Raw genomic sequence first — 115,343 nt, 5'->3', positions numbered from 1 at the left:
GAGCCATGCGATATCGGGGCGTCCGTTCGCCCCCACCGTACCATGGCGGTATCGGGGGTATCCCAGCAACGGGCAATCCGACCGCAGAATCGCGAGTTTGGACAGGAACGCACGCATTGGATCGGCAGACCAGTCCACCCACCCCAGTTCGTTATCCTGTGAATAGGTATTGTTATTGCCGTATTGGGTATTTCCCATTTCATCACCGGCCATGACCATTGGCGTTCCCTGGGCCAACATCAGCGTGGCCAGCAGATTCCTGCGGCGCAGGGCGCGAACCTCTTTCAGCCCTTTGTCCGGCCCTTCCATCCCCATGTTGTCAGAGATATTCTCGGGGTGGCCGTCCCGGCCTTCCTCACCGTTCGCCTCATTGTGGCGATGGGCATAGCTGACCACATCGGTCAGCGTGAAGCCGTCATGGCAGGTCAGATAGTTGATGCTGCGTGTTGCAGGCCGATTGTCCCGATCGAACACCTCTGCCGAACCGGACAGACGCGCGGCAAGTGCCCCGTAAGAGCCATCTCCCCGCCAGAAATGACGGATATCGTCACGGAACTTGTCGTTCCATTCGGCGAACGGCGGCGGGAACGACCCGAGTTGATAACCGTCCGGCCCCATGTCCCACGGCTCGGCAATCATCTTCAGATCACGCAGTAACGGGTCCTGCCGGATGGCATCGAACAAGGGGGCTCGTGCGGAAAACCCGTCCGGCCTGCGCCCCAGCACTGTTGCCAGATCAAAGCGGAAGCCATCCACCCCCATTTCCCCGGCCCAGAACCGGAGGGCATCCATGGCCATGCGAACCACCATCGGATTGTCGAAATCCAGCGTATTGCCCGTGCAGGCCTCGTTGCACAGCCGCCCGTCCGACATGCGGTAATAGCTGGGGGCATCCAGACCGCGGAACGCGAGCGAGGGTCCGTGTTCATCCCCCTCACCTGTATGGTTCAGCACGATATCGAGGATCAGCTCGATTCCGGCCTTGTGCAGCTGCCGGACCATGGCCCGGAATTGTTCCGGAGTTCCGTAGCGCGGATCGGGCGCGAAATAGCCAAGCGTCTGATAGCCCCAGTAATTGCTCAACCCGCGTTCGACGATAAAGCGGTCATCAATGAAGGCCTGCACGGGAAGCAGTTGCAGCGTGGTCACCCCAAGCCGTTTCAGATGCCGGATCACCGGGGTAGATCCTATCCCTTCGAATGTGCCGCGATAGGCCCTTGGCACCTTCGGGTTCTTCATCGTCAGGCCGCGGACATGCGCCTCGTAAATGATGGTCTGGTTCCATGGCACATTCGGCCTGCCACGCGGGGGGGCATGCGGTGCCCGCACCACACAGCGCGGCATGTCCACCTCGGGATGATGCGGGGCGTCGGGCTGAAAGGCCGGTTGCCAGCGCAGCGGACCCGTCAGTTCCCGGGCATAGGGGTCCAGCAGCAGCCGGTCGGAATTGAACCAATAGCCACGATCCGGTGCATAGAGCCCATGCGCCCGAAAGGCATAGGTATCCCCCGCCCCGACATCCGGCGCTGTGACCGACCAGATATCCCCCTCACGCGTCATTGGCAGGATACGATCAGGGTTGAACAGGCACAGATCCATATGCTCGGCATGGGCAGAGAAGACAGCGAACTGTGTGCCGTCAGCGGTGATCGTCGCGCCCAGATTCATCGGACCAACTCGGCATAAAGCTTGGCATAGGCATTCCCCGATGCCTCCCATCCCACAGGATGGCGCATCGCATTCCGCTGGACCTGAGCCCAGGCCTGCTTGTCCTCCCACAGCTTTATCACCCGCCGCAGCGCCCCTGAAAAGGCGTCCGCCTCGGTGGGGGAGAATGTGAACCCTGTGGCAACGCCCGCGATCATCGAAGCGGGGTTCACGTTGATCACGCTATCAGCCAGCCCCCCGACCTGCGCCACGACCGGCAATGTCCCGTACCGCAGGCCGTACATCTGCGTCAGCCCGCAGGGTTCGAACCGGGATGGCACCAGCACGGCATCGGCGCCCGAAAACATCAGATGGCTCAGCCCTTCGTCATATCCGACCCGGACACCGATCCGTTCGGGATAGCGAACTTCCAGCGAACGCATGGCACCTTCCAGTTGCGGGTCCCCCGCACCCAGAATGGCAATGCCACCTCCTGCCTCGATAAACTCCGGCAGCACCTGCGGTAGCAGATCGATTCCCTTCTGATGGGTCATCCGGCTGACGACGATTGCCAGCGGCCCGGGCACCTCCAGATCGAACGCGGCGCATAGCGTCTTGCGGTTCTCCATCTTCCCGCGCAGCTTGTCCACGCTATAGGGCTTATCCTCGTTTTCCGGATTCCACACTTGCGTATCCACGCCATTCAGGATGCCGGTCACAATGCTCGCCCGCTCGCTCAGCACGCCCTGCAGGCCCATTCCGAATTCGGCACGCATCAGCTCGATCGCGTAATTCGGGGAAACGGTCGTAATGCGATCCGCTGTGACCAGGCCTGCCTTCAGGCTGGACAGGCCACCGTAATATTCCAGGGAATGGGCATGGAATTCATGGGCCGGAAGGCGCAGTTCCCGCAGCATATGCGCCTCGGACCATCCCTGAAACGCGATGTTATGGATCGTCATGATACTGCTGACATCCCGCGGCCCGCCCCATTCCAGATAGGCGGGCGCATATCCGGCCTGCCAGTCATGGGCATGCAATACCTGCGGACGCCAACCATCGATCAGCCCCTCGCGGGCGATGCGCGCGCCGATCCATGACAGGGCGGCAAAGCGACGGGGGTTATCCTCCCAGTCCCCGTGCGGACCCGCGTAAGGGCCACCATCCCGATCATACAGATGCGGCGCATCCAGCAACAGAAAATCGATACCGCCCACACGCCCCGCGTAGACCGTACCCGGCCCGCCGAACAGATCCTCCTCACCGAAAAGCGGCACCATTCCGTCCAACCGCCAACGCAACGACCGGTACGCGGGCATCAGAACCCGCATTTCCGCCCCATTTGCCGCCATTGCAGCCGGCAACGCCCCCGCGACATCCGCAAGCCCGCCCGTTTTCAACAGCGGAACGCACTCCGACACCACCGAAAGTACTCTTATCGTCTTGCTCATCCGCCTCTCCCCGCCCCGCCCTTGCGCTCTACCAACCCTGCAGAGGCAACGTTCCCATTATGGCTGACAGTTCCCAGAAACCGGAAGAAACCATCACCCCTGTCGAAAAAATATCGTTGCCAGCGGCGGAAGCGTGATTTCCGCCGATTGCTGTTGTCCATGCCATGCCACATCCTCGGCGGTGACACCGCCAAGGTTGCCACGGTCACCGCCGCCATAGATTGCGGCATCTGTATTGAGGGCCTCTGTCCAATATCCCGCCGCCGGAAGCCCGATGCGATAGCGCCGTTCCACCGGGGTCATGTTTGCCACCACAACCACCATGGGTTCATCCGGATTGCCCATGCGAACCCAGGCAAAGACCGATGCATCCGCATCGCCCGCCTCCAGCCACCGGAAACCGTCGGGCCGCGTATCGTGGCGGTAAAGCGCGGGTGTATCACGGTAAAGATGGTTCAGATCACGCACCAGCATCTGCACGCCGCGATGCGGGGCCAGATCCGTCTGGTGCCAATCAAGGCTCTGCTGATGCGACCACTCCCGTCCCTGGGCAAATTCGCAGCCCATGAACAGTAGCTTCTTACCCGGATGCCCCCACATGAACCCGTAATAGGCCCGCAGATTGGCAAATTTCTGGTCGCCGCCGCCGGGCATCTTTTCGATCATGCTGCCCTTGCCATGAACCACCTCGTCGTGGCTGATCGGCAGAATGAAATTTTCCGACCAGGCATAATGCAGCCCGAACGTCATTTTATGATGTTCGTATTTGCGGTGGATCGGATCCTTGGCAATGTAGGATAGGGTGTCATTCATCCACCCCATGTTCCATTTGAAGCCGAACCCCAGCCCGCCGTAATTCACGGGGCGGGACACACCGGGATAGGAAGTGCTTTCCTCGGCCGCCGTCATGATGCCCGGATGGCGGCCATAGGCGGTCGCATTCATATCCCGCAGCATGGCGATCGCCTCAAAATTCTCGCGGCCGCCATAGGCATTGGGAACCCATTCCCCCTCACGACGCGAATAATCACGATAGAGCATGGAAGCCACGGCATCGACACGCAGCCCGTCCACATGGAATTCTTCCAGCCAATAAAGCGCATTGGCCGTCAGGTAATTCGTGACCTCACGTCGGCCGTAATTGTAGATCAGCGTGTTCCAGTCCTGATGGAACCCTTCGCGCGGATCGGCGTGTTCATAAAGCGGGGTACCGTCAAACCGTCCCAACCCGTGCGGATCGGTCGGGAAATGCCCCGGAACCCAATCCAGGATCACCCCGATACCCCGCTTGTGTGCTGCATCGATCAGCGACCGGAACTCGTCCGGTGTGCCATGGCGGATCGTGGGCGCGAACATTCCGACAGGCTGGTACCCCCAGCTTCCATCGAAGGGAAACTCCGAGACCGGCATGAATTCCAGATGGGTGAACCCCATCCATTCGGCATAATCCACCAATTGCGTCGCAAGCTCGGCATATGACAGCATCCGGCCGTTCTCTGCCCGCCGCCAGCTGCCCAGATGCACCTCGTAGATGGAAATGGGTGCGTCGACACTGTGACGGGCCGCCCGGCCCTCCATCCATTCTGCATCCGTCCACTGCGGGTGGGCAATATCGCGCACCACGGATGCAGTGGACGGGGGGTGTTCAGCACCGAAACCGACAGGATCGGCCTTATGGGGCAATATCTCCCCCCAGGCCGTGCGTATCTCGTATTTGTAGGGGGCACCTTCGGTTACGCCGGGAATGAAGATTTCCCATACACCCGTCGCCCCGCGGGACCGCATCGGATGCCGCGTGCCGTCCCAGATGTTGAAATCCCCTACGACCGAGACACGCTGTGCGTTCGGCGCCCAAACGGCAAAATGGGTGCCATCCACCCCCTGATGCACCATGCGATGCGCGCCCAGCACCTTCCACAAGGCACGGTGAGTCCCCTCGCCCAGCAGATATTCATCAATTTCCCCCAGAACGGGGCCGAACCGATAGGGATCGTCATATTGCCATTCGGTGCCGTCATTCGTTGCCCGAACGCGGTAATCGGTGGTAGCGGTCAGGCCACGGAACAGGCCGGGGTGATCGGGCACGGGCTGCGCCTCTCCGCCCGGTTCCAGATACAGGCGGGTGGCACCCGGCTGCCAGACCGTGACGACGAATGCCTTGTCCAGCGGATGCGGACCCAGAACGGCAAATGGATTGCCGTGCCGGCCCTCGCGAAGTGCAGCCGCTTCGTGGTGGTCAATCACGGGAACCGTATGGGAAGCTGGCATGCAAATCCTCAGATAGCGGGCGAAACACCCCAAATTTCGGTCATATAACTGCGGATCGTCCTGTCAGAGCTGAAAAAGCCTGATCGGGCCGTATTGCGCGCCGCCATTTCCAGCCAGCGATCCCGGTCCGAGAAGGCACGATCCGCCTGTCCCTGAGCGATAATGTAGGAGTCAAAGTCAGGTGCGACCAGAAAATAATCGTGGTGCCACACGCGATTGACAAGCGCATGGTAGCGCGAAGGGTCGGAGGGCGAAAAACGCCCCTCGGCGATCATCTGCAATACATCGCGCAGCGCCTGGCTGGCCTCGATCGCCTTGCGGGACACATCGGGGTCGGCGCGCGCGGTCAGCACCTCTTCGGCGGTCAGGCCGAACAGGAAGAAGTTTTCCGGCCCCACCTCCTGCAGGATCTCCACATTGGCACCGTCCAGCGTGCCGATCGTGGGCGCACCGTTCATCATGAACTTCATATTGCCGGTGCCCGACGCCTCTTTGCCGGCGGTGGAGATCTGCTGGGACAAATCCGCCGCCGGGACAAGCCGTTCGGCCATGGAGACGTTGTAGTTCGGCGGATAGACAACCTTCAGCAGATCGCCCGTGACGGGATCGGAATTCACGACCGCCGCCACATCGTTGATCAGATGGATGATCTCCTTTGCCACGGCATAACCCGGTGCGGATTTTCCGCCGAAAATCGTGACACGCGGCACCCAACCGGCAGTCGGATTGTCCCGGATCGCCTTCCAGCGGGCGATCGTTTCCAGAATGTTCAGAAGCTGGCGCTTGTATTCATGGATACGCTTCACCTGCACGTCGAACAGCGCGTCGGGATCGATCTGCAGCCCCTGCGTCTCTTTCAGCCAGTTCGAGAGGCGCACCTTGTTCGCACGTTTGGCGGCACCGAACGCCGTTCGGAACGACCGCTCCTCGATATGCGGCTCAAGGTCTTGCAGCCGGTCCAGATCGGCCTCCCACCCCTGCCCGATGGTTTCCGTGATCAGCCCGGCCAGCGGCGGGTTGCACATCTTCAGCCATCGGCGGGGCGTGACACCGTTGGTCTGGTTGATGATGCGATCGGGATGCAGTGCATGGAGTTCGGGAAACAGCGTCTGCTTTACCAGTTCGGTATGCAAGGCCGAAACCCCGTTCACCTTATGGGAGGTGATGAACGCCAGCTCTCCCATCCGCACCTCGTGATGCTTCACGATGCCGACGTAATGCGGGCGGCGGGGATGTTGCTGCTGGTGCCACGCGTCGATCTGCTCCACGATCTGCATGTGGCGGGGCAGCACGGTGCCGAAGGTATAGGTCGCCCACCGCTCCAGCGCCTCGGGCAGCAGGGTGTGGTTGGTATAGCCAAGGCAGCCCTGCGCGATCGTGATCGCATCGGCGAACGGCATGCCGTGTTCATCCATCAGCAGGCGGATCAGTTCCGGCCCTGCGATGGCAGGATGGGTGTCGTTCATCTGGATAGCGACATGATCGTGCAGGCGGCGCAGATCCACACCTTCGGCAACGGCGCGCGCCAGAATATCCTGCAATGCGGCAGAGGTCAGGAAGAACTCCTGCTTCAGGCGCAGCTCCTTGCCCTGATAGGTGCTGTCATCGGGATAAAGCACGCGGGACAACGTATGTGCCAGCACTTTGGCAGAGGCTGCATTCGCATATTCCCCCTGATTGAAGCTGGCCAGATCGAAGGGCGTTGCAGGTTCCGCAGCCCACAGGCGCAAGGTATTTGCCCATTTCCCCTGCCAGCCGATCACCGGAGTGTCATGGGCGACCGCATAAACCGTTTCACCCGGATGCCAGACGGAAACCCCGTCCTTCGTTGAGACCTTTCCCATGAACGGAATGGCATAGCGGTGCATCGGGCGGGCAATATCCCACGGGTTGCCGCACGCAAGCCAGTCATCCGGCGCCTCCATCTGCCGGCCCTCATCAAAGCTTTGGCGAAACAGCCCGAATTCATAGCGGATGCCATAGCCGAATGCGGGGCAGCCAAGCGTGGCCATGGATTCCATGAAGCAGGCCGCCAACCGCCCCAGTCCGCCGTTGCCCAATGCGGCATCCGGCTCATCCTCGATGATGGCAGACAGATCCTGACCAAGGGCGCCCATCGCCTCGCGCACCTCGTCATGCAGGCCCATGTTGATCAGCGCATCTTCCAGCAACCGGCCGATCAGGAATTCCATCGACAGGTAATAGACCCGTTTGCGCCCCTCGGACCGGCTACGGGCCTGCGCCTCCAGCCATGGCGTCAGGAGGCGGTCACGGATGGCATGGGAAAGTGCCATACGCCAATCGGTGACCGATGCGGCATCCGGTGTCTGCCCCAGCGTCAGGGTCAGGTGGCGCATGATATCGGTCTGCAGAAGGGATGAGGTCACGTTCGGGATCTCGCACTGATGGGAAGCCTGTCCCCGGATGATGAAGGGCGTTCTTCCGATCCGTCAAGCGACGTGATGCGTCAATCCCCCCAAGTCCGGCGCAACGCCCCGACCCAGTTGCGCCAGCACAACTTTTCAAGCAGCGCATCATCATAACCGTGCCGGCGCAGGGCATCTTGCAAAGTCGGCAGGCCCGTCACATCCCCGATCCCTTCGGGGATGGTTGCCCCGTCAAAATCCGACCCGAATCCGACGTGATCCTCTCCGAGACGTTCGATCAGATGGTCAAGGTGGCGAAACACGGGCTCCCATCCGATTTCGGGGGCACGCCGACCGTCCTCGCGCAGAAAGACCGTGCCGAAGTTAAGCCCGACCATCCCCTTGCTGTCGCGTATCATCTCCAACTGGCTGTCCGTCAGGTTGCGGGCAGAAGGTGTGACGGCATGGGCATTGGAGTGCGTGGCGATCAATGGCGCATCCGTCAGGCTGGCCACATCATCAAACCCCTTCTGATTGAGGTGGGACAGATCGACCAGTATTTTCAGGGCGTTACACTCGCGGATCAGCCGCTTGCCGCTGTTTGTCAGGCCAGGACCGATATCCGGGTCCGCCGGAAAACGGAACGGAACACCATGGCCGAAGGCTGTCGGCCGGCTCCAGACAGGCCCCAGGGATTTCAGGCCCAATGCGTGAAAAACATGCAGCGCATCCAGATCCGGAGCAATCGCTTCGGCCCCTTCCATGTGCATCACACCAGCAATGACGCCATCATCCATGGCCTGCTCGATTTCGCGCGCCGAGCGTACCAGACGGAACGCCCCGTCCGACGACCGCTCCATCCACATCAGATGGCCTGCCATGGCCAGTGCCACGGGCTGCGCCGCAGTGGCCGGAATGGGCGCGGGAAGCGGCATGTCATAGGGCGGGTTGTTCATGATCCCGTCCACACCGGTTTTGTCGCGGCGCGGCGAGGGCACGTAAATGGCGAACAGTCCGCCTGCAAAACCGCCCCGCTTCATGCGCGGCAGGTCGAGATGCCCCTGTGTTCCCCCTTGCAACCACGTCTTTTCCCGTTGGTCCGGCCCGAAATAAAGGCGGAGAAGGAAATCATTGTGTCCATCGAAAACGGGGATCAGATTGGCATTGGGCATTGGCGGTCCGTCCTGTGTTACAAGCAGGTTGCCACGCTGATGCGGGATTGACCAGAGACCGGATTTCCAAAATTGCCCGGCCGCCGCCCCTTGTCAGACCGCTTTTTAACGCGCGATAACAATGCCGCCTTTGGGAGGAGGGTATGATGACAGGTTTCAGCCAAATGACTATCAATCGCGGCCCGGTCACATGACCCCCGCAGATCCGCGTGATGCCGCAGCCCGCGCCGGATGGCTCTATTATGCCGGCGGACGGACACAGGACCAGATTGCCACCGAAATGGGCATCTCGCGGCAACGCGCCCAAAGGTTGGTCAGTCGCGCAATGTCCGAAGGCTTGATCCGCGTCCGGTTGGAGCATCCGATTGCGGCCTGCATGTCGCTGGAATCAGCTTTGCGGGACCGTTTCGGGCTGAAGGAGGTCCGCGTGGCCCCCTCGCTTGGGGCGGATGATCCGCGGGCCATCGCCGGTGCGGCAGCCGATCTGTTCGAGACGGTTCTGATGCGCCCCGAAGCACAGGTGATCGGTCTGGGAACGGGTCGCGCGCTATCGGCCATGGCCGCCGAAATTCCCCGAACCGAATATGCGCGCCATACGCTGGTTTCCCTGATCGGGAATATCGCGAACGACGGTCTGGCAAGCTACTTCGAGGTGATCATGCGGATCGCGACCCGCATCAACGCCCCGCATTACCTGATGTCCGCACCGGTGCTGACCGAGACGGTGGCCGAATGCGAAACCTTTCTGGGGCTGCGGGCCCTGCGCGGCGTGCGGGATATGGGATGCAGTGCCGATATCGCCTTTGTCGGCGTGGGGCAGATGGGACCGGATGCCCCCCTGCGCCAAGAAGGCTTCCTAACAGAATCCGAATTGCTGGCCCTTCAGAAGACCGGCGCCGTGGGTGAGCTTCTGGGTCACGTTTATGATGAAAACGGCAACTATATAAAGAATTCTTTGACCGAGCGCATGACGGCCGTCCGGCTGGAGCGGGACATGACCAGACTGACCATCGGCGTTGCCTCCGGCATGAAAAAAATCCCTGCATTACGAGGGGCTTTGGCCGGAGAGCTGCTGAGCGGACTGGTCACCGACGAGGCTACGGCCACGGCCCTGCTGGGCTGAGAGCTGGTTAAAAAGTTATAAAATTATCCATCAGGCGCACCCTTTTTATGATATAACAAGCTTGACGCGGCGTCAGCAATTGTGAACATCTGACGCCGATCTGGGCAGATGCTCAGGTCGAAAAGGGAGGACGACCATGACCATTACGATGCGCGGTCTGCTTGGGGCCACATGTCTTGCAGCGCTGGCCATTCCGGCCGGAGCCGAGACGATTACCGTGGCCACAGTGAACAACGGCGACATGATCCGCATGCAGCGGCTGATGCCCGAATTCAATGCGGAACATCCGGATATTCAGGTTGAGTGGGTAACACTGGAGGAGAATATTCTTCGCCAGCGCGTGACGACCGATATCGCCACACGCGGCGGCCAATACGACGTTCTGACCATCGGCAACTACGAGGTTCCGATCTGGGCCAAGCAGAACTGGCTGGCCCCGCTGGACGACATGGGCGACGATTACGACGCCGACGATTTCCTGCCCCGCGTTGCCGATGCACTGACGGTTGACGGCACGATGTATGCCGCCCCGTTCTATGCCGAAAGCGCAATGCTGATGTATCGTACGGACCTGCTGGAAAAAGCCGGCCTGACGATGCCCGAAAATCCCGACTGGGATTTCATTGCCGAAGCTGCCGAAAAAATGACCGATAAATCGGCGGGCGTTTATGGTATCTGTCTGCGCGGCAAGGCCGGCTGGGGTGAGAACATCGCCCTGCTGACCGCAATGTCCAACTCGATGGGCGCGCGCTGGTTCGACACCGACTGGAAGCCCCAGTTTGACAGCCCCGAGTGGAAGGCCACTCTGGACAACTACCTGAACCTGATGACGAACTACGGACCTCCGGGTGCGTCGTCGAACGGCTTCAACGAAAACCTCGCACTGTTCCAGACCGGAAAATGCGGGATGTGGATGGATGCCACCGTGGCAGCCGCCTTTGTCAGCAACCCTGACGAATCCACTGTTTCGGATCACGTAAGCTATGCGCCCTTCCCCGTAATGGCGGGTCATGAAAACCACGGCAACTGGCTGTGGTCGTGGAACCTTGCCATCCCGGCAACCTCGACCAAGCAGGAAGCTGCAAAGACCTTCGTCGCCTGGGCTACCTCCAAGGAGTATAGCGCCCTGGTCGCCGAGAAGGACGGGATCATGAATGTTCCTCCGGGAACGCGCAGCTCGCTCTATGCAAATCAGGAATATCTGGACGCGGCAGCCTTTGCCACGCCGACCCTGAATGCGATCGAATCTGCGGATACCCAAAGCCCCTCCATGCAGGAAGTGCCGTATACGGGTGGCCAATTCGTCTCCATCCCTGAATTCCAGGCCATCGGCACTGCCGTAGGTCAGGTGTTCTCGGCGGCACTTGCCGGATCGACAACCTCGGATCAGGCGCTTTCCGCGGCCCAGTCCCTGGTCTCGCGCGAAATGTCGCGTGCCGGTTATCCGAAGAACTGAACCGACGATTTCCATCGTCATATGGGGGGTGGCGACTTTCGCCACCCTTTTCTGAACTGCTAGCCCTGAAGGACCGCACGCATGGCCACGCAAGCCTCTCGCGCCGCTGGACGCCTGATGATCTCTCCCGCCGTCATCCTCCTGCTTATGTGGATGATCGTGCCTTTGGGGATGACGATCTATTTTTCGTTCCTGCGTTACAATCTGCTGATCCCCGGTGAGAATCCGTTCGTGGGTCTGGAGAACTACAGCTATTTCTTCACCGACCCGAATTTCTGGCCGTCGCTGGTCAACACATTGTTCCTGGTGGGTGGCGTTCTGCTGATCACCACGGTGGGTGGTGTGCTGCTGGCGCTGCTGCTGGACCAGCCGATGTGGGGCCAGGGCATTGTCCGGATTCTGGTCATCGCGCCGTTCTTCGTGATGCCAACCGTTTCTGCGCTGGTATGGAAAAACATGTTCATGAACCCGGTGAACGGGGTCTTTGCATGGATCGCAAACGTCTTCGGGCTGCCCGCGTTCGACTTTCTGGCGCATGCGCCGCTGCTGTCGATCATCCTGATCGTTTCCTGGCAGTGGCTGCCCTTTGCAACGCTGATCCTGCTGACCGCCCTGCAGTCGCTGGATAGCGAACAGCTCGAAGCCTCCGAGATGGACGGTGCGGGTCCGCTGGCACGCTTCTTCTACATCATGGTGCCCCACCTCTCGCGTGCGGCAACCGTTGTCATCCTGATCCAGACGATCTTCCTGCTGTCGGTTTTCGCCGAAATCCTGGTCACCACCAATGGCGGTCCGGGTAACGCGTCGACCAACCTCACCTACCTCGTCTATTCGCAGTCGCTGCTGCAGTATGACGTGGGCCTCGGTTCGGCAGGCGGCATTGTTGCGGTCATCCTTGCCAATATCGTTGCGATCTTCCTGATGCGGATGATCGGCAAGAATCTGGAGACCTGATATGGCACGAGCAAGCACGACGCAGCGCAAGGCCGTAGTCACGGTCTGCGCATGGGCTGTGGGATTGGTGATCTTTTTCCCGATCCTGTGGACGATCCTGACCAGCTTCAAATCCGAGGTGGACGCCATTGCGATCCCGCCGAAGTTCCTGAACTTCAACTGGACGCTGGACAACTATCATGACGTGCAGGAGCGTTCGCGCTACTTCCTGCACTTCATGAACTCGGTCATCATCTCGCTGGGATCGACGATTCTGGCGCTGATCATCGCAATTCCGGCAGCATGGTCGATGGCATTCGTGCCCGGCCGCCGCACGAAAGACATCCTGATGTGGATGCTTTCGACGAAAATGCTGCCTGCGGTCGGTGTTCTGGTTCCGATCTACCTGATCTTCCGTGACTTCGGCCTTCTGGATACGCGCACCGGGCTGATCATCGTCCTGACGATGATGAACCTGCCGATCGTGGTCTGGATGCTGTACACCTACTTCAAGGAAATCCCGGGCGAGATCCTTGAGGCGGCCCGTATGGATGGCGCCACCCTGTCGAAGGAAATCATCTACATCCTGACGCCGATGGCCGTTCCCGGCATCGCATCCACCCTTCTGCTGAACGTCATCCTTTCGTGGAACGAAGCATTCTGGACCCTGAACCTGACGGCGGCCAATTCGGCACCTCTGTCGGCGTTCATCGCCAGCTACTCCTCGCCCGAAGGGCTGTTCTACGCAAAACTCTCTGCCGCATCGACGATGGCTATTGCACCGATCCTGATTCTTGGCTGGTTCAGCCAGAAGCAGTTGGTACGTGGCCTGACCTTCGGCGCCGTGAAATAAGGAAAAGAAACCATGGGTCAGATCGAACTCAAAGGCGTTGCGAAACGATTCGGCGATGCAGAAGTCATTCCTCCGCTGGACCTGAAGATTGAGGATGGCGAGTTTGTGGTATTCGTCGGGCCGTCGGGCTGCGGCAAATCCACACTGCTGCGCCTGATTGCCGGTCTCGAAGACGTGTCGGGCGGGAAGATCGAGATTGACGGTCGCGATGCGACCGCCGAGCGTCCCGCACAGCGCGGGCTGGCGATGGTGTTCCAGAGCTATGCACTTTACCCGCATATGTCGGTCCGCAAGAACATCGCTTTCCCGCTGAAGATGGCAAAGGTTCCGCAGGCGGAAATCGACGCGAAGGTGAACAACGCGGCCGAGATCCTGAACCTTGCCAGCTACATCGACCGTCGTCCGGGGCAGCTTTCGGGTGGTCAGCGCCAGCGTGTGGCCATCGGCCGCGCCATCGTGCGGAACCCCCAGGCGTTCCTGTTCGACGAACCGCTGTCGAACCTCGATGCCGCCCTTCGCGTGAACATGCGTCTGGAAATCACGGAGCTGCACAACACGCTGAAGACCACCATGATCTACGTGACCCACGACCAGGTGGAAGCGATGACCATGGCCGACAAGATCGTGGTTCTGCAGGCCGGCAAGATCGAACAGGTCGGCAGCCCGCTGGATCTGTACAACCACCCGAAGAACCGCTTCGTGGCGGGGTTCATCGGCAGCCCGAAAATGAACTTCATGACCGGGGCCGAAGCGGCCAAGCATGATGCGCATGAGATCGGCTTCCGTCCCGAACATATCGCGGTGGGTGAAACCGGTGACTGGAAGGGAAAGGTGACCGTCAGCGAGCATCTCGGCTCCGACACCTTCCTCCATGTCGATACCGAATTCGGTATCATCAACGTTCGTGCGAACGGCAACGTGGATGTCCACCACGGTGATACGATCTGGATGACGCCCGACCGGTCAAAGGTTCACCGCTTCGACGCGGCTGGCAACACGCTTTGACATTGGGGGTTCCGGCGTCCGCAGGACGGACGCCGGAACCTTCGTCGTTGACACGGTCGCCCGAACGCATGGCGTCGATGGCGGCAACTGGATGAGATGACATGAAACTTTCCAACGCCACTCTTCGCGACCTCCCCTCCCACATCGTTACCCCGACCTATGACCGTTCCGCACTGAAGGCCGGAATCGTGCACATCGGTTGCGGCAACTTCCATCGCGCGCATATGGCCGTCTATCTGGATGACCTTTTCGGGATGGGTCTGGACCACGACTGGGCCATCATCGGCGCGGGCGTTCGGGCACCGGACGGCAAGATGCGGGATGTGCTGGCCGCGCAGGACTATCTTTCCACCGTATCCGAACTGAACCCCGACCGATCAGAAACACGGGTCATCGGATCGATGATCGACTTCATCCCCGTGGAGCAGACCAATGGTCCGCTGATTGCGGCCATGACCGATCCGGCAATCCGTATCGTTTCGCTGACGGTTACCGAAGGCGGATACTTCATTGATCCGAAAACGAACACCTTCAGCCCGTCGCACCCAGCTATCCAGGCGGATGCTGCACATCCCGATGCTCCGGAAACGGCATTCGGGGCCATCATCGCCGCGCTGAAGGCGCGTCGTGCGGCAGGAACACCGGCATTCACCGTGATGTGCTGCGACAATGTTCCCCATAACGGGCATGTCACACGCGATGCCGTGACCGGCCTGTGCCGTCTGTTCGATGCCGAACTGGCGGATTGGATTGCCGCGAATGTGGCCTTCCCGAATTCGATGGTAGACCGGATCACCCCGGCGACCGGCCCCCGCGAACGCCAGATGGTCGCGGACATGGGCATCGACGATGCGGCCCCCGTCACATCGGAATCCTTCCGCCAGTGGGTTCTGGAAGACAACTTCCCGAATGGCCGCCCCGCGCTGGAAAAGGTCGGCGTGACATTCACCGACGCGGTGGATGCCTATGAAACGATGAAGATCCGGATTCTGAACGGCGGTCATGCCATCCTCGCTTATCCGGGCGGTTTGCGCGACATCCATTTCGTGCACGAAGCGATGCAGGATCCGCAGATCCGCGCCTTTCTGGATAAAGTGGAAACGACCGAGATCCTGCCGATCGTACCGCCTGTGCCGCAGACCGACCTGCTGGAATACAAGGAACTGATCCTTGAGCGGTGCTCCAACCCCGAGGTTGCGGACACTGTCCGTCGCCTGTGTCTGGACGGATCGAACCGCCAGCCGAAATTCATCGTTCCGTCCATCCGTGACGTGGTGGCCAAGGGCAATGATGCAACGGGCCTGATCCTGCTCTCGGCTCTCTGGTGCCGCTATTGCTTCGGGACCAGCGAAAAAGGCGTGGTGATCGAGCCGAACGATCCGAACTGGGATGTGCTGACGGCGGTGTCGGCAAAGGCCAAGACGGACCCGTCCGCCTGGCTTGCCATGCATGAAGTCTATGGCGATCTGGGCGAGAATGCGGTCGTTTCCGCACGCTTCGACCAGATCCTTCGGGCGGTCTGGGCCGACGGCAGCGAAGCCGTCATTGCCCGCTATCTCGACGGCACTCTCTGATCCCCTGCGGGAAGGCTGTTTTCAGCCTTCCCGAACCGGCTGCGCGGCCTCGACCAGCCGGGCAAAGAAAGCAGCCCCCAAGGGCGCAATCTCGTCCTTGAAATCATAGTTCGCGCTGTGCAGGCCTGCCCCCGGCCCCGTACCTAGGAACATATACGCACCGGGCCGCGCCTCCAGCATATACGAGAAATCCTCTGCCCCCATCTCGCGTGGCACATCCGCATCCACCTCGGTCAGGGTTGCGGCCACATCTGCGGCAAAGCGCGCCTGATCGGCATGGTTGATCGTGGGCGGATAGCCCAGATCGTAATCGATATCCGCCTCGACCCCGAAGGATGCCGCCTGCCCTGCAACAATGGCCCGAAAACGCTCTTCGGCCAGCTTGCGGATTTCGGGGGTGAAAGAGCGGATCGTCGCGGTCATCCACGCTTCACCCGGAATGACATTCGATGCGCTGCCCGCATGGATCTGGGTGACGGACACGACCAGCTGGTCCAGAGCCGACGTATTGCGGCTGACGATCGTCTGGAGCGCCTGAACCAGGCTGACCATCGCGGTGACCGGATCGACCGTCGTATGGGGCATGGCACCATGTCCGCCCTTGCCGCGAAGGGTTACCGTTGCCGTATCTACCGAAGCCATGATCGGCCCGGGATTGGTCATCATGAGGCCCAAGGGCTTGTTCGGCCAGTTGTGGATACCAAACACGCGGGAAATGTCGAAACGGTCCATGATACCTTCCTCGACCATCGTCCTGGCACCACCGTCGCCCTCCTCGGCTGGTTGGAAAATCAGCGCGACACGCCCGGTGAAGGCCCGCGTTTCGGCCAGATATTTCGCGGCCCCCAACAGCATCGTCACATGCCCGTCATGCCCGCAGGCATGCATCTTGCCCGTAACGGTCGAGGCATGGGGAACGCCCGTCTGTTCGATGATCGGCAGGGCATCCATATCCGCCCGCAGCCCGATCGTCGGGCCGTTGCCCTGCCCGTTGATGATCGCCACAATGCCGGAGGTGGCAATCCCTTCATGGATCTCGTCCACGCCGAACTCCCTCAGCCGCGCGGCGATGAAGGCCGCCGTCTCGTGGCAATCATAGGCCAGCTCGGGATGGGCGTGCAGATGCTGGCGCCATCCCTTCATCTGCTCGGCTGAGGCGGCGATGCTGTTCGGGATGGACATGGTGGACTCCGGATTTGAAGGGATAGTAGGAAACCATGAACCGGAAATGGAGGGCCGACGCAATGCGTGCCGAAACAGAAATCCGCCGCCTGATCGATATCATGGCCCGATTGCGTGATCCACAGACCGGCTGCCCATGGGACGTGGCGCAGGATTTCGCATCAATCGCGCCCTATACCATCGAAGAGGCCTATGAGGTGGCGGATGCCATCACCCGCGAGGCATGGGATGAACTGCCGGGCGAATTGGGCGATCTGCTGCTGCAGACCGTGTTCCACGCCCGCATGGCAGAAGAGGCTGGCCATTTTGATTTTGCCGATGTGGCGGCCTCCATCTCGGACAAGATGATCCGCCGTCATCCGCATGTATTTGGCGACGATGGCCCCCGCGATACCGAAGGGCAGACCCGTGCATGGGAAGAAACCAAAGCGGCAGAGCGGGCCACCCGCAACGAAAGCGGTGTACTGGACGGCGTGGCGCTTGGGCTACCTGCCCTGACACGCGCGGTAAAACTGCAGAACAGGGCGGCCCGGGTCGGGTTCGATTGGCCCGACATCGGTCCCGTGCTGGACAAACTGCGCGAGGAGATGGATGAACTGGCAGAAGCCCGTGACACCCTGACCCAAACCGAGGTGGAGGAGGAATTCGGCGACATGCTCTTTGTCATGGCCAATCTTGCCCGCCATATGAAGATCGATCCCGAAGCCGCCCTGCGCCGCACGAACGATAAATTCACACGCCGTTTCGGCCATATCGAACGTGCCTTGCAGCAGGCCGGGAAAAGCCCCGCCGAAAGCAATCTGTTGGAAATGGATCGGCTGTGGGATCAGGCAAAGGCGGCGGAAAAACAGGCCAAAGCGGCGGGATGATCCCGCCGCGTGGCCCCGCAGATCAGGATTGCGGCAGGATTACCGTAAAGGTGCTGCCCTCTCCCTTGCGGCTTTCGATGCGGAAGCGCCCGCGGTGGCGATTGATGATGTGCTTGACGATTGCCAGCCCCAGCCCCGTCCCGCCCATCTCGCGGGACCGGTGGTTGTCCACACGGTAGAACCGTTCTGTCAGGCGCGGAATGTGGATCGGATCAATTCCGTCACCTTCATCCTTTACCGCGATGGACACGGTCGGGCCAAGACGCTGGGTATTGCTGTTATCGCGCGTGACGGAAATGGTCACGCAACTGCCGGCGGCCCCGTATTTTATCGCATTCTCGATCAGGTTCTGGAAAACCTGCATCATCTGGTCGGAATCGGCGGGCACATTCAGGGGGCCCTCCTCCCCGACCACTTCCAGTACGACGCGGGATTGTTCGGCCGTGGGCCGCAGGGCCGTGGCGGCCGTATTCACCAATGCGACAATATCCGTGGAGGTGCGCGGGCGCACGCGTTCCTCGCTCTCAACCCGGCTGAGCGACAGAAGATCCCGCACAAGGCGGTTCATCCGCTCTGCCTCCCGCGCCATGATCTCCAGAAAGCGGCCGCGGGCCACGGCATCATCGCGTGCGGCCCCCTGCAATGTCTCGATGAACCCGAGCAGCGAGGTCAAGGGCGTCCGCAGCTCGTGGCTGACATTGGCCACGAAATCACGGCGCATCAGGCCCGCCTGCTCCTGCTCGGTGATATCCTCGAACACGCAAAGCACGCTGGTATTGGCAATCGGGGAAACGGTCACGCGATAGGTCACCTCCCCCGAGGCGCGGGTGGCAATGTACCGCGTGCGGGAGGTCTGGCGGTGCCGGCGGGTCCCCTCGATCGCATCCAGCAAGCCGGGATGGCGCATCGAAATGATGTAATGGCGACCAACAAGCCCTTCGCCGAACAGCATCCGCGCGGCGGCATTGGCATTGGTGATCCGATCCTCATCGCCGATGAACAGCGCGGCAACAGGAATACCGTCCACGATTTCGGAAAACAGCGTGCTTTCCAGCCCGCGCTGAATATCCAGACCATCAGGGGTTTTCATATGGATCGACCCTTTTGAGCCTTGTTTTGATGACAGGGCCGTTCGCAGTCCGCCCATTTGAGTTCACCCTACCTTTGCACCGCCATATTCAAAAGTTTTATGACAACGGCAGCGCCGCGATGATCCCCCGAAGCCGGAAAAACGGTGCATGGCCCCGGATATAACCAAGCCGGCATGGTTATTTTGCCGGATTCACCGGCTGCAGGCCATCGCGGAAACGTGTCATATTCCGGCGGTAGCCAAGCGCGGAAGCATGGGATCGTGCGATTTCATCCGCGGTCAACGGGCGGATGACCCTTGCAGGGCTGCCGATGACCAGCGATCCATCCGGGATCTCCTTGCCTTCGGTTACCAGGGCATTGGCACCGATCAGACAGTTTCGACCGATCTTTGCACCGTTCATGACAACGGCACCCATGCCGACCAGTGTACCGTCACCTATGGCGCACCCGTGCAAAAGCGCCCGATGCCCGACGGTGCAGCCCTCTCCCACACTCAGGGGGAAATTCATGTCGGTATGCAGCACAGCATTGTCCTGGATGTTCGACCCGGCCCCGATACGGATTTCCTCGTTGTCGCCGCGCAGCACGGCACCAAACCAGATCCCCACACCTTCTGACAGCACCACATTCCCCATCACATGGGCTCCGGGGGCAATCCACACCTCTCCGGAGGCAGGCAGACTGGGCGCAATATCATCCAGCGAATAGATCATCGGCCCTCGAACTCCGTATTCATGTCACGCACAAGGTCGGTCAGATCGGGTTGCCGGTCCCGACGCAGCCGCTCTGCCTGCAGGATCATGCGCAAATCCTGCTCGGTCCGGTCAAGGTCGGAATTCACCAGAACGTAATCGTATTCGGCCCAATGGCTGATCTCATCCCGGCTTTTGGCCATACGATGGGCGATCACCTCGTCACTGTCCTGACCGCGCCCTCGCAGCCGCGTTTCAAGCTCTGCGATCGAGGGCGGGAGGATGAAAATGGAAACAGCATCCCGGCCCAATGGCGAATTGCGTATCTGCTGCCCACCCTGCCAATCCACATCGAACAGCGTATCCCGGCCCTCGGCCATTGCCAGTTCGACCGGGCCGCGGGGGCTGCCATAAAAATTGCCGAAAACTTCGGCATGTTCCAGCATCTGGCCATTCGCGACCATATCCTGAAAGCTTTCACGACTGCGGAAATCGTAATCCTTGCCATGCACCTCTCCGGTGCGGGGAGCGCGGGTTGTGGCCGAAATGGAAAACCGGATTGTCGGATCCCATGCCATCAACCGCTTGGACAACGTGGATTTTCCCGCGCCCGAAGGTGATGAAAGAATAAGCAGAAGCCCGCGTCGCATCGGATTACCCCCATTGGCCATTTGATGCGCGTCTGCGGCAAAGGCAGCGCCACGTCAAGCACATCGGAAAATACCCGCCGAAATTAACTATTTATTTATCTTTGGCGGGACTTCGATAAAATTTGCACCTATTTCAAATCAACTTCGCGGATTTGGCCGTAAGCGCCTATAACAGCTTATGACAGTGAACGGTTTTATCGCACGAACAGCTTGAATTTGTTATATCTGGCCTGCGGTCCCATCGTCGCAGGAAATGTTGGAGCCTTCTATGACGACACAATACCCCATCATTACGCAGGTGCGCCGCTACTGGGAAGCGCAGCGCGAGGATGGCGAGGTGCCGCATCGATCGCGGATCGATCCACGTTCCTTGCCCCATGCATTGCCGAACGTATTCCTGATCGAACGTATCGCACCGGGTGTCACCAGGTTTCGTGTGGCGGGGGGCGTATTGTCCGATTTGATGGGAATGGACGTCAGGGGCATGCCCTTTCTATCCCTTATCGAACCGACCGAGCGCGAGAGCCTTGCTCCTCGCATCGATGCGCTTTTCGATCAGGCGGGCCAGTTGAACATCTGTCTTGAAAGCACCCGTGCGCAGGGCACGCCGCAAACCCATGGGCGGATCCTGCTGCTGCCACTCCAATCCAGCCGCAATGTGGATCAGGCGCTTGGATGCATCGAACTGCATGGCGAACACGGCCCTGCCCCTGTACGTTTCAGCCCTGTGCGCGCCCAATACGACCGGCTTCTGCTGCCGCCAGCCTCTCTTGCCCACATGGGCATGGCCGAGGATGCATCCCCCTTCGCATCCGCGCGTCCGCATTTGCGCTTGGTCCACTCCAGCGATGCACCGTATAAAGTTTCAAACGGAAACCACAGGTAATAACAATAATACGCACATTTGATCTTTTAGGTTCTTTTATGTGTTGACCTTGGATCCTGCCGAACATAGTTTGCCCCTTGTAATGACGGGGGCCGTTATGGCTATGAACACTGTATCCAGGGGTTCGGGGCGCAAGGACCGGTAACGGTTGACCGGAAGGTTTCCATGCGCCCTCGATGCTTCGGGGGCTTTTTTCATTGTACGGCAAGGATTTGGAGACGGCGATGACGCAGATGACCGGCGCGAACATGGTGGTGCAAGCCCTGAAGGATCAGGGGGTCGAGGTCGTATTCGGCTATCCGGGCGGCTCGGTCCTGCCAATCTATGACGCGCTTTTCCAGCAGAACGACATCAAGCATGTTCTGGTCCGCCATGAACAGGGTGCGGTCCACATGGCCGAAGGCTATGCCCGTTCCACCGGCAAGCCGGGTGTCGTTCTGGTAACCTCCGGCCCCGGTGCAACGAATGCGGTGACCGGCATGACGGATGCCCTGCTGGATTCGATTCCGCTGGTGGTTCTGTCAGGTCAGGTCCCGACATTCCTGATCGGCACGGACGGCTTCCAGGAGGCGGATACCGTCGGCATCACGCGCCCCTGCACCAAGCACAACTGGCTGGTCAAGGAAACATCCAGGCTGTCGGCCACCATCCACGAGGCGTTTCATGTGGCCACCAGCGGCCGCCCCGGCCCCGTGCTGATCGACATTCCCAAGGATGTGCAGTTTGCCGAAGCGGATTACATCCCGCGTGAAAAGATCAAGGTGCCGCACTACCAGCCGCGCACCCAGCCCGATCCGCAGGCCATCGAACAGCTGGTGGAATGGATCGAAACCGCTGAACGCCCGGTATTCTATACCGGCGGCGGCATCGTGAATTCCGGCCCTGAGGCCAGCCGCCTGCTGCGCGAACTGGCCGATGCCACAGGCATCCATGTCACTTCCACGCTGATGGGCCTCGGCTCCTATCCGGCCAGTGGCAAGCTGTGGCTGGGCATGCTGGGTATGCACGGCCTGTACGAGGCCAATATGGCCATGCACGGCTGCGATCTGATGGTCTGCCTCGGCGCGCGGTTTGACGACCGGATTACCGGGCGCGTGGCAGATTTCTCGCCGAACTCCACCAAGGTGCATGCCGACATCGATCCGTCCTCGATCAACAAGATCGTGCGCGTCGATCTGGGCATCGTCGGCGATATGACGGCCACCCTGCAGGCCACGCTGGATCTGTGGAACGAACGCGGACGCAAACTGAACCATGAGGCGATTGCCCGCTGGACCGACCAGATCAACGAATGGCGTGCCGTTCGCTGCCTGCGCTACGCGCCCTCTACCACCACGATCAAACCGCAATATGCGCTGGAGCGGTTGGAAGCCCTGACCAAGGACCGGGACCGCTACATCACCACCGAGGTGGGCCAGCACCAGATGTGGGCCGCGCAATATCTGGGGTTCGAAGCCCCGAACCGCTGGATGACCAGCGGCGGCCTCGGCACGATGGGCTATGGCCTGCCCGCCTCCATCGGGGTGCAGGTCGCGCATCCCGATGCGCTTGTGATCAACGTCGCGGGTGAGGCGTCCTGGTTGATGAACATGCAGGAAATGGGGACCGCCATGCAGTTCCGCGCGCCGGTCAAGCAGTTCATCATGAACAACGAACGTCTGGGCATGGTCCGCCAGTGGCAAGAGCTGTTGCACGGTGAACGCTACAGCCATTCCTGGTCCGAGAGCCTGCCCGATTTCGTAAAGCTGGCCGAGGCCTTCGGTTGCAAGGGTATCCGCTGCAGCGATCCTGCCGAACTGGATGATGCGATCATGGAAATGCTGGACTATGACGGCCCCGTGATTTTCGACTGCCGGGTGGAAAAGCACGAGAACTGCTTTCCGATGATTCCCTCGGGCAAACCGCACAACGAGATGATGATGGGCGAGGCCGATGTGCAGGGCGCGATCGGTGAAAAGGGCGGCGCGCTGGTTTAACCGGCCCCGACGCAAATCAGGATAAGGGACAGTCATGGCGCTCAATATCAAACACGGATCCTCCAGCCATTCGGCCTATGATCTGCGTGACCCGAACGGCGAAATCATCGAAAGCCACACGCTGGCCATCATGGTCGACAACGAAAGCGGTGTTCTGGCGCGGGTCATCGGCCTGTTCGCCGGCCGCGGCTACAACATCGAAAGCCTGACCGTGGCCGAAGTGGATCACGCGGGGCATCGTTCGCGGATCACCATCGTCACCACGGGAACCGCGCGGGTGATCGAACAGATCAAAGCCCAGCTTGGCCGCCTTGTTCCCGTGCACGAGGTGCGGGATCTGACCATCGAAGGCCCGTCCGTCCAGCGCGAATTGGCCCTGTTCAAGGTGGCAGGCAAAGGTGACGCCCGCATCGAGGCATTGCGCCTGGCCGAGATTTTCCGTGCGAATGTCGTGGATTCCACGCTGGAAAGCTTTGTCTTCGAGATGACCGGCACTGCCGAGAAGATCGATGCTTTCGCCGATCTGATGCGCCCGCTGGGTCTGGCCGAGATCGCGCGAACGGGCGTTGCGGGCCTAGCCCGAGGCGCGTAGAAGTGCGGGATGATCAGTAAGTTGCCACGCCCCGCCTCGATGTTCCGTGATTTCCTCAACTCTTCCACGGCAGGGGGGGTTGTGCTGATCGTGGCATCGGCTGCGGCCCTGATCGTGGCGAATTCCGCGCTTGGCGAGGATTACGTCGCGGCGCTGCATTACCATCTGGGGCCGCTTCCGGTTCTGGAATGGATCAATGATGCGCTGATGGCGATCTTCTTTCTGAACGTCGGGCTGGAAATCAAACGCGAAATGCTGGACGGGCAGCTTGCCTCCTGGCCGCGTCGCATTCTGCCGGGGGCTGCGGCATTGGGCGGGATGATCGTGCCCGCCCTGATTTTCGTAGGCGTCAATCTGGCGGCCGGGGATTTGGGGCATCCAAGGGGATGGGCCATTCCCTCTGCCACTGATATCGCCTTCGCTCTCGGGGTGCTCGCCCTTCTGGGGCCGCGTGTTCCGGTGTCATTGCGGGTGTTTCTGGCCGCGTTGGCGATCATCGACGATCTGGGTGCCGTGGCCATCATCGCGATCTTCTATACATCCGACATGGATTTTACGATGCTTGGCGCAGCGGCGCTCTGCTTTGCGGGGTTGATGGCGCTGAACAGGATCGGCGTCATGAAGCTTGGCCCTTATCTGGTGCTGGGCGCTCTGCTCTGGTTCTTCACGTTGCAATCGGGGGTCCATGCAACCGTGGCCGGTGTGCTGCTGGCGATGACGATCCCGCTGTCGCTATCCCCCGCGGCACCCGATGACATGACAGCCCCGCTGAACCGCCTGGAACATGCGATTTCACCCTGGACCACGTTTCTGATCGTGCCGATCTTCGGGTTTGCCAATGCAGGCGTCTCGTTCGAGGGGATGAGCTTTGGCAACCTTCTGGATCCCCTGCCCCTTGGTATCGCGGCGGGTCTGTTCATCGGCAAGCAGGTCGGCGTTTTCTCGACCGTCTGGGTTGTCATCAAGGCCGGATGGGCCGATGTCCCCCGCGATGCCACATGGCGTCAGGTGTATGGCGTGACCGTGCTGTGCGGCATCGGCTTCACCATGAGCCTGTTCATCGGCCTGCTGTCGTATTCCGAGGTGGCGCTGCAGAATGAACTGAAGATAGGTGTTCTGGCCGGTTCGGGCCTATCCGCCTTGCTGGGGGCCTTGATCCTGCTGCGGTCCAAGCGCGAGGCAACTCCGACACCATCGCGTTAATCGCGCGCCGTCAGCTCTGCGAGGCGGCGGCGTTCTTCCTCGGTCAGGGGGGCATCTGGCGCAGCTGTCCGCCGACGGCGAAGATAGATGCCTGCCCCCAGAAGCCCGACCAGAAAAAGCCCCGGCCCTGCTGCCCACAGCACGATCGTGGTGCCCTGCGCGGGGGGGCGCAGCAGTACATATTCGCCATAGCGTTCCACGATATAGTCCACGGCGGCCTCATCCGTGTCGCCGGCCACCAACCGCTCCCGCAGCAGCAATCGCAAGTCCCGGGCAATGCCGGCATTGCTGTCATCAATGTTTTCATTGCGGCATACGGGGCAGCGAAGCCCCTGGCTGATCTGCCGGGCGCGCGCCTCCAACGCCGGATCGGCCAGAATTTCATCCGGCTGCACTGCAAATACGGGCCATGCAAGCAGGGACAGGGCCACGGCACAGAAAATACCTTTCATCCTGCCGCCCTCACGGCGCCAGCGGCCATACGGTACCGCCGGTCGGTCAGGCTGACCACTCCGCCCAGCGCCATCAGGATGGCCCCGCCCCAGATCCAGTTTGCAAAGGGCTTGATATAGCTGCGCACGGCGTAACCGCCATCATCCTGCGGATCGCCGATGACCAGATAGAGATCGCGGGTGATACCATAGTCGATCGCGGCCTCGGTCGTGGGCATCCTTGCCACCGGATAGAAGCGTTTTTCAGGGTGCAGAACGGCAATCTGCTTTCCCGCCTTTGCAACGCGCATATCCGCAATGGTGGTCAGGTAGTTCTGCCCCTGCCCCTCATGCACCGCATCCAGCGTTATGGAATAAGGACCGATGTCATAGCTCTCGCCGGTGCGCAGCACACGGATATCTTCGGATTGCCAGGCAAGAACCGCACAGACACCGAAAATGGTCACCCCGAATCCTGCGTGCGCCACCGCTTTGCCCCAATCTCCACGCGGCAGATGGCCTATCCGGCCAAGGCGCGCGCGCAGCGTTCCACGCCCTCCGCGCTGCCACAGCTCTACCAGCACACCGGCCACGATCCAGGCGGCCAGCGCGCACCCGAGGGGACCCAATATCGACCGGCCGGTCTGCATGGCCCAGACAAGGGCGGCTATGCTGATCGCCAACGTCAGCGCGCCGCGAAGCATCCAGATCGCGCGACCCAGTTTGGCACGTTTCCACGGGATCAGCCCTCCGACAGGCAGCGCAATGGCAACCGCGATCATGAATGGCGTAAAGGCCGCGTTGAAGAACGGGGCACCAACGGACAAGGTGCGCCCCCAAAGGATTTCGGCCAGCAAGGGCCAGATCGTTCCCAGAAACACGACAAAGCAGGACACCGTCAGCAGCAGATTGTTCAGAACGAGGCCACTCTCGCGGCTGATGGCCGCGAATATGCCCCTCGCTTCCAGGGCACTGGCGCGCAGGGCGAACAGGCTCAGCGATCCACCCATGAACACCCCGAGGATCAGCAGGATGAATACCCCCCGCTCCGGATCGTTCGCAAAGGCATGGACCGAGGTTATCACCCCTGAACGGACGATGAATGTACCGATCAGCGAAAACCCGAAGGCAAGGATGGCAAGAAGCACGGTCCAGGCCTTCAGCGCCTCCCTCTTTTCAACGACAATGGCGGAATGCAGCAGGGCAGCGCCGATCAGCCACGGCATGAAGGACGCGTTTTCGACCGGGTCCCAGAACCAGAACCCGCCCCAGCCCAGCTCGTAATACGCCCACCACGAACCAAGGGCGATACCGATGGTCAGGAACAGCCAAGCCGCCAGCGTCCACGGACGCACCCAGCGCGCCCATGCCGCATCTACACGCCCCTCTATGAGCGCGGCGACGGCAAAGCAGAACGACATGCTCATTCCGACATAGCCGAGGTACAGGAACGGCGGGTGGAATGCGAGGCCCGGGTCCTGCAGCAGCGGGTTCAGATCGGCCCCGTTGAACGGCGGATCCCCCAGCCGCAGAAACGGATTGGAGGTCAGCAGCATGAACAGCATGAAGGCCACCCCGATCATGCCCTGAAGGGACAAGACCCGCGCCCGCAGCCGGACCGGCAGATTGCCCCCGAACCATGCAACCATTGCCCCGTATAGGGACAGGATCAGCACCCAGAGCAGCAACGATCCTTCATGGTTTCCCCAGACGCCCGATATCTTGTACAGCAGCGGCTTTGCCGTATGCGAATTCTCGACCACCAGACGGACAGAAAAATCCGATGTCACAAAGGCGTGCATCAGGGCGGCAAAGGCAAAACCGACCAGAACCAGCTGGATTTTGGCCGCGGGTTCGGCCACCGCCATCCATCCTGACCAGCCTTTGTGGGCCCCGACCATTGGCAGGATGGATTGCACCACGGCCACGAATAACGCCAATATCAACGTGAAATGGCCGAGTTCCGTAATCATAGCGTGGCCCTTTACAGCTGCGTTGCCCGGACCATAGGCCCGTTGAGGACGAGTTTGAAGCGTCTTGGGCTGGCCATGGCCGTCTGGCCTGCTAGGCTGGCGCCGCAAAGCAACGAGGGACGCCATGACAATATCCTGCACCCTGATCGGCGCACCGATCGATAGCGGCCAGCAGCGCCAAGGCTGCCTCATGGGGCCTGCCGCCTATCGTGTGGCGGGGATCGGCAGCGCCCTGACTGCCCTTGGGCACACCGTAGAGGATCGGGGCGATGTGGCCCTTCCCGCCCTGCGTGATGCGACCTCCTCGAACCCTGCCGTCCACCATCTGGCCGAAACGATCGGCTGGACCGAGGCCCTGTCCGCCTCGGTGCAGACCACGCTTGCCGATGGCCGGTTTCCGATCGTGATGGGGGGTGACCATTCGTTGGCGCTTGGCAGCGTGGCCGGGGCGGCCTCGCACGCCCGGGGGGCCGGACGGCCGCTGTTCCTGCTGTGGCTGGATGCCCATTCCGATTTCCACACACCGGATACGACCGTTTCCGGCAACCTGCATGGCACGCCGGTGGCCTATATCGTCGGGCGCGACGGGTTTGAGGCTTTCCCCCCCTTTCCNGCCCCCCTGCCGCCGCAGAACATCTGCATGTTCGGCATCCGGTCGGTCGATCCGGCGGAACATGCTGCGCTTCTGGATCATGAGATCGAGATCAACGATATGCGCGTGCTGGATGAATACGGCATCGCGGCCCCCCTGCGTGCGTTTCTGGACCGGGTGAAATCCGCGAACGGGATGCTGCATGTCTCGCTGGATGTGGATTTCCTGGACCCTTCGGTAGCCCCCGCCGTGGGCACCACCGTTCCGGGCGGCGCCACGTTCCGCGAGGCCCATCTGGTCATGGAGCTGCTGCACGAATCCCGTCTGGTGACCTCTCTGGATCTGGTCGAGTTGAACCCGTTTCTGGATGAACGCGGGCGTACGGCCAAGGTGATGGTCGATCTTGTCGCCTCGTTGATGGGCCGCAAGGTATTTGACCGCCCGACCCGCAGCTTCTGATGCCCCACTCCATTGCCCCGACGGGACCGTGCGGTTATAGTCGGGGTCAAGAACTGACCAGAAGGCGCGCCTCGTGACCGATATCCCCGATAGTGACAACGAAACCCCGAACAGCGCACCGATCCAGTCGCAGGTTTCCATCACCGAAGAGATGCGTACCTCCTATCTCGATTACGCGATGAGCGTGATCGTCAGCCGGGCAATTCCCGACCTGCGGGACGGTCTGAAGCCTGTTCACCGCCGCATCCTGCATGCGATGAACGAATCCGGCAACACCTCGGACAAATCCTATCGCAAGTCGGCGCGTCCGGTCGGGGATACCATGGGGAAATACCACCCCCATGGCGACAGCGCGATCTATGATGCGCTGGTGCGGATGGCACAGCCCTTCTCAATGTCGCTCAAGCTGCTGGACGGTCAGGGCAACTTCGGCTCCATGGACGGCGATAATGCGGCCGCGATGCGTTATACCGAAGTGCGGATGGACAAGGCCGCAGCCTTCCTTCTGGCCGACATCGACAAGGATACCGTCGATTTTCAGGATAACTACGACGGCAAGGACCGTGAGCCCACGGTTCTGCCCGCTCGGTTCCCGAACATGCTGGTCAACGGGGCCGGTGGTATCGCGGTCGGCATGGCCACCAATATTCCGCCCCACAATCTGGGTGAGGTGATCGATGGCACGCTGGCGCTGATCGAGAACCCCGATATGTCCACCGAGGCGCTGATGGAAATCATTCCTGCGCCGGATTTCCCGACAGGGGCGCAGATCCTCGGTCGGTCCGGTGCGCGCAAGGCCTATCTGGAAGGCCGCGGTTCGGTCATCATCCGCAGCAAGACGCGGGTCGAAGAGGTCCGCAAGGACCGTTATGCCATCGTCATCGACGAGATTCCCTATCAGGTGAACAAATCGTCGATGATCGAGAAGATTGCCGAAATGGTTCGTGAGAAACGGATCGAGGGGATTTCCGGTGTTGCCGACGAATCCGACCGGGTCGGCGTTCGTGTGGTGATCGAGCTGAAGCGCGATGCCACTCCCGAAGTCGTCCTGAACCAGCTGTACCGCTTCACGCCGATGCAGACCTCGTTCGGCTGCAACATGCTGGCATTGAACGGGGGTCGCCCCGAACAGCTGATGCTGCGCGATTTCCTGACCCACTTCATCACCTTCCGTGAGGATGTGGTTGCCCGCCGCACCGCGTTCGAACTGAACAAGGCCCGCGAGCGGAGCCATGTTCTCTGCGGCCTGGCCGTGGCCGTATCCAATGTGGACGAGATTGTCGCCACGATCCGCGCGTCCAACGATCCGGCAGAAGCGCGTGAAAAGCTGATGACGCGGCGCTGGCCGGCCAAGGATATCGCGCCCTATATCCGCCTGATCGACGATCCATCACACAAGATGAATGACGACGGCACATACAACCTGTCGGAAACGCAGGCTCGTGCAATCCTTGAACTCCGCCTTCAGCGCCTGACGGCGATGGGCGTCAAGGAAGTGACGGACGAACTGCAGGAACTGGCAGCCAAGATCCGCGACTATCTGGAGATCCTTGGCTCCCGTGAACGGATCATGGCAATCATCTCTGATGAATTGCGCGAAGTGAAGGCGCTGTTCGCCGTTCCGCGTCGCACCGAGATCCTCGACTGGTCCGGCGACATGGAAGACGAGGATCTGATCGAGCGGGAGGATATGGTTGTGACCATCACCTCTGGCGGATATATCAAACGGACCCCGTTGAACGATTTCCGCAGCCAGCGTCGCGGCGGCAAGGGGCTGTCCTCAATGGCCACCAAGGAAGACGATGTCGTGACCACGCTGTTCGTGGCCAATACGCACGCGCAGCTGCTGTTCTTCACGACCGACGGCATGGTCTACAAGCTGAAGACATGGCGCCTGCCCCTTGCCAGCCGTCAGGCGCGCGGCAAGGCGATGGTGAATATCCTGCCAATCCAGCCCGGCATTTCCATAGCGGCCCTGTTGAAGATCGACGAGCCGGAGGAAGAGTGGGAATCGCTGCAGCTTGTCTTCGCGACCAGCGAAGGCGAAGTGCGCCGCAATGCCCTGTCGGATTTCACCAATGTCATGCGCAACGGTAAGATCGCGATGAAGCTGCCCGAAGGCACCAGCCTTGTGAACGTTCGCGTCACGAGCGAGCTGGATGACGTGATGATGTTCACGGCCAGCGGGCGGGCGATCCGCTTCCCGACCACCGATGTCCGCGTGTTCAAGGGGCGCGATTCCACCGGTGTGCGGGGTATCCGCCTCAATGACGATGACAGCGTGGTTTCCATGTCCGTCATTCGCCACTTCGAGGCCGATCCCGCCGAACGCGCTGCCTATCTGAAAATGCGCCGCGCGGCCCTGGGGGCTGTTGATGACGGCGAGACCGATGATGAGGAAGCGGCCGAAGGCAGCCTCAGCAACGAGCGTTACGAAGAGATGAAGGCGGCCGAGGAACTGCTGCTGACCATCACGGCCAATGGATCGGGCAAGCTGTCGTCCAGCCATGCCTATCCTGTGCGCGGCCGTGGCGGTATCGGTGTGCGGGCGGTGGACAATGCCATGCGCGGCGGTGCGCTGGTCGCCTCCTTCCCCGTGGCGCTGGATGACCAGATCATGCTGGCGACATCGACCGGCCAATCCATCCGTGTTCCGGTTGACGGCATCAGCTTCCGCTCGCGCTCGGCCGGTGGTGTGCGCGTGTTCAACACGGCGGCGGGGGAACATGTCGTCTCGGTTGCACGCATTGCAGATCAGGGCGATGACGCCATTGACGAAGGGACGGAGGAGGCCTGAACGGCCCCTCCGGCATTACCATGACAGAAAAACTACATATCGTTGGCGGCGGAATGGCCGGGTCCGAGGCTGCATGGCAGGCCGCGCAGATGGGCGTGGATGTGGTGCTGCACGAAATGCGCCCGCAGATCGGCACCTTCGCCCACCGGACGGCCAGCTTTGCCGAAATGGTCTGCTCGAACTCGTTCAGGTCGGATGACAGCGAGCATAATGCCGTCGGCCTGCTGCATTGGGAAATGCAGGCAGCGGGGGGCCTTATCATGGAGATGGCCAAGGCCCACCGCATTCCGGCGGGCGGTGCCCTGGCCGTGGACAGGGATCCCTTTGCCGAGGCGGTAACCGCGCGGCTTCGCGCCCATCCGCGCATTCGTGTGGAAGAGGGGGAGGTCGTGGGCCTGCCCGACAGCGGCAAATGGATTTTCGCGACAGGCCCGCTGACCTCTCCGGCGCTGGCCGAGGCCATTCGTGGCGTGACGGGTGCCGAAAGCCTCGCGTTCTTCGACGCGATCGCCCCCATTGTCTATGCCGACAGTATCGACATGAACATCGCGTGGCGGCAATCCCGCTACGACAAGGGCGAAACCGAAGACGAGCGGACAGCCTATGTGAACTGCCCGATGGACAAGGACCAGTATATGGCCTTCATCGAGGCGATGATGGCTGCGGATAAGGCCGAATTCCATGAGGGTGAAACAGCGGGCTATTTCGATGGCTGCCTGCCGATCGAGGTAATGGCGGAACGCGGCCCCGAGACTCCCCGGTTCGGCCCGATGAAGCCCATCGGCCTGACCAATCCGCATAACCCCAATGTGAAACCCTATGCCGTGGTACAGCTGCGCCGCGACAACAAGTTGGGTACGCTTTATAATATCGTGGGCTTTCAGACCAAGATGAAGCACGGTGCGCAGACCGAAGTGTTCCGCATGATTCCGGGGCTGGAAAACGCAAGCTTTGCCCGTCTGGGCGGCATTCACCGGAACACCTTCCTGAATTCCCCTACCTTTCTGGATGACCGGATGCGGCTGCGCGCCCGGCCCAACCTGCGCTTTGCCGGTCAGGTCACGGGCGTGGAGGGATATGTGGAGAGTGCGGCAATGGGTCTGCTGGCGGGCCGCATGGCTGCTGCCGAAATTCTTGGCCGTGATCTGCCGCCCCCTTCGCCCGATACCGCGACCGGCGCGCTGATCACGCATATCACCGGCGGGGCCGAGGCAAAAACCTTCCAGCCGATGAACGTGAATTTCGGGCTGTTTCCCCCGATCGATGCCAAGGGTGGGCGTCGCGGCCGCAAGGACCGCTACAAGGCCTATACCGACCGCGCCAAGGACTCGTTCAGGGCATGGCTGGATATGTAACGCGCTTTGCCCCGTCCCCGACGGGGCCGCTGCATCTGGGCCATGCCTTTTCCGCCCTGACCGCCTGGGACCGCGCCGCCAAGGCTGGCGGCACCGCACTGTTGCGGATAGAGGATCTTGACCAATCCCGCGCCCGCCCCGAATGGGAAGCGCAGATCTACGACGATCTGGCATGGTTGGGCCTGTCATGGCCGGAACCCGTCATGCGCCAGTCGGACCGCCTGCCGGCCTATGATGCTGCACTGGAAAAACTGGCGGCAATGGGGCTGACGTACCCCTGCAAATGCAGTCGGGCCGATATCCGGGCCGCACTGTCCGCCCCGCAGGAAGGCGCGATGGGGCCGGATGGCATCATCTATCCCGGAACCTGTCGCGGGCGCCCATGGGCCGATGCAGGCCCGCAGGACACGACCCGACTGGATATTGCCAAAGCAGTGGCGATTGCCGGGTCGGAACTGGCAATCGCTACGGATGAAATCGGGGACGTGATCCTTGCCCGGCGTGGAATGGGGGCGGCCTATCATCTGGCGGTGGTGGTAGATGATGCCGCACAGCGCGTGACAGAGGCCGTACGCGGCGCGGATCTGGCAGCGGCAACCCCGATCCACCACTTGCTCGGACGGCTTCTGGGCCTGCCTCCCGTGACATATTTCCACCACCGCCTGATCCGTGACGATCATGGCAAACGGCTGGCAAAGCGGGATGATGCGCGTGCCATCGCGACCTATCGTGCCGAAGGGGCGACACCGGCCGATATCCGCCGGATGGTCGGGCTCTAATTCGCGATGGCCCGCAGCAGTTGCGCGCGGGCGGGCGGAATGGCCGCAATTTCCAGCCCGGTAAAAACATGCAGCGTGTTCATGTGCGAATCCACGACCGCATGGTCGGACACCCACCCCCCCATCAACAGATAGCTGCGCAACAGTGGCGGCATGCCCCGCATGGCCTTTTGCAGGTTCGGGTCGCGGTCTGTCTCGGCATAGCGGAAGACATCGGGGGCCTTTACCGTCGGCTGCCATTCCGCGGGGGCCAGATGGGCCTGCCGCAGCAGGGCAAAGGCATCCTCGTAGGGGGCAGGCTCTGTCCCGTAGAACGAAGAACAGCCAAAGAGCATTGCGGCCCCTGCCTCATCCACCGCAGCGGCAACCCCGCCCCAGGCAACACGCACGATATTCGGATCCCGCCGCGCCGGATGGATGCAGAAGCGGCCCATTTCGATCATCGGGCCATGAAACCGCCGCAAGGCCGAAAGATCGTAGAACTGCGCGGAATAGCTCTGCTCGATCTCGTCAGGGGTCAGCAGCAGCAGCCGGTAGCAGGCGACCAGATCATCGGCATCCTCCACCAGCACGTGCAGGCAACTGTCGTCAAATGCATCGCCGTCCTGCACGTTCAGGCGGAAGGCCAGCGTCCTCAGGGCACGGGCACGCGCCAAATCTGCCGCTCCGGCAGCCAGTCTGACCCTGTAGCGCCCCCGTGTCAGCGTCCGCATCCCGCAACTCCTTGGCGATTCCCGCCTCCGTTCCTAAATATTGCCGTGATACGCCGCACGAACAACCCGCGGTGCGACCCTACACCCTGAAGGAGAGTGTTATGGCTGATAAAATCGTCAAATCCGACGCAGAATGGCGCGAACAGCTTACGGATGAGCAATATCGAGTCACCCGCCAGCACGGAACCGAACGTCCCGGCAGCCATGAAAACCTGCCGACCGAACCCGGGACATTCACCTGTGTGTGCTGTGGGGCCCCCCTGTTCGAACAGGAAATGAAATACGAAAGCCATTGCGGCTGGCCTGCCTTCTACACCGGCAATGACGAATCGATCGGCATGTCTCGCGACCATTCCCATGGAATGGAACGCATCGAGGTGCATTGCGAAGCCTGTCAGGCCCACCTTGGCCATGTATTCCCCGACGGTCCGCAGCCGACAGGGCTTCGTTACTGCATCAATGGCGTTGCGCTTGCATTCCAGCCGAAGGAGTGACCGCGGATCAGTTGTCGATCACCTGATCGGTCCGAATACGGCCGACGGAGCCGAACAGCTGCCGCAGGAAGGTGCTGCCTTCCACGCCGCTTTCGGTCACACGGCGGGACAGGGGTACGATACGCCCCTTGTCCATGCCGAACCGTTCGACGTTGGTCACATGATCCTGACCATCGAAGCTGATGGCCACGACTTCACGCCCGATCTCGCGGTTGTACAGCCCGAAGGACTTGAAACGGCTCTGGACATAGTACCACTCACGGTCGGTCAGCAGGGCCGTGGCCGAAGGGCGACCGACCGCCTTGGCGACCGTGTCGCGGCTTGCACCGATCTGGACCTGCTCCAGATCATGCTCCATCGGAACGTAACCGTGGTTGCGGTAAATTGGCCCACAGGCCACGACAGTGGTGAGTAACAGGGCCATACCCGCTCCACGCATCACCAAAGCTGTCTTTTGTCCTGCCCAGGCCATGCATACCCCTTGCCATGCGGGCCATGGGCCCATATCGACCCATGGCTTAACAGAAGGTCATGCTCCTGTTCAAGAAAGGATCACACGATGACCAATGAACCGATGACCCTTAAGTACCGCACAGGTGCTTTGCCGACCCGGAAACCGCAACGCTTCCGGCTGGAGACAACCCCCGAGCAGCGCAAGGCTCTTGCCGTCGAACTGGGGCTTATTTCCCTGTCCGCATTGACGATGGAGGGGGAGATCAAGGCCGAAGGTCGGGGTGATTTCCGGCTGAATGCGCGGCTCGTTGCACGGGCCGATCAATCTTGCGTGGTCACGCTTGCGCCGGTGCCTGCCCAGATCGACCAGCAGATCACCCGCCGCTACACCCCCGACATGGCCAAACCCAGCGAAGAAGAGGTCGAGATCCCCGAAGACGACTCACTCGAGCCGCTGGAGGATGAAATCGACGTCGCAGCCGTTGCAGTCGAGGAGCTGGTCCTGGCCCTTCCACCCTATCCAAGGGCCCCCGGAGCGGTGCTGGGAGAGGCAATTCATGCAGAAGATGGCGTCGAAGCGCTGTCGGATGCAGATCTTCGTCCATTCTCCGGCCTTCAGGCCTTGAAAGACAAGATGAACGGTGGCACTTAGGCCCCCTTGAGGAAGGGACTTGCGCAGCCGCAAAATTCGGCTATGTTCCGCGCCTCATTGAATAGTGCGATCCGGGCACCCGATCGGTTCGGGGCGTGCCGGATTCGAAGTAGCAACAGGGGCCCCGTCCCCTCATCAGATTGAGGTCGAGACCATGGCTGTCCCGCAGAATCGCGTTACCAAATCCCGTCGCAACATGCGTCGCTCGCATGACGCCCTTGTTGCGTCGAACCCGGGCGAATGCTCGAACTGTGGCGAACTGAAGCGCCCTCACCACGTTTGTGGCGCATGTGGCCACTATGACGCGCGTGAAGTCATTGCCACGACCTCCGAGGTCGATCTGGACGACGACGCGGCATAAGCCCGCGCGCCGATTTTATCCGCCATGTCATCCGAACTGAATACTCCGGTTTCTGTAACAGGGCGTAAAATCGTCATTTCGGTCGACGCTATGGGCGGCGATCAGGGACCGGCTGCTGTTGTAGCCGGTCTTGTCGCGTCTGCGGACCGCAATCCCGATATCGGGTTCATCCTGCACGGGGATGAGGACGCATTGGCGAAGCTGGTCCTGCAGCACAAGATTCTGCAGGGTCGCTGCGTCATCCGGCACGCGCCGCGCGTCGTGACGATGAACGACAAACCCAGCCAGGTTATGCGGAACGGTCAGGGCACATCCATGTGGTCAGCCATAGATTCGGTCCGTGAGGGTGAGGCGAGCGCCGCCGTATCCTGTGGCAATACCGGTGCGCTGATGGCGGTTTCAATGCTGCGTCTGCGCAAGATTCCCGGCGTGAACCGACCGGCAATCGGCTGTCTGTGGCCGTCGCGGAATCCCGGCGGCTTCAACGTCATGCTCGATGTCGGGGCCGATGTGCGCGCCGATGCCGAGGATCTGCTGCAATACGCCCTGATGGGCGCCTCCTATGCCCGCAACGGCATGGACCTGCAAAGCCCCCGCGTCGGCCTGCTGAACGTCGGCACCGAAGAGCACAAGGGCCGCACGGAAATTCGCGAAGCCTACGAGATGATGGCCGCCAATGCCGAAACCGGCGGCTATAAATTCGTGGGCTTTGTCGAGGGTGGCGACATTCCGGGCAACCGTTGCGATGTGATCGTGACCGATGGCTTTACCGGGAATATCGCCCTGAAAACCGGCGAAGGAACGGCCAAGCTCGTTTCCGATTTCCTGAATGATTCGTTCCGCTCTTCCCTTCTGTCGAAAGTCGGGGCGCTGCTGGCATTGGCTTCGTTGCGCAAGCTGCAGAAACGGATTGATCCGCGCCGGGTCAATGGCGGTGTCTTTCTGGGCCTGAATGGAACAATCGTGAAATCCCACGGCTCTGCGGATGCCACCGGGGTTTCCGCCGCAATCAAGCTGGCGTTCCAGCTCGCACAATCCGACTTTGCCGAGCGTCTGGCCCTTCGGGTTGCCTCTGCCATCGGAACGGGGCAGGATACGCTACAACCAACAAAAGACGGAACCGCTGAATGACATTGCGCGCCGTTGTGAAGGGCGTCGGGCATTATCTGCCTGATCGTGTCGTTCCCAATTCTGAATTCGAAGCCCGCATAGAAACAACGGATGAATGGATTCGTACCCGCTCGGGCATCGAACGCCGCCATTTCGTGGCCGAGGGGCAGACGACCTGTGATATCGGCACACTTGCAGCACAGGCCGCACTGGCCGATGCGGGCCTGACACCCGGCGATATCGACGCGGTGATCGTCGCCACCTCCACCCCCGATTTCACGTTTCCTTCGGCTGCCACCACCATTCAGGCAGCCTTGGGCATGGAACGCGGGTTTGCCTTTGATGTGCAGGCGGTCTGTGCGGGATTCGTATATGCGCTGACCAATGCCGATGCGCTGATCCGTTCTGGTCAGGCAAATCGTGTGCTGGTCATCGGCGCAGAAACCTTCTCCCGCCTGATGGACTGGGATGACCGCGCTACTTCGGTTCTGTTCGGCGATGGCGCTGGTGCCTTGGTGCTGGAGGCCGAGGAAGGTGAGCGTGGTATCCTTGCCAGCGATCTGAACAGCGACGGGCGTTTTCGCGATCTGCTGTATGTCGATGGCGGCACCGCCACGGGCATGACCGGCCACCTGCGGATGCAGGGGCGCGAGGTTTTCCGTCATGCTGTAGAAAAGTTGGCCAAGACTGCACATGCCGCTTTGGAAAAGGCGGGCCTCAGTGCGGCCGATGTCGATTGGGTCGTCCCCCATCAGGCAAATTTGCGTATCATAAGTGCAACAGCCCAGAAGATGGGACTGTCGATGGATAAGGTCGTGGTCACGGTTCAGGACCACGGCAACACCTCGGCTGCATCAATTCCATTGGCTTTGTCGGTGGGCAAGGCCCGCGGACAGATCAAAACCGGTGATCTGGTGGTGACCGAGGCAATCGGAGGCGGGCTCGCATGGGGCTCGGTCGTGATTCGGTGGTAAAAGGATATTCTATCAGGAATATTGACTTGGCCATGATGCGACCCCATCCTTTCAGGGATCAGGGGGTGGCAAATGACCGGTAATACACTGACACGTATGGATCTTGGTGAAGCGGTATTCCGCGAGGTGGGCTTGTCCCGCGCAGAATCCTCACAGCTGGTCGAAAGCGTTCTGCAGCATGTGTCGGATGCGCTTGTTGCTGGCGATCAGGTGAAGATTTCGAGCTTCGGCACCTTTTCCATCCGCGACAAATCCGCTCGTATGGGGCGCAACCCCAAGACCGGCGACGAAGTCCCGATCACACCCCGCCGGGTGTTGACCTTTCGGCCATCGCATCTGATGAAGGATCGCGTTGCCGCAGGGACAAAAAAGTAACGCGAGGATTCTATGGATAAATCGGCCGATGCCTTCCGCACCATCAGCGAGGTGGCCGACATCCTTCAGACGCCAGCTCATGTGTTGCGCTTCTGGGAAAGCCGGTTTCTACAGATCAAACCCGTAAAACGTGCCGGCGGGCGCCGGTATTATCGCCCGTCCGACGTAGCCCTGCTAAGCGGAATTCGCCGCCTTTTGCATGAGGACGGGATGACAATCCGCGGCGTGCAGAAGATCCTCAAGGAACAGGGCGTGCGCCATGTGGCCGAACATGGCCGCCGCGAAGAGGCCGGCTATATCGAGCTGGAGCCCGAGGATGAGGTTCACACTGCCGAAGTGCATGCCTTTCCCCGCCGCCCGGCCACACATGTCGATCCGGCGCTTGTGGGCTGGACATTTACCCCCAGTACAGATGATGCGCCTTCTGATGCGGAATTTTTTGCGGCGACGCCGACGGATATCGACACCACCGCGGATGAGGCCCCTCCGCCCCCGCTGGGGGTTCAGGATGCGAATCTGGCCCGTCTGCGGGCCGAACGCCTGAAAGAGCCTGCCCCGCAGGCCGAAACGCCTGCCCTGCTGACCCGACTTCAGCAGATTGACCCTGCCCAAATCGATCCTGAAATGCTGCGGCCGTTGGTCCTGCAACTGGTCGAATTGCGTCAACGCATGAATTCCTGAACTTAGTCCGCAAATTGATGTGGTTTCGGCTTGCTCCTGCCGCGAATATCATTATGTATCGCGCCTGTGTCGGGCCGTGGCGCAGCCTGGTTAGCGCGTCCGTCTGGGGGACGGAAGGCCGCGAGTTCGAATCTCGCCGGCCCGACCATCACCGAAAGCCGTCCGTAATTGCGGGCGGCTTTCGTGCTAACAGGGGTATGGGATCGTGACCGGGGTACTTCCTTCACAGGCGCTGCGGGACTTTGCCGATCGTGGCATTCTTTCCGCAAATCCACCCATCCTGCCCGATCAGGTACAACCAGCCAGCCTTGATCTGCGTCTTGGATCGGTCGCCTATCGCGTACGGGCCAGCTTTCTGGCAGGCAGCGGCCGTGCCGTTACCGACCGGATTACCGAGTTCGAGATGCACCGGATCGATCTGGCAGAAGGCGCCGTGCTGGAAAAGGGCTGCGTCTATGTGATTCCCCTGATGGAAACGCTGGCCCTGCCCGATGATGTTACAGGGGTGGCCAATGCCAAAAGTTCGACCGGTCGTCTTGATCTGCTGACCCGCACAATCACCGATGGCGGTGTGGAGTTCGACCGGATTCCGGCAGGCTACCACGGACCGCTGTTTGCCGAGGTGTGCCCCCGCAGCTTTTCCGTTCTGGTCCGCCCCGGAATGCGCCTGAACCAGCTTCGGTTACGGCGTGGTCAGGCGGTACTGGATGATACGACGCTGAAGGCCCTGCACAGGGCCGAGCCGCTGGTGGATGGCCCTGCGGTCATCTCGGATGGCCTTGGCTTCTCTGTTGATCTGCGGCTGCCGCAGGGCCACGTGGGATACCGCGCCAAGCCACATACCGGCGTGATCGATCTGGCCCGTCTCGGGCATTATCCGGCTGCCGACTTCTGGGAAGATGTTCACGCAAGCGATGGACGCATCATCCTCGATCCCGGCGCATTCTACATTCTGGTCAGCCGCGAAGCGGTTTCCATTCCACCGGACCATGCCGCAGAAATGGCGCCCTATCTGGCGATGGTGGGTGAATTCCGCGTCCATTACGCAGGGTTCTTCGATCCGGGTTTCGGCTATGGTGCGGCACGCGGATCGCGGGGCGTGCTGGAGGTGCGCTGCCACGAAGCCCCCTTTGTACTGGAGCATGGCCAGATTGTCGGGCGCCTTGTCTATGAACGCATGGCGGCTCCGCCCGACGTTCTATACGGGCAGGAGCTGGCTTCGAATTACCAGGGCCAAGGCCTCAAGCTATCAAAGCATTTCCGTTAACGGAACTTGCGGCTGATGCGTGCAGCCTGACGGGCACGTTTGACTGTGGCCCGCGTCTTTGCAGCCTTGGCCCGCTCGGCAGGGGTCATTTCGCTGTTGGATTTGCCGCCGGTGGACACGTGATTGATCCCCTTGTTGATCAATTTACCCAGCCCGATGGCCATCAATAGCCTGAATATCATGCGCATCATGCCGTCACTCCTCAAAAAGTTCTGCCTGACCGGCGTCTTCTTCGTCCGGTCCGATCTGATCCGCGGCATCGGGCGCGGGCCGGTTCTCCAGCAGGCCAGCCGCCCGCAGTTCGTTCAATCCGGGAAGATCCCGCGCATTCTCAAGTCCGAAGTGGTCCAGAAACACATCCGTTACCACAAATGTCACCGGCCGTCCCGGAGTCATACGCCGCCGCCCCAGCCGTATCCACTCCAATTCCATCAACTGGTCAATAGTTCCACGGCTGACGGCCACGCCCCTGATCTCCTCGATCTCGGCCCGGGTTGCTGGCTGGTGATAGGCGATGATCGCCAGCGTCTCGATGGCCGCCCGTGACAGCTTTCGGGTTTCAACAACCTCGCGCTGCATCAGAAAGGCCAGATCCGGCGCGGTTCTGAACGCCCAGGCATCCCCTACCCGCACCACGGCCACCCCGCGCCCGGCATAGGTGCGACGTACGGCAGCCAGTGCCTCGGCAGGGTCCGATCCCTGGGGCATCCGCGCGCCCATCTCGGCAACCGACAGCGGCGCGGCCGCCGCAAACAGCATCGCTTCGACCATCCGCTCCTGCTCGGCCATCGTCGGGGGGGCAAAATGGGTCATCCGCGTTTCCGTATCTGGATGGGCGCAAAGGTTTCCCCCTGCCTCAGTTCAATCTGCCCGCGCTTGGCCATTTCCAGCACGGCCGCAAAATGTGCAGCAGTGGCCGAACGGCGACGCGCCGGGTGCAGCCCCCACCCTTCGGGCAGATGTTCGTTCAGATCGGTCCATGCCCCGAAATAGTTCAACATGCCCCGCATCCGCTCCAGCGCTTCTTCCATCGTGAAGATATTCTTGCGGTCCATCACGAACGGGCGGAATTCGTCGCGGGTCCGGGTTCGCGCATAGGCCCGCATCAGATCGATCAGGCTGGCCGTATGGGTCACCCTCCTGTTGGCGACCAGATGCTCCGGCTCTCCCCGGGCAAAGATATCGCGCCCTAGCTGGTCACGTGCCATCAGCTGCGCGGCGGCATCGCGCATGGCCTGCAAACGCTCCAGCTGAAATGCCAGATGGGCGGCCATATCCTCGGCAGAAGGGCCGTGATCCTCAGGGTCAACGGGCAGCAGCAGACGTGATTTGAGATAGGCGAGCCATGCCGCCATCACGAGATAATCTGCCGCCAGTTCAATCCGCAGCTCGGCGGCACGTTCCACGAACATCAGGTATTGATTGGCCAGCTCGCTGATGGAAATGCGGCGCAGATCCACCTTTTGCGTTCGCGAAAGGGACAGAAGCATATCAAGCGGCCCCTCGAATCCCTCCACGTCCACAATCAGCGCCTCGGCTGCGAGGCGGTTCTGCGTATGCTGCTCCATCCACCGGGCCTATGCGTTCAGCAGCGCCGCAAGTTCCGAATGCAGCAGGGCCACATCGATCGGCGCAGGCGCACGGCGGGCATCCAATGCGACCCTTGCGCGGCGCAGCGCATCGGGCGTCATCGTCCCTGCCGATGTGGCAACCGCGATTCGCGCCTCATGCGGGCCATTGCAGTGCAGGACCACATCGCATCCCGACAGGATCGAGGCAGCAGCCCGCTCGGCGACGGACCCCGAAAGCGCCTCCATTTCGATATCGTCGGTCATCAGCAGACCGTCAAAGCCGATCTGGTTGCGGATGATATCGATCATAACGATAGAGCATGTGGCGGGGCGATCATCCAGCGCTTCGTACACGATATGGGCGGTCATCGCCATCGGCACATCGGCCAGCGCCTTGAAGGGCGCAAAATCATTCTGCGCCAATTCGTCGGCTGCGGCGGTTACCCGTGGCAGATGCTTGTGGCTGTCGGCTGTAGCACGACCGTGCCCGGGCATATGTTTGATGACCGGCAGAACACCCTGCGCCAGATGCGCATCGGCGGCAACACGGGCCAGCGCAGCCACGCCCGCTGCATCCGTGCCATAGCAACGGTTGCGCAGAAACGGGTGGGTGTCGGGGCCCGCGATATCGGCCACCGGCGCGCAATTGGCATCGATCCCCACCGCCCGCAGTTCTGCAGCAATGAGGGTAGAGCGCAATTCCATCGCGCGCAGCGGATTTACGGCACGGGCGACCATATCCAGCGCAGGCAGATGTTCGTGCCAATGCGGGCTGCGAAGACGCTGGACGCGTCCGCCTTCCTGATCCACCAGAACAGGGGCGTCCCGTCCGACAGCCTCACGCAATTGCGCCGTCAGGCGGCGCAGTTGATCCGGGGTTTCCACATTGCGGCCGAACAGGATGAAGCCGAACGGATCGGCATCCCGAAAGAACGCCCGCTCCCACTCTCCCAGTTCCGGCCCGTCGCATCCGAAGATGGTCGCGCCGCGCCCCACCGTCATGGGTTCACGGTTGGAATGCAGGCCGCGTTTTCAGCCAGCATTGCCGAACAGAAACGACGCGAATCAGATGCGTCCTCGAAACCAGCCGCACGAAGGCGGTAGAAGGTACGACCATTGCTGACCGCTTTCTGCACGACCAGCGTCTTGTCCGTGATCAGGCTGCCGAATTTCGCGGACAGGCGAGCCCATTCGGTACGGACCTGATCTTCGTTGTCAAAGGCACCCAGCTGCACAAGGTTTGCCCCCTTGGGCAGGGTGGAGGAGGCAGCCTCATGTGTGACGGGGGCCGGCGCGCTGGCAGCGGCGGGTGTTGCGGACGCCAGACGGCCCGACCGAAGCGGCGGACGGGGCGACCGCGTTACGGCACCTGCGGGCGCTGGTGGCACCACCTCGGCATGCATCAATTCCGGCGGAATCAGCGTGGGGTCGATCGACGGTGCCGGCACAGAGATCTCGTCGATCGGATCACCGGTAACGGTCTGGGCAAGCCCCTCCTCATCCGTATCCGGCCCTGCCGAAAGCGGGTCGGATGACGGCAATTTCGCAGGTAGGGTTACCGAACCCGCCACACCGGAGGCTTCGGCAATCGCAGCCATAACCTCGGGAGAGGCCTCGACACCGTCAAGGCCGGGGCCATCGCCCAGATCAAGCTCGGCAGCGCCCGGGGCCAGGCGCAATTCGTCGGGAAAATCACCGGAGGTGCCGGTCGCCGCAATTTCATTGACCGACAGACCCTGATTTGCAGCAATCACACCGCCCGGATCATCGGGGGCGACACGCATCGGGCCTTCCAGCGCCTTGACGACAGGAATGCCACGCACATCACGAACGGTGGTGTGATAGCCCCACCACGCCAGCGTTGCCACCAGTGCGACCGAACTGACCGCACCCGCAACATTGATGATGCGCTGCATATGCACACCACGCCGCGTATTATAATCCGCAGCTCCGAATTCGTCGAAGTCCACCTCAGCCATGCCTACACTGCCCCATAGCGACGTTGATCCGCCGCGCTCTTGCCCGTATTTCGCCGGTTGTGGCCTTGTCAGCGCATTTCTTGGACCGGCGTAACCCCAAGGATACCCAATCCGTTGGAAATCACAACGCCCGTTGCCCGTGCCAGACCGATTTTCGCCTGTGCCTGCGTCTGATCCGCCTGAACAAACCGCAATGACGGCTCATCATTGCCGCGATTCCACAGCCCGTGGAACTCGGAGGCCAGCTCGTACAAGTAGAACGCGATCCGGTGCGGCTCGTTCGCGCGGGCCGCAATCTCGACCAGGCGTGGCCATTCGCCCAGTTTCTTGATCAATGCCAGCTCTGCCGGATGGTTCAGCCCGTCGAAATCGATCGCGGCCAGTGTCAGATCGTCCACCGCCACGCCGGCTTCCACGGATTTGCGCAGGACGGAATTGATCCGGGCATTCGCGTATTGGACATAGAATACCGGATTGTCCTTCGACTGCTCCAGCACCTTGTCGAAATCGAAATCGAGCGGCGCATCGTTCTTGCGCGTCAGCATGACAAAGCGGGTCACATCCGCCCCCACCAGATCGACCACATCACGCAGGGTAACGAACGTCCCTGCCCGCTTGGACATCTTGAAAGGTTCGCCATTCTTGAACAGCTTGACCAGCTGCACCAGCTTGATGTCCAGCGGCACGCGCCCTTCGGACAGGGCCGAGACGGCCGCCTTCATCCGTTTGACATAGCCGCCGTGGTCCGCGCCGAAGATGTCGATCAGCAGATCGAAGCCGCGCTCCACCTTGTCGTAGTGATAGGCGATATCCGGGGCGAAATAGGTCCATGCCCCATCGGATTTCTGTACGGGGCGATCCATGTCGTCGCCATGCGCCGTAGAGCGGAACAGCATCTGTTCGCGCGGCTCCCAGTCTTCCAGCAGCTTGCCTTTTGGCGGCTCCAGCACGCCTTCATAGATCAGGTCCAGATCGCGCAGACGCTGCAGGGCGCCTTCGATCAGGCCGGTACCGTAAAGGGCCTTTTCACTGGAATAGACATCCATCTTCACGTTCAGGGCGGCCAGGTCGGTGCGGATCATTTCCATCATCCGCGTCATGGAGAAGTCGCGGAAAATCTCCAGCCATTCGGCCTCCGGCTTATCAAGAAAGCGGTCGCCGTATTGCGACTTCAGGGCTTCCCCCACCTCGATCAGGTAATCACCGGGATACAGCCCTTCGGCGATCTCCGGTTCCTGCCCGTTCGCCTCACGGTACCGCTCATAGGCCGAGCGTGCTAGGACATCGACCTGCGCACCGCCGTCGTTGATGTAGTATTCGCGCGTCACGTCCCAGCCCGCGAAATCCAGAAGGCTTGCGATGGCATCACCCACGACCGCGCCACGCGTATGGCCCACATGCATCGGCCCGGTCGGGTTGGCCGACACGAACTCCACGTTCACACGTTTGCCCTGCCCCATGGGGCTGCGACCGAAATCATCACCCTGCGAAAGGATTGCCCCGACCATCTGCTGCCAGACGCCGTCAGCCAGACGCAGGTTCAGGAACCCGGGGCCAGCAACCTCGACCGAGGCGATACGCGTATCATCCTGCAAACGGGCAGCAAGGCCTTCGGCAATCTTGCGGGGGGGGAGTTTCGCGGGTTTGGCCAGCACCATCGCGGCATTTGTGGCCATATCGCCATGCGCGGGATCACGTGGCGGCTCCACCGCGACATTGCCAAGGTCAAGGCCATGCGGAAGATCGCCCGATGCCTGCATCGCGGCAATAGCCTCGGTCACAACGGTGTGCAGTTCGGAAAAGAGGTTCATATGCGTTGTCCTGTCTGTCGCCCCCGAAGTGCCAGAGGCGACAGTCAGCGTCAATGCACGCCTGTCAAAGCTTCAGCGACAGAACCGTAGCCATGGACAGTTCGCCAAAGCCGTTGAAGCGCGTGTTGGTCACGGTCGAATAGGCTCCCATCCCCTCGAACAGGACGAAATCACCCTCCTCGACGGAAACGGACAGCGGCAACTCTCCCGGCAGGCGATCAACGGAATCGCAGGTCGGTCCGAAGATGATACGGTCCGTCCGCTCATCCTCGCGCAGGGCCCCTGCCGGTGTCATGACCTCGACCCGGTCGATCACCCCGATCAACGGGATCTCGGCCAAGGCGCCATAGATGCCGTCGTTCAGAAATACATGCTGCCCGTCACGAACCGCCTTGACCCGCGCCGCCAATGTAAAGGCATCGCCACAAAGGCCGCGCCCTGGCTCGCAGACCAGTTGCGGGCGGTTCGCACCGAAGGCCTCGCTGGCGGTGCGGTCGATCAGATCGAAGATCGCCTCAAGGTCAGGCAACACTGCATTCAGGCGATGGTTCGGGAACCCGCCCCCGACGTTCAGGCGCGAGATGGTCACACCGGCGTCGGCCGCAATCTGTGCCGCCGTGCTGATATATGTCTCCCAGGCCGACGGATCGGTGCATTGCGTGCCGGGGTGGAAGGTAATGGAAGGAACAAAGCCCGCCGCCGCCGCACGCGCCAGCAACACCGTCGCCAATTCGACAGTCGCTCCGAATTTGGCCCCGAAGTTATAGGCAGCCCCCGCGACCGGCAGCTTGAAGCGTACCGAAATCTCGCATCCCTCGGACGGGACATGGGCGATCAGCTTTGCAAGCTCCGATTCCGAATCAACGGAATAGCTTTTCACACCCAGTTCCACTGCCGTCCGGATTTCCGAAACGGCGCGAACGGGGTTGTTGTAATGCAGGGCTGCATCGGGCACGAGACGGCGGATCATCCGCATCTCGAACGGAGAGGCCACGTCGAAGCCACGCACACCAGCGGCGGCGAGGTTCTCCACCACGACCTCTTCGGGGTTCGATTTCACCGCATAGGTTACCATTCCCGGAAAACCGTCGATGAAGCGACGTGCTGTCGCCTGCAAAACGGAGGGGGAAAAGAACAAAACGGGGGCCTCGGGCTGCAACGTCCGAATATACTCGGCCGGTGTCGTCCAGATCGTCTTCGAAAGTCCCATCGGCGTATCCTTTCTGCCAACAAGACGCAGAACCTGCCCGGGTTGTTCCCGATAACCGTTCTGCGAGCGCCTCTTGGAGGTGCGGCGATCCCGCCCTTTCCTGAAAAATCGTGGAAGCCGCATATGGGGCATATTCACACGCTTGGCTAGTACTTTTATGACGCGTCGGCGGTTAATTTCGCACCCCTGTTTTTACGCATCCTTGCTGCGGTCTTGGCCTTTGCCGCATCAGACTGTATTCCATGCGCAACTAGATACGGGAATGTCCAAAGATGCCGATGGAAAAGACGTTTAACGCCGCCGAGGCCGAAGCCCGCCTTGCCGCAATGTGGGAGGCGATGGGGGCCTTCAAGGCCGGTGCCAATGCCTCGCGTGAGGAAACCTTTTGCATCATGATCCCGCCGCCCAACGTCACGGGCAGCCTGCACATGGGCCATGCATTCAACAACACGTTGCAGGACATTCTGGTGCGCTGGCACCGGATGCGCGGGTTCGACACGCTGTGGCAGCCGGGCACCGACCATGCGGGCATCGCTACGCAGATGGTGGTGGAACGCGAACTGGCCCGTACCAACCAGCCAACGCGCCGCGAATTGGGCCGTGAGGCATTTCTGGACAAGGTCTGGGAATGGAAGGACAAATCCGGCGGGACCATCGTCAACCAGCTCAAACGCCTCGGCGCATCCTGTGATTGGGAGCGGGAAGCCTTCACCATGTCGGGCAACTTCCCCGAGGCCGTGACGAAGGTCTTTGTGGAAATGTTCCGCAAGGGCCTGATCTATCGCGGCAAGCGGCTGGTGAACTGGGACCCTCATTTCGAAACCGCCATTTCGGATCTGGAGGTCGAGAACATCGAGACCCCCGGCCATATGTGGCATTTCAAATATCGCCTCGCGGGCGGTGAAACCTATGAATACGTGGAAAAGGACGAGGATGGCACCGTCACCTTCCGCGAAACACGCGACTATATCTCCATCGCAACGACCCGGCCCGAAACCATGCTGGGCGATGGCGCTGTCGCGGTCCATCCGTCCGATGCCCGCTACGCGCCGATCGTGGGCAAGATGGTGCATCTGCCGCTGTGCGACCGGCTGATCCCGATCATTTCCGACGAATATCCCGATCCGGCCTTCGGCTCGGGCGCGGTGAAGATTACCGGCGCGCATGATTTCAACGATTATCAGGTGGCAAAGCGCGCCAACCTGCCGATGTACCGGCTGATGGACACCAAAGGCACAATGCGGGCCGATGGCGCATCCTATGAGGATTGCGTGGCCCGGGCCCGTGAGATTGCGGAAGGTTCCCCGACGAACGAGGTAGAGGTCGATGCCCTCAACCTCGTGCCCGCCAAATACCGCGGCATGGATCGGGAAACCGCCCGCGCCGCCGTCGTGGCCGACATCACCGCCGCCGGCCTTGCCGTAACCGAACTGGTCAAATCCATTGACGAGGATACCGGCTCGGAACATCTGACACGCGTACCGGTGGTTGAATCCAAGCCGATCATGCAGCCTTTCGGAGATCGCTCCAAGGTTGTCATCGAACCCATGCTGACCGACCAATGGTTCGTTGCCACTGACAAGATCGTGAGCCCTGCCCTTGATGCCGTACGCAACGGTGATACGCAGATCCTGCCCGAGCGGGATGCCAAGGTCTATTTCCACTGGCTGGAGAACATCGAACCCTGGTGCATCTCCCGGCAGCTGTGGTGGGGCCACCAGATCCCGGTCTGGTACGGCCCGCGCAAGGTTCCGGCCGAGGAGGCAGGCACCATGCCCTTCGACTGGTCCGAAACCGTGTCCTTCTGCGCCGCCTCCGAGGACGAGGCCCGCGCCCAGATGCGCGACTATTATGGCGAATATGCCCTGATCCCCGCCGAGAACCGTGATGCCGCAATCGCAGGCAACGGCGCACAATCGCCCGACGTGGCGGGTGTGGGGTACTGGCGTGACCCTGACGTTCTGGATACGTGGTTCTCTTCAGGGCTCTGGCCGATCGGAACGCTTGGCTGGCCCGAACAGACGCCGGAACTGCAGAAGTATTTCCCGACCAATGTTCTGGTTACAGGGTTCGACATCATCTTCTTCTGGGTGGCCCGGATGATGATGATGCAGCTTGCCGTCGTGGATCAGGTGCCGTTCAAGACGGTCTATGTCCACGCCCTTGTCCGTGACGAAAAGGGCAAGAAAATGTCCAAGTCGCTGGGCAATGTGCTCGATCCGCTGGAACTGATCGACGAATACGGCGCCGATGCCGTCCGCTTTACCGTGACAGCCATGGCTGCGATGGGCCGTGACCTGAAACTGTCGACGGCACGCATCGCAGGCTACCGCAATTTCGGCACCAAGCTGTGGAATGCCTGCCGCTTTGCCGAGATGAACGGCGTATGGGAAAACCACACCACCACCGCCACCCCGCCCGAGGCAACGGCACAGGTCAACCGCTGGATTATCGGGGAAACCGCCGCCGTTCTGGCCGAGGTGAATACGGCACTGGAAACCTATCGTTTCGATGCTGCGGCCAATGCGCTCTATGCCTTTGTATGGGGCAAGGTCTGTGACTGGTACGTGGAATTTGCCAAGCCGCTGTTCGACGGTGAGGTTGCCGATGAAACCCGCCGGACGATGGCATGGGTTCTGGATCAGTGCATGATCCTGCTGCATCCGATCATGCCCTTCGTCACCGAAGAACTGTGGGGCACGACAGGTACGCGTGCCAAACCGCTGGTCCATACCGATTGGCCCGAATACGGCGATCTGGCCGATCCGCAGGCAATGCGCGAAATGACCTGGGTCATCTCGGTCATCGAGGGCATCCGTTCAGCGCGCGCGCAGGTACGTGTTCCCGTCGGGATGAAACTGGACGCACAGGCCATCGGCATGGACGCTGCGGCCCGCGCTGCGTGGGACCGGAACGAGGCCCTGATTGCACGTCTGGCCCGCATCGCCTCGTTGACCGAGGCGGATGCGATCCCCTCTGCCGCCATCACCATCGCCGTCGAGGGGGCAACCTTTGCCATTCCGCTGGAAGGCGTCATCGACATCGCCGCAGAAAAGGCGCGGCTGGAAAAGACGATGCAGAAGCTGGAAAAGGACATGGGGGGCATCAAGGGACGGCTGAACAACCCCAAGTTCATCGCATCCGCGCCCGAAGAGGTGGTGGTCGAGGCGCGCGAGAACCTTGCCATCCAGCAGGCCGAGGCTGAAAAGCTGCAAGCCGCCCTGCGTCAGCTAGGATAACGGACCATGCCCCGCTACACACCGCTGGTGCAAAGTCTGCCCTCCACCGTGCCCTTCGTCGGCCCCGAAACCCAGGAACGGGCGCGGGGCAAGCCGTTCAAGGCCCGGCTGGGGGCGAATGAAAGTGTCTTCGGCCCCTCCCCCCATGCGGTAAAGGCAATGGAGCGGGCGGTTGGCGATGTCTGGATGTATGGCGATTCCGAATCCCGTGAATTGCGCGATGCCTTGGCAGCCCGGCACGGGGTCGCGCCTGAAAACATTGTTGTCGGAGAGGGGATCGACGGCCTGCTGGGGTTGTTGGTCCGTCTGACCATCGGCGCAGGCGATGCGGTGGTAACATCGGACGGGGCCTATCCCACTTTCAACTTCCACGTGGCGGGGTTCGGCGGGGTGCTGCACAAGGTGCCCTATGCCGGCAACTTCGAGGACCCCGAAGCCCTCGCAAGACGTGCGGCCGAGGTCGATGCCAAGCTGGTCTATATCGCAAACCCCGACAATCCGATGGGCAGCCATCATCCGGCAAGGGCCATTCTGCGCCTACTTGATGCCCTGCCCGCCGGGGCGCTGCTGATTCTGGATGAGGCCTATGTCGAGCTTGCGCCTGATGGAACGGCACCGCAAATCGCGGCAAACGATCCGCGGGTCATTCGGATGCGCACCTTTTCCAAGGCCTATGGTCTTGCCGGAGCACGGATCGGATATGCCATCGGGGCCGAAGATCTGATCCGGTCATTCAACAAGGTCCGCAATCATTTCGGCGTCAACCGGATCGCGCAGGCCGGTGCCCTTGCCTCGATTGCCGATGTGGATTGGCTCGATAACATCCGCACGGAAATAGGGGCTGCGCGTGAGACATTGGCGCAGATTGCCGCAGAAAACGGGCTGGTTGCCCTGCCCTCGGCCACCAATTTTGTGACGATGGATTGTGGTGCGGACGGCGAATTCGCACGCCGGGTGATGGAGGAACTTCTGGCCCGCGACATCTTTGTCCGCATGCCGTTTGTTCCACCCCATAACCGCTGCATCCGCGTCAGTGCGGGAACACCCGAGGATCTGGGCCGCTTTGCAGCAGCCCTTCCCTTGGCATTGGCGGCAGCGCGGGCCTAGGCCCCGCGCGCAGCCGGGCCGATCGGCTTTGATACACCCTCGGCATTGGCGACAGGCGGACGTGCGGGATTATCCTGCACAGGCACCGTGCTGGACCCGACACGAACTGTGTCATCGCCCATCGACCGGCGGAAAACCAGAATATGCTGCACAACCGTGGCACGACGCGTCCAGCCCGAACGCTCTTCCGCCGGAAGGCTCTCGGCGCGGACATATTCCCAACCATCGCGCCCCATGGTGTTCATGACCCCGGACAAGGCAAGGGCAAACCGCTCGGACGCCGAACGGACACCTCGCGCCTTTTCACCCTTGGTCGGGGCCGGAATGACTTTGTATTCGTAGCGCGTCATGGCTCGCTCCTGCGTTTTTCCTTGCGGGACATAGCCTTGTACGGCGCGGATTCCAACCGCGCCGTACAGGATATGATCATTGTGCAGCGCGCAGACGCTCGTTACGCAGCGACGACAGTTCTTCCGACACAAGGAATGCCAGTTCCAGCGCCTGGTTGGCGTTCAGCCGCGGATCACAGGCGGTATGGTAGCGCGCCGACAGATCCTCATCCGTGACATCGCGAAGGCCACCGGTACATTCGGTGACATCCTGCCCCGTCATCTCGAAATGCACGCCGCCGGGGATCGTCCCTTCGGCACGGTGGATGCCAAAGAATTCATGCACCTCACGCAGGACACTATCGAACGGGCGGGTCTTGTAGCCCGAGGATGACTTGATGGTATTTCCATGCATCGGATCACAGGACCAGACGACATTCGCCCCCTCTTCCTGCACCGCCTTGATCAACCGTGGCAGATGGTCACCGACCTGCCCCGCGCCGAACCGGGCGATCAGCGTCAGACGGCCTGCCTCGTTTTCAGGGTTCAGCTTGGCCATCAGGACCTTCAGATCCTCCGCCGTGGTGGAGGGGCCGCATTTCAGCCCGATCGGGTTCAATACACCCTGGCAGAATTCCACATGCGCCCCGTCGGGCTGACGCGTGCGATCTCCGATCCAGATCATATGGCCGGATCCGGCCACCGGCTGGTCCGAGATGGAATCGATGCGGCACAGTGCCTCTTCGTATTCCAACAACAGTGCTTCGTGGCTGGTGTAGAAATCGACCGAGGACAGCGAATGGGCGGTACAGGCATTCACGCCGGCCGCCGTCATGAAGTCGAGCGCATCGGAAATGCGGTTCGACAGTTCACGGTATTTCTGCGCCTTGTCATGCTCGGCAAAGCCGAGTGTCCATGCGTGAACGCGGTGGATATCGGCAAATCCGCCGGTAGAGAACGCGCGCACAAGATTCAGGGATGCCGCGGCCTGCGTATAGGCCTGCAACATGCGCTGCGGATCCGGAATGCGCGCCTCGGGCGTGAAATCGAACCCGTTGATGATGTCACCGCGGTAGCTCGGCAGTTCCGTTCCGTCCACGACCTCGGTGGCGGAGGATCGTGGCTTGGCGAACTGGCCTGCCATGCGCCCGACCTTTACCACCGGCACCTTGGCGCCATAGGTCAGCACAACGGCCATCTGGAGCATGACCTTGAACGTGTCACGGATGTTCACCGCGCCGAATTCGGCAAAGCTTTCGGCACAATCGCCGCCCTGCAGCAGGAATGCATTCCCCTTGGCAACATCCGCCAGCTGGGCACGCAGTTTGCGGGCCTCTCCGGCAAAGACCAGCGGTGGATATTGGGTCAGCTGCGCTTCGACTGCATTCAACGCAGCCTGATCGGGATAATCCGGCATCTGGATGCGCGGCTTCGCGCGCCAATCAGATTTTGTCCAGCCCTTGGTCATAACACTCTTTCCCCGCAGCAGTCATTCGGGCGGCTATAGTCTCAATACCGCCTGAAATCCATTTCAATCGTCGTCCTGTACACCCCAAAGCCGCCATGGGCCGCCGCAGCGCGTAGCTGTACCACATTGACGTTTACGCACGCTTAGGGCAAGCGGGACGGATGCTTCGCATTTCAGATATCACATATTCGATCGAAGGCCGCCCGCTCTTCGAGAACGCTTCGGCAACCATCCCCACCGGCCACAAGGTCGGGCTCGTGGGTCGGAACGGGGCGGGTAAAACCACGCTGTTCCGCCTTATCAAGAGCGAACTGGCGCTGGAAGGGGGTGAGATCAGCCTCCCCTCCCGCGCAAGGATCGGTGGCGTGGCACAGGAGGTACCTTCCTCCTCGACCTCGCTTCTGGATACGGTGCTTGCCGCCGATACCGAACGGGCCGAATTGCTGGCCGAGGCCGAAACCGCCACCGATCCCGCACGTATTGCCGAGGTGCAGACACGGCTGAGCGATATCGATGCCTGGTCCGCCGAAGGGCGCGCCTCGCAGATCCTGAAGGGTCTGGGCTTCGATGCCGAGGCGCAGCTGCGCCCCTGCTCCGATTTCTCGGGGGGCTGGCGGATGCGCGTGGCGCTGGCGGGCGTGCTTTTTGCCCAGCCGGACCTGCTGCTGCTGGACGAGCCGACCAACTATCTGGATCTTGAAGGGGCGCTGTGGCTGGAAAGCTATCTCCAGAAATATCCGCATACCGTTCTGATCATTTCGCATGATCGGGGCCTGCTGAACCGGGCAGTTCAAGGCATCCTGCATCTGGACAGCAAGAAGCTGACCTACTGGACCGGGCCCTACGACCAGTTTGCCCGCCAGATGGCCGAACGCCGTGCCGTACAGGCCGCCGAGGCCAAGAAGCAGGACGCACGCCGGGCCCACCTGCAAAGCTTTGTCGACAGGTTCAAGGCCAAGGCCTCCAAGGCCGTTCAGGCGCAATCGCGCGTGAAGATGCTGGAGAAGATGGAAACCATCACCCCGCCCGAAGAGGCGCGGAAACAGGTGTTCACCTTCCCCGAACCCGAAGAACTGTCACCGCCCATCATCAATATGGATGGCGCCTCCGTGGGCTATGACGGCAAACCGGTGCTGCGGCGGCTGTCGCTGCGGGTGGATCAGGATGACCGGATCGCCCTTCTGGGCCGCAACGGTGAGGGGAAATCCACCCTTTCCAAGATGCTGGCGGGCAAACTGCCGGTGATCGATGGCAATGTGACGCGATCTTCCAAATTGCGTATCGGCTATTTTGCGCAGCATCAGGTTGATGAGCTGCATGTCGATGAAACGCCATTGCAACACCTTCAGGCCATGCGCCCTGCCGAAGGGCAACCGCGCCTGCGCGCAAGGCTTGCCGGATTCGGGCTTGGCGCGGATCAGGCGGAAACGGCCGTGGGGCGCCTTTCGGGCGGGCAAAAGGCACGGCTGTCGCTGCTGCTGGCCACGCTGGATGCGCCGCATCTGCTGATCCTTGACGAACCGACCAACCACCTCGACATGGAGAGCCGCGAGGCCCTGACCGAGGCGCTGAACGGATACTCCGGCGCGGTCATCCTTGTCAGCCACGACATGCACCTGCTGTCGCTGGTGGCGGACAGGCTCTGGCTGGTAAAGGACGGGGCCGTAAACCCCTTCGATCAGGATCTGGAAGCCTATCGCAAGATGCTGCTTTCCGGGGATGAACCCGAGAAACCCAAAGCGGCACCCAAGAAGAAAGCCGTCAGTCGCGAAGATACCCAAGCCATGAAGGCCGAGGTTCGCAAATGCGAAGAGCGGGTCGGCAAGCTGACCGATATGCGTGAGAAGCTGGCAACCAAACTGGCCAACCCCGAGCTGTACGAACGGCCGGCCGAAGCCGAAGTCTGGCAGAAGAAATACGCCGAGGTGATGGAGGCGCTGGACCGGGCGGAAGACATGTGGCTGCGCGCCCAGAGCAAGCTCGAAGCGGCAGGCTGAGCCGATGGACGGCTACGATCTGGGGCGCCTGGGATACCTTGCGTTGCTGCTGGTCTTTGTCGGCAGCTGGATCGTCGTCGAATATCGCGGACGGATGGGGGCAGCGCTGCGGACGCTGGTCGCATGGGGCCTGATCTTTCTGGCTGTGGCCGCAGGCTATGGCCTGTGGACAGAGATGGGCCCCACCCTGACCCCGACCCGCCAGATCGCCAAGGCGGATTCGCTTGAAATTCCCCGCGCCGCCGACGGGCATTACTATCTGACCGTGAATGTGAACGGTACGAACATCCGCTTTCTGGTGGATACCGGCGCTTCGGGTATCGTGCTGTCGGAACGGGATGCCGAACGTGCCGGCCTTGAGCCGGGTAATCTGCACTATCTGGGCACGGCCAATACGGCCAATGGTGTCGTGGCCACGGCCCGGGTCAAACTGGCCTCCGTCACTCTGGGGCAATTCATGGACCGCAATGTCGTGGCTTACGTCAACGGCGGAGAGCTGAATGAATCCCTCCTGGGGATGAGTTATCTCGGCCAGTTCCATATGGAGATTTCCGGCGACCGGATGGTTCTGCGCCGCTAGGCAAGCGCGGCAAAGGCCTGCGGATAGAACAGTTGCCCCGTCGGCGGAACATCATCCGCCGCACGCACCAGCAAGGAGGGTCCGGCAAAGGCGCAGGCATATCCCGCAGCTTTGGCCGACGAAAACCCGAACCGCCCGAAATACTCCTCCGCGCCGCGAACGAAAACGGCATTGCAGGGATGGGCCTCAAGCGCTGCCATCACCAGCGCCGTTCCGATGCCCTGATCCTGCCACAACGGGGCAACGGCAAGCGGAGCCATCGCACAGGCTGAAAACGGCGCATCAAGGGTCGCCAGCAGCACATGACCAACAATCTCCTGCTGCCATTCGGCCACCAGTGCCAGCTGCACCGCCCCGTCCGATCGCAATGCATCGATCAGCGCAGCCTCTGCAACGCGCCCATAGGCCGCACGGACGATATTGTCGATTTCAGGATAATCCTCGGGGGTTTCAGCACGAATCCTTACGCGCTGGCGGTACCGCGCTCGGCCTTCTTCTCCCATCGCCCCCCCTCTTCGGACCAGTATTGGGCTGCAACGCCTGCACCGACCACGGCCCGCCACTGATCGCGGGCATGGGCCAGCGCCGCATCATCCATTCCGTCAAACAGCACCCACAGCCGGTCCAGCGCCCCGGCCTCGGCCGGGTCAAAGGCCGCCCCATCCACCACCATCAGGCAGTTTGCATTATTCGTGCCCTTTCCTGTGCCCAACAGCACGGGTTGCAGGGCATCATGTGCGCCCCCTTCCCGACCATGGGGAAGGAAACTGTCGTCACTGGCAGTCCACAGGGCCCGATCCAGATGATCCAGACCTTCGGGATTGCTGCCGCGCACCATCACCCGCCATCCCGCGCCCAGCGCACGGGACAGCAGGGTGAACACGGTATCCTCCTGCTTTGAATGCGTCAGGTGATAGAACATCACCGGCATCGCTTACCCCTCAAAACGGTCGCGGATCAGGCGGTTCAATGCCAGAACCCCCCAGCCGGTTGCGCCTGCGGGGGCAAAGGCACTGCTTCCCTTCAGTGAGGCCGTGCCCGCAATATCCAGATGGATCCACGGCGTATCGCTTTTGACAAAGCGCTTCAGGAATTGCGCGGCCACGATGGAACCACCGTCACGCCCCGTGCCCACATTGCGCATATCGGCCACGCGGGATTTGAGACGCGCATCATAGGCATCGCCCATCGGCAGGCGCCATGCGCCCTCTCCCTCGGTGCGGGCTGCCGCAAGAAACGCCTCGCACAGCGAATCATCATTGGAGAATACGCCCGCATTCTCGTGGCCCAGCGCCACGATGATCGCGCCGGTCAAGGTAGCCAGATCAACCATTCCGACCGGTTTGAAACGTTCCTGCGCGTACCACATCACGTCCGCCAGCACCAAACGGCCCTCGGCATCGGTATTGATCACCTCGATGGTGTCGCCCTTCATGGATTTGACAACGTCACCTGGACGCTGCGCCAACCCGTCGGGCATATTCTCGACCAGGCCGACCAGGGCAACGACATTCGCCTTTGCCTTGCGCAGGGCCAGGGCACGCATCACACCGGCCACGGTTCCGGCACCCCCCATGTCCATGGTCATATCCTCCATCCCGCCCGCAGGCTTGATGGAGATGCCGCCCGTATCGAATACGACGCCCTTGCCGATCAGCGCGAAGGGCGGCTCTTCGCCACCGCCATTCCACTGCATGACCACGATCTTGGTCGGCGTCGGCGAACCGAGGCCAACGCCCAGAAGTGCGCCCATGCCCAGTTCGGCCAGCTGCGCCTCTTCCAGCACCTCAACCTCCAGCCCCAGATCGCGCATCGCCAGCAGACGATCGGCAAATTCGGTGGTGGTCAGGATATTCGCCGGTTCGTTCACCAGATCACGGGTAAAGCACACCCCCTCGGCCAATGCCGCCAGCGGAGCGGCCTCGGCAGCGACAGCCTCACAGCCGTTCACCATCAGGGTCACCGCGCCGAACTTATCGGAGCTGACCGATTTGCGGGCTTCGAAACGGTAGGCGCGCAGCGAGATGCCGAAGGCGACCTCTGCCGCGCGACCCACACCATCCGCAAGCACCAGCGCATCCTCGGCGCTAATGGCCTGGCCGATCGCGGCCCCGGCCTTGCGGGCGGCATCGGCGTCATCCTTGCTGTCCAGCCGCAGAACCTGCAGGCGGTCGGCCATCAGCCCTGTCGGAAAGGCCAGATCGATCCCCTCTCCCGCGCCCAGCTTGGCAAATGCGTCGGATTTTGCCACACGCTCCAACAGGCCGCCCGTCAGCACATCCACATGTCGTGCCGCCGTCCCCATCTTGCCGCCCTCGCCAAGAAACACGACGATGCGGCCCGTGCTGCCGGCAATCCGTTCGATGTCGGTTTCCACGAATTTGGGGGATACATGCAGGGTCATCGGCGTCTCCGTCAGGCGAAACAGGTTAAGAGCAAGGCAAACTTCCGCGTGAGCCTAGTCTTTGCCCCCCGGAATAACCAGATAGCAGTTTTCCCCGCCACGCGTTTCGGCTAGTTTCGGGAAAACAGATAAGAACGAGGGATGAAGTGGCAAGATTCGACAGATACATGCTGTCGCAACTCTTGCAGTTGTTCGGTTTCTTCTCGCTCGTGCTTGTGGCGATCTACTGGATCAACACGGCCGTCAGCCTGTTCGAACAGCTGATCGGTGACGGCCAGTCCGCCCTTGTCTTTCTCGAGTTTTCGTTGCTGACCCTTCCGAATGTGATCCGGCTGGTGCTGCCTATCTCGGCCTTTGTCGCCACGGTCTACGCGGTCAACCGGCTGGTATCGGAATCCGAACTGGTGGTCATGCAGGCCACAGGCTTCTCCTCGTTCCGGCTGGCACGGCCTGTCGTCTATTTCGGCATGATCGTGGCCGTGATGATGCTGATCCTGATGAACCTGCTGGTCCCCCTCAGCCGCAATATCCTTGCCGACCGCACGGTCGAGGTCAGCGATAGCCTTGCTGCGCAATTCGTGAAGGACGGCACCTTTCTGCATCCGGCCGATGGCATCACGCTCTACATCCGGGAAATCTCCCCGAACGGAGAGCTGGAGGGCCTGTTTCTTCAGGATGATCGTGGTGCCGAGCAGGTGCTTTATACCGCCGCCAGTTCGCTGCTGGTCCGGAGCGATACAGGCCCCAAGCTGATCATGCTGAACGGGATGGCCCAGACACTGGCAAGCGGGCGGCTGTCCGTGACCCGCTTTGCCGATTTCACCTATGATATCGGCGCGATGCTTGACACCCCCGTCCGCGGACCACGCCGCATGAACGAGCTTTCCACACTCGAACTGCTGCAACCGACCGATTCGCTAATGGAGGAAACGCGGAGTGAGCGGGCAGAGATGGTCTTCGAGGGGCATGATCGTCTGGCCCAGCCCCTGCTGGGCCTGGCAGCCACGTTGATCGGGTTTGCGGCGCTGATTCTGGGGTCGTTCAGCCGGTTCGGGCTATGGCGGCAGATCGCGGGCGGCGTGTTGCTGCTGATCGTGGTGCAGCTGATCAATACCATCTCGGCGTCCATCGGGCCCCAGATCGCGATGGGCTGGATTCTGGCCTATGCCGCGCCGGTGTTCGGCTGCCTGATCGCCGCAGCACTGCTGTGGTGGTCGCAACGCCCCAAGCGGAGGCGGAGCGCATGATCCTCAGCTTTTACGTTGCCCGCAGATTTGCGCGCATGGTCCTGCGGGTAACGGCGATTTTCTTCGGAATTCTGCTGCTCATCGATCTGCTGGACCAGCTTCGCCGCTTTTCGGGCCGGGTCAGCTTCGGTCAGGCGATGGAGCTTGCGCTGCTGCATGTCCCCTCCAGCCTGTACACCATCCTGCCGTTGATCTTCATTCTGGCGGCCATCGCCCTGTTCATGGGTCTGTCCCGCTCTTCCGAACTGGTGGTGATGCGGGCCGCGGGCCGCGCGGGATTGCGAATTCTGGCCGCCCCCGCGATCACGGCCTTTCTTCTGGGGGTGGGCGTCGTTGCGGTGCTGAACCCGCTGGTTGCGGCAACATCGAACAAATACGCCTCGGTCGTGGCCCGGATGGAGCAGGACAGTTCCCGCACGCTTTCCGTCTCGGGTGAGGGGTTGTGGCTGCGTCAGGGCAGCGCGACGGGCCAGACCGTCATCAGGGCGCAGCGTGCAAACGCCAACGGCACCTTCCTGAGCGGCGTGACCATCCTCAACTTCAACCGCGACGGCCAGCTGACAGGTCGCACCGAAGCAGAAGAAGCCACGCTGACGCCCGGCCAATGGACCTTGAAGGACGCCAAACGCTGGAAGCTGGACGATGACAACCCCGAAGCGACGGCTACCTTCGCCGTCGAGGTCAAGATCCCCTCGGATCTGACGCCGGACGGCATCCGCGCCGGTTTCCGCGATCCTGCCGATATCGCGATCTGGAAACTGCCGCAGTACATCAAGGGGCTGGAAGTGGCAGGCTTTCAGGCGCGCGAGCATATCGTCTGGTTCCAGAGCGAACTGTCCCTGCCGATCTTTCTTGCGGCAATGGTCCTGATCGCAGCCGGTTTCACCATGCGTCACGCCCGCGCGGGCCGCACCGGCAGCAAGGTGCTATTCGCGCTTCTGGTCGGTTTTTCCGTATTCTTTTTGCGCAATTTTGCCCAAGTTCTGGGTGAAAGCGGGCAAATACCTGTCATACTGGCGGCATGGATTCCGTCTGTCGCTGCCGTTCTTGCCTCGCTTGGCCTTCTTTTGCATCTGGAGGATGGCTGATGCGTCTTCGCGCCGCCCTGTTCGCCCTCGCCGTTACCATGCCCGCTGCGCCGGCCTTGGCGCAGGATCAGGCCACGCTGGTGGCCGATGACCTGCGGATTCAGGGCAATAACGTCCTGAACGCCGACGGCAACGTAGAGATATTCTATCAGGGCCAACGGCTTCGTGCGTCTTCGGTCCAATATGACCGGGCCAAGGACAGCCTTCTGATTTCCGGCCCGATCACGCTGGATGATGGGCAGGGTGCGATCCTGCTTGCTGATCAGGCAGAGCTTTCGGGCGACATGACCAACGGCATCCTTCGCAGTGCCCGCGTCGTACTGAACAACCAGCTGCAACTAGCCGCAAGCGAGGTGAACCGCATCGGGGACCGCTACACCCGGCTGGGCAGATCCGTCGCCTCCTCGTGCCAGATCTGCGCCACGAACCCGACCCCGCTGTGGGAAATCCGTGCAAAGGAAATCATCCACGACCAGCAGGAACGGCAGATCTATTTCGAGAACGCCCAGCTTCGCGTCTATGGCGTGCCGATTGCCTATATCCCGCGCCTGCGGATGCCCGACCCGACCGTAACCCGTTCCAGTGGTGTATTGCAGCCCTCGGTGCGGACAACCTCGGATTTCGGAACCGGCATCAAGATCCCCTACTTCTTTGCCCTGGGGGAAAGCCGCGATCTGACGATCACGCCCTATTACACCACGAAGAACACCCGTTCCGTCGATATCAAATACCGTCAGGCCTTCAACAGCGGCTGGATCGAATTCAACGGCGCCTCCTCGACCGACGAGCTGGTGGACGGGCAGCGCGGCTATATCCTGGCGACAGGCGAATTCAAACTGCCCGATGATTACGTGCTCAAACTGCGTGTGGATACCGTCAGCGACGACACATACATGGACGATTACGGGCTGGAAGAACGGGACCGTCTTGAAAGCAGTGCCGAAGCCACGCGGACACGGCGCAACGAATATATCTCGGGGCGGATCATCAATTTCCAATCGCTCCGCGATGGAGAGCCGACATCGACCATCCCGTCGCAGGTGGCCGATGCCACGCTGCACCGCCGTTTCACCGGCGGCCCCCTGGGCGGTGAGGCCGGGCTGGAATTCCAGGTGCATAGCGCCACGCGCACATCTCATCTGGATTATGACACCGATGACGATGACGATGATATTGCGGACGGCCGCGACACGCAGCGGGCATCGGTCCGGCTGGACTGGCGGCGCAACTATGTTCTGCCCGCCGGTATTCTCGGCACCACGATGGGAGAGCTGGCCGGAGACATCTACAATATCGACGAGGATGCCGAATACGAGGGCACATACGGAGAGCTGAACGGCTCGGTCGGTGTGGAATTCCGCTGGCCCTGGGTGCGCAACGATTCCAACGGGACAAGCCAGATCCTCAGCCCGATCGCGCAGCTTGTCTGGAGCCCGAGCGATTCCAACGATGTCCCGAATGAAGACAGTACGCTGGTCGAATTCGACGAAACCAACCTGTTCTCCTTGAACCGCTATTCTGGCTATGATGCCTATGAACGCGGCGCGCGGATGAATCTGGGCCTGCAATACACCCGTGTTGCCGCCTCGGGCTGGAGCTTTGGCACCATCGTCGGGCGGACATTCCGTGACAGCGATCTGGATCAGTTCACCGCCGCCTCAGGGCTTGATGGCAAGACCAGCGACTGGATGACGCAATTCCAGATCATCATGGGAGAGGGTCTGGTCCTGACCAACCGGACATTATTCGACGACACCTTCGATGTGACCAAATCCGAAATGCGCATGGACAGCGAGATCGACCTGTTCACCCTTTCGGCCTCCTACGTCTACATCATGGCCGACGCGACCGAGGATCGCGACGATGACCTGTCGGAAATGAACTTTTCAGGCAGCTACAAGATAAACGACGCATGGAAGGCAAATGCCTCGACACGCTATGATTTCGTGCTGGATCGCGCGGCCAGCGCATCGGTCGGCGCGGAGTTCAGTAACGAGTGTTTGTCGGTCGATCTTTACCTCTCGCGTCACTACTCATCCTCGTCTAGTGTTGACCCAACCACTGAATTCGGCCTGTCGGTCGATCTTCTGGGCTTTGGCAGCAAATCGAAACCCGGTCCTACCGGCACCTGTAGAAGCTGATCCCCGGACTGAGACAAGAGAAGACAGCATGAACCGCCTCCATACCATACTCCTTGCAACGGCGATTGCCCTGGCCCCCATCGCAAGCGGTGCGCAAAGCCTTTTCGCGCCGCATGTCATCGTGAACGGGGATGCCGTCACCAATTGGGAGCTTTCGCAGCGCCAGCAGTTCCTGACGCTTCTGCGTGCCCCCGGTGATCTGGCACAGCAGGCCGAGGATGGCCTGATAGAAGACCGTCTGAAGCTGAGCGCGGCCAAACAGGCAGGAATTACCGTTTCAGATGAGGCGATCCAGAACGGAATGGTCGAATTTGCCCGCCGGGCGAACCTCGGGGTGGACGAATTCATCGCACAGATCGAAGCCGCCGGCGTGGACCGCACCACGTTCCGGGATTTCGTGCGGGCCGGTCTGCTATGGCGCAGCGTCGTGCGGGACACATTCTCTTCCCGGGTCGTGATCAGCCAGGCCGATGTCGATCGCGCGATCGAGGCACAGGGGCGGGCTTCGAACTACCGCATTCTTCTGTCGGAACTGATCCTCCCGGCCCCTCCGGGCCAGGAAAGCCAGACACTGGAGGCGGCGCGCGAAATTGCGGGCCGCGTGGCGAACGGGGATGATTTCGCGGAATTTGCCCGCCGTTATTCCGCAACGCCTTCTGCCGCGAACGGGGGCGCGCTGGAATGGCTGCCGCTTTCGGACCTGCCCGCAGGGTTGCAGCCAATCTTCATGGCGTTGAAGCCCGGTGGTGTGACCGAACCGCTGCCGATTCCGAACGCGGTTGCCCTGTTCCAGTTGCGCGCGCTTGAGGAAACGGCCCCGACCGTCCGGCCAACCGAGGTGGAGCTTGCCTTCTACCCCCTGCCCGCCGGTAGCGATCCTGCCGCAAAACGCATCGCCATCACCAGCGATGCCGACACCTGCACCGATCTGTACCGCGTTGCCCGCGAGGATGGTGTGGCCGTTCAGCGACAGACCCTGCAAACGGCAGCACTGCCTGCCAACATGTCACAGACCGTTTCGGGTCTGGACCAGAATGAAACGGCAATCATCACCCAGAATGGTACCCCGACGCTGGTCATGCTTTGCGCCCGGCGCCCCGTATCGGACACGCCGGTGGACCGGAGCGCCATTGAGAACCAGTTGACCAACCAGCAGCTGACATCGATGGCAGAGGTGTATCTGAGCCAGCTGCGCGACAACGCAATCATCCGCACGCCGTGAAGCCTGTTGCCCTGACATGTGGGGAGCCTTCCGGCATTGGTCCGGAAATCGCTGCCAAAGCGCGGGCTCTGCTGGGGGCGGATCTGCCGTTCTTTCTTATCGGGGATGAACGGCATCTGCCTTTGGAAACCCGTTTCCAGCTGATCGAGCATCCAGCCCAGGCCACGGATGTTCCGGCCGATTGCCTGCCGGTGCTGCACCATGCCTTTCCGGAACCGGCCCTTGCCGGCAAACCGGCCGCGGCCAATGCATCCGAAGTGATTGCCGTTATCGCGAAGGCTGTGGATCTGGCGCAGCGGAATGAGGTTTCGGCCATCTGTACCGCGCCGATCAGCAAGAAGGCCCTGATTGACGGGGCTGCTTTCGCCTATCCCGGGCATACCGAATACCTCGCTGCCTTGGCGGGGGTTGATCGCGTCGTGATGATGCTGGCCTCCGACGCATTGCGCGTTGTTCCTACAACCATCCACATTCCGCTGGCCGAGGTGCCTGCCGCCCTGACCCCCGCCCTGCTGGACGAAACGATCCGCATCACCCACGCGGCCCTGATCCGCGATTTCGGCGTCGCTTCCCCGCGTCTGGCCATATCGGGCCTGAATCCGCATGCGGGGGAAGGCGGCGCGATGGGTACGGATGAGGCGCGGATGGTCCCCGTACTTGACCGGCTGCGCGCCGAGGGGTTTGACCTGTCCGGCCCCCTGCCCGCCGATACCATGTTTCACGCAGCCGCGCGTACCCGCTATGATGCGGCCATCTGCATGTACCATGATCAGGCCCTGATCCCGATAAAGACGATTGCCTTTGACAGCGGCGTGAACGTCACACTCGGCCTGCCCTTTGTCCGCACCTCTCCGGACCATGGTACTGCCTTCGATATCGCGGGGCGCGGCATCGCCGATCCCTCCAGTCTGATTGCCGCGCTGCGAATGGCAGCAGAAATGGGAGCCCGCCGTGGCAATGATTGATGGCCTGCCGCCCCTGCGCGATGTCATTCGCGACCATGATCTGGTCGCGAAAAAACAGCTGGGACAGAACTTTCTGCTGGACCTGAACCTGACCGCGAAAATCGCGCGTATGGCCGGCGACCTGAAGGGCTGCGACGTGATCGAGGTCGGCCCCGGACCCGGCGGCCTGACCCGTGGCCTTCTGGCCGAAGGGGCACGGCGTGTCCTGGCCATTGAGAAAGATCCGCGATGCCTGCCTGCATTGGCCGAGATATCCGCCGCCTATCCCGGTCGGCTTGACGTCATAAACGCCGATGCGCTGAGCATCGATCCGACAGACAGGCTGACCGCACCGATCCGTATCGTTTCCAACCTTCCCTATAATGTCGGAACCGAACTGTTGATCCGCTGGCTGACCCCCGCGCAATGGCCGCCTTTCTGGGACAGCCTGACCCTGATGTTCCAGAAAGAGGTCGCAGAACGTATCGTCGCCAAACCGGGGAACAAGGCCTATGGCCGACTGGCCCTGCTGGCACAATGGCGTACCGAACCGCGCATCGTTCTGACCCTGCCACCCGAGGCCTTTACACCGCCGCCCAAGATCCATTCCTCTGTGGTGCACCTGAAGCGTCTGGAAGAACCGCGCTATCCCGCTGATGGCACCATCCTGTCGCGCATTACGGCCATGGCCTTCAACCAGCGGCGCAAGATGCTGCGCTCCAGCCTCAAAGGTCTGGCGCCCGATATCGAGGATCGGCTGGTTGCCGCGGGGATCAAACCCACGGACCGTGCCGAGGACATTCCGCTTGAAGGATTTTGCGCCCTCGCCCGTGAAATTGCCCGGAAATAAAAAACCGCCCCAAGGGGCGGTCTTTTTATTCTGTAGCCTCGGATGATGACGGGCCGTCGGGCGCGGCATTCTCGGTCGGCTTGTTGCGCGGACGGCGTGTATTCGTCCGGCGCGGAGCCTCACCCTCGGCGGCCGGTTCACGCGGAGCGCGGGGGGCGCGTGGGGCACGGGGCTGACGCGGGGCACGCTGCGGTTCCGGTGCTGCGGCGGCCTCGGGGGCAGGACGCTCCTCGGCTGCGGGCTGCATCTCGGGCATCGGCGGCATCATCTGCGCCGTTGCATCAACTGTTTCCGGCTGATGCTGGGGCTGATCGCGGCGGTCGTCGGCCTGATGCTCCCGACGTTCTTCCTGCGGCTGGTCGCGGCGGTCGTCGGATTGGTGATCCCGGCGGTCATCGCGGCGGTCACGGTCACGATTCTGCTGGTTGTTATTATTGTTATGGTTCTGCTGGTTGTTGTGATTGTGCTGCTGCTGGCGCGCCTCCTGTTCGGCGGCCATTTCGCGCTGCGCTTCACTCAGCATACGGGTGTAATGCTCGGCATGCTGCAGGAATGCCTCGGCCGCCACACGATCATGAGACAACTGTGCATCGCGCGCCAGAAGCTGATATTTCTCAATGATCTGCTGGGGCGTGCCACGCACCTTGCCGTCAGGGCCGGAGCTGTCGAACACACGGTTGATGATATTGCCGATTGGGCGCGGGCGGTTCGATTTCGAACGCGAGCGAGACTTTGAGGATCGCATGTTATCCTTGTATCCGACCATCTGGCCTTACCTTACAGGTGTTTGGTGGTGGCTCTGCCATAAACGGCGAGCTTCCAGAATGCCGGGCTGTTGCGGCTAGGGTATGCGGGACCGTGGCGCAGAATGCGTCGTTCCCGTCACAGGTTTTAATAAGCACCTCAAATCCCGTCTGGCAAGGGCTTTCGTATAATTTAATTGATGTTTTCATGTCCGGCGGGCGGAAACGACGCGATCCCGCCCATCGAAATCGGCATGTACCGCAACGCCTGCCAATCCTGCCTCCTGAAACAGCGCCACGACGACTGCGGCCTGTGTCGTGCCGATCTCCACCAGCAGCCGCCCCCCCGCTACCAGATGCCTTGGCGCATGGCGCGCAATGATGCGGTAAGGTTCCAGTCCGTCCCCGCCGGGCGTCAGGGCCAGATGCGGCTCCCACAACCGCACGTCCGGCGAAAGGGCGGGCATTTCCTCTGCCGCAATGTAGGGCGGGTTCGAGACGATCAGATCGAACGTCCCGTCCACGTTGGAAAACCAGTCCGAAACACGAAGGTCCGGCATCAGCCCCATGCTTTGGGCATTGGCCCGCGCAACCTTCAGGGCCACTTCTGAAATATCCACCGCCATGCCTGCAGCGCCGGTTTCCGCCATCAGTGTCAGAAGGATGATGCCCGTTCCCGTACCCAGATCCAGCACCCGTGAAAAAGGTTCCTGCAAGGCCTGTGCGATCAGGATTTCCGTTTCGGGCCGGGGGTCCAGGGTATCGGAGGTCACGCGGAACTGCCGCCCCCAGAACGTCCGCTCTCCGACAATCTGCGCCACGGGCCGATGGGCAAGCCTCTGCTGGATCGCCTCCTCGAACCGAACGGTGCATTCGGTCGTCATCGCGTCCGGAAGGTGCATGAACAACCTGTCGGGGGCGATGCCTGCGGCAAATGCCAGCAGGCGTCGTGCATCCTTGGCAGGTTCCGGGCAATTACCCGCTGCCAGACGCTGGCTGGCCGTGCGAAGCGCCTCGGCCAGTGTCATGATTGCAGCTCGGCCAACCGCTCTGCCTGATCGTGGGTGATCAGGGCGCTGATCACATCATCCAGATCCCCTGCCATGATCTGTGACAAGGCATAAAGGGTCAGGTTGATGCGGTGATCGGTCAGCCGCCCCTGCGGAAAGTTGTAGGTGCGGATACGTTCGCTACGATCACCGGACCCGACCTGCGCCTTGCGGGTGGCCGCACGCTCGTTGTCGGCACGGTCCCGCTCTGCCTCATACAGCCGCGCGCGCAGCACCTGCATAGCGATCGCACGGTTCTGGTGCTGCGATTTTTCCGAGCTGGTCACGACGATACCGGTCGGAATATGCGTGATGCGGACTGCGGAATCCGTGGTGTTCACGTGCTGCCCCCCCGCGCCGGACGCGCGCATCGTATCGATCCGGATATCGGAAGCAGGAATGTCGATCTCCACCTCCTCGGCCTCGGGCAGCACGGCAACTGTCGCGGCAGAGGTATGAACACGCCCGCCACCCTCGGTCTCCGGCACACGCTGCACCCGATGCACACCGGATTCGTATTTGAGGCGGGCAAAGACGCCCTCGCCCTGCACCAGAGCCGTGAGTTCGCGCACACCGCCAAGGTCGCTTTCGGTCAGGTCGATGATCTGGAACCGCCACCCCTTGCTCTCGCAATACCGCTGGTACATCCGCAGCAGGTCACCTGCGAAAAGCGCAGCCTCTTCCCCGCCGGTGCCGGGGCGTATTTCCAGAATTGCGGGGCGTGCATCCGCCGCATCCTTCGGCAACAGGGCAAGACGCAACGCCTGCTCCATCTCGGGGATGCGGGCCTGTAGCCTGGGGATTTCATCCTCGGCCAATGCGCGCATTTCCGGATCGGCCAGCAGCGCCTGTGCCTCGGCCAGATCGTCAAGGGCACGGCGATAGGCGTCGATCTCCGCCGCAATCGGCTTCAACTCGGAATATTCCTGGCTGAGCGCCACAATCTCTGATGCGGGTGCCCCATGAGACAGCTTCGCTTCGAGATATTCGAAGCGTTGCGTGATCTGGGCAAGTTTATCCATTGGAACCATGCGTCGGGAATGGCGCAAGCCGCATGGGTGGTCAAGAGGTGACGGGAATCAGCGCTGCCGCAATGCGCCGCCCTTCGGACAGCAGGACGTTATAGGTCCGGCAGGCGGCAGGTGAATTCATCACCTCCACCCCGATACCGGCCTGTTCCAGTTCATTGCGGAACGCACGGGGCGCATGGGCGATCTCGCTGCCCATGCCGACGAACAGCACGTCGATCCGGCCCTTCAGCGCCAGAATGGCTGCCGCGTCATCAAAGCCGCCCCAACCCATGACACTCCATGGGGAAACCAGAAGCGGGCCTTCCAGCACGCGCCCGGCAATCCTGAAGAACCCCGGGCCATAGCCGTCGATCGGCTGGGCCTCGGGGTAGGAGATTTCTTCAAGCAATGACATCAGGCATCAATATCCGCGAATTTGGTACCAGCCTTGGGCTTTGCCTTCGGCTCTCGGTTCACACCGGTCCACAGTACGAGGTTCTTCGCCATATAGACCGATGAATATGTCCCCAGAATGACGCCCAGGGTAATCGCGGCCACAAAGCCCCGCAGAACATCACCACCGAACACCAGCAGGGCCACAAGCGCCAGCAATGTGGTCAGCACGGTCATGACCGTACGGCTCAGCGTTTCGTTGACCGACAGGTTCATCACGTCGCGCAGCGGCATGGTCTTGTACTTACGCAGGTTCTCCCGCAGGCGGTCGAACACGACGACCGTGTCGTTCACGGAATAGCCCAGAATGGTCAGCAGTGCCGCCACTGTGGTCAGATCGAAGCGGATCTGGAACAGCGCAAAGATACCGACCGTCACCAGCACATCATGCAGCGAGGCAAGGATCGTTCCGACGGCGAACTGCCATTCGAAGCGCAGCCAGATGTAGACGCCGATCCCCAGGGATGCCAGCATGACCGCCATTACGGCAGACCAGATCAACTCTCCGGACACCTTGGGGCCAACCGATTCCACCGAAGGAAAGGTGATGGACGGTGCGACGGTCTTCAGCGCCGCCTCTACCTCGTTCAGCACCTCGGGTGAGGTCGCCTCGGCCCCGTCCTGCACCGACAGGCGGACGCTGGCCACATGTTGGTCGGGGCGGAACGACGGATCGAAGACCTCGGTGATCACGACATCGCCCAGATTCAGCGGCGCCAATGCCTGCCGGTAGGCACCGACGTCCACCGGCTCGGCCGCTTCGGTCCGGATGGTGGTGCCGCCGCGGAAATCGATACCGAAGTTGAGCCCCATGAAAAGGATCACCACGATGGATAGAACCATCGCAACGATCGAGGCACCGAAGGTCAGCCATTGCCACCGGAAAAAGTTGATGGTCGTGACATCAGGGACGAGCTTCAGACGAAGGGCCATGCGCGCCTCTCCTTACACGGTAATGGTTTTGGGGCGGCGCCACGCGTACCACGTGGCAACGAGAGAGCGTGTCACGAAGATCGAGGTGAACATCGACGTGATGATCCCAATCCCTAGCGTCACGGCAAACCCGCGCACCGAACCCGAACCGAAAGCGAACATGATCACGGCGGTCAGCAGCGTGGTGACGTTGGCATCCACGATGGCCGACAGCGCCTTCTGGAACCCTTCGTCCAGCGCACGTACCGGATTGCGCCCGGCGCGAAGTTCTTCGCGCACCCGCTCGTAGATCAGCACGTTCGCATCGACGGCCATCCCCATGGTCAGCACGATCCCGGCAATCCCCGGCAGGGTCAGCGTGGCACCGATGACCGACAGCAGCGCTAGAATCCCCAGCACGTTCACCGCCAGCGCCACATTCGCCATCACGCCGAACCAGCCATAGCAAAGCACCATGAAGACGACCACGGCCGCCATGGCGACCAAGGAGGCCATGCGGCCCGCATCGATGCTGTCCTGCCCCAGTTCCGGCCCGATTGTCCGCTCTTCCAGGAACGACAGTTCCGCCGGCAGCGCACCGGAGCGCAGCAGCACGGCAAGCTCGGTAGATTCCTCTACCGTGAAATTGCCGGTGATGATGCCGGACCCGCCCGGAATGGCAGAGTTGATCACGGGGGCGGAAATCACCTGATCATCAAGCACGATGGCAAATGGCCGGCCGATGTTGCGGGCGGTATAATCGCCGAATACGCGGCCACCGGCCCCGTTGAAGCGGAAATTCACGGCAGGATTGTTTGACTGGTCGAATGCCGGTTGTGCATCGGTCAGATCCTCACCCGAAACAACGGGCGTGGTCTGCACCAGATAATAGGTGCCCGGCTCGCTTTCGGACGGATACAACGCCTGCCCTGCTTCGACCGGTGTGTCCGGATCCGTAGTGCGGTTCAGAACGGTATTGAAGGTCAGCTGCGCCGTGGTCCCGATCAGGGATTTCAGCTCCTCGGCCGATCCGATGCCCGGCACCTCGATCAGGACGCGATCATCGCCCTGCCGCTGGATCGTCGGTTCACGCGTACCGACCTCGTCGATCCGGCGACGGATGATTTCCAGTGTCTGCTGCATCGTGCGCAGGTCCGTCGCCGAGCGTTCGGCCTCGGACAGCTGGATCGTGACGGTATCGCCGGCACCGCTGATATCCAGATCGGATTGTCCGGCCCCGGTCAGCGTCGTGACCGGCTGGGCAAGCGTGCGGGCAATGGCGACCGCACGCTCAAGCCCGGCCGCGTTGGAAATCTGGATTGCCAGAACGCCGGGTTCGGATTGGGTACGGCGAATGCCGCCCACTTCGTCGCGGGCATCCCGCAGGGCATCGCGCATCTGCGGCCACAGGGCATCGATACGGTCGGCATAAACATCGGCCAACTGCACTTCGGCCAGCAGGTGTGCCCCGCCCCGAAGGTCGAGGCCAAGGTTTACCAATGACGAAGGCAGGTAATCAGGCCACATGCCCAATGCCGCGGTCTGTTCGGGCGTCGGGGCGATCGCACTGGCGGCAACCGCCTCGCTCGCATCATTGTGGGTTTCGACCCGGTCATAAAACGCGTTTGGAAGGGCAAACAGGAACGCAGCAAGGCATAGCGCCCAGATGACGATCCGCTTCCACAGGGGAATCTGCAACATTGCTCAGGTCCGGGTCGGGAAAGGGAAAAGGATCAGGCGACGGGTTCGGTTTTGGAAATCACTTGCGCGATCGTGCTGCGCAGGACCTTGACCTTGACGCCCTCGGCGATTTCCACCGTGACTTCATTGCCTTCGCCCACATGGGTCACTTTTCCAAGGATCCCGCCCTGGGTCAGAACCTGATCACCACGGCGCAACGCTTCGACCATGGCACGGTGCTGTTTGACCTTTTTCTGCTGCGGACGGATCAGCAGGAAATACATGATGGCGAAAATCAGGATCAGCGGGACAAAGCTGCTGATGGCGCCCATGGCTCCACCGGCGGTGGCTGATTGGGCGAAAGCGGGGGTTGCGAACATGGGCTATCCTCGGCTCAGACAGGGGCTGCGCCCCGATAATTACGGTGGCGCACCCTAGCCCCGCCCCCCATGGAACGCAAGCGCGTGCCAACACGGCAGGATGCACCGGATCAAACCGGTGCATATGACGTTTTATTCGATAACGGCGCAGGCAATGCGATTGCCCGCATTTCCGGCAGGATCGCTCACGTAATCGTCAGGGCCATCATGGACCACCAGCGCCTTGCCGGACATATCATCGAACGGGATCATGGTGTTCAGCACTTCTGCCACCATCTCGCCATCCTCGTTCACCGACTGGTTGGGCATGTCACCGGCGTGGGGGCCCGTATCACTGAAGAACCCGTGGGTGACGCCGGTCGGGTTGTAATGTCCGCCCGCCGATTTGAAATCGCCTTCGCAACTGCCCGTTTCATGGACGTGAAGGCTCAGCGGTCCTTCGGGCAGATCCTTGATGTCGACAGATATCAGCACACCCTCCCCGACGGGCCGTATTTCGGCGGTACCGATGTTTTCCCCATCCGTATTCACGAAAGTGGCCTCTTTCGGGGTCGGCATATCCTGGGCATAGGTGGGCAGCGCCAGAAGCGGGACACAGGTTGCCACAAGGGCAGCGATGCGTTTCATCGTCGATCCTCCTCGGATTGTCTGGGGGGATAACCGGCCCGGCCCGCCAAGGTTCCCGCATTTCACGGTTCCATGGTGGCGCGGGATGGGGCATAGAACCTGCATAACTTTGCACCTGAGGAGTCAGCCATGCACGACATTCGCGCCATTCGCGAAAACCCCGCCGCTTTTGATGCGGACCTGTCCCGCCGCGGGTTGGACGGGCTGTCGTCACGCGTGCTGGCTCTGGATGAGGCACGGCGCAGCAAGATCCTGGCGGCAGAAACCGCACAGGCGGAACAGAACCGCGCCAGCAAGGACGTGGGCGCCGCCAAAGCTTCAGGCAATGAGGCGGAGTTCGAACGGCTGCGCGCTTTGGTCGCACAGAAAAAGGCCGATATCGCCCGCCTGAACACCGAGGCCGCCGCCGAGGATGCCGCCCTGCGCGATCTGCTGATGACATTGCCGAACCGCCCTGCCCCCGAGGTGCCGATGGGCGCCGATGAAAACGAAAACGTGGAACTGCGCCGCTGGGGCCAGCCGCGCGAATTCTCCTTCACCCCGAAGGAGCATTTTGAGATCACGGGTGCGGCGGACGGCCTGGATTTTGCGACCGCCGGCAAGCTGTCCGGCAGCCGCTTTGTTGTGCTGCGCGGTGCCGTGGTGCGGCTGCACCGGGCCCTTGGCCAGATGATGCTGGACCTGCACGTGAACGAACACGGCCTGTCCGAAACATGGACCCCGGTTCTGGTGCGGGATGAGGCAATGGTCGGCACGGGCCAGCTGCCGAAATTCTCCGAAGACAGCTATCGGACCACCAACGGCTGGTGGCTGATCCCCACGTCCGAGGTGACGCTGACCAATACCGTCGCCGGTGAGGTGCTGGAGGAGGAGCGTTTGCCGATCCGCCTGACAGCCCTGTCCCAATGCTTCCGTTCCGAGGCGGGCAGCGCGGGCAAGGATACGTCGGGCATGCTGCGGCAGCACCAGTTCGAGAAGGTGGAAATGGTGTCGATCACCACCCCCGAACAATCTGCCGCCGAGCATGAACGCATGACGGGCTGCGCCGAGGCCGTGCTGCAGAAGCTGGGCCTTCCCTATCGCGTGCTGTTGCTCTGCACCGGGGATACTGGATTCGGCGCCACCAAGACCCATGATCTGGAAGTGTGGCTGCCCGGCCAAAATACCTATCGCGAAATCTCGTCCGTATCGGTGTGCGGTGATTTCCAGGCCCGCCGCATGAACGCCCGCTTCCGCCCGCAGGGTGGCAAGCCGGAATATGTCCACACGCTGAACGGCTCGGGGCTGGCGGTTGGCCGCTGCCTGATCGCCGTACTGGAAAACGGCCAGCAAGAGGATGGATCCGTTGATCTGCCCGAAGCACTTTGGCCCTATCTGGGCGGCAAGACACGGATCACAGCAGAAGGGGCGCTGGCTTAACGGCCAGCGATCACGCGCACGTAGTTTTGCGTTTCTTCGTAAGGTGGAATGCCGCCAAAGCGTTCCACCGCCACCGGCCCCGCGTTATAGGCCGCAAGCGCATGCGTCCAGTTGCCGAAACGGTCGTACATCATCCGCAGATATTTGGCGCCACCATCCAGATTGGAAACCGGATCATCGATCCGCGCCCCGATCAATGCCGCCGTGCCAGGCATCAATTGCGCCAGTCCCCGTGCGCCCTTCGATGAAACCGCATTCGGGTTCCAGCCGGATTCCTGCTGGATCAACCGCAGAAACAGATCTTCGGGCACGTTGTACTTACGCGCGGCACTGCGCGCCGTTTCCAGATATTGCCCGCGGTACTGGCCGGAATAGCGTGGCGTTGCCGTTGTCACGGACATTGCCGCCTTCGGCTCTTCCTTTTCGGAGGCGGGGCGAAGGCGTGTCGATCCGGAATACTGGCTGGATGCCCGGCTATCGAGAACCTGGAACTGCGATGCCTGCCGCGAAACGCCGGGCGTGGCACCGAAAATCCCTTCGGCCTGCGCACTTCCCGCCATCAATACGGCCATTGCCGCAAACCTGATTGCCTTCATGGCCCTGCCCCGTCTTATTCGCGCGCAGAATACATGAAACCCGCGACGTGGAAAGAGTGCAGGCCGCGATCGGCGGAAACCGTTCGCTTGCGGCACGGCGACGGGCCGTGTAATCCCAGTGTTCAAACCGATTACGGGAGGTTCGCGCATGGCGGGTTCGGTCAACAAGGTTATCATCGTCGGCAATCTGGGCCGCGATCCGGAAGTGCGCAGCTTCCAGAATGGCGGTCGCGTCGTAAACCTGCGCATTGCCACATCGGAAAACTGGCGCGACAAGGCATCGGGAGAGCGGAAGGAGCGGACCGAATGGCATTCGGTTGCCATTTTCTCCGAACCGCTGGGTAAGATTGCGGAGCAATACCTGCGCAAAGGGTCGAAAGTTTATATCGAAGGCCAGTTGGAAACCCGCAAATGGCAGGACCAATCCGGCGCCGACCGCTATTCGACCGAAGTCGTCCTGCGCCCCTTCCGCAGCGAATTGACCCTGCTGGATGGCCGTGACGGTGGCGGCTCCTCGGGTGGTGGCGGTTACGATGATCGCGGCGGCTCGTCGGGCGGCTATGATTACGATGATGGCGGACGCAGCGGCGGTGGCTCGCGTCACGGTGGCGGCCAATCCTCGGGCGGCGGACGCGGAGCAGATTTCGACGACGAAATCCCGTTCTGATCGAAAAAGGGCGGCCCCGCGGGGCCGCCCTTTTTGTTTACCTGCCGAACCCCTTGAGCGCGTCGGCAAAGGCATTGCCCGAAGCCGCTTCCTTCGGGGCCGCTTTGGATGGGCCGCGCACACGATCCTTCGGCGGGCGCGGGGCCTCGATCGGGGCGCCATCCTTGCGCATGGTCAGGCCGATGCGCTTGCGAGGGGCATCCACCTCGGTCACCCGCACCTTCACGACATCGCCGGCCTTCACCACCTCATGCGGGTCCTTGACGAAGCGGTCCGCCAACTGGCTGACGTGGACCAGCCCGTCCTGATGCACGCCGATATCCACAAAGGCACCAAAGGCCGCCACATTCGTGACCGTCCCCTCCAGCAGCATGCCGGGCTTCAGATCCCCGATGGTATCGACACCCTCGGCAAAGGTCGCGGTCCGGAACTCGGGGCGTGGATCGCGGCCGGGCTTTTCCAGCTCTGCCAGAATATCCCTCACCGTCGGCAGACCGAACCGGTCATCAATGAAATCGCGCGGGTTCAGGGCCTGCAGCGCACCGGCATCCCCCATGACCGACCGCAGGTCGCGCCCGCAGGCGGCCACGATCCGCCGCGCGACATCATAGGCCTCGGGGTGGACCGACGAGGCATCCAGCGGCTCCTTGCCATCGGCAATCCGCAGGAACCCGGCCGCCTGCTCATAGGCTTTCGGGCCAAGGCGCGGCACCTTCAGCAACTCTCGGCGTGACCGGAAAGCCCCCGCAGAATCGCGGTGCAGCACGATCGCATCCGCCAGCGATGCGCCCAGCCCCGAAACCCGTGCCAGCAAGGCAGACGATGCGGTGTTGAGATCGACCCCCACCGCGTTCACCGCATCCTCGACCACGGCATCCAGCTGCCGGGACAGGCGGTTCTGATCCACGTCGTGCTGATACTGCCCGACGCCGATGCTTTTCGGCTCAATCTTCACCAGCTCCGCCAGCGGGTCCTGCAAGCGGCGCGCGATGGATACGGCCCCCCGCAACGACACATCAAGATCGGGAAATTCCTTTGCAGCCAGCTCAGAGGCGGAATAGACCGACGCGCCCGCCTCTGACACGATCACCTTCGTGGGCTTTGCCCCGGGCAGGCCCGAAATCACATCCGCCACAAGCCGTTCGGATTCGCGGCTGGCCGTGCCGTTGCCGATCGCAACCAGCGCAACACCATGGGCGCGGATCAGGCGGGCAATTTCGGCCGAGGCCCCGCGCAGATCGTTTTTGGGCTGGAACGGATAGATCGTCGATGTTTCCAGCACCTTGCCCGTCGCATCCACAACAGCCAGCTTGCAGCCCGTGCGGATGCCCGGATCAAGGCCCAGGGTGGCCTTGCCGCCCGCAGGTGCGGCCAGCAGCAGATCCTTCAGGTTGCGGGCAAAGACATTGATCGCCTCGGCCTCGGCCCGCGCGCGCAGATCCCCCATCAGATCTAGTGTCAGCGAGGTCCGCAGTTTCACCCGCCATGCCCAGGCCGCCGCCTCGCGCAGCCAGCGGTCCCCCGCGCCGGCTCCCTTGGCCTCCAGTGCGGCAGCAGCCATGCCCTCGGCACGGCTCTGCCCCCTTGCGGCCTCCGGCTCCACCGAAAGATCAAGGCTTAGGATACCTTCGTTGCGGCCTCGCATCATGGCCAGAACACGGTGGCCCGCCGCTTTGCCGAAGGGTTCATCATGCGCGAAATAGTCGGAGAACTTGGCTCCTTCGGCTTCCTTCCCCGCCACCACGCGGGCGGTCACGCGGCCCTCTTCGGCCATATGGCTGCGCAGGCGCCCCAGAAGGGTGGCATTCTCGGCCAGACCCTCGGCCACGATATCGCGCGCACCCTCCAGTGCCGATTTTATGTCGGCAACCGCTTCGGTCAGATATCCGGCCGCGAGCGCCTCGGGATCGGCGCTGCGATCGGCCAGAATACCCTCGGCCAGCGGTCCAAGGCCGTTTTCCCGCGCGATCATCGCACGGGTCCGTCGCTTCGGTTTGTAGGGAAGATAGATATCTTCCAGCTCTGCCTTGGTCATAACGGCAGCGATCCGCCCCTCAAGCGCGGCATCCAGCTTGCCCTGATCGCGGATGGATCCGAGAATGGCGGTACGGCGTGCCTCCAGCTCTCGCAGATATCCCAGACGCTCCGACAGAAGGCGCAACTGCGAATCGTCAAGCCCGCCCGTCATTTCCTTACGGTAGCGGGCAACGAAAGGGACCGTGGCACCTCCGTCCAGCAGGTCGATGGCAGCAAGCGCCTGCCGCGGTTCTGCGCCGATCTCGGCCGCGATGATATGGGGAATGCGACGGGTTGTTTCAGATGTCATCAAAGGCTCCGTTTCCGGCCTGTATCTTAGCCCCTCAATCAATGGAACGGCAAGGATACGCCTTGACGCGACGTTTACCTTGCGATGACACCTCTCGCACGATTGACTTGGAGCGTGAAATTGCCAAAAACCGCAATTTCCGACCATCAGGGAGACTACAAAAAAATGAAAAAACGCGATTTGCTTACCGCGTCAGCCTTGGCGCTTGTGCTAAGCGTGGCTGCGGCTTCGGCGGAAACGGTGATGAACCGTGGCAATGACACCGATCCCGCCTCGCTTGATCCGCACCAGACCCAGACCGTCTCCGAAAGCCGGGTCCTGAATGACCTGCTTGAAGGCCTGGCAACCGTCGATGCCGATGGCAAAGTCATCCCCGGCATGGCCGAAAGCTGGGACATCAGCGAGGATGGTACGGTCTACACCTTCCATATGCGCGATGCGAAATGGTCGAACGGCGACCCCGTCACCGCGAATGATTTCGATTACTCCCTGCACCGGATCATGGATCCGGCAACCGCGGCGGGCTATGCCTCCATCCTGTTCCCGATCAAGAACGGTGAAGCGGTTGCCGGTGGCAACATGCCGCTGGACCAGCTCGGCGTTCGCGCGATCGACGACAAGACGCTCGAAATCACGCTTGAAAACCCGACCCCCTATTTCATCCAGCTGCTGACCCACCAATCCGCCCTGCCCGTCCACAAGGCATCGGTTGACGAATTCGGCAACCAGTTCACCCGCGCGGGCAACATGGTCACCAACGGGGCCTACATGCTGGACTCCTTCACCCCGAATGACAAACTGGTCATGGTGAAGAACCCGAATTACTACAACGCGGACAAGGTGGCCATCGATCGGGTCAACTGGATCCCCTTCGACGATATCTCGGCCTGTATGCGCCGCTTCCAGGCCAGCGAAGTCTCGATCTGTTCCGACGTACCGGGCGAACAGATGGATTACGTCAAGGCGAACCTGGCTGATGCGCTGCACGTCTCTCCCTATCTGGGCACATTCTACCTGCCCATCAAAGGCGCCGAAGGTAGCCCGCTGAAGGATGCCCGCGTCCGCAAGGCGCTGTCGATGGCGATCGACCGTGATTTCATCGCAGAGCAGGTCTGGGCCGGCACGATGCTGCCAAGCTACACGTTGGTTCCGCCCGGAATCTCCAACTATGTCGATGGTGGCATCACTGTCGATTATGCCGACACCGACCTGTTCGACCGTGAGGACGAAGCCAAGGAACTGCTGGAAGAAGCAGGCGTGGCACCGGGCAGCCTGACAATCGAGCTGCGCTACAACACCTCCGAGAACAACAAGAACACCATGGCAGCCGTTGCCGACATGCTGAAGAACATCGGCGTGAACGCCACGCTGAACGAAGTCGAAGGCACGACCTACTTCAACTACCTGCGGGAAGGCGGGCAGTTTGACGTCGCCCGTGCCGGCTGGATCGGTGATTACGACGATCCGCAGAACTTCCTGATGCTGTACACCAGCGATACGCCCTTCAACTATCCCCGCTGGAAAAACCCCGATTACGATGCGCTGATGGCCAAGGCTGCAGCCACCACCGACCTGACCGAACGTGCGAACGTTCTGTCCGACGCCGAAAAGCTCCTGCTGGATCAACAGCCGATCATCCCGATCCTTTCGTACTCCTCGCGCGCCCTTGTGGCGTCGAACGTCGAAGGGTACCACGATAACCTGCTGAACGATCACCTGACCCAGTGGCTTTCGCTTAACTGATCTTACAAGGGCGGATCACCAGGTTCGCCCTTCTTCCTTATTTGAGTAGGTATTCGATGCTTGGTTACACCTTGCGACGGATGGCCAGTGCAATCCCGACGATCTTTATCATCGTGACGCTGACCTTCTTCGCGATCCGCATCGCGCCGGGGGGGCCGTTCGATCTGGAACGCCCTCTCGATCCGCTGATTCTTGCAAACTTGCAGCGCGCGTACAATCTGGACGCCCCGTTGTGGCAACAGTATCTGATCTATCTGGGCAATCTCGTGCAGGGGGATCTCGGGCCAAGCTTCACGCGGCGTGACTTTTCGGTGAACGATCTGTTTGCCCAGGGGTTGCCCGTGTCGATCCTGCTTGGCAGCCTGGCCCTGCTGGCCGCGGCCATCATGGGGACATTCCTTGGTGCGGTTGCGGCACTTCGCCAGAACTCGTGGCTGGACAATGCGATCGTCGCGATTGCGACGCTCGGGATCACCACCCCGAATTTCGTCATCGCTCCGCTGCTCAGCCTGCTGTTCGGTGTCGTTCTGGGAATTCTGCCGGCAGGCGGCTGGTCGGATTCGAACCCCGCCTACTGGATCCTGCCGATCGTGACGCTGGCCCTGCCCCAGGTGGCCGTGATTGCCCGTCTGGTACGGGGCGCCACGGTGGAGGCCCTGCGTGCCAACCACGTGCGGACTGCCCGAGCCTATGGTCTGCCGGGTCGCGTAGTCGTGGGGGTCCATGCCCTGCGCGCCGCGATGCTGCCGACCGTTTCCTACCTCGGGCCAACCGCCGCCGCACTGCTGACGGGGTCGGTCGTTGTGGAGACGATTTTCGGACTGCCCGGTATCGGGCGATATTTCGTGCAAGGTGCGCTTGGGCGCGATTACACGCTGGTGATGGGAACGGTTGTCGTGATCGCGGTCTTCGTGGTCCTGTTCAACCTGCTCGTCGACCTTGCCTATGCGTGGCTGGACCCGAGGGTACGTTATGACTGATGCAACAACAAACGCGGCGCCCAGCCGCTCTCTGTGGCAGGATGCCTGGCGCCGTCTGCGCGCCAACCGGGCCGCTGTCACCAGCCTGATCGTGCTGATCGTACTGGGCCTTGCCGGTATTTTCGGGCCGATGATCTCTCCCCACCCCTACGGGCAGATCTATCAGCAATATGTGCGCGTGCCGCCCAGCCTCGAGGCCTATCCCCGCGCAGAAGAGATCGAACCGGCCATCGAGAGCCTGATCCGCCGCGCCCGTGTAGAGGCCGTGGGGGCCGAGGTTGAAGGCCAGACGGCCACCGTCGCCGTCCGCTCCGACCAGCCCATCGATACGCGGATCACCCGCTATTTCGAGCGTTCGGACCAGTTCACAAATCCGCAGCTGGAGCTGGCCGATGACGGGATGACCGGCACGCTGACGGTGACGGTCGATCGCAACTATTTCCTGCTGGGCACGGACAACCTCGGTCGTGACATGCTCTCGCGCATCCTGATCGGCGTCCGCATCTCGCTGGCAATCGGCCTTCTGGCGTCGGCCATGGCGCTGGTGCTGGGCGTGGCCTATGGCGCGATCTCGGGCTATCTGGGCGGGCGCGTGGATAACGTCATGATGCGGATCGTGGATATCCTCTATTCGCTGCCCTTCATCTTCTTCGTCATTCTGCTGCTGGTGTTTTTCGGGCGAAGCCTGTTCATCATCTTCATCGCCATCGGCGCCACAGAATGGCTGGATATGGCGCGCATCGTCCGCGGCCAGACGCTCAGCCTCAAACGGCGCGAGTTCGTTCAGGCGGCCGAGGCTATGGGGGCCACACGTTCGGGGATTCTGCGTCGGCACATCATCCCGAACGCACTGGGTCCGGTGATCGTCTTTGTCACGCTGCTGGTGCCCAAGGCCATTCTGGCCGAAAGCCTGCTGTCGTTCCTCGGCCTTGGGGTCCAGGATCCGATGACATCGCTTGGCCTTCTGATTTCCGAGGGCGCGCAGAACATGCGCGGGGCCCCGTGGCTGCTGTTCGGACCGGCCGCGACACTGACCGTGATCCTGTTCGCGCTGAACTTCCTTGGCGATGGCCTGCGCGACAGCCTTGACCCGAAGGAGCGCTGATATGACCGAGACGATCCTATCCGTCCGCGATCTGCGCGTGACATTCGAAACCCCGGACGGCCCTGTTTCCGCCGTTCGGGGGGTAAATCTCGATCTCAAGTCGGGTGAAACCCTGGCCATCGTCGGCGAGAGCGGTTCCGGCAAAAGCCAGACCACGATGGCGATGATGGGCCTTTTGGCCGCGAACGGCCGGGCCGACGGCAGCGTGACCTATCGTGGCCGCGAGATCCTGAACATCGGAGAGCGGGCGCTGAACGGCATCCGCGGCAAGAAGATCACCATGATCTTTCAGGAACCGATGACCTCGCTCGATCCGCTGTACCGGATCGGCCGGCAACTGGCCGAACCCCTGCGCTACCATGCGGGCCTGTCGGCACGGGCTGCGCGCCCGCGCATTCTGGAGTTGCTGCGCCTGGTCGGCATTCCCGACCCCGAGCGGCGGATCAACAGCTATCCGCACGAGCTGTCGGGCGGGCAACGTCAGCGCGTGATGATCGCGATGGCGCTGGCCAATGATCCGGACATCCTGATTGCGGATGAACCGACCACGGCGCTGGACGTGACCATTCAGGCGCAGATTCTGGAACTCCTTGCAGATCTGCAGAAGCGGCTGGGAATGGCGATCGTGTTCATCACCCATGACCTTGGCATCGTGCGCCGTTTTGCGGACCATGTGGCTGTCATGCGGTATGGCGAGGTGGTCGAGGATGGTGCGGCAGAGGCGCTGTTCGCAGCCCCCAAGCATCCCTATACGCAGATGTTGCTGGATGCCGAGCCAGAGGGCCGCAAGGAGCCTCCGGCCGAAGATGCGCCTGCCCTGCTGACCGGCGACGATGTGCGCGTCACCTTCCATCTTGGCGGGGGCCTTCTGGCCAAACCGACGCCGTTGCACGCGGTAAAGGGCATTTCGGTGTCCCTGCACGAAGGCCAGACGATCGGCGTGGTCGGCGAATCCGGTTCGGGCAAATCCACCCTGGGCCGCGCCCTGCTGCGGCTGACGGAATCCACGGGCCGCGTCGCATGGCTGGGCAAAGAGCTGCCCGAAGGGATTGACGCGATGCGCCCGTACCGGCGCGAATTGCAGCTGGTGTTTCAGGACCCCTTCGGCAGTCTGTCGCCCCGGATGACGGTGGGGCAGATCATCACCGAAGGGCTGCTGATCCACGAACCCACCCTGTCGCGCAAGGACCGCGCCAGACGCGCGGATGAGGCCTTGGCCGAAGTGGGCCTCGATCCTTCCATGCGCAACCGCTATCCGCACGAGTTTTCGGGCGGCCAGCGGCAGCGCATCGCGATTGCCCGCACTATGATCCTGCGCCCGCGGGTGATCGTGCTGGACGAACCCACCAGCGCGCTGGATCGTTCGGTGCAAAAGCAGATTGTCACGCTGCTGCGCGATCTGCAGGCCAAGCACAGCCTGTCCTATGTGTTCATCAGCCATGATCTGAGCGTGGTCCGCGCACTTTCGGACCATATCATCGTGATGAAGGCCGGCGAAATCGTGGAGCAAGGCCCCACCGATGCGGTATTCGACGCCCCGCGCCAAGACTACACCCGTGCCCTGATGGCTGCGGCCCTGTCCACGACCCGGTTCCGCACCGCCTCCTGATCTGCCGTGCGCCCCCCTTGTTTCGGGGGGCGCACAACCGGCCTGCGCCACGCAGGCGCAATTCGCTTGAATAGGGTCGCCGCCCCGCCACATTATGCCGGTATCCTATATACCGAGGTCCCATGCTGCGCCGCGCCTGCCTCTGCCTAGCCCTGTTCTTTCCCGGCAGCGTGTTTGCACAGGATGAAAATCTGCCTGCAATTACCGTCGTTCCGGCGACCATCGAACATATCACCAGCCATGTTCTGGCCTCGGGGTTCGTGGCGCCGGTGGAGCGGGTGGCCGTGCAGCCGCTGATCACGGGCCAACCAATAGATTCCCTTGAGGCCGACGTCGGGGATACTGTCGTGCAGGGGCAGGTTCTGGCACGTCTTTCCACCTCGACGCTGGAACTGGAAAAAAGCAGGCTGACGGCGCAGCTTGCCTCGGCCATCGCCTCGGTCGCACAGGCACAGGCCGGACAGGCCGAGGCCGCCGCAACCCAGACCGAAGCCCAGGCGAACGCCGAGCGTGCCGGCCAGTTGCAAGCGCAGCGCGCCACATCGCAGGCCGCCGTGGATCAGGCCCGCGCCGCCGCCGCCAGTGCCGATGCCCGCCTGCAGTCCGCCCGCCAATCCGTCGCGGCAGCCGAGGCGCAGCGCAAGGTGGCCGAGGCGCAGATCGACGACATCAACCTGCAGATCCGCCGTGCCGAGGTGACTGCCCCTGTTTCTGGCGATGTCGTGGCGCGGAATGCCGTTCGCGGGTCCATTGCCGCCTCGGGCGGGGAGCCGATGTTCGAACTGATCCGCGACGGGGCCCTGGAACTGCGCGCCGACGTGGCAGAGGAGGATCTGCTTTCGCTGGCACGGGGCCAGTCGGCCATCATGCAGACCGTAACGGGGGTGCCGCTGCTGGGGCTGGTCAGGCTGGTAGAACCGGGGATCGATGAAACCACGCGGCTGGGGCGGGTCCGTATCCGCGTCGAAGATCCCTCCCGGTTGCGGACAGGCATGTTTGCCGAGGCGGATATTCTGGTTGCCGAACGCGATACGCTGGTTCTGCCCGATACGGCCGTAGGCCGCGACGCGGACGGCCCCTTCGTGCTGCGCGTGATCGATGGTGTGGTGCATCGGACAGATGTGGAAACCGGCATCCGCAATGCGGGCCTGATCGAGATTTTTACCGGTCTGGGCGAAGGAGACGAGGTGGTTGCCAAGGCCGGTGCCTTTGTGCGCGAGGGCGATCGTGTGAACCCGGTCCGGATACCGTCCGAATGAACTTTTCCGCATGGTCCATCCGCAACCCGATTGCACCGATCCTTGCCTTTGTCCTTCTGGTCGTTCTGGGCCTGCAGGCATTCTCCACCCTGCCCGTCACCCGGTTTCCCAATATCGATGTACCGCTGGTTTCCGTATCGGTCGTGCAGCAGGGCGCCGCCCCGGTAGAGCTGGAAAGCCAGGTCACCAAGGAGGTGGAGGATGCCGTGGCCGGGGTCGCAGGCGTCAAACGCGTCACATCCACGATCAATGACAGCCAAAGCACCACCGTTGTGGAATTCCAGATGGAGGTGCCGACCGACCGCGCCGTGCAGGATGTCAAGGATGCCATCGACCAGATACAGGCCGACCTGCCCGCAGATATCGAACCGCCCATCGTCTCGCGCATTGATGTGGAGGGGCAGGCCATTCTGTCCTATGCCGTCACCGCCCCTTCCATGACCATCGAAGAACTATCGTGGTTTGTGGATGATACCGTCGTGCGTGCGCTGCAGGGCCGGCAGGGGGTGGGCAAGGTAGACCGTTATGGCGGGGCCAATCGCGAAGTGCGGGTGACATTGGACCCTGTCCGCCTGAACAGCCTCGGGATCACGGCAGATGAGGTCAGCACCCAGATCGGCGCGACCAATGTCGATATTGGCGGCGGCAGGGCCGACCTTTCCGATACCGAGCAATCCATCCGCACACTTGGCGGGGCCGATGATGTGGCGGGACTGGCAGCCATGACTATCGCCCTGCCGAACGGCAACCGCGTTCGCCTGTCCGAACTGGGTGCGGTAACCGATACCTATGAGGAAATCCGCTCTTTCTCCCGTTTTGCGGGCAATCCTGTAGTGACCTTCGCCATTTTCCGGGCGCAAAAGGCATCCGAAGTCTCGGTCAACGATACGGTTCAGGAAGCGCTGGCCGAACTGCGCGCGGCCCATCCCGAAATCGCGATCACCAAGGTCGACGACATGGTCGGCTATACCATCGGCAATTACGAGACTGCCCTGCACACGCTGATCGAAGGGGCCATTCTGGCCATCCTTGTGGTATTGGCGTTTCTGAAGAACTGGCGCGCCACGATGATTGCAGCGGTGGCGCTGCCCCTATCGGCCATACCGACGTTCTGGGTCATGGACATGCTCGGCTTCTCGTTGAACCTTGTGTCCCTGCTGGCCATCACGCTGGCCACCGGTATTCTGGTAGATGACGCGATCGTGGAGGTGGAAAATATTGCCCGCCATATCCGGATGAGAAAGTCCCCCTATCGCGCCGCCATAGAGGCCGCGGATGAGATCGGGCTGGCAGTGATCGCCACGACGCTGACCATCGTTGCGGTATTCGTTCCGGTTTCCTTCATGCCCGGCATTCCGGGGCAGTATTTCTCGCAGTTCGGCCTGACGGTGGCCATATCCGTGCTGTTTTCGCTGATGGTGGCGCGGCTGATAACGCCGATGATGGCCGCCTATCTGATGCGTAGCAGCGACGCTGTTGAACATGAGGCGGGGGATGGCCGGATCATGCGCGGCTATCTTCGTCTGGTCGGTGTCACGCTGCGGTGGCGGTACCTGACGATGCTGTTCGCGATTGTCATTCTTGTAATTTCTCTGGTCTTCATGCTGCGGATTCCCGGCAGTTTCATTCCGGCCGAGGATGTGAGCCGCATCCCGCTCAGCGTGGAATTGCCGCCGGGCAGCACGTTGGAAGATACCGATGCCGCAACCCGTGAGATAGAGAACCGCATAATGGCCGTGGACGGGGTGGACCGGATCTTTACCCTGGGCGGGTCCTCTCCGACGGGGGATCTCGAGGTGCGGCGGGCCTCTGTCACGGTTCTGCTGGATGATCCCGCGAACGGATTTGCGGGCCGGCTCTGGAGGTTGTTCCACAGGATACCGTTGATCGGGGATCTGCTGCCGACCCCGACGAAACGGACCCGTCCCCAGTCGGATATCGAGACGGAAATTTTCGGTGCGCTTGCCCCCCTGCCCGACATGCGGGTTTACAAACTGAATGACCGCGGGCAGCGCGATATCCAGTTTTCGTTGCTGTCCGCAGATCAGGATGCCCTGAACGAGGCCACGGCCCGTTTGGAAACGGCCCTGCGTGCCGAACCTTTGCTGGCGAATGTAGCGTCCGAAGGCGCTCTGCCCCGCCCCGAGGTCCATGTGATCCCACGGCCCGAAGATGCCGCCCGCTTGGGCATCTCCACTGATACGATCGCCCGCACCGTACGGGTTGCAACCCAGGGCGATCTGGATGCCGCACTGGCAAAGATCTCGCTCGATGATCGGCAAATTCCGATCCGCGTGCGCCTTGCCGATAGTGCCCGGCAGGATCTGGCGCGCCTTGCTGCGCTGAAGGTGAAAACCGCTTCCGGCTCCCTTGTGCCCCTGACAACGGTCGCGGATGTGACCCGTTCATCCGGTCCCAGCATGATCGACCGCTATGATCGGGAACGGCGAACGACCATCGGGGCAAACCTGCCACCCGGTATCGCGCTTGGAACAGCCACCGCAGCCTTTCAGCGTGTGGCACAAAGCGTCGAACTTCCGCCCTCGGTCCGGCTGGAAGAACTGGGCGATGCCGAGGTTCAGGCAGAAATGCAACAGAGCTTTGGCAATGCCATGATTTTCGGCCTTTTGCTGGTATTGGCAGTCCTGATCCTGCTGTTCCGGTCTGCCGTGCAGCCCTTCACAATCCTGCTGTCGCTGCCTTTGGCGCTTGGCGGGGTGGCAGCTGCGCTGATCCTGACCAATCAGGCGCTGTCCATGCCGGTGCTGATCGGTATCCTGATGCTGATGGGCATCGTGACCAAGAACGCCATTCTGCTGATCGATTTTGCCATCGAGATGAAGGCACAGGGTATGGAGCGCGTCGCAGCCGTGGTGGAGGCCGGCCATAAACGCGCCCGCCCGATTGTCATGACCTCCATCGCCATGTCGGCGGGAATGTTGCCATCCGCGCTTGGAATTGGCGCAGGGGGAGAATTCCGCGCCCCCATGGCGATTGCGGTGATTGGCGGCATCATCGTCAGTACCGTGCTGAGCCTTGTGATCGTCCCGTCATTTTTCCTGATCATGGATGATCTGTCAGGGATTATGGCACGGTTTATCGGGCGGTTCATCGGGCCGCGGGACGAGGATGGTGATGAACCGCCGGCGGGAAATGACGAGCTTCGCGCGCTCAGAGAGCGTGTGGCGGAATTGGAGCGGCTGCGCCCTGCTCCATAGGTTGCAAGGTTGTCCGCAGGGTATCGATCCACGCCTCGACCCGGTCCCGCTCTGCGGCGGGAAGCCCGGGCAAATAGCGCGCCCGGGCATATACGGAAACCCGCGTTCCCCCGTTTTCCGGCAAAAGATGGATGGAGGTGAATGTCGGCAGCCCCATGACCGGAGAACGGGTGATCCATGTGCGATGAAATCCTTCGCCCGCAAAAAACTCCGTGCGCGGGGTATGGTTTGCAACCGCTTCCAGCCGCGCCGCGATCTGGTCAGGCGGCAAAGGTAGAAACGGACCATCCTCCTTGATCAGCAGGTGGTTGGGGCGGTGCGGCTTTCGCACCGTCAGAGGGTCAACATGCCAATCCTGCGAATCCGAAGGCGTGTAGCGCAGGAATGCCCAGACGACGATCAGGGCCACGGCCAGAAGGATCAGAATATCGAAGACGCTCATAGCCTTGGTTCCACCAATCGAGATTATCCACAGTTCAACGTCAGTTAGGAACGGTTTGATCCATAAACAACCAAGACTGGCGGCGGTTTGCCGATCAGGCAACCCGAGCTGCGTCAACCATATCCGGCATGACACATTCCAGAATGCCCGGGCGGCCAAGGTAATATCCCTGCGCCTGATCGCAGCCCTCGTTCCGCAGCAGATGCAACTGCTCGATGGTTTCCACACCTTCGGCCAGAACCGGCACCTCCAGACTGCGGCCCAATGCGAGAATGGCGCGGATGATCGCCTTTGCCTGCCGGTTCGTATCAACTTCATGGACAAAGCTGCGGTCCAGCTTGATCTTGTCGAAGGCAAAGGATCGCAGGGTTTCCAGCGAAGAATACCCTGTTCCGAAATCATCAATTGCGATCGTGACACCCAATGCCTTGATCTGTGCCAGCATGTTCAACGTACGCTCCTTGTTGGCGATGATGCTGGTTTCCGTCACTTCCAGCTCCAGCCGGTCGGGTTCCAGCCCTGTCTCTTCCAGAATGGCCTGAAGGGTCGCCACGAAATGCCGGTTCCCAAGCTGCACGGGTGACAGGTTTACGGCAATGCGGCTTTTCTGCACGAACCTTGCGGCCTGTTGGCATGCCGTGCGCAGCACCCATTCCCCTATCGGCAGGATGGCACCGCATTCCTCGGCCACCGGAATGAAATCAGCCGGAGAGACATTGCCCCGTTCGGGATGGTTCCAGCGCAGCAGCACCTCGAACCCCGTCGTTTCACCGGTGCTGACCGATTTCTGGATCTGATAGTGCAGGAACATCTCGTTCCGGTCCAGCGCCGTCCATAGATCCCGCGCCAATTGGCGGCGGCTGCGATATGCCTCGTCCATATCCGCCTGATAATAGCAGATCTTCTCCGTGATGCTGCGTTTTGCCCGGTACATGGCCATATCGGAATTGCTCAGCAGTTTTTCCGCCGTGTGACCATCTTCGGGGTAAAGGGCAATGCCGATGCTGGCCCCCACCGATACCTTGTGTTGTTGGATATTCACCGGGCTGCAGATCACGGCCATCAGGCGGTCCGCAAACTCCTGCACCTCGGATGGATGCCGATAGGGTTTGAAGGCGGCAAATTCGTCACCGCCGAAGCGGGCGGCAAACTCATCCCCGACCATGGCCGAGGTGACACGCTGTGCCAGAATGGTCAGCACTTCATCGCCGACAGCATGGCCCAGATGGTCATTGATTTCCTTAAAGCGATCCAGATCGATCCCCAGAACGGCGATACCGATGACGCCTTCGCGCTGGCTGTCGAGTGACCAACCGATATTTTCCTGAAAGCTGGCCCGGTTCGGCAGGCCAGTCAGCACATCATGGCGCGCCATATGCACGATCTGCCGTTCGGAGCGGGTGCGCTCGGTCACATCCTCGAACGTAGAGACCCAGCCCCCTTCGGGAATGGCGCGGTGGACCACCAGCAAAATCCGACCATCCTTGAGATCCAGCATCAGCTGATCGTCACATTGCGGACCGTGACGGTCCCTGCCGCGGCAATATAACGTCTGCAATGCATCACTGCCCGTATGCGCATTCCGCATCAGCCGCTGCGCGAAATCCTCGATCGAGATGCCATCGGGATCGGCACCGCCAAGCAGCTGCACCAGTCGGGCATTCGACAGGACCAGCCTGCCCGTGGCATCGAACAGGGCAATCCCCTGGATCATATTTTCGGTTGCGACATGCAGGTTGCGGCTGATGCGGGCAATTGTTCCGGCATCCTCGCGCTTGCGCGTTATGTCATGCGTGACATTGACGAAACCGATATGCTGGCCGTCATCGTCATGCATGGGTTCCAGCAGGATCTGCGCCCGGTACCTGTGGCCATCCTTGCGGAATTGCCACCCCTCCCCTTCATACTTTCCGGTACTCATGGCGCAATGAAGCATCCGCGAGGGGGGAACCGCCCGCTCCTCTGCGCTGTCAAAGAAGATGGAGAAATGCCTGCCAACAATTTCTGCCGCCAGATACCCCTTGTTGCGTTGGGCACCTACGTTCCAGTTGGCAATATGGCCGTCCGGCGTCAGCATGTAGATCGTGTAATCCGTCAGGCTCTGGACCAGAAAGCGAAAACGGCGTTCGGCCGCCAGCGCATCCTTGGCGGCACCCTCGGCCTTGGCCTGAACCGCCAGATCGTCGCGCAGATCCCGCAGGGAAATCACCTCGACCATGTCGTGCCCCAGTGACAGGGGCCGCAATGTGGCAGCAACCGCAATGACCGTTCCGTCATGCGCCGTGATATCGCAACGTACCGGCCTGCTATGGGAATTGCGCAGGATGGCCAAGGTGGAGGCAGACATCACATCCGCCAGCACCGTGCCCGTATCGAAGGCGGTCAGAATGCGAAACGCGATGTTGCAATTGGTGATGATGCCGTCACGAACCGTCAGAAGCCCCTCCTGGGTGGCATTCGCCAATTCGCGCAGCCGCTGCTTTTCCTGAATATCGCGGTGATTGTCCCGGGCCACGAAGAACAGCGCAATCAGGGGAAGCGACAGAAGAAACAGCGTGCCAAGCCCGACAGCAAGCGCCAGAACCGCCGCACTTCCCCCCGTCAGCCCGGAGACCGCAACACAGGCGGTCATATCCGCAGCCGACATAGCCGTGAAATGCATCAGGCAGACCGTGCCGGCCAACCCCGGAACGGCCATTTTCCGTAGCCGCGTGCTACCCCGCCGAGCCAGCATGAAACAGCCCGACCCCAGAACCGTGGGTAGAACAACGGATACCAGAATGCGTGTCGAATCCCAATCGATGCTGCCATCATATATCATGGCGCCCATGCCGGCATAATGCATCGACACCGCGCCCAATCCGAATATGGCCCCGCCCACCGGCGCACGCCATACCCCCAGCCGGAACGCCAGAATCGTGCCGAGGATCGAGATGACCAAGGACCACACAGTGGGCCAGAAGACATATCCGACCCGGAACCCCGGATCGAAAGACAGGGCCGCCACGAAATGTGTGGCCCATACCCCGAGGCCAAGGGCGCAACCGGCCAGAATGATCCATCGCCCCTGTGCTGCCCCGCTGGAACGCCACGCCCTTTGCCCCAGGGCCAGCCCCGACGCCGCCGCGAACAGGCTGATCAGAACCGCTCCGGCCAGAATGACGGTATCGTGCCGCATGGCGAATATCAGCAGCGTTTCAGGCATGGGACCCTCGGGTGTTGTTCGGGGCCAATTTTGCCTTTATGCGTGAAGCAATCCTTTATCCGCGGGCAATGGTCCGCAGGCAAATCGTTACAATTTTATGAGGTTGCAATGGGTCTGACCGTTTATGGCATCAAAACCTGTGATACCTGCCGCAAGGCCGTAAAGGCACTGTCCGACCAGAATGCCGTTCTGCACGATATCCGGGCCGAACCGCTAAGCGCCGCGGAATGGCAGGGTTTGCTGGATAAATTCGGCGATTCGCTTGTGAACCGCAAATCCACTACATGGCGGAGTTTGTCCGAAACAGACCGCGCGGCCCCCGCACTGGATCTGTTGATGGCGCATCCGTCGCTGATGAAACGCCCGGTCATCAAACAGGGGGACAAGCTGTATATGGGCTGGTCCGAGGAAACCCGGACCGCCCTGTCGGTTTGATTACAGCAGGCGCAAATCCCCTGCGGAGGACCGGCCGTCCCGTCCGGATTGAAGCTCGTATCCGATTTTCTGGTTGTCATTCAAGGCAGTAAGCCCTGCACGCTCCACCGCAGAGATATGTACGAATACATCACTGCCGCCATCATCGGGAGCGATGAAGCCAAAACCCTTAGTGCTGTTAAACCATTTTACGGTACCCGTCGGCATCACGCCCTCCTTCTAGACCCGGCACGAGCGGTCATTTTCCGCCTTGCCCGGACCAAGGATGCCGCAAGTTCACGCAAAATCAAGTGTGCATGACGGCCACCGCAAAATAATCATCAATTCTGCTGGTTTATCCTACGAAATGTCCTTGAACATTCCCCGGCACACGGGATATGGACACCGCTACGGAGAGGTGGCCGAGTGGTCGAAGGCGCACGCCTGGAAAGTGTGTAGGCGGGGAACCGTCTCCAGGGTTCGAATCCCTGTCTCTCCGCCATTACCCCAGCATTCAGCATGACCAGCAGCGCATGAATTCGGCTGTCTCTATAGGGCGCAATCTTGCGGATCGCGTGGCATGGCTATGCGCAACAGGGCAGATTCCGTAGCATCCTATGCAGACATGACCATGTCTGCCCCTGCCCCGACGATAGCACCATGGCAGGTGGCAAGAAAAACAACTCTGGATTATTTTCTGCGCAAATCCGGATATATGCAGGCTGCTGTCATAAAATATTTGCTATAATTTGTGCAGTACGTGCACGGTTAACGCTGCCTACGTAACGACATTTGCCACTTGTGGCCTTCGCAGTTGCGATCCGGAGCGGCTTGTCCCTAATTTTGCCAAAACCATATCGTCCAGAGGATCCGCCATGCCCATGATTCTAAGCCGCCGCGCCCTTCTTTTGACTGGGGCTGCAGGTGCGGTTACCCTGCTACACCCCTTTACAGCGCGGGCTGCGGCGGGTCAGGCCCATTTGCGCATCCTTGCCACGACCGATCTGCACTGCAACGTCCAACCCTATGACTATTATGCCGACAAGGCCGCCGATACCCTTGGTCTTGCCCGTACCGCCACTATTCTGGAAGGGCTGCGGGCCGAGGCGGCAAACAGCCTGACGGTTGATAATGGTGATTACCTTCAGGGTAACCCGATGGGCGATTGGGCGGCACATGGCGGCATGGCCGACGGGGATCTGCACCCGGTTATCGCCGGAATGAATGCGGTCGGCTATGATGCAGGCACATTGGGCAACCATGAATTCAACTACGGCATGCCGTTTCTGGAGCGTGTGAATGCCGGCGCGGCATTTCCCATTGTCTGCGCCAACTTTGCCCGCACGTTGGGTGATACGCCCCTGCAGGATGATCTGTGGGCCAAGCCCTATGTGATGCTGGAACGCGATCTGGTGGATGGCGATGGCAAATCCTATCCGGCGAAAATCGGGATCATCGGGTTCGTGCCGCCGCAGATCATGCAATGGGATCGTGCAAACCTGGAAGGGCAATACGCCACCCGCGACATCATCGAGGCTGCGGAAGCATGGATTCCCGCCATGCGGTCCGAAGGGGCCGATATCGTGATCGCCCTTTGCCATTCGGGTATCGACACTGCCCCCTACGGGGCGCGCATGGAAAATGCGGCCTATCATCTGGCCAAGGTTGACGGCATCGATGCCATGATTACCGGCCATGCCCATTCCACCTGGCCTTCGGACAAATACGAAGGTGAAGGGATGGACATGTCCAACGGTCGCATCCACGGGGTACCTGCCGTCATGGCCGGGTTCTGGGGTTCGCACCTTGGTGTGGTGGACCTGATGCTGACCCATGATGGAAACCGCTGGAAGGTACAGGAGGGCGAATCCGCCCTGCACCCGATTTCGGAGCGCGTTGATAGCAAGAATGTGGCGCTGGTGTCCGATTATGCCCCCGCGATAGATGCGACAGCCACCGCCCATGCCGCAACGCTGGATTATATCCGCGCCGAGGTCGGACGCACCGATGCGCCGTTGCACAGCTATTTTGCCCTGGTCGCCGATGATCCGTCCGTCCAGATCGTCAGCCTTGCGCAAAGCTGGTACGTGACCAAGATGATGCAGGGGACCGAGCATGAGGGTCTGCCGATCCTGTCGGCAGCCGCCCCGTTCAAGGCTGGTGGCCGCAACGGCCCCGATTACTATACCGACGTTCCCGTTGGCCCTGTTGCAATCAAGAACGTCTCCGACCTCTATCTGTATCCCAATACGCTATGCGCGGTTCGGATCAACGGGGCCCAGCTCAAGGATTGGCTGGAGCGTTCGGCCGGGGCCTTCAACCAGATCACCGCAGGCGCCGCCGATCAACCGCTTCTCAACATCGAATTCCGGTCCTATAATTTCGATGTCATCGATGGTGTGACCTATCGCATCGATCTGACACAGCCGTCGCGTTTCGACATGGACGGAGCAATGGCCGATGAAACGGCAAATCGGATCACCGACCTGAAGTGGAATGGCCAGCCGGTTGCGGCAGACCAGGAATTCATTGTGGCCACGAACAACTATCGTGCGGCGGGTGGTGGCAGCTTTACCGGCGCGGACGGCAGCACGATCATTCTGCAGGCGCCCGATGCAAACCGGGACATCGTTGTCCGCTACATTGAGGAGCAGGGTACGATCAGCCCTTCGGCAGATGCAAACTGGACATTCGACAGTGCCGATGGTGCGACCGTCCTGTTCGAGACAGGCCCGAAGGCCGTCACCTATCTGGAGGATATCCGGGCCCGCGGCATTACGCTGGATCATGTCGGTCCGGCCGAAGGCGGGTTTGAGACATTCCGCATCACGCTGTAACCACGGCACACGACAAAAAGGCTCGCGTTCAGGACGCGAGCCTTTCCTTTTCACGGATCAGGCAAAATCCAGCACGATACGGCCATCGATCTTGCCCGCCTGCATTTTGTCGAAAACATCGTTGATATCATCCAGCCGGGCCGTGGCGGTATGCGCCTTGACCAGCCCGCGCGCTGCAAAATCAAGGGATTCAGCCAGATCGAGCCGTGTCCCCACGATAGAGCCACGGACCGTGATCCCGTCCAGAACCATGTCGAAAATCGGCAGGGGAAACTCTCCCGGTGGAAGGCCGTTCAGCGCAATGGTGCCACCCCGCCGCGCGAATTTCAGCGACTGGCCGAACGCCTTGGGCGAAACCGCAGTCACCAGAACGCCATGCGTGCCGCCCCCGGTTTCCCGGCGGATCGCCTCGACCGGATCAACCTCGCTTGCATTGACAGTCACTTCGGCCCCCAGCTCTTTGGCCAGGGCCAGCTTTGACGGGTCGATATCCACCGCGGCCACATGCAGGCCCATCGCCTTGGCGTATTGCACCGCCATATGGCCCAGCCCCCCGACACCGGAAATGGTCACCCATTCACCGGGCTTGGCATCGGTCACCTTCAGGCCTTTGTACACGGTCACACCGGCGCACAGGACAGGGGCGATATCGACAAAGTCGATGCCTTCGGGCAGGTGGCCGACATAGTTCGGATCCGCAAGCACGTATTCCGCAAAGGCCCCGTTGATGGAATAGCCCGAGTTGAGCTGCGCCTCGCACAGGGTTTCCCAGCCGCCCAGACAATGCGAACAATGCCCGCAGGCGGAATAGAGCCACGGCACGCCGACCCGGTCCCCTTCGCGCACATTGGTGACACCGGCACCCACGGCCACCACATGCCCCACGCCTTCGTGGCCCGGAATGAACGGCGGCTTCGGCTTTACCGGCCAGTCGCCGCGCATGGCGTGCAGATCGGTGTGGCACACCCCGCAGGCCTCGACCTTCACAAGAATTGTTCCCGGTGCAATTTCGGGAATATTGGCCTCTTCGATCACAAGAGGCTGTCCGAACTCCCGCACGACGGCGGCCTTCATGGTCTTACTCATTCCTGTCTCCTGAAGCTGATGTGATAAGGGCCGTCTTACGGGCCGGGCCGATGTCTCAACGTGGCTGCGATGCCTGTTCCTTTCGTTTGTCCTCACGGATTTCATACCAGATCGCGTTCAAAATTGCGAAGGTGCAGGCAAGGCCGAGGCCGAGGACCCAGGAAAAATACCACATGGAAAACTCCGTCAGTATGCGTTCGGATTGCGGGCGATCGTGTCAGACGTGACGGTGCCGCGCATGACCCAGAACACCCAACTGGTGTAGACAAGAATAAGTGGCAGGAAGATGACCGTCGCCCCCAGCATGATGAACAGGGTCAGATGGCTGGAGGAGGCATCCCACACCGTCAGGCTGGCCTCCGGGATCAAGGATGACGGCAGCAGGAACGGAAAGAGCGAGAGGCCAGCCGTGGCGATGATCCCGAAGATCGCGGTCGCCGATGACAGGATTGCAATCCGCCCCCGTCGCTGGCCAAGGGCGATCCATGCAACCAGTAGCCCCGCCAACGCCAGAACCGGTGCAATCATCATCCATGGATGGGCAGAGTAATTGGCAACCCATGCCCCCGTTTCCCGGGTCACGGTTTTTGCCAGCGGGTTCGACGGCCCCATATGGTCCTGCACGCTGGTGACACGGTATCCCTGCAAGGCATAGGTCACCCATACACCCCCGATGATGAACAACAGGGCCGCGGCCCCTGCGCCCATGCGGGCGAACATGCGGCCACGTTCAGCCATGGGCCCGCTTGTTCGCATCGCGATCAGCCCCCCACCGTGGGCCACCAGCATCGAAACGCTCAGCAGGCCGCACAGCAGCGCAAAGGGGCGCAAAAGGCCGAAGAATGTCCCCTCGTAATAAGGGCGCAATGTGCCATCCAGTCCGAAGGGTGCCCCCAGCAGCACATTGCCAACCGCCACACCAAAGATCAGCGCGGGAACAAATCCGCCAATGAACAGCGCCCAGTCCCAGACCGCCCTCCAGACGGGATGAGTGATCTTGCCGCGGAACTTGAATCCGACAGGTCGAAGGATCAGCGCAAACAGGATGGCGATCATCGCCAGATAGAAGCCCGAGAAGGATACCGCATATAGCGCGGGCCAGGCGGCAAAGATCGCACCACCGCCCAGCACCAGCCACACCTGATTGCCCTCCCATGTCGGGCCCATCAGGTTCAGCAGAACGCGGCGTTCGTCATCCGTGCGGGCCGCAAATGGCAGCAGCGTTCCCACCCCCATATCCAGACCGCCCATGATGGCAAATCCGATCAGCAAGCTGCCCAGAAGCAGCCACCAGATGACCCGCATCGTTTCATAATCAAGAGGAAGATTCATGGTTTCAGCCCTTTGCGGTGACAGGCAGAATGCCGTCCGGCGTATGTGTGACAAGATCCAGCGGAGATGTGGTGCCCGGCCCTTTCCTGATCGCGCGGACCATCAGGATGACCATGACGATCGCCAGCAGGGTATAAAGCACGATGAAAAAGGTGAGCGAGATGACCAGATCCCAGAATGTAAGGCCCGATGCCGCATAGAACGTGGGCAGCACCCCTTCGATCGCCCAGGGCTGGCGGCCGTATTCGGCCACGACCCAACCCGCCTCGATCGCGACCCAGGGTAGCGGCAGGCTGAACAGCGCAATCTTCAACAGCAGGCGACTCTCGCCCAGCCGATGGCGCGTGGCCACGACAAAGGCCACTCCGAAAAACAGGATGAAGAACAGCCCCAGCGCCACCATCACGCGAAAGCTGATGAACAGCACCGGCACATCCGGAACCGTATCCAGGGCCGCCTTGGCAATATCCTCGGGCGTCGCATTCTCCACATCGGTCCGATATTGCTTTAGCAGCAGCGCATATCCCAGATCACGCCAATGGTCATCGAATGTGGCCCGTGCAGCCTGATCATCGGGGTTGGCGCGAATGGTTTGCAGCGCGGAATAGGCCGTGATCCCGCTGACGATCCGTTCGCCCGCCCGCTCTACCAGATCCAGAATGCCCGGAACCTCGGTATCAAGGGATCGGGTTGTCATCAGTCCCAGAATATAAGGGATCTTGATCTCATAGCTGTTGCCCCCGTCCCCCGGCAGCGCGATCACCGTCAGGCCGGCTGGGGCCTCTTCGGTTTCCCACATCGCCTCCATCGCGGCAATTTTCATCTGCTGGTGTTCGGTTGCGACATAGCCGCTCTCATCCCCCAGGATGACCACAGACAGGGCGGAGGCAAGGCCGAAGCTGGCCGCAACCGCCATCGACCGTTTTGCCAGATCGATATGACGGCCCCGCAGCAGGAAAAAAGCGCTGATGGCCATGACGAACATCGCCCCCGCCACATAGCCCGCACTGACGGTATGCACGAATTTGGCCTGCGCGACGGGGTTGAACAGGACGGCCATGAAATCCGTCACCTCCATCCGCATCGTATCGGGGTTGAAACGGCTTCCGACGGGGTTCTGCATCCACCCGTTCGCGATCAGGATCCACAATGCCGAAAAATTGGCGCCTAGCGCCGTCAGCCATGTAACCATCAGGTGCCCGCGGCGGGACAAGCGATCCCATCCGAAGAAGAACAGCCCGATGAAGGTCGCCTCCAGGAAAAACGCCATCAACCCCTCGATAGCCAGAGGCGCCCCGAATACGTCGCCTACGTAGTGGCTGTAATAGCTCCAGTTCATTCCGAACTGGAATTCCATGACGATGCCGGTCGCCACCCCCATGGCAAAGTTGATGCCGAACAGGGTTCCCCAGAAAAAGGTCATCCGCCGCCAGATCTCGCGCCCCGTCATGACATAGACGCTTTCCATGATCGCCATGAGAACCGAAAGCCCCAGCGTCAGGGGTACGAACAGAAAGTGGTAAAGAGCTGTCGCTGCGAACTGCAGCCGGGACAGGTCGACGATTGTCATGTCGATCATGGGGGCATCCTGCGATTGCGCCGGAACGTCCGGCTGTGGTGCCCTCCTATCGCCAGAATGCGCGGCGCGGTTTGATCCAGATCAAGGTCGGGGAGGCAAATGCCCCATAGATCAACCTGATGATGGAAAAACCCCTCCCCCNGCCCGCTGATGCTGCCCGCTGGATGATGCGCCTGCGCACCGATGGCGGGGCGGCATTATGGATCTCGCTGATACTGCCGGTACTGTCTGGCTGCGCGCTGGTCGTGCAGGCCTCCCTGTTGGCACAGGTGCTGGGTCGTGCCATTGCCGATCATGCCCCCCCTGCCGAACTTGTGGCCCCCATCGGCATGATCGGTCTGCTGGTCGTGTTTCGCGGTATTCTGGGGGCCATGGGCGAACAGGCGGGAAGTATCGCGGGCGCAAGGATCACGACGCTTTTGCGGTCATCGTTGTGCAGCCGGATGCTGGCCCAGCGCCCCGAATGGACCGCATCACGCGCCTCGGGTGCATTGAACGCCACCATCGTCGATCAGGTGGAGGCTCTTGACCCGTTTTTCGCCCGTTTCCTGCCCGCGATGATACAGGCCACGCTGCTGCCCCTTGCCTTTGCTGTTGTCGTACTGCCGGTTGACTGGATTGCCGGCCTGCTACTTCTGATCACCGCCCCCCTGATCCCCTTGTTCATGGCGCTGGCGGGCTGGGGCGCCGAGGCGGCCAAGAAAACCGAGGCGCAGGCCTTTGCCCGGCTGTCTGCCCATTTTGCAGACAGATTGCGCGGTTTGCTGACGTTGAAGTTGTTCGGTCGCGAGGATGCCGAGACCGCCGCCGTTCATTCCGCAAGCGACGCTTTGCGGGAACGCACGATGAAGGTGCTGCGTATTGCGTTCCTATCCTCGGCCACGCTGGAGTTCTTTGCCGCGCTGGGCGTGGCGGGCGTGGCCCTTTATGTGGGGCTCAGCTTTCTGGGCATGGTTGATCTGCGGGCCGGAATGCTGCCCCTTCAGGCGGGCCTGTTCTGCCTGCTGATGGCGCCGGAGGTTTATAACCCCCTTCGTACCTTGGCCGCGCATTACCACGATCGTGCCGGGGCCAAGGCCGCTGCGGAACTGATCCTGACAGAGTTCGCGACCGTCGACCGGAGCGCCGCAGCGCGCACCCCGCAACGCCGCCATACGGGGCCGACGCTGGTCCTGCCGCTCGCCCTGCGGGATGTTTCTCTGGTTCTGCCGGATGGCAGCTTCATCCTGCAGAATGCCTGGTGCGACGTTCCGCGGGGCACACATGCTGCCTTGGTAGGGGCCAGCGGATGCGGAAAATCCAGCCTGCTCAATGCCATTGCCGGGCTGCGCATATCCGGCGGCGAAATTGCCCTGAACGGTATCTCCATCGCCGAACTGCGGGCCGAGACCATCCGTTCGCAGGTGACCCTGATCGGGGCGCGTCCACATCTGTTCGAGGGCACGATTGCCGACAATATTCGCCTTGCACGGCGGGAGGCATCTGATGCCGAAGTTCTGGCCGCCGCACAACGGGCACAGGTCATGGCGTTTGCCTCGGCCCTGCCCGCGGGGCTGGATACGCGCATCGGCGATGGTGGCCTTGGCCTGTCAGGAGGTGAAGTGCAACGTATCGCGCTCGCCCGCGCATATCTGCTCGATACGCCAGTCCTGCTTCTGGACGAACCCACCGCGCATCTGGACCGCGCTACCGAGGCACGCGTGCTGGATGGCCTGATGGAATATGCCGCGAACCGTACGTTGATCGTGGCCACCCATTCGACGGCACTTACAGAGCGGATGAGCCATGTCATGCAGTTGCATGATGGTCATCTGTATTTCACCCCCCGCCTTGCACCGGCACTGGAGGCCGCGTCATGATCGCCTTGCTGGAATTTGGCGGGTTTCTTCGGCCGTATCTGGGGCGGCTTGCCCTGTCATTGGGGCTGGCGGTGGTGACGGTTCTGGCCGGGGTTGCGCTCCTGGGGGTATCCGGGTGGTTCATTACGGCTGCCGCCTTGGCCGGAGGTGGCGCCGCGTTCAACCTGTTCGTGCCGTCATCCCTTGTGCGGGGGCTGTCAATGCTCCGCATCGGGGCGCGCTATGGTGAAAAGCTGACGGGGCATGATGCGGTCCTGCGGCTGCTGTCCGACCAGCGGGCATGGCTGACATCGGTTCTGTTTCCCCGGTTGCCCCTGTCCCGTCAAAGCCCGCGCCATGGCGATCTGGTGGCCCGCCTGACGGGGGATCTGGATGCGCTGAGCATGGTCTTGCCGGTCATGGTCGGGCCGTTGATCGCATCCCTTGCCGCAGGCCTTTCGGTCACGGGCCTTCTGTGGATGTTCCTGCCCGAGGCAATGCTTCCGTTTGCGCTTTGCTATTTCGTTGCCGCCGCCGGAATACCGCTGGTTCTGATACAGGCGGTGCGCGGACCCGGGCGTGAGGTGGCCCAGCTGACCGCCGATCTGCGGATGCTGGTGTTCGATGGCATCCGTGGCCATGCCGATCTTCTGGCATTCGGGGCCTGCAGCAGCCATCAGGACATGTTCGATCATGCCAACAACTGCCTGCAACATGCCAAACGCAGGCTGGCGGCACGCAACGCCTGCGCGGCGGGGGCAATCCATATCCTTGCAGGGGCCGCGATGCTCATCGTGCTCTGGTCGGGGCTGCAGGCTTTGCAGCAGGATGCTATCGGTGGCGCGGCGATGGCAGGTATGGTCCTTGCCACTCTTGCCGGATTCGAGGCCCCGCAGGCGTTGGTACGCGGATTGGGCCGCTTCGGGCAGGCCGTTGCAGGGGCCGAACGGCTGGCTGCCCTTGCCCGAACCCGGCCTGCCGTTACCGATGTGCTGCTGCCGCAACTGGCGCCTGCGCAATCCGATCTGCATCTGCATGACGTAGGTTTCCTGCAGGACGGGCGGGTCGTGCTGAACGGCATCACCCTGCATGTTCCACAGGGGCAGCATGTGGCCATTTCCGGCCCCAGTGGCGCGGGAAAAACTGCGCTGCTGCAACTGTTGCTGCGTTTGGCAGACCCTTCGGCCGGAAAAATCACCCTTGGCGGGGTAGATATCTGCCAGCTGCGTCAGGCCGATCTGCACAGCCGCCTATCCTGTCTGGAGCAGAATGCGCCCGTGTTTCTCGATACCATTCGCGGAAACCTTCTGATTGCGGCACCTGATGCCACCGATCAGGATCTATGGCAGGCGCTGGCCGATGCGCAAATTGCCGATTGGGTGAAAACGCTGCCGGCAGGCCTGGATACCATGATGGGAGAGGCGGGCAGCAGCCTGTCCACGGGTCAGGCACGGCGTCTGTGTCTTGCCCGCTCTCTCCTCTCTCCGGCACCGGTGCTGCTGCTGGATGAACCGACTAGCGGGCTGGATCGCCCCACCCAGATGGCCTTTTTACGGGATCTGACACGCGCTGCCACCGGCCGCACGGTCATCATGATCACCCATGCAGATCTGCCTGCCGACCTCTGCCTGCGCCGCCTTCATCTGGCGAACGGCCATCTGATCGAAGGATGACGGAGAATGATGCCACACCCTCAGCCGCAGCGCGCCAGCAGGGCAGCAAGATCGGGGACCGTAACACGGCGTACCCCTTCGATGCTGATGACACGGTCGGCCCGCAACTGGGAGATCTGCCGCGACACCGTCTCGATCGTAAGCCCCAGAAAATCGGCAATATCGCCGCGGGTCAGCGGCAGGTCGAACACGCTCAGTCCCTGCCCTTCGGTTGTAGGGTCGATATGCGTGGCGATCAGATACAGAAAGCTGGAAACCTTCTCGGCGGCAGTCTTGCGCCCCAAAGTGACCATCCAGTCCCGAGCCTCGTCCAGTTCCCGCAGCGTCTGCTGCATCAGCCGATGCTCCAGCGCGGGATTTTCCGCGATCATCCGTTCCAGCGCCCCCTTGCTGACACGGCACAGCTCCACATCGGAGGCCGCCTCCATGGAAACCACACTTTCACGGCTGAACAGGCGCCCCATGAAATCCGGGGCAAACTGCAGGCCCACAATCTGCTGGCGGCCATCCTCAAGGATTTTGGTCAATTTCACCACGCCACGCATGACATTGGCATAGCTTTCAACGGGCATCGCCTCGGCTGCAAGTTCCGCACCTGCGGCATGATGCACGATGCGGGTCTGGCGGGCCAAGGTGACGAGTTCGCTTTCCGTCAGCGCGCCGCACATTCCCTTGTGCCGCGCCTCGCAGCTGCGACACACCAGCGGCACCCCCGCCGTGTGGATATCAAGACGCTTTTCTTCCATGGACCCGTTCTGCATGCATTGACTTTACGGGTAACAGGCAAGGTGGCTTGCACGCAAGTTTTGCAGTCACCACCCTCATCGCAGAACCGCCCCGCGCCGGGCGGCCGTCAGGGCGGGCAATCCACCCGCCCCATTCGTTTCCGTCAGTCCTGCGCCTACTTGCGGCGCATCGTACCGGTTTCGGCGCGGCGGACATGCCATGCAAAGGCCTCGGCCAGCAGATGCGGGGTCTGTCCACCCGCCTGTTTGCAGGCACGTTCGAAATAATCCATAGCCTCCTCGCGGAATGCCGGGTCCATGCAGTTCGCGATCATCAGGGGCGCCCGCTCTCGCGGGGTGAGGCCGCGCAGGTCGGCCAGACCATGTTCGGTGACGATGACATCCACGTCGTGCTCCGTATGATCCACATGCGAAACCATCGGCACAACGGTGGAAATCGCGCCGTCCTTGGCTGTGGAACGGGCGACGAATACCGACATATAGGCGTTCCGTGCAAAATCGCCCGATCCGCCCAGACCGTTCATCATATGCGTCCCGCTGACATGGGTAGAGTTGATGTTGCCGTAAATATCGCATTCCAGCGCGGTATTGATGCCGATGATCCCCAGCCGCCGGATAACCTCGGGGTGGTTGCTGATTTCCTGCGGACGCAGAACGATCTTGTCCTTGTATTCGGACAGCCGCTCTCTGAACCGCTCGGCGAACGGGGCGCTGAGGGTGATGGAAGAGGCCGAAGCAAAGGTCATCTTGCCCGCGTCGATCAGCTCGATCGTGGAATCCTGCAGCACCTCGCTATACATCGTCAGGCCGTGGAAGGGGCTGTCGATCATGCCCTGCAGCACCGAATTGGCGATGGAGCCGATGCCCGCCTGCAGGGGCGCCAAACTGCGCCCGAGGCGCCCCGCCTCCACCTCCGCTTCGAAAAACTTGATGAGATGGGTGGCAATGGCCTTGGTCGCATGATCCCCCGGCTCGTTCGAGGACGGGCTGTCAGTTTGCCCGGTGATCACGATCGCCGCAATCCGCGAGGGTTCTATCGGGATGGATTTCAGGCCGATCCGGTCATCGCATTTCATCACCCCGATCGGTTCGCGGTGGGGGCGGCGCGAAGGGATATAGATATCGTGCAACCCCTCCAGCTCCAGCGGCTGGTTCAGGTTGATTTCCACGATCACCTTTTCCGCAAGGATCGCAAAGGTCGCCGAATTCCCGACCGAGGTCGTGGGCACGATACTGCCGTCCTCAAGGATTGCGGTCGCCTCGACGATGGCCACGTCGATCGGCCCCATCTGACGCGAACGCAGCATCTCCACCGTTTCGGAAAGGTGCTGGTCAATGAATGAAATCTCACCACGGTTGATGGCGGCACGCAGCACCGGGTCCACCTGAAAGGGCAGACGGCGCTTGATCACCTTGGCTTCGGTCAACAGCTTGTCGATATCATTCCCGAGCGAGGCCCCCGTCATCAGGGTGATGCCGAACGGATGGCTTTGCGCCCGCTCTGCCATGGCCAGGGGGACGGCCTTTGCCTCGCCTGCGCGGGTAAAGCCGCTCATCCCGACGGTCATACCGTCCGTGACAAGACGCGCTGCCTGATCGGCCGACATAACTGCGTTCATCAATGACGGGCGGCGGATGCGGTGTTGATACATTCGATTTGACCTTTTTCCTCGACAGAGTCCTCCGACTCTGATGGCACTAGATCAAACCGGGCCGGTTGATAGAAGTCAAATATCGGAAAATGCTGGAATAAACAGCGCCCCAAGCGTAGGGATTCCGGCAGATACGGGGGCATTTTCGTAACGGAATGAAGCGGATAGGCCAGCCTCGGGGCTGCCACCCCTGGCCCGATCAGTGGATTTCATTGATATACACGTCATCCCTGGTAAAGGCGCGGTGGCGGTTCAGCAGCAAGGGGCGTGCCATTTCGTCATATGCGATTTCGTTCAGCACCAGAATGGCCGAAGGGTCCGGAAGCTCCAGTACCTCACGATCAACCTCATCGGCCAAGGAAGCCTCCACCTGCTCACGGATCGCGGATATCTTGAGCCCGTATTCATTCCACAGCATGAAATAGATCCGGTCGGGAATATCGGCGGGGTTCGACGGAAAATTGGGCACAAGATGCGCGGGAATGATGATCCGTTCGTGCATTACCGGCCTGCCCTCCACCACACGCAGACGGTGAATCTCGTGCACATCACCGGCCTCCTTCAATTCCAGCCGCGTCATCTCGGCAGGCGTTGCCGGGCGCAGGCTATGGCCCAGCATCCGCACGACCGACGTCTGCAATGCCCCGCCCCGGGAATGCAGCCGAAAGTAGTTGTAGACGAAATGCAGGGAATGATCCGGCGTCCGGCCCGTGACGACCGTACCGGTCTTGCGCCGCCGGACCAGCATTCCACCGGCGGTCAGATCGCCCAATGCCCGGCGCAGCGTGCCGACGGATACCCCGAATTCCTGCGCCAAGGCGATCTCGGCGGGCAGGATTGTTCCTGTGGGCCAAACACCTGTCTGGATGCGCTCGGTTATCTTATTCGCCACCGCCTGATAAATAGGCAGGTGTAGGTTGGTGCTGCCGTTAATCTGATCTCTCCGAGTATGAACCGCCTCAGGCGCCGGTTTTTCCTGAATCTGTACGCTTTACCGTTGACGTCAAGATCAATAGGCGGCCTTTTGCTATAAACTTTATAGTAATACAGAAATAGCCGGAGGTGGAATGGCAGTGCGGGACGCACATATCGAGGCGATGGAGCTGATTGACGCCCAACTGGATCTGGCCGTGGCAGACCTTGCCGGCATGATCGAAACAGATACGCAGTTTCCTCCCGGCGCCGGTTATGATGCGTTTGCAACCGTAATGGATGCTGTCGTTCGCCCTTTGGGCATGGATACCTGCCGTGTCACCGTTCCCGAAAACCTGTGGCATGTTCCGCGTGGCCCTGCCCGGGGGCAGCGGGTCAACCTGATCGCCGATTGGCCCGGGGCGGCCGACCTGCCCGTGTGCAGCCTGTATTTCCACGTGGATACGGTTTGCGCAGCCAATGGCTGGACCAGATCGCCATTGGCGCTGACCGAAGAGGACGGCGTGCTTTACGGGCTGGGAACCGCAGACATGAAAGGGGCCATTGCTGCGGCTGCGCATGCGCTGCGCGTGGCACGTCAGGCCGAGGTGCCGCTGGCCTACCGCCCGCAGTTGCTGCTCTGCACCGATGAAGAGGGCGGGCTGTACCCCGGCATCCGCTATCTGGCCGAACAGGGGCTGATCGATGGGCATCTGGTGAATTTCAACGGCTCTGCCGGGCCGCGGATCTGGGGGGGCTGCTTTGGCAGTTTCAATTTGCAGATCACCGTGACGGGCGTTGCCGCCCATGCTGCCGACCGTACGAAAGCCAGCGTGAACGCGATAGAGGCGGCCCTGCCGATGATGCAGGCCATTCAGGATCTGCGCCCTGCCATTGCGGCACGGGTTTCGGCGCTGCCGGCACCCCCGGGCGCCCCGCCCCTTGCCCCGCAGATTGCCCTGACCGTGGCAGGTGGAGGGACCTGTGGCGGGCAGGTTCCCGACAGGTTCACCTTCGTGGTTTCCCGCCGCTACGCCCCCGAGGAAGATTTCGCATCTGCCCGAACCGAGATCGAAGATGCGCTGCGGGCCGCCTGCCCCGCCGGCGCGCGGATGGACATCGACCTGATCGGGCACCTGATTCCCACCGCCGATCCCGAAGGGCCGCATTACCCCCGCTGGATGCGCGCGATGCAGGCAGGCTTTGGCTATGCGGCCACGGATTTTGTCAAATACGGGGCCGCAAGCGCCTCTGACAGCGGATATGTCCAGCAGGCAGGCGTGGCGCAGGAAGTGATCCTGAGCGGCCTGATCCGCCCGACATCCAACGGTCATGGCCCCGAGGAACATACGACACGGGCCGACCTTGCCGCGCTGGCGAAAACGATCCTCTGCTATCTGTCGGCCGATTTCGCGCCTGACCTCAATCCAGACACATAACGTCCAACAACGGAGCCGAACATGCCCTTCAACCGCCGTGCCTTCCTTGGATCCACTGTTGCCGCAACCGCCCTGGCTGCCGTATTTCCACGCGTCAGCCTTGCCCAGCCCACGCCCGAGGCGGGCGGCACGCTGCGGGTTGCCGTCGATCAGGCCGTCAGTGTCCTGCATCCGCTGCTGACGCGGGTAAACCCCGAATACCTGACGGCAGAGCTGCTGTATTCCGGGCTGACCCGCCTGGGCCGCGACATGCTGGCCGAGCCGGATCTTGCCCTGTCGTGGGAAGGAAACGAAGATCTGTCGGTCTGGACGTTCAACATCCGCCCTGATGTCACCTTTCATGACGGCACCCCCTGCACCGCCGATGACGTGGTCGCCAGCTTTCAGGCCATCCTGAACCCCGACCTGTCCTCCCCTGCGCGCAACAACGTGGGCCCGATCGACAAGGTAGAGGCGGTCGATGCGACCACCGTCCGCTTTACCTTGACATCGCCCTATGCCGATCTGCCCGTGGCGCTGGCCTACAACAACGCACGGATCATTCCCGCGTCGGTCATTGCGGGGGATTTTGACAGCCTGCGCAGCACGGCCAACGGTACGGGGCCGTTCCGTCTGGTATCCTACGAACCCGACCGCATGGTCGTGGTAGAAAAGAACCCCGACTATTACGATCCCGCACGTCCCTATCTTGATCGGGTAGAGCTGCATGTCTTTCCGGATTTCGGGGCACAGGTCTCGTCGTTGATGGCGGGTGATATCGACATGATCTCCACCCTTGGTCCGAACGATTTCCTGCGGCTGGACGGGCAGGACGGGATCGACGTTCTGCGGTCTGAATCGGGGCAGTTCTGCAACGTGAACTTCGGCACGGATATTGCCCCGTTCGATGATCCGCGCGTGCGGCGTGCGCTGGCCCTGACCGTGGACCGCGATGCCATGGTCGATTTCATGACCGAAGGCTTTGGCACCAAGGGCAACGATACCCCGCTGAACAGCTCCTACCCCTTCTTCAAGCCGTTGACGCAACGCGAACAGAACATTGCCGAAGCGAAGGCGCTTCTGGCCGAGGCTGGGCTGCCCGACGGGTTCGAGGCGGAACTGGTCGCCTCCGACCGGCCGGCAATCCGGACCCAATTGGCCGTCGCGCTGCGGGAAATGGCCAAAGAGGCGGGGATCACCATCAATGTCATTACGATGCCCCATGCCACCTATCTGGATCAGGTCTGGACCAAGGGTGCGTTCTATGTCGGCTTCTACAACATGCAGCCTACGCCGGACGGCATCCTGAAATTGCTGTTCACCTCGGACGCGGCCTGGAACGAGACGCGCTGGAACAACTCGGATTTCGATGCACTGGTGAACCGCGCGCGCAGCACGCTCGATACGGCCGAACGGACGGACCTCTATACCCAAGCACAGGCGATGATGAATGACGAGGTACCCTCGATCATTCCCGCATTCTTTGATGTGCTGGGCGCGAAACGCACGTGGATGCAGGGGTATGACATCCATCCCCGCGCCTCGGTCTTCCGTCTGGACCATGCATGGCTGGATGCATCGGCACCGACCAAAGGCTGATCCCAACCCACAACGGCCTGCCCCGATACGGGCGGGCCAAACGACAGGATTTCCTCCGTGTCAGCGAGCTATATTCTCAAGCGCGTCGCGCTTACGTTCTACACGCTATTCGTCGTGTCCGTTCTCGTGTTCGGGATCACGCAGATCCTGCCCGCGGATGCGGCGGTGATGATGCTGGGCGAAAATGCCACCCCCGAGGCGCTGGAGGCATTGCGCCAGCAGATGGGCCTGAACGATCCGGTCTGGCTGCAATATCTGCATTGGGCCGGCGGCGTGATCCGATGGGATTTCGGCATATCCATGCGGACCGGCCAGCCTGTCGGCCCGGCGCTGTTCTCGGCGCTTGGCACATCATTGACGCTGGCGGTTCTGGCGCTGGCGCTGATGCTGGTGCTGGCCGTTCCCATGGGCATCATCGCGGCGGTGCGGCGGGGCAAGCTGGCCGATCTGGCGGTCGGGTTCCTGTCCTATGTCGGGGTGTCCCTGCCCGAATTCGTGACGGCCACGCTGGCGGTGCTGCTGATCGCGGATTTCTGGGGATGGCTGCCGCCTGCCGGATACATTCCGCTGACGCAGGATTTCGTGGGGGGCATCGAGCGGCTGATCCTGCCGGTTACCGTCGTATCCGTGATGATGATCGCCCATGTCTCGCGCATGGTGCGGTCCGAGCTGGTGGACGTGATGCACACCGATTACGTGCGCGCGGCCCGTCTGAAAGGGCTCCACCCCCGGCGCGTGCTGTTTCGCCATGGGCTACGGAATGCGCTGCTGCCCACCATCACCATCGTTGCGCTGGATGTCGGATATCTGCTGGGCGGCGTCATCGTGGTGGAGGAAATCTTTTCCATCCCCGGCATCGGCCGTTCGCTGATGTCGGCAATCCAAGCCCGCGACCTGCCTGTTATCCAGGCTGGCGTGATGATCATGGCCGCCACCTATTCGATCGTGAACTTTGCCGCAGACCTTATGTATGCTTGGCTCGACAAAAGGATCCAGTATGACTGATTTTCTGGGCCGCCTTCTGCGGACACCACAAGGGTTTCTGGGATGTCTGATTGTCGGGTTGATATTCGTGGCCGTGCTGGGCGGTCATTGGCTGACCCCCTTCGGCCCCGAGGATATGCAGGCGCTGGCGCGCTATAAGGCACCCTCTGCGGAACATTGGCTGGGCACGGATCAATACGGCCGCGATATCCTGAGCCGCCTTCTGGATGGCGCCAGATCAACCGTTGTGATGGCCGTTGCCGCCACCGTTATCGGAACGCTGGGGGGCGCCATTCTGGGCACCGGTTCAGCCTATCTGGGCGGGCGTGCGGACGAGTTCATCATGCGAACGGTGGATGCCGTCATGGCCATTCCCTCGTTGCTGCTGGCGTTGCTGGTCGTATCGCTGCTGGGATCGAATTCGGCGAATGCGCTGCTGGCAATCGCGATCGCCTTCATGCCCAGCATGGCCCGTATCAGCCGTTCGGTCGCACTGACGGTGCGCAAGCAGGAATACGTCAGCGCCGCAATCGCGCGGGGCGAAGGCTCCGGCTATATCGTTCTGCGGGAAATGCTGCCCAATGTCATTGCCCCCATCGTGGTGGAAATGACGATCCGCGTATCCTTTGCCGTCATGCTGTTCGCTACACTGTCCTTTCTCGGCCTTGGCGCACAACCCCCCGCCACCGACTGGGGCCTGATGGTGTCCGAGGCACGGCAGTATCTGCACCGCTCCTACTGGATCCTGCTGTGGCCAAGCGCCGCGATCGCCCTGACCGCCATCGGCTTCAACCTTCTGGGCGACGGATTGCGCGACGCCCTGAACCCCCGCACCTGAAGGGCATGACCATGACCACATCATTGACCCCCGTGCTTCAGGTCAGCGACTATTCTCTGGCCTATCGTGCACCGCGCGGAAAAATTCCCGTCATCAACAATATCGATCTTACGATTGCCCGTGGTGAGATCCTCGGCCTTGTCGGCGAAAGCGGATCCGGAAAATCCAGCATGGCCAGTGCCATCATGCGCCATCTTCCCGGCAACGCCGAGGAAAACGCGGGGAGCATCCGCCTCGGCACTACGGATCTGCGGGCGCAGAACGAACGCGCCATGTCGGACATCCGGGGCCGCCGCATGTCCATGGTGTTTCAGGATCCGGCGACATCGCTGAACCCGACCCTGCGGTTGGGCGAACAACTGGCCGAGGTGCTGATACGCCATCAGGGCATGACCACCGCACAGGCATGGCGCGAGGGAGAGGCGCGACTGGCACAGGTGGGCCTCAAGACCCCCGCCGAGATGATGCGCCGCCTGCCCCATGAGGTATCCGGCGGAGAGAAACAGCGCGTGGTGATTGCCACCGCCTTTGCCTGCAACCCCGAACTGATCATCTTCGATGAACCGACGACCGCGCTGGACGTGATCACCGCGCGCCAGATTCTGGATCTTTTTGCCGAATTGCAGGCCCAGACCGGAGTGGCCTCCCTCTATATCTCGCATGATCTGGCACTGCTGTCCCAGACGGCGAACCGTGTGGCGGTGCTGCAAAAAGGTACGGTGGTGGAGCAGGAGGAGACGGTCAGACTGTTTCGCGCGCCCAACCACAGCTACACCAAGGCCCTGATCGCCGCCGCCCCCGACCCCGACAAACGTCTGGTCCAACCGCTGGAAGAATCCGGCACACCGCTCGTATCGGTGCAGGACCTGTCGGTCAAATTCGGGCGCAAATCATGGGTGGACAGCTTGCTGCGCCGGGATTTCCAGCCCGTGGTAGGTAATCAGGCCATAACGCTGGACCTGCAGCCCGGCGAGGTTCTGGGAATTGTCGGGGAAAGCGGTTCCGGCAAATCGACGCTTGCCAAAGCCATGACCGGGCTGAACCGTTTTGACGGGCTGATCGAATTCGATGGAAAGCCCGTGCGCGGCCTGTCCGATATGGACCGCGGTTATCGTCGCGATGTGCAGATCATATTTCAGCACCCGGATGCATCGCTCAATCCGCGCCAGCGCATCTCGGAAATTCTGGGCCGGCCGGTCCGGCTTTATGGCGGCAGCGGCAACCCGCGCGAACGGATCAAGAGCATGCTGGAGCGGGTACGCCTGCCCGCGCATTATATCGACCGCTTTCCGCATGAGCTTTCGGGCGGAGAGAAACAGAGGATTGCCATCGCGCGGGCCTTTCTGTCGAACCCCCGGCTGGTGATCTGCGATGAAATCACCTCGGCGCTGGACGTGTCGGTACAGGCATCGGTCATTGATCTGCTGATGGAACTGCACCGCGATACCGGCGCCGCCTATGTGTTCATTACCCATGACATCAATCTGGTGCGCCAGATCGCCCACCGGATTGCCGTAATGTACCGCGGTGATCTGGTGGAGATTTCGGATGCCGAACGTATCACCGATCCCGACCGTGCGGATTACACCCGCGCGCTGCTGGCGGCTGTTACCCCGCCTGCCTTTACCCACAGCTTGTAATACCCCAAGGACGCCAAGATGGACCGCAAAGCCCTGCTCGACAGTATCGACGAAAAAGCATGCCTCGATCTGATTTCGATGATGGTGCAGCATAAGACCTATTCCGAAACCGAAGGCGAAACCGTGCTGGTCAAGCGCATGGTCGAGGAAATGGATGCAATCGGCGTCAACGCCCATGTACACGCCTTTGGAGAAAAGGGCCGCTGCAATGCGATCGGCACGCTGAAGGGCACCGGTGGCGGGAAAAGCCTGATGTTCAACGGGCATCTGGACACCAACCCCGTGACCGAGGGCTGGACTGTCGATCCCTGGGGCGGACTGGTCGATGACAAATTCATCTACGGAATTGGTGTGTCGAACATGAAATCATCCGATGCGGCGTTCTTCTGCGCCGTCCGGGCGATACAGCAGGCCGGCATTCGCCTGAAGGGGGATGTCGTCCTGACCTATGTGGTGGGCGAACTGCAAGGCGGGGTCGGCACCGAAGCCGTGCTGCGCGACGGGCTGCGCGCAGATTATTTCATCAATGGCGAACCCAGTGATCTGGTGGCTGTCACGATGCATTCCGCGGCGCTGAAATTCCAGATTGAATTGACCGGCCATACGCGCCACCTGTCAAAGCGCGAAGAGGCAGTAGATGCTCTTGTCGCAGGTTGCGATCTGGTTGGCCGATTGAATGCGATGACCTTTACAGGTGCAGCAAGCGACGAACATGCCTCGGTAAACCGCTGCCACGTCGGGGTGTTCAAGGCCGCCCTTGGCCGTGATCTGGAAGAATGGCGCCCGCCGCAGGTGGCCGATGTCTGTATCCTGAAGGGATCGTCGCGTTACGCGCCCGGCCAGACCCGCGAGGGTGTTCTGGCGGACATGGAGGTGGAGCTGTCCCGTTTGCGGGACCGCTTCCCCGGCCTGCAGACGAAGCTGATTTCCATGGACACGATGCAGGAAAAAGGCCTTGCACTGATGCCCCCCTTCGAGGTGAAGAAAGACAGCAGGATCGTGGCCGCCATCAATGCAGCCTACAAAGAAGTCCTGGGCACCGAGCAGCCGACCGGAGCGATCACCCCGACGCGGTTTTATGGTTCGGATGCCGGGCATCTGTACGAGCTTGGCGGGATGGAAGGGATCGTCTGTGGAAGCGGGGGACGCTACAACACCATGCCCGACGAACGCGTTGATATCGTCGACTACATTGCCCTGATAAAGGTCTACATGCTGACAATCCTGAATATCTGCGAGATATCGGAAGAAGCTTGAGGTTATTTGCCTCTAACGTTGCCCCCAACTTTTATCCAGCATGAGCGAGGCTCCGGGTTTGAGTTTTGCCGATTTGGGAGGGGTGGGCAACGGGGGCTAGCGCGGAGCTTTGCGGATTACGCAGCGTCAGGCCCCGTTGCGAGGCGAAGGTTTGGGCAAACTCGGCTGGGGTCTGCCAGTTGAGGCGGGAGTGGGGGCGTTCGGTATTATAGTCCTTGCGCCAAGCGGCCAGCGTCATGCTGGCATGATGCACGACGGAGCAGGGTCTCGTTCAGCAACTCATCGCGCAAGCGGCCGTGGAAGCTTTCGATGAAGGCAAGTCTCGGGTCGGCTTGCCGGGCGCGATATAGTGCCAGTCAGACTTGCGATCATCCACGAACTTCAGGATCGCGTTCGAGGTGAACTCAGTTCCGTTATCGCTGACAATCGTTTGGGGCTTGCTGAGGGCATTGAACAGCGTCGCCAGCTCACGCGCCACCCTTGCGCCTGAGAACGAAGTATCCGCGATCAGGGCCAGGCACTCGCGCGTGCAGTTATCGACCACGGTCATGATCCGGAACCGACGGCCATCCGTCAGCTGATCGGGCACAAAGTCCAACGACCAACGTTGATTCGGCATCAGCGGCAGTACCATCGGGGCCCGCGTGCCGATCGCCCGCTTGCGCCCGCCCCGGCGCCGCACATGCAACTGCTCCTCGCGGTAGATGCGGAACAGGCGTTTGTGGTTCACCTCATGACCCTCACACCGCAAAAACACATGCGCCGCCGGTAGCCGAACCTGCGGCGCACCTTGGCCAGTTCGTTCAGCCGCTCCCGCAACACAGAATCATCCTGTCGGACCACCTCATAGCGCATGGTCATCCTGCAACAGCCAATCACCCGGCACGCCCGCCGTTCGCTCATCCAGTGACCCTGCACAAGATGAGCGACGCTTGCCGCTTCGTGGCAGGCGTCACCATTTTTCCGAGCAGGTCTTTCAGAGCCGGAATTGTCCAACATGGCGTCGGCGAGGAGCTTTTTCAGCCTGCCGTTTTCGTTCTCAAGCGCCTTCAGCCGCTTCGCCTCGCTGACATCCATTCTACCATACTTGGCTTTCCATTTATAGACAGCTGCATCGCTGACCTGTGCTTGCGGCATAGATCGGCCACGGAAATCCCGGCCTCGTGCTCCTTCAAAATGCCAATAATCTAGTCTTTGGTAAATCTGCTGCACTTCATCTCTAGTCTTTTCGCTTGGGCCAGAGTCTATCTCAAACTGGATTAGCTGCAGGGGGCGACGTCACCTCGTCTGCATCGTGCTAAGGACGGAGCGATGCAGATCAATGATCTAACTCAGCCCTTGTGCATTTCACTTTGCAGAGTGTGAACCTGCATGCGCTGTCAGGCCCGCGTTCACGAGCTGACGCTTTACGGCGCCCTCGTAGGGATCCTGTCCTTGAGCCTTGGTTCGGATCTGTTGTCCGAACATCAAAAAACCTCCCAATGACGGGAGGTTTCGGGAAGTGTATATTTTGGTTGCGGGAGTAGGATTTGAACCTACGACCTTCAGGTTATGAGCCTGACGAGCTACCGGGCTGCTCCATCCCGCGCTGATTGCGCTACATTTGTATTTTTTGTGCGCTTTTTTGATTTCGTTTTGAGAGAAGGGGTTCTTACTAGGTCTGGCGGTGACCTACTCTCCCACGTCTTGAGACGCAGTACCATTGGCGCGACGGCACTTAACTGCCGAGTTCGGGATGGGATCGGGTGTTTTGCTCGTGCTATGACCACCAAACCAAGGAAGAACCCCACCTGTATTTTTGCGATACAGGGGGKTTTNACAACATCAGGAACGCTTTGTTCTCTGTTCAAGTCGGTGCTTTTGATTGATCTTGCTTTTTTCTGGATCAAATCAAGCCTATCGGGCAATTAGTACCGGTCAACTGAATGCATTGCTGCACTTACATCTCCGGCCTATCGACGTGGTGGTCTTCCACGGCCCTCAAGGGAGACCTTGTTTTGAAGGGGGCTTCCCGCTTAGATGCCTTCAGCGGTTATCCTGTCCGAACATAGCTACCCAGCACTACCGTTGGCACGATAACTGGTCCACCAGTGGTTCGTTCACCCCGGTCCTCTCGTACTAGGGGCAACTCTTCTCAAGTCTCCTACACCCACGGCAGATAGGGACCGAACTGTCTCACGACGTTCTAAACCCAGCTGATTACACCGAGGTGCGCGCCCCCATCAGCGGCACGATCGGCCGCGCCACGATCACCGAGGGGGCCTTGGTGTCGGCGCAGACCGACGTGATGGCCACGATCAATCAGCTTGATCCCATCTATGTCGATTTCACCCAATCCACGTCCGAAGTGCTTAACCTGCGCAGGGCAATGGACGCGGGGCAGCTTGCGGCCACCGCCTCGGGTCAGGCGTCCGTTTCCCTGGTCTATGATGACGGCAGTGATTACGACCATTCCGGCCGGCTGCTGTTTTC

Annotated in this window: 96 protein-coding genes, 3 tRNA genes, 2 rRNA genes and 1 pseudogene (1 of these 102 running past the window's edge); 53 read left to right on the top strand and 49 right to left on the bottom strand. The window is 61.3% G+C overall.

Going from position 1 to position 115,343, the window contains the following annotated elements; translation table 11 throughout:
* The 5 genes from glgX to TR36_RS06970 form a co-directional block, all read right to left on the bottom strand.
* Positions 1-1,668, bottom strand: partial view of a glycogen debranching protein GlgX gene (gene glgX / locus TR36_RS06990; protein WP_062762838.1) — the 5' portion only. Its footprint begins 246 nt before the window's first position; only the first 1,668 of its 1,914 coding nucleotides appear in the window; it begins with the start codon at positions 1,666-1,668; its stop codon lies off the left edge, out of view.
* Complete coding sequence (gene glgA / locus TR36_RS06985; protein WP_045390654.1) at positions 1,665-3,098, bottom strand: glycogen synthase GlgA; 1,434 nt, start codon at positions 3,096-3,098, stop codon at positions 1,665-1,667. Before glgA ends, glgX begins: the two co-directional genes overlap by 4 nt.
* Positions 3,099-3,191: 93 nt before the next feature.
* The gene (gene glgB / locus TR36_RS06980; RefSeq protein WP_062762834.1) at positions 3,192-5,366 is read right to left on the bottom strand and encodes a 1,4-alpha-glucan branching protein GlgB; all 2,175 of its coding nucleotides are present in this window, start codon (positions 5,364-5,366) and stop codon (positions 3,192-3,194) included.
* 8 nt (positions 5,367-5,374) lie between these two features.
* On the bottom strand, positions 5,375-7,762 hold the full coding sequence (locus TR36_RS06975) for a glycogen/starch/alpha-glucan phosphorylase (protein WP_082714881.1): 2,388 nt from the start codon (positions 7,760-7,762) through the stop codon (positions 5,375-5,377).
* 71 nt (positions 7,763-7,833) lie between these two features.
* Positions 7,834-8,904, bottom strand: coding sequence for a dipeptidase (locus tag TR36_RS06970; protein ID WP_062762831.1), 1,071 nt, complete (start codon positions 8,902-8,904; stop codon positions 7,834-7,836).
* Between the two features lie 190 nt (positions 8,905-9,094).
* On the opposite strand from TR36_RS06970, the gene TR36_RS06965 reads away from it, so the two are divergent.
* From TR36_RS06965 to TR36_RS06940, 6 genes are all read left to right on the top strand, one after another.
* The gene (locus TR36_RS06965; RefSeq protein ID WP_062762828.1) at positions 9,095-10,027 is read left to right on the top strand and encodes a sugar-binding transcriptional regulator; all 933 of its coding nucleotides are present in this window, start codon (positions 9,095-9,097) and stop codon (positions 10,025-10,027) included.
* A 136-nt stretch (positions 10,028-10,163) separates the two neighbouring features.
* On the top strand, positions 10,164-11,483 hold the full coding sequence (locus tag TR36_RS06960) for a sugar ABC transporter substrate-binding protein (RefSeq protein ID WP_045390666.1): 1,320 nt from the start codon (positions 10,164-10,166) through the stop codon (positions 11,481-11,483).
* Between the two features lie 81 nt (positions 11,484-11,564).
* Complete coding sequence (locus TR36_RS06955) at positions 11,565-12,437, top strand: carbohydrate ABC transporter permease (protein ID WP_062762824.1); 873 nt, start codon at positions 11,565-11,567, stop codon at positions 12,435-12,437.
* A gap of 1 nt (position 12,438) precedes the next feature.
* Entirely contained in the window at positions 12,439-13,269 is an 831-nt protein-coding gene (locus tag TR36_RS06950; protein WP_045390672.1) for a carbohydrate ABC transporter permease, read from the top strand.
* Between the two features lie 12 nt (positions 13,270-13,281).
* Positions 13,282-14,274 carry an ABC transporter ATP-binding protein gene (locus TR36_RS06945; protein WP_045390676.1) on the top strand — a complete coding sequence of 331 codons (993 nt, stop codon included), beginning with the start codon at positions 13,282-13,284 and terminating at the stop codon, positions 14,272-14,274.
* 101 nt (positions 14,275-14,375) lie between these two features.
* A complete protein-coding gene (locus TR36_RS06940; protein ID WP_045390679.1) occupies positions 14,376-15,848 on the top strand; it encodes a mannitol dehydrogenase family protein in 1,473 nt (490 codons plus the stop codon).
* A gap of 21 nt (positions 15,849-15,869) precedes the next feature.
* Here the strand turns inward: TR36_RS06940 and TR36_RS06935 are convergent, their stop codons facing one another.
* Positions 15,870-17,030 (bottom strand): M20 aminoacylase family protein, encoded by a 1,161-nt coding sequence (locus tag TR36_RS06935; protein ID WP_045390682.1) that lies wholly within the window; start codon positions 17,028-17,030, stop codon positions 15,870-15,872.
* 62 nt (positions 17,031-17,092) lie between these two features.
* On the opposite strand from TR36_RS06935, the gene mazG reads away from it, so the two are divergent.
* Complete coding sequence (gene mazG / locus TR36_RS06930; protein ID WP_045390685.1) at positions 17,093-17,899, top strand: nucleoside triphosphate pyrophosphohydrolase; 807 nt, start codon at positions 17,093-17,095, stop codon at positions 17,897-17,899.
* Between the two features lie 22 nt (positions 17,900-17,921).
* Here the strand turns inward: mazG and TR36_RS06925 are convergent, their stop codons facing one another.
* From TR36_RS06925 to gmk, 3 genes are all read right to left on the bottom strand, one after another.
* Positions 17,922-18,953, bottom strand: coding sequence for a cell wall metabolism sensor histidine kinase WalK (locus TR36_RS06925; protein WP_082714897.1), 1,032 nt, complete (start codon positions 18,951-18,953; stop codon positions 17,922-17,924).
* 214 nt (positions 18,954-19,167) lie between these two features.
* Complete coding sequence (locus tag TR36_RS06920; protein ID WP_045390691.1) at positions 19,168-19,704, bottom strand: gamma carbonic anhydrase family protein; 537 nt, start codon at positions 19,702-19,704, stop codon at positions 19,168-19,170.
* Positions 19,701-20,333 (bottom strand): guanylate kinase, encoded by a 633-nt coding sequence (gene gmk / locus TR36_RS06915; RefSeq protein WP_045390694.1) that lies wholly within the window; start codon positions 20,331-20,333, stop codon positions 19,701-19,703. Before gmk ends, TR36_RS06920 begins: the two co-directional genes overlap by 4 nt.
* Before the next feature lie 268 nt (positions 20,334-20,601).
* On the opposite strand from gmk, the gene TR36_RS06910 reads away from it, so the two are divergent.
* The 4 genes from TR36_RS06910 to nhaA all read left to right on the top strand — a co-directional run bounded on the left by TR36_RS06910 (position 20,602) and on the right by nhaA (position 24,990).
* Positions 20,602-21,219, top strand: a complete 618-nt coding sequence (locus tag TR36_RS06910) for a PAS domain-containing protein (RefSeq protein WP_062762818.1) — start codon at positions 20,602-20,604, stop codon at positions 21,217-21,219.
* A gap of 224 nt (positions 21,220-21,443) precedes the next feature.
* Complete coding sequence (locus tag TR36_RS06905) at positions 21,444-23,195, top strand: acetolactate synthase 3 large subunit (protein ID WP_045390994.1); 1,752 nt, start codon at positions 21,444-21,446, stop codon at positions 23,193-23,195.
* Positions 23,196-23,229: 34 nt separating this feature from the next.
* Positions 23,230-23,787 (top strand): acetolactate synthase small subunit, encoded by a 558-nt coding sequence (gene ilvN, locus TR36_RS06900; protein WP_045390697.1) that lies wholly within the window; start codon positions 23,230-23,232, stop codon positions 23,785-23,787.
* Positions 23,788-23,796: 9 nt separating this feature from the next.
* Positions 23,797-24,990, top strand: a complete 1,194-nt coding sequence (nhaA, locus tag TR36_RS06895) for a Na+/H+ antiporter NhaA (RefSeq protein ID WP_062762815.1) — start codon at positions 23,797-23,799, stop codon at positions 24,988-24,990.
* Here the strand turns inward: nhaA and TR36_RS06890 are convergent.
* Positions 24,987-25,442, bottom strand: a complete 456-nt coding sequence (locus TR36_RS06890; protein WP_045390703.1) for a cytochrome c-type biogenesis protein — start codon at positions 25,440-25,442, stop codon at positions 24,987-24,989. The genes nhaA and TR36_RS06890 overlap by 4 nt on opposite strands.
* Entirely contained in the window at positions 25,439-27,394 is a 1,956-nt protein-coding gene (locus TR36_RS06885) for a heme lyase CcmF/NrfE family subunit (protein ID WP_045390708.1), read from the bottom strand. Before TR36_RS06885 ends, TR36_RS06890 begins: the two co-directional genes overlap by 4 nt.
* Positions 27,395-27,518: 124 nt before the next feature.
* Here TR36_RS06885 and rocF point away from each other — a divergent pair, with 124 nt between their 5' ends.
* From rocF to gluQRS, 4 genes are all read left to right on the top strand, one after another.
* Positions 27,519-28,445 (top strand): arginase, encoded by a 927-nt coding sequence (gene rocF, locus TR36_RS06880; RefSeq protein ID WP_062762812.1) that lies wholly within the window; start codon positions 27,519-27,521, stop codon positions 28,443-28,445.
* Positions 28,446-28,518: 73 nt separating this feature from the next.
* On the top strand, positions 28,519-31,242 hold the full coding sequence (gene gyrA / locus TR36_RS06875) for a DNA gyrase subunit A (RefSeq protein ID WP_045390715.1): 2,724 nt from the start codon (positions 28,519-28,521) through the stop codon (positions 31,240-31,242).
* 20 nt (positions 31,243-31,262) lie between these two features.
* A complete protein-coding gene (gene trmFO, locus TR36_RS06870) occupies positions 31,263-32,597 on the top strand; it encodes a methylenetetrahydrofolate--tRNA-(uracil(54)-C(5))-methyltransferase (FADH(2)-oxidizing) TrmFO (RefSeq protein WP_045390718.1) in 1,335 nt (444 codons plus the stop codon).
* Positions 32,582-33,376, top strand: a complete 795-nt coding sequence (gene gluQRS / locus TR36_RS06865; RefSeq protein WP_045390721.1) for a tRNA glutamyl-Q(34) synthetase GluQRS — start codon at positions 32,582-32,584, stop codon at positions 33,374-33,376. The genes trmFO and gluQRS overlap by 16 nt, the downstream gene beginning before the upstream one ends.
* Here gluQRS and TR36_RS06860 read toward each other — a convergent pair.
* Entirely contained in the window at positions 33,373-34,089 is a 717-nt protein-coding gene (locus TR36_RS06860; protein WP_045390724.1) for a GNAT family N-acetyltransferase, read from the bottom strand. The two genes, gluQRS and TR36_RS06860, sit on opposite strands and share 4 nt — an antisense overlap.
* Before the next feature lie 101 nt (positions 34,090-34,190).
* Here TR36_RS06860 and msrB point away from each other — a divergent pair, with 101 nt between their 5' ends.
* The gene (gene msrB / locus TR36_RS06855) at positions 34,191-34,583 is read left to right on the top strand and encodes a peptide-methionine (R)-S-oxide reductase MsrB (protein ID WP_045390727.1); all 393 of its coding nucleotides are present in this window, start codon (positions 34,191-34,193) and stop codon (positions 34,581-34,583) included.
* Between the two features lie 7 nt (positions 34,584-34,590).
* Here the strand turns inward: msrB and TR36_RS06850 are convergent, their stop codons facing one another.
* Positions 34,591-35,007 (bottom strand): outer membrane protein assembly factor BamE, encoded by a 417-nt coding sequence (locus TR36_RS06850; protein ID WP_052362598.1) that lies wholly within the window; start codon positions 35,005-35,007, stop codon positions 34,591-34,593.
* Between the two features lie 135 nt (positions 35,008-35,142).
* On the opposite strand from TR36_RS06850, the gene TR36_RS06845 reads away from it, so the two are divergent.
* From TR36_RS06845 to TR36_RS06810, 8 genes are all read left to right on the top strand, one after another.
* The gene (locus TR36_RS06845; RefSeq protein WP_052362599.1) at positions 35,143-35,688 is read left to right on the top strand and encodes a DUF177 domain-containing protein; all 546 of its coding nucleotides are present in this window, start codon (positions 35,143-35,145) and stop codon (positions 35,686-35,688) included.
* Between the two features lie 154 nt (positions 35,689-35,842).
* Positions 35,843-36,049, top strand: a complete 207-nt coding sequence (gene rpmF / locus TR36_RS06840) for a 50S ribosomal protein L32 (RefSeq protein ID WP_062762809.1) — start codon at positions 35,843-35,845, stop codon at positions 36,047-36,049.
* Positions 36,050-36,073: 24 nt separating this feature from the next.
* Complete coding sequence (plsX, locus tag TR36_RS06835; protein ID WP_045390733.1) at positions 36,074-37,180, top strand: phosphate acyltransferase PlsX; 1,107 nt, start codon at positions 36,074-36,076, stop codon at positions 37,178-37,180.
* On the top strand, positions 37,177-38,133 hold the full coding sequence (locus tag TR36_RS06830) for a beta-ketoacyl-ACP synthase III (RefSeq protein WP_062762806.1): 957 nt from the start codon (positions 37,177-37,179) through the stop codon (positions 38,131-38,133). The genes plsX and TR36_RS06830 overlap by 4 nt, the downstream gene beginning before the upstream one ends.
* A 72-nt stretch (positions 38,134-38,205) precedes the next feature.
* Entirely contained in the window at positions 38,206-38,508 is a 303-nt protein-coding gene (ihfA, locus tag TR36_RS06825) for an integration host factor subunit alpha (RefSeq protein WP_045390736.1), read from the top strand.
* A 12-nt stretch (positions 38,509-38,520) separates the two neighbouring features.
* On the top strand, positions 38,521-39,189 hold the full coding sequence (locus TR36_RS16025) for a MerR family transcriptional regulator (RefSeq protein ID WP_082714878.1): 669 nt from the start codon (positions 38,521-38,523) through the stop codon (positions 39,187-39,189).
* 70 nt (positions 39,190-39,259) lie between these two features.
* A tRNA-Pro gene (locus TR36_RS06815) sits at positions 39,260-39,337 on the top strand.
* A 57-nt stretch (positions 39,338-39,394) separates the two neighbouring features.
* Positions 39,395-40,456: a 2'-deoxycytidine 5'-triphosphate deaminase gene (locus TR36_RS06810; protein ID WP_045390739.1), complete on the top strand. Its 1,062-nt coding sequence runs from the start codon at positions 39,395-39,397 to the stop codon at positions 40,454-40,456.
* Here TR36_RS06810 and TR36_RS06805 read toward each other — a convergent pair.
* The 7 genes from TR36_RS06805 to TR36_RS06775 form a co-directional block, all read right to left on the bottom strand.
* Entirely contained in the window at positions 40,453-40,647 is a 195-nt protein-coding gene (locus TR36_RS06805) for a hypothetical protein (protein ID WP_045390742.1), read from the bottom strand. The genes TR36_RS06810 and TR36_RS06805 overlap by 4 nt on opposite strands.
* 4 nt (positions 40,648-40,651) lie before the next feature.
* On the bottom strand, positions 40,652-41,269 hold the full coding sequence (gene scpB / locus TR36_RS06800) for an SMC-Scp complex subunit ScpB (RefSeq protein ID WP_045390745.1): 618 nt from the start codon (positions 41,267-41,269) through the stop codon (positions 40,652-40,654).
* A complete protein-coding gene (locus TR36_RS06795) occupies positions 41,266-42,024 on the bottom strand; it encodes a ScpA family protein (protein WP_045390748.1) in 759 nt (252 codons plus the stop codon). Before TR36_RS06795 ends, scpB begins: the two co-directional genes overlap by 4 nt.
* A gap of 9 nt (positions 42,025-42,033) precedes the next feature.
* Positions 42,034-43,029: a beta-N-acetylhexosaminidase gene (nagZ, locus tag TR36_RS06790; protein ID WP_045390751.1), complete on the bottom strand. Its 996-nt coding sequence runs from the start codon at positions 43,027-43,029 to the stop codon at positions 42,034-42,036.
* Complete coding sequence (locus tag TR36_RS06785) at positions 43,026-44,006, bottom strand: SPOR domain-containing protein (RefSeq protein ID WP_045390754.1); 981 nt, start codon at positions 44,004-44,006, stop codon at positions 43,026-43,028. Before TR36_RS06785 ends, nagZ begins: the two co-directional genes overlap by 4 nt.
* Positions 44,007-44,074: 68 nt before the next feature.
* A complete protein-coding gene (gene argS, locus TR36_RS06780; protein WP_045390757.1) occupies positions 44,075-45,817 on the bottom strand; it encodes an arginine--tRNA ligase in 1,743 nt (580 codons plus the stop codon).
* 64 nt (positions 45,818-45,881) lie between these two features.
* A complete protein-coding gene (locus TR36_RS06775) occupies positions 45,882-47,027 on the bottom strand; it encodes a type III PLP-dependent enzyme (protein ID WP_062762803.1) in 1,146 nt (381 codons plus the stop codon).
* Between the two features lie 272 nt (positions 47,028-47,299).
* Here TR36_RS06775 and TR36_RS06770 point away from each other — a divergent pair, with 272 nt between their 5' ends.
* The gene (locus TR36_RS06770) at positions 47,300-50,266 is read left to right on the top strand and encodes a valine--tRNA ligase (RefSeq protein WP_062762800.1); all 2,967 of its coding nucleotides are present in this window, start codon (positions 47,300-47,302) and stop codon (positions 50,264-50,266) included.
* Positions 50,267-50,272: 6 nt separating this feature from the next.
* Complete coding sequence (locus TR36_RS06765; RefSeq protein ID WP_062762797.1) at positions 50,273-51,373, top strand: pyridoxal phosphate-dependent aminotransferase; 1,101 nt, start codon at positions 50,273-50,275, stop codon at positions 51,371-51,373.
* Here the strand turns inward: TR36_RS06765 and TR36_RS06760 are convergent.
* Together TR36_RS06760 and TR36_RS06755 are read right to left on the bottom strand one after the other, a co-directional pair.
* Complete coding sequence (locus TR36_RS06760; protein WP_062762794.1) at positions 51,370-51,723, bottom strand: DUF4177 domain-containing protein; 354 nt, start codon at positions 51,721-51,723, stop codon at positions 51,370-51,372. The two genes, TR36_RS06765 and TR36_RS06760, sit on opposite strands and share 4 nt — an antisense overlap.
* A gap of 76 nt (positions 51,724-51,799) precedes the next feature.
* Positions 51,800-53,170, bottom strand: coding sequence for a class II 3-deoxy-7-phosphoheptulonate synthase (locus TR36_RS06755; RefSeq protein ID WP_045390770.1), 1,371 nt, complete (start codon positions 53,168-53,170; stop codon positions 51,800-51,802).
* 161 nt (positions 53,171-53,331) lie between these two features.
* Between TR36_RS06755 and TR36_RS06750 the strand changes: the two genes are divergently transcribed.
* Positions 53,332-55,167: an ABC-F family ATP-binding cassette domain-containing protein gene (locus TR36_RS06750; protein WP_045390773.1), complete on the top strand. Its 1,836-nt coding sequence runs from the start codon at positions 53,332-53,334 to the stop codon at positions 55,165-55,167.
* 4 nt (positions 55,168-55,171) lie between these two features.
* Complete coding sequence (locus TR36_RS06745) at positions 55,172-55,747, top strand: TIGR02281 family clan AA aspartic protease (RefSeq protein WP_045390775.1); 576 nt, start codon at positions 55,172-55,174, stop codon at positions 55,745-55,747.
* Here TR36_RS06745 and TR36_RS06740 read toward each other — a convergent pair.
* The 3 genes from TR36_RS06740 to TR36_RS06730 are packed head-to-tail and all read right to left on the bottom strand — an operon-like array spanning position 55,744 to position 58,151.
* Complete coding sequence (locus tag TR36_RS06740) at positions 55,744-56,250, bottom strand: GNAT family N-acetyltransferase (RefSeq protein ID WP_045390778.1); 507 nt, start codon at positions 56,248-56,250, stop codon at positions 55,744-55,746. The genes TR36_RS06745 and TR36_RS06740 overlap by 4 nt on opposite strands.
* Positions 56,211-56,669 carry a DNA polymerase III subunit chi gene (locus tag TR36_RS06735; protein ID WP_045391006.1) on the bottom strand — a complete coding sequence of 153 codons (459 nt, stop codon included), beginning with the start codon at positions 56,667-56,669 and terminating at the stop codon, positions 56,211-56,213. Before TR36_RS06735 ends, TR36_RS06740 begins: the two co-directional genes overlap by 40 nt.
* Positions 56,670-56,681: 12 nt before the next feature.
* On the bottom strand, positions 56,682-58,151 hold the full coding sequence (locus TR36_RS06730) for a leucyl aminopeptidase (RefSeq protein WP_045390781.1): 1,470 nt from the start codon (positions 58,149-58,151) through the stop codon (positions 56,682-56,684).
* Positions 58,152-58,297: 146 nt separating this feature from the next.
* On the opposite strand from TR36_RS06730, the gene lptF reads away from it, so the two are divergent.
* Genes lptF through rsmA form a run of 6 tightly spaced genes read left to right on the top strand, consistent with a single transcriptional unit; the run spans position 58,298 to position 65,643 of the window.
* Positions 58,298-59,398: an LPS export ABC transporter permease LptF gene (gene lptF, locus TR36_RS06725; protein WP_045390784.1), complete on the top strand. Its 1,101-nt coding sequence runs from the start codon at positions 58,298-58,300 to the stop codon at positions 59,396-59,398.
* A complete protein-coding gene (gene lptG, locus TR36_RS06720; RefSeq protein ID WP_045390787.1) occupies positions 59,395-60,486 on the top strand; it encodes an LPS export ABC transporter permease LptG in 1,092 nt (363 codons plus the stop codon). Before lptF ends, lptG begins: the two co-directional genes overlap by 4 nt.
* Positions 60,486-62,627 (top strand): LPS-assembly protein LptD, encoded by a 2,142-nt coding sequence (locus tag TR36_RS06715; protein ID WP_045390790.1) that lies wholly within the window; start codon positions 60,486-60,488, stop codon positions 62,625-62,627. The genes lptG and TR36_RS06715 overlap by 1 nt, the downstream gene beginning before the upstream one ends.
* A gap of 28 nt (positions 62,628-62,655) precedes the next feature.
* Positions 62,656-63,849, top strand: coding sequence for a peptidylprolyl isomerase (locus TR36_RS06710; protein WP_045390793.1), 1,194 nt, complete (start codon positions 62,656-62,658; stop codon positions 63,847-63,849).
* Positions 63,846-64,814: a 4-hydroxythreonine-4-phosphate dehydrogenase PdxA gene (gene pdxA, locus TR36_RS06705; RefSeq protein ID WP_045390795.1), complete on the top strand. Its 969-nt coding sequence runs from the start codon at positions 63,846-63,848 to the stop codon at positions 64,812-64,814. Before TR36_RS06710 ends, pdxA begins: the two co-directional genes overlap by 4 nt.
* Positions 64,801-65,643 (top strand): 16S rRNA (adenine(1518)-N(6)/adenine(1519)-N(6))-dimethyltransferase RsmA, encoded by an 843-nt coding sequence (gene rsmA / locus TR36_RS06700; protein WP_045390798.1) that lies wholly within the window; start codon positions 64,801-64,803, stop codon positions 65,641-65,643. Before pdxA ends, rsmA begins: the two co-directional genes overlap by 14 nt.
* 25 nt (positions 65,644-65,668) lie before the next feature.
* Here the strand turns inward: rsmA and TR36_RS06695 are convergent, their stop codons facing one another.
* The 8 genes from TR36_RS06695 to TR36_RS06660 all read right to left on the bottom strand — a co-directional run bounded on the left by TR36_RS06695 (position 65,669) and on the right by TR36_RS06660 (position 72,497).
* The gene (locus TR36_RS06695) at positions 65,669-66,388 is read right to left on the bottom strand and encodes a DUF4167 domain-containing protein (RefSeq protein WP_067397923.1); all 720 of its coding nucleotides are present in this window, start codon (positions 66,386-66,388) and stop codon (positions 65,669-65,671) included.
* A gap of 204 nt (positions 66,389-66,592) precedes the next feature.
* Positions 66,593-67,414, bottom strand: coding sequence for a peptide chain release factor N(5)-glutamine methyltransferase (gene prmC / locus TR36_RS06690; RefSeq protein ID WP_062762787.1), 822 nt, complete (start codon positions 67,412-67,414; stop codon positions 66,593-66,595).
* On the bottom strand, positions 67,411-68,466 hold the full coding sequence (gene prfA / locus TR36_RS06685; protein ID WP_062762784.1) for a peptide chain release factor 1: 1,056 nt from the start codon (positions 68,464-68,466) through the stop codon (positions 67,411-67,413). The genes prmC and prfA overlap by 4 nt, the downstream gene beginning before the upstream one ends.
* A gap of 31 nt (positions 68,467-68,497) precedes the next feature.
* Entirely contained in the window at positions 68,498-68,860 is a 363-nt protein-coding gene (locus TR36_RS06680; RefSeq protein WP_045390810.1) for an Mth938-like domain-containing protein, read from the bottom strand.
* Positions 68,860-69,831, bottom strand: coding sequence for a protein translocase subunit SecF (secF, locus tag TR36_RS06675; RefSeq protein ID WP_045390813.1), 972 nt, complete (start codon positions 69,829-69,831; stop codon positions 68,860-68,862). Before secF ends, TR36_RS06680 begins: the two co-directional genes overlap by 1 nt.
* 12 nt (positions 69,832-69,843) lie before the next feature.
* Complete coding sequence (secD, locus tag TR36_RS06670) at positions 69,844-71,511, bottom strand: protein translocase subunit SecD (protein ID WP_045390816.1); 1,668 nt, start codon at positions 71,509-71,511, stop codon at positions 69,844-69,846.
* A gap of 32 nt (positions 71,512-71,543) precedes the next feature.
* Positions 71,544-71,870 (bottom strand): preprotein translocase subunit YajC, encoded by a 327-nt coding sequence (gene yajC / locus TR36_RS06665; protein WP_045390819.1) that lies wholly within the window; start codon positions 71,868-71,870, stop codon positions 71,544-71,546.
* Positions 71,871-72,002: 132 nt separating this feature from the next.
* Positions 72,003-72,497, bottom strand: a complete 495-nt coding sequence (locus TR36_RS06660) for a superoxide dismutase family protein (RefSeq protein ID WP_045390822.1) — start codon at positions 72,495-72,497, stop codon at positions 72,003-72,005.
* A gap of 129 nt (positions 72,498-72,626) precedes the next feature.
* Here TR36_RS06660 and serS point away from each other — a divergent pair, with 129 nt between their 5' ends.
* Positions 72,627-73,916 carry a serine--tRNA ligase gene (gene serS, locus TR36_RS06655; protein ID WP_045390825.1) on the top strand — a complete coding sequence of 430 codons (1,290 nt, stop codon included), beginning with the start codon at positions 72,627-72,629 and terminating at the stop codon, positions 73,914-73,916.
* Here serS and TR36_RS06650 read toward each other — a convergent pair.
* Entirely contained in the window at positions 73,913-74,512 is a 600-nt protein-coding gene (locus TR36_RS06650; protein WP_045390828.1) for a lytic transglycosylase domain-containing protein, read from the bottom strand. The two genes, serS and TR36_RS06650, sit on opposite strands and share 4 nt — an antisense overlap.
* Positions 74,513-74,660: 148 nt before the next feature.
* Here TR36_RS06650 and ssb point away from each other — a divergent pair, with 148 nt between their 5' ends.
* The gene (gene ssb / locus TR36_RS06645; RefSeq protein ID WP_045390830.1) at positions 74,661-75,179 is read left to right on the top strand and encodes a single-stranded DNA-binding protein; all 519 of its coding nucleotides are present in this window, start codon (positions 74,661-74,663) and stop codon (positions 75,177-75,179) included.
* Between the two features lie 37 nt (positions 75,180-75,216).
* On the opposite strand, the gene TR36_RS06640 is transcribed toward ssb, so the two are convergent.
* The gene (locus tag TR36_RS06640) at positions 75,217-77,505 is read right to left on the bottom strand and encodes a Tex family protein (RefSeq protein WP_045390832.1); all 2,289 of its coding nucleotides are present in this window, start codon (positions 77,503-77,505) and stop codon (positions 75,217-75,219) included.
* Positions 77,506-77,670: 165 nt separating this feature from the next.
* Here TR36_RS06640 and TR36_RS06635 point away from each other — a divergent pair, with 165 nt between their 5' ends.
* From TR36_RS06635 to TR36_RS06610, 6 genes are all read left to right on the top strand, one after another.
* On the top strand, positions 77,671-79,248 hold the full coding sequence (locus tag TR36_RS06635; protein ID WP_062762780.1) for a peptide ABC transporter substrate-binding protein: 1,578 nt from the start codon (positions 77,671-77,673) through the stop codon (positions 79,246-79,248).
* 56 nt (positions 79,249-79,304) lie between these two features.
* Positions 79,305-80,228 carry an ABC transporter permease subunit gene (locus TR36_RS06630; protein ID WP_045390834.1) on the top strand — a complete coding sequence of 308 codons (924 nt, stop codon included), beginning with the start codon at positions 79,305-79,307 and terminating at the stop codon, positions 80,226-80,228.
* A complete protein-coding gene (locus TR36_RS06625) occupies positions 80,221-81,333 on the top strand; it encodes an ABC transporter permease (RefSeq protein WP_045390837.1) in 1,113 nt (370 codons plus the stop codon). The genes TR36_RS06630 and TR36_RS06625 overlap by 8 nt, the downstream gene beginning before the upstream one ends.
* A gap of 1 nt (position 81,334) precedes the next feature.
* The gene (locus TR36_RS06620) at positions 81,335-82,942 is read left to right on the top strand and encodes an ABC transporter ATP-binding protein (RefSeq protein WP_045390840.1); all 1,608 of its coding nucleotides are present in this window, start codon (positions 81,335-81,337) and stop codon (positions 82,940-82,942) included.
* 122 nt (positions 82,943-83,064) lie between these two features.
* Positions 83,065-84,201, top strand: a complete 1,137-nt coding sequence (locus TR36_RS06615; protein ID WP_062762776.1) for an efflux RND transporter periplasmic adaptor subunit — start codon at positions 83,065-83,067, stop codon at positions 84,199-84,201.
* Positions 84,198-87,419 (top strand): efflux RND transporter permease subunit, encoded by a 3,222-nt coding sequence (locus TR36_RS06610; RefSeq protein ID WP_062762773.1) that lies wholly within the window; start codon positions 84,198-84,200, stop codon positions 87,417-87,419. Before TR36_RS06615 ends, TR36_RS06610 begins: the two co-directional genes overlap by 4 nt.
* Here TR36_RS06610 and TR36_RS06605 read toward each other — a convergent pair.
* Positions 87,373-87,861, bottom strand: a complete 489-nt coding sequence (locus TR36_RS06605; protein WP_052362602.1) for a hypothetical protein — start codon at positions 87,859-87,861, stop codon at positions 87,373-87,375. The two genes, TR36_RS06610 and TR36_RS06605, sit on opposite strands and share 47 nt — an antisense overlap.
* Positions 87,862-87,955: 94 nt before the next feature.
* Positions 87,956-91,066 carry an EAL domain-containing protein gene (locus TR36_RS06600; protein ID WP_062762769.1) on the bottom strand — a complete coding sequence of 1,037 codons (3,111 nt, stop codon included), beginning with the start codon at positions 91,064-91,066 and terminating at the stop codon, positions 87,956-87,958.
* Between the two features lie 108 nt (positions 91,067-91,174).
* Here TR36_RS06600 and TR36_RS06595 point away from each other — a divergent pair, with 108 nt between their 5' ends.
* Positions 91,175-91,501: an arsenate reductase family protein gene (locus TR36_RS06595; protein WP_370553369.1), complete on the top strand. Its 327-nt coding sequence runs from the start codon at positions 91,175-91,177 to the stop codon at positions 91,499-91,501.
* On the opposite strand, the gene TR36_RS06590 is transcribed toward TR36_RS06595, so the two are convergent.
* On the bottom strand, positions 91,502-91,708 hold the full coding sequence (locus TR36_RS06590; protein WP_045390850.1) for a cold-shock protein: 207 nt from the start codon (positions 91,706-91,708) through the stop codon (positions 91,502-91,504). It lies immediately after the preceding gene.
* A gap of 184 nt (positions 91,709-91,892) precedes the next feature.
* Here TR36_RS06590 and TR36_RS06585 point away from each other — a divergent pair.
* A tRNA-Ser gene (locus TR36_RS06585) sits at positions 91,893-91,982 on the top strand.
* Between the two features lie 373 nt (positions 91,983-92,355).
* Complete coding sequence (locus TR36_RS06580) at positions 92,356-94,317, top strand: bifunctional 2',3'-cyclic-nucleotide 2'-phosphodiesterase/3'-nucleotidase (RefSeq protein ID WP_045390853.1); 1,962 nt, start codon at positions 92,356-92,358, stop codon at positions 94,315-94,317.
* 57 nt (positions 94,318-94,374) lie between these two features.
* Here the strand turns inward: TR36_RS06580 and adhP are convergent, their stop codons facing one another.
* From adhP to TR36_RS06565, 4 genes are read right to left on the bottom strand one after another with little or no spacing between them, the layout of a single operon-like run.
* Positions 94,375-95,403: an alcohol dehydrogenase AdhP gene (adhP, locus tag TR36_RS06575; protein ID WP_045390856.1), complete on the bottom strand. Its 1,029-nt coding sequence runs from the start codon at positions 95,401-95,403 to the stop codon at positions 94,375-94,377.
* 55 nt (positions 95,404-95,458) lie between these two features.
* Positions 95,459-95,578 (bottom strand): cytochrome bd-I oxidase subunit CydX, encoded by a 120-nt coding sequence (cydX, locus tag TR36_RS14755; RefSeq protein ID WP_067397916.1) that lies wholly within the window; start codon positions 95,576-95,578, stop codon positions 95,459-95,461.
* Positions 95,579-95,589: 11 nt separating this feature from the next.
* Positions 95,590-96,735 (bottom strand): cytochrome d ubiquinol oxidase subunit II, encoded by a 1,146-nt coding sequence (gene cydB / locus TR36_RS06570; protein ID WP_045390859.1) that lies wholly within the window; start codon positions 96,733-96,735, stop codon positions 95,590-95,592.
* Positions 96,736-96,739: 4 nt separating this feature from the next.
* Entirely contained in the window at positions 96,740-98,311 is a 1,572-nt protein-coding gene (locus TR36_RS06565) for a cytochrome ubiquinol oxidase subunit I (RefSeq protein ID WP_202814389.1), read from the bottom strand.
* 122 nt (positions 98,312-98,433) lie between these two features.
* Here TR36_RS06565 and cydD point away from each other — a divergent pair, with 122 nt between their 5' ends.
* Both cydD and cydC read left to right on the top strand, forming a co-directional pair.
* Complete coding sequence (gene cydD, locus TR36_RS06560; protein ID WP_062762766.1) at positions 98,434-100,173, top strand: thiol reductant ABC exporter subunit CydD; 1,740 nt, start codon at positions 98,434-98,436, stop codon at positions 100,171-100,173.
* Entirely contained in the window at positions 100,170-101,825 is a 1,656-nt protein-coding gene (gene cydC, locus TR36_RS06555; RefSeq protein WP_045390868.1) for a thiol reductant ABC exporter subunit CydC, read from the top strand. The genes cydD and cydC overlap by 4 nt, the downstream gene beginning before the upstream one ends.
* A gap of 20 nt (positions 101,826-101,845) precedes the next feature.
* Here cydC and TR36_RS06550 read toward each other — a convergent pair whose 3' ends face one another.
* From TR36_RS06550 to TR36_RS06540, 3 genes are all read right to left on the bottom strand, one after another.
* The gene (locus TR36_RS06550; RefSeq protein WP_045391022.1) at positions 101,846-102,571 is read right to left on the bottom strand and encodes a Crp/Fnr family transcriptional regulator; all 726 of its coding nucleotides are present in this window, start codon (positions 102,569-102,571) and stop codon (positions 101,846-101,848) included.
* 155 nt (positions 102,572-102,726) lie between these two features.
* Positions 102,727-104,223, bottom strand: a complete 1,497-nt coding sequence (locus TR36_RS06545) for an acetyl-CoA hydrolase/transferase family protein (RefSeq protein WP_045390871.1) — start codon at positions 104,221-104,223, stop codon at positions 102,727-102,729.
* Between the two features lie 199 nt (positions 104,224-104,422).
* Positions 104,423-105,115, bottom strand: a complete 693-nt coding sequence (locus TR36_RS06540) for a GntR family transcriptional regulator (protein ID WP_202814383.1) — start codon at positions 105,113-105,115, stop codon at positions 104,423-104,425.
* Between the two features lie 175 nt (positions 105,116-105,290).
* Here TR36_RS06540 and TR36_RS06535 point away from each other — a divergent pair, with 175 nt between their 5' ends.
* From TR36_RS06535 to TR36_RS06510, 6 genes are read left to right on the top strand one after another with little or no spacing between them, the layout of a single operon-like run.
* Positions 105,291-106,574, top strand: coding sequence for a M20 family metallopeptidase (locus TR36_RS06535; RefSeq protein ID WP_045390877.1), 1,284 nt, complete (start codon positions 105,291-105,293; stop codon positions 106,572-106,574).
* Between the two features lie 21 nt (positions 106,575-106,595).
* Complete coding sequence (locus TR36_RS06530; RefSeq protein WP_045390879.1) at positions 106,596-108,152, top strand: ABC transporter substrate-binding protein; 1,557 nt, start codon at positions 106,596-106,598, stop codon at positions 108,150-108,152.
* A gap of 57 nt (positions 108,153-108,209) precedes the next feature.
* Positions 108,210-109,157 (top strand): ABC transporter permease, encoded by a 948-nt coding sequence (locus tag TR36_RS06525; RefSeq protein ID WP_045390882.1) that lies wholly within the window; start codon positions 108,210-108,212, stop codon positions 109,155-109,157.
* Positions 109,150-109,974 carry an ABC transporter permease gene (locus tag TR36_RS06520; protein WP_045390885.1) on the top strand — a complete coding sequence of 275 codons (825 nt, stop codon included), beginning with the start codon at positions 109,150-109,152 and terminating at the stop codon, positions 109,972-109,974. Before TR36_RS06525 ends, TR36_RS06520 begins: the two co-directional genes overlap by 8 nt.
* 11 nt (positions 109,975-109,985) lie before the next feature.
* Complete coding sequence (nikE, locus tag TR36_RS06515) at positions 109,986-111,614, top strand: ABC transporter ATP-binding protein (RefSeq protein WP_202814382.1); 1,629 nt, start codon at positions 109,986-109,988, stop codon at positions 111,612-111,614.
* 18 nt (positions 111,615-111,632) lie between these two features.
* Complete coding sequence (locus tag TR36_RS06510; RefSeq protein WP_045390891.1) at positions 111,633-112,871, top strand: M20 family metallopeptidase; 1,239 nt, start codon at positions 111,633-111,635, stop codon at positions 112,869-112,871.
* Positions 112,872-112,902: 31 nt separating this feature from the next.
* On the opposite strand, the pseudogene TR36_RS06505 reads toward TR36_RS06510, so the two are convergent.
* The 4 genes and pseudogenes from TR36_RS06505 to TR36_RS15740 form a co-directional block, all read right to left on the bottom strand.
* Positions 112,903-114,058: pseudogene (locus tag TR36_RS06505) on the bottom strand (IS3 family transposase).
* A gap of 324 nt (positions 114,059-114,382) precedes the next feature.
* Positions 114,383-114,459, bottom strand: a tRNA-Met gene (locus TR36_RS06495).
* Between the two features lie 70 nt (positions 114,460-114,529).
* A 5S ribosomal RNA gene (rrf, locus tag TR36_RS06490) occupies positions 114,530-114,644 on the bottom strand.
* Between the two features lie 113 nt (positions 114,645-114,757).
* A 23S ribosomal RNA gene (locus TR36_RS15740) occupies positions 114,758-115,343 on the bottom strand; the annotation flags it as partial.

The sequence above is a fragment of the Falsirhodobacter sp. alg1 genome, assembly GCF_000739715.2.
Classification (GTDB): Bacteria; Pseudomonadota; Alphaproteobacteria; order Rhodobacterales; family Rhodobacteraceae; genus Falsirhodobacter.
This window is presented reverse-complemented; position numbering and strand designations above follow the sequence as displayed.

Coding starts and splice junctions, on each gene's coding strand:
- glgA (WP_045390654.1), bottom strand. CDS start 3,098: ATGAGCAAGACGATAAGAGTACTTTCGGTGGTGTCGGAGTGCGTTCCG.
- glgB (WP_062762834.1), bottom strand. CDS start 5,366: ATGCCAGCTTCCCATACGGTTCCCGTGATTGACCACCACGAAGCGGCT.
- TR36_RS06970 (WP_062762831.1), bottom strand. CDS start 8,904: ATGCCCAATGCCAATCTGATCCCCGTTTTCGATGGACACAATGATTTC.
- TR36_RS06965 (WP_062762828.1), top strand. CDS start 9,095: ATGACCCCCGCAGATCCGCGTGATGCCGCAGCCCGCGCCGGATGGCTC.
- TR36_RS06960 (WP_045390666.1), top strand. CDS start 10,164: ATGACCATTACGATGCGCGGTCTGCTTGGGGCCACATGTCTTGCAGCG.
- TR36_RS06955 (WP_062762824.1), top strand. CDS start 11,565: ATGGCCACGCAAGCCTCTCGCGCCGCTGGACGCCTGATGATCTCTCCC.
- TR36_RS06950 (WP_045390672.1), top strand. CDS start 12,439: ATGGCACGAGCAAGCACGACGCAGCGCAAGGCCGTAGTCACGGTCTGC.
- TR36_RS06945 (WP_045390676.1), top strand. CDS start 13,282: ATGGGTCAGATCGAACTCAAAGGCGTTGCGAAACGATTCGGCGATGCA.
- TR36_RS06940 (WP_045390679.1), top strand. CDS start 14,376: ATGAAACTTTCCAACGCCACTCTTCGCGACCTCCCCTCCCACATCGTT.
- TR36_RS06935 (WP_045390682.1), bottom strand. CDS start 17,030: ATGTCCATCCCGAACAGCATCGCCGCCTCAGCCGAGCAGATGAAGGGA.
- mazG (WP_045390685.1), top strand. CDS start 17,093: ATGCGTGCCGAAACAGAAATCCGCCGCCTGATCGATATCATGGCCCGA.
- TR36_RS06920 (WP_045390691.1), bottom strand. CDS start 19,704: ATGATCTATTCGCTGGATGATATTGCGCCCAGTCTGCCTGCCTCCGGA.
- gmk (WP_045390694.1), bottom strand. CDS start 20,333: ATGCGACGCGGGCTTCTGCTTATTCTTTCATCACCTTCGGGCGCGGGA.
- TR36_RS06910 (WP_062762818.1), top strand. CDS start 20,602: ATGACGACACAATACCCCATCATTACGCAGGTGCGCCGCTACTGGGAA.
- TR36_RS06905 (WP_045390994.1), top strand. CDS start 21,444: ATGACGCAGATGACCGGCGCGAACATGGTGGTGCAAGCCCTGAAGGAT.
- ilvN (WP_045390697.1), top strand. CDS start 23,230: ATGGCGCTCAATATCAAACACGGATCCTCCAGCCATTCGGCCTATGAT.
- nhaA (WP_062762815.1), top strand. CDS start 23,797: ATGATCAGTAAGTTGCCACGCCCCGCCTCGATGTTCCGTGATTTCCTC.
- TR36_RS06890 (WP_045390703.1), bottom strand. CDS start 25,442: ATGAAAGGTATTTTCTGTGCCGTGGCCCTGTCCCTGCTTGCATGGCCC.
- TR36_RS06885 (WP_045390708.1), bottom strand. CDS start 27,394: ATGATTACGGAACTCGGCCATTTCACGTTGATATTGGCGTTATTCGTG.
- trmFO (WP_045390718.1), top strand. CDS start 31,263: ATGACAGAAAAACTACATATCGTTGGCGGCGGAATGGCCGGGTCCGAG.
- gluQRS (WP_045390721.1), top strand. CDS start 32,582: ATGGCTGGATATGTAACGCGCTTTGCCCCGTCCCCGACGGGGCCGCTG.
- TR36_RS06860 (WP_045390724.1), bottom strand. CDS start 34,089: ATGCGGACGCTGACACGGGGGCGCTACAGGGTCAGACTGGCTGCCGGA.
- msrB (WP_045390727.1), top strand. CDS start 34,191: ATGGCTGATAAAATCGTCAAATCCGACGCAGAATGGCGCGAACAGCTT.
- TR36_RS06850 (WP_052362598.1), bottom strand. CDS start 35,007: ATGGCCCTGTTACTCACCACTGTCGTGGCCTGTGGGCCAATTTACCGC.
- TR36_RS06845 (WP_052362599.1), top strand. CDS start 35,143: ATGACCAATGAACCGATGACCCTTAAGTACCGCACAGGTGCTTTGCCG.
- rpmF (WP_062762809.1), top strand. CDS start 35,843: ATGGCTGTCCCGCAGAATCGCGTTACCAAATCCCGTCGCAACATGCGT.
- plsX (WP_045390733.1), top strand. CDS start 36,074: ATGTCATCCGAACTGAATACTCCGGTTTCTGTAACAGGGCGTAAAATC.
- TR36_RS06830 (WP_062762806.1), top strand. CDS start 37,177: ATGACATTGCGCGCCGTTGTGAAGGGCGTCGGGCATTATCTGCCTGAT.
- ihfA (WP_045390736.1), top strand. CDS start 38,206: ATGACCGGTAATACACTGACACGTATGGATCTTGGTGAAGCGGTATTC.
- TR36_RS16025 (WP_082714878.1), top strand. CDS start 38,521: ATGGATAAATCGGCCGATGCCTTCCGCACCATCAGCGAGGTGGCCGAC.
- TR36_RS06805 (WP_045390742.1), bottom strand. CDS start 40,647: ATGATGCGCATGATATTCAGGCTATTGATGGCCATCGGGCTGGGTAAA.
- scpB (WP_045390745.1), bottom strand. CDS start 41,269: ATGACCCATTTTGCCCCCCCGACGATGGCCGAGCAGGAGCGGATGGTC.
- TR36_RS06795 (WP_045390748.1), bottom strand. CDS start 42,024: ATGGAGCAGCATACGCAGAACCGCCTCGCAGCCGAGGCGCTGATTGTG.
- nagZ (WP_045390751.1), bottom strand. CDS start 43,029: ATGACGGTGGGGCGCGGCGCGACCATCTTCGGATGCGACGGGCCGGAA.
- TR36_RS06785 (WP_045390754.1), bottom strand. CDS start 44,006: ATGGCTGAGGTGGACTTCGACGAATTCGGAGCTGCGGATTATAATACG.
- argS (WP_045390757.1), bottom strand. CDS start 45,817: ATGAACCTCTTTTCCGAACTGCACACCGTTGTGACCGAGGCTATTGCC.
- TR36_RS06775 (WP_062762803.1), bottom strand. CDS start 47,027: ATGGGACTTTCGAAGACGATCTGGACGACACCGGCCGAGTATATTCGG.
- TR36_RS06770 (WP_062762800.1), top strand. CDS start 47,300: ATGCCGATGGAAAAGACGTTTAACGCCGCCGAGGCCGAAGCCCGCCTT.
- TR36_RS06765 (WP_062762797.1), top strand. CDS start 50,273: ATGCCCCGCTACACACCGCTGGTGCAAAGTCTGCCCTCCACCGTGCCC.
- TR36_RS06760 (WP_062762794.1), bottom strand. CDS start 51,723: ATGACGCGCTACGAATACAAAGTCATTCCGGCCCCGACCAAGGGTGAA.
- TR36_RS06755 (WP_045390770.1), bottom strand. CDS start 53,170: ATGACCAAGGGCTGGACAAAATCTGATTGGCGCGCGAAGCCGCGCATC.
- TR36_RS06750 (WP_045390773.1), top strand. CDS start 53,332: ATGCTTCGCATTTCAGATATCACATATTCGATCGAAGGCCGCCCGCTC.
- TR36_RS06745 (WP_045390775.1), top strand. CDS start 55,172: ATGGACGGCTACGATCTGGGGCGCCTGGGATACCTTGCGTTGCTGCTG.
- TR36_RS06740 (WP_045390778.1), bottom strand. CDS start 56,250: ATGGGAGAAGAAGGCCGAGCGCGGTACCGCCAGCGCGTAAGGATTCGT.
- TR36_RS06735 (WP_045391006.1), bottom strand. CDS start 56,669: ATGTTCTATCACCTGACGCATTCAAAGCAGGAGGATACCGTGTTCACC.
- TR36_RS06730 (WP_045390781.1), bottom strand. CDS start 58,151: ATGACCCTGCATGTATCCCCCAAATTCGTGGAAACCGACATCGAACGG.
- lptG (WP_045390787.1), top strand. CDS start 59,395: ATGATCCTCAGCTTTTACGTTGCCCGCAGATTTGCGCGCATGGTCCTG.
- TR36_RS06715 (WP_045390790.1), top strand. CDS start 60,486: ATGCGTCTTCGCGCCGCCCTGTTCGCCCTCGCCGTTACCATGCCCGCT.
- TR36_RS06710 (WP_045390793.1), top strand. CDS start 62,656: ATGAACCGCCTCCATACCATACTCCTTGCAACGGCGATTGCCCTGGCC.
- TR36_RS06695 (WP_067397923.1), bottom strand. CDS start 66,388: ATGCGATCCTCAAAGTCTCGCTCGCGTTCGAAATCGAACCGCCCGCGC.
- prmC (WP_062762787.1), bottom strand. CDS start 67,414: ATGACACTGGCCGAGGCGCTTCGCACGGCCAGCCAGCGTCTGGCAGCG.
- prfA (WP_062762784.1), bottom strand. CDS start 68,466: ATGGTTCCAATGGATAAACTTGCCCAGATCACGCAACGCTTCGAATAT.
- TR36_RS06680 (WP_045390810.1), bottom strand. CDS start 68,860: ATGTCATTGCTTGAAGAAATCTCCTACCCCGAGGCCCAGCCGATCGAC.
- secF (WP_045390813.1), bottom strand. CDS start 69,831: ATGGCCCTTCGTCTGAAGCTCGTCCCTGATGTCACGACCATCAACTTT.
- secD (WP_045390816.1), bottom strand. CDS start 71,511: ATGTTGCAGATTCCCCTGTGGAAGCGGATCGTCATCTGGGCGCTATGC.
- yajC (WP_045390819.1), bottom strand. CDS start 71,870: ATGTTCGCAACCCCCGCTTTCGCCCAATCAGCCACCGCCGGTGGAGCC.
- TR36_RS06660 (WP_045390822.1), bottom strand. CDS start 72,497: ATGAAACGCATCGCTGCCCTTGTGGCAACCTGTGTCCCGCTTCTGGCG.
- serS (WP_045390825.1), top strand. CDS start 72,627: ATGCACGACATTCGCGCCATTCGCGAAAACCCCGCCGCTTTTGATGCG.
- TR36_RS06650 (WP_045390828.1), bottom strand. CDS start 74,512: ATGAAGGCAATCAGGTTTGCGGCAATGGCCGTATTGATGGCGGGAAGT.
- ssb (WP_045390830.1), top strand. CDS start 74,661: ATGGCGGGTTCGGTCAACAAGGTTATCATCGTCGGCAATCTGGGCCGC.
- TR36_RS06640 (WP_045390832.1), bottom strand. CDS start 77,505: ATGACATCTGAAACAACCCGTCGCATTCCCCATATCATCGCGGCCGAG.
- TR36_RS06635 (WP_062762780.1), top strand. CDS start 77,671: ATGAAAAAACGCGATTTGCTTACCGCGTCAGCCTTGGCGCTTGTGCTA.
- TR36_RS06630 (WP_045390834.1), top strand. CDS start 79,305: ATGCTTGGTTACACCTTGCGACGGATGGCCAGTGCAATCCCGACGATC.
- TR36_RS06625 (WP_045390837.1), top strand. CDS start 80,221: ATGACTGATGCAACAACAAACGCGGCGCCCAGCCGCTCTCTGTGGCAG.
- TR36_RS06620 (WP_045390840.1), top strand. CDS start 81,335: ATGACCGAGACGATCCTATCCGTCCGCGATCTGCGCGTGACATTCGAA.
- TR36_RS06615 (WP_062762776.1), top strand. CDS start 83,065: ATGCTGCGCCGCGCCTGCCTCTGCCTAGCCCTGTTCTTTCCCGGCAGC.
- TR36_RS06610 (WP_062762773.1), top strand. CDS start 84,198: ATGAACTTTTCCGCATGGTCCATCCGCAACCCGATTGCACCGATCCTT.
- TR36_RS06605 (WP_052362602.1), bottom strand. CDS start 87,861: ATGAGCGTCTTCGATATTCTGATCCTTCTGGCCGTGGCCCTGATCGTC.
- TR36_RS06600 (WP_062762769.1), bottom strand. CDS start 91,066: ATGCCTGAAACGCTGCTGATATTCGCCATGCGGCACGATACCGTCATT.
- TR36_RS06595 (WP_370553369.1), top strand. CDS start 91,175: ATGGGTCTGACCGTTTATGGCATCAAAACCTGTGATACCTGCCGCAAG.
- TR36_RS06590 (WP_045390850.1), bottom strand. CDS start 91,708: ATGCCGACGGGTACCGTAAAATGGTTTAACAGCACTAAGGGTTTTGGC.
- TR36_RS06580 (WP_045390853.1), top strand. CDS start 92,356: ATGCCCATGATTCTAAGCCGCCGCGCCCTTCTTTTGACTGGGGCTGCA.
- adhP (WP_045390856.1), bottom strand. CDS start 95,403: ATGAGTAAGACCATGAAGGCCGCCGTCGTGCGGGAGTTCGGACAGCCT.
- cydX (WP_067397916.1), bottom strand. CDS start 95,578: ATGTGGTATTTTTCCTGGGTCCTCGGCCTCGGCCTTGCCTGCACCTTC.
- cydB (WP_045390859.1), bottom strand. CDS start 96,735: ATGAATCTTCCTCTTGATTATGAAACGATGCGGGTCATCTGGTGGCTG.
- cydC (WP_045390868.1), top strand. CDS start 100,170: ATGATCGCCTTGCTGGAATTTGGCGGGTTTCTTCGGCCGTATCTGGGG.
- TR36_RS06550 (WP_045391022.1), bottom strand. CDS start 102,571: ATGGAAGAAAAGCGTCTTGATATCCACACGGCGGGGGTGCCGCTGGTG.
- TR36_RS06545 (WP_045390871.1), bottom strand. CDS start 104,223: ATGTATCAACACCGCATCCGCCGCCCGTCATTGATGAACGCAGTTATG.
- TR36_RS06535 (WP_045390877.1), top strand. CDS start 105,291: ATGGCAGTGCGGGACGCACATATCGAGGCGATGGAGCTGATTGACGCC.
- TR36_RS06530 (WP_045390879.1), top strand. CDS start 106,596: ATGCCCTTCAACCGCCGTGCCTTCCTTGGATCCACTGTTGCCGCAACC.
- TR36_RS06520 (WP_045390885.1), top strand. CDS start 109,150: ATGACTGATTTTCTGGGCCGCCTTCTGCGGACACCACAAGGGTTTCTG.
- nikE (WP_202814382.1), top strand. CDS start 109,986: ATGACCACATCATTGACCCCCGTGCTTCAGGTCAGCGACTATTCTCTG.
- TR36_RS06510 (WP_045390891.1), top strand. CDS start 111,633: ATGGACCGCAAAGCCCTGCTCGACAGTATCGACGAAAAAGCATGCCTC.